Source organism: Armatimonadota bacterium, from assembly GCA_016789105.1.
GTDB lineage: Bacteria > Armatimonadota > Fimbriimonadia > Fimbriimonadales > Fimbriimonadaceae > UphvI-Ar2.
This window is the reverse complement of record JAEURN010000007.1, coordinates 57,672-173,014: the sequence shown is the minus strand read 5'-3', so window position 1 is coordinate 173,014 and position 115,343 is coordinate 57,672. Positions and strand designations below refer to the sequence as shown.

106 protein-coding genes and 3 tRNA genes (2 of these 109 cut by a window edge) are annotated in these 115,343 nt (G+C 59.1%); 40 read left to right on the top strand and 69 right to left on the bottom strand.

Features of this window, described 5'->3' with window-relative positions; genetic code table 11:
• From JNM28_08315 to JNM28_08260, 12 genes are all read right to left on the bottom strand, one after another.
• On the bottom strand, positions 1–644 hold the 5' portion of the coding sequence (locus JNM28_08315) for an efflux RND transporter periplasmic adaptor subunit (GenBank protein ID MBL8068439.1). 1,027 nt of this gene lie to the left of the window's left edge; only the first 644 of its 1,671 coding nucleotides appear in the window; it begins with the start codon at positions 642–644; its stop codon lies beyond the left edge, outside the window.
• Between the two features lie 32 nt (positions 645–676).
• Complete coding sequence (locus tag JNM28_08310; GenBank protein MBL8068438.1) at positions 677–1,183, bottom strand: DinB family protein; 507 nt, start codon at positions 1,181–1,183, stop codon at positions 677–679.
• A gap of 34 nt (positions 1,184–1,217) precedes the next feature.
• Positions 1,218–1,994 (bottom strand): hypothetical protein, encoded by a 777-nt coding sequence (locus tag JNM28_08305; GenBank protein MBL8068437.1) that lies wholly within the window; start codon positions 1,992–1,994, stop codon positions 1,218–1,220.
• Between the two features lie 184 nt (positions 1,995–2,178).
• Positions 2,179–3,234: a bifunctional transcriptional activator/DNA repair protein Ada gene (locus tag JNM28_08300; protein ID MBL8068436.1), complete on the bottom strand. Its 1,056-nt coding sequence runs from the start codon at positions 3,232–3,234 to the stop codon at positions 2,179–2,181.
• Positions 3,235–3,477: 243 nt separating this feature from the next.
• On the bottom strand, positions 3,478–4,692 hold the full coding sequence (locus JNM28_08295) for a hypothetical protein (protein MBL8068435.1): 1,215 nt from the start codon (positions 4,690–4,692) through the stop codon (positions 3,478–3,480).
• A gap of 90 nt (positions 4,693–4,782) precedes the next feature.
• Positions 4,783–6,426 carry a CTP synthase gene (locus tag JNM28_08290; GenBank protein ID MBL8068434.1) on the bottom strand — a complete coding sequence of 548 codons (1,644 nt, stop codon included), beginning with the start codon at positions 6,424–6,426 and terminating at the stop codon, positions 4,783–4,785.
• A 107-nt stretch (positions 6,427–6,533) separates the two neighbouring features.
• Positions 6,534–7,793 carry a HAMP domain-containing histidine kinase gene (locus tag JNM28_08285; GenBank protein ID MBL8068433.1) on the bottom strand — a complete coding sequence of 420 codons (1,260 nt, stop codon included), beginning with the start codon at positions 7,791–7,793 and terminating at the stop codon, positions 6,534–6,536.
• A 112-nt stretch (positions 7,794–7,905) separates the two neighbouring features.
• Positions 7,906–8,472: a cysteine dioxygenase family protein gene (locus JNM28_08280; protein ID MBL8068432.1), complete on the bottom strand. Its 567-nt coding sequence runs from the start codon at positions 8,470–8,472 to the stop codon at positions 7,906–7,908.
• 10 nt (positions 8,473–8,482) lie between these two features.
• Positions 8,483–9,727, bottom strand: coding sequence for an aminotransferase class V-fold PLP-dependent enzyme (locus tag JNM28_08275; GenBank protein MBL8068431.1), 1,245 nt, complete (start codon positions 9,725–9,727; stop codon positions 8,483–8,485).
• Positions 9,728–9,743: 16 nt separating this feature from the next.
• Positions 9,744–10,550 (bottom strand): carbohydrate ABC transporter permease, encoded by an 807-nt coding sequence (locus JNM28_08270; protein MBL8068430.1) that lies wholly within the window; start codon positions 10,548–10,550, stop codon positions 9,744–9,746.
• Complete coding sequence (locus tag JNM28_08265) at positions 10,547–11,428, bottom strand: sugar ABC transporter permease (GenBank protein MBL8068429.1); 882 nt, start codon at positions 11,426–11,428, stop codon at positions 10,547–10,549. The genes JNM28_08270 and JNM28_08265 overlap by 4 nt, the downstream gene beginning before the upstream one ends.
• 7 nt (positions 11,429–11,435) lie before the next feature.
• Complete coding sequence (locus JNM28_08260) at positions 11,436–12,752, bottom strand: extracellular solute-binding protein (GenBank protein ID MBL8068428.1); 1,317 nt, start codon at positions 12,750–12,752, stop codon at positions 11,436–11,438.
• A 79-nt stretch (positions 12,753–12,831) separates the two neighbouring features.
• Here JNM28_08260 and JNM28_08255 point away from each other — a divergent pair, with 79 nt between their 5' ends.
• On the top strand, positions 12,832–14,727 hold the full coding sequence (locus JNM28_08255) for a beta-N-acetylhexosaminidase (protein MBL8068427.1): 1,896 nt from the start codon (positions 12,832–12,834) through the stop codon (positions 14,725–14,727).
• Positions 14,728–14,756: 29 nt separating this feature from the next.
• Here JNM28_08255 and aspS read toward each other — a convergent pair whose 3' ends face one another.
• Both aspS and JNM28_08245 read right to left on the bottom strand, forming a co-directional pair.
• Positions 14,757–16,577, bottom strand: a complete 1,821-nt coding sequence (aspS, locus tag JNM28_08250) for an aspartate--tRNA ligase (GenBank protein ID MBL8068426.1) — start codon at positions 16,575–16,577, stop codon at positions 14,757–14,759.
• Positions 16,578–16,661: 84 nt separating this feature from the next.
• Positions 16,662–17,486 (bottom strand): PEP-CTERM sorting domain-containing protein, encoded by an 825-nt coding sequence (locus JNM28_08245; protein MBL8068425.1) that lies wholly within the window; start codon positions 17,484–17,486, stop codon positions 16,662–16,664.
• A gap of 216 nt (positions 17,487–17,702) precedes the next feature.
• Between JNM28_08245 and JNM28_08240 the strand changes: the two genes are divergently transcribed.
• Positions 17,703–18,275 (top strand): hypothetical protein, encoded by a 573-nt coding sequence (locus JNM28_08240; GenBank protein ID MBL8068424.1) that lies wholly within the window; start codon positions 17,703–17,705, stop codon positions 18,273–18,275.
• Positions 18,276–18,282: 7 nt separating this feature from the next.
• On the opposite strand, the gene JNM28_08235 is transcribed toward JNM28_08240, so the two are convergent.
• Positions 18,283–19,143, bottom strand: a complete 861-nt coding sequence (locus JNM28_08235; protein ID MBL8068423.1) for a prepilin-type N-terminal cleavage/methylation domain-containing protein — start codon at positions 19,141–19,143, stop codon at positions 18,283–18,285.
• Positions 19,144–19,193: 50 nt separating this feature from the next.
• Positions 19,194–20,579, bottom strand: a complete 1,386-nt coding sequence (gene hslU, locus JNM28_08230; GenBank protein MBL8068422.1) for an ATP-dependent protease ATPase subunit HslU — start codon at positions 20,577–20,579, stop codon at positions 19,194–19,196.
• A gap of 126 nt (positions 20,580–20,705) precedes the next feature.
• On the opposite strand from hslU, the gene recN reads away from it, so the two are divergent.
• From recN to JNM28_08215, 3 genes are all read left to right on the top strand, one after another.
• Positions 20,706–22,403 (top strand): DNA repair protein RecN, encoded by a 1,698-nt coding sequence (recN, locus tag JNM28_08225; GenBank protein MBL8068421.1) that lies wholly within the window; start codon positions 20,706–20,708, stop codon positions 22,401–22,403.
• A 26-nt stretch (positions 22,404–22,429) separates the two neighbouring features.
• A complete protein-coding gene (locus JNM28_08220) occupies positions 22,430–24,238 on the top strand; it encodes a M3 family oligoendopeptidase (protein MBL8068420.1) in 1,809 nt (602 codons plus the stop codon).
• 113 nt (positions 24,239–24,351) lie between these two features.
• Positions 24,352–24,816, top strand: a complete 465-nt coding sequence (locus tag JNM28_08215) for a DinB family protein (GenBank protein MBL8068419.1) — start codon at positions 24,352–24,354, stop codon at positions 24,814–24,816.
• Here the strand turns inward: JNM28_08215 and JNM28_08210 are convergent, their stop codons facing one another.
• Entirely contained in the window at positions 24,817–26,412 is a 1,596-nt protein-coding gene (locus JNM28_08210) for an FMN-binding glutamate synthase family protein (GenBank protein MBL8068418.1), read from the bottom strand.
• Between the two features lie 65 nt (positions 26,413–26,477).
• Here JNM28_08210 and JNM28_08205 point away from each other — a divergent pair, with 65 nt between their 5' ends.
• Both JNM28_08205 and JNM28_08200 read left to right on the top strand, forming a co-directional pair.
• A complete protein-coding gene (locus JNM28_08205) occupies positions 26,478–27,416 on the top strand; it encodes a glycine--tRNA ligase subunit alpha (GenBank protein MBL8068417.1) in 939 nt (312 codons plus the stop codon).
• A gap of 49 nt (positions 27,417–27,465) precedes the next feature.
• Entirely contained in the window at positions 27,466–28,071 is a 606-nt protein-coding gene (locus JNM28_08200; GenBank protein MBL8068416.1) for a PEP-CTERM sorting domain-containing protein, read from the top strand.
• On the opposite strand, the gene JNM28_08195 is transcribed toward JNM28_08200, so the two are convergent.
• From JNM28_08195 to JNM28_08180, 4 genes are all read right to left on the bottom strand, one after another.
• Positions 28,052–28,528 carry a hypothetical protein gene (locus JNM28_08195; GenBank protein ID MBL8068415.1) on the bottom strand — a complete coding sequence of 159 codons (477 nt, stop codon included), beginning with the start codon at positions 28,526–28,528 and terminating at the stop codon, positions 28,052–28,054. The genes JNM28_08200 and JNM28_08195 overlap by 20 nt on opposite strands.
• Positions 28,525–28,860, bottom strand: coding sequence for a DUF2314 domain-containing protein (locus tag JNM28_08190; GenBank protein MBL8068414.1), 336 nt, complete (start codon positions 28,858–28,860; stop codon positions 28,525–28,527). The genes JNM28_08195 and JNM28_08190 overlap by 4 nt, the downstream gene beginning before the upstream one ends.
• Before the next feature lie 203 nt (positions 28,861–29,063).
• Positions 29,064–29,447 carry a hypothetical protein gene (locus JNM28_08185; protein MBL8068413.1) on the bottom strand — a complete coding sequence of 128 codons (384 nt, stop codon included), beginning with the start codon at positions 29,445–29,447 and terminating at the stop codon, positions 29,064–29,066.
• Between the two features lie 13 nt (positions 29,448–29,460).
• A tRNA-Leu gene (locus JNM28_08180) sits at positions 29,461–29,546 on the bottom strand.
• 145 nt (positions 29,547–29,691) lie between these two features.
• Between JNM28_08180 and rpmG the strand changes: the two genes are divergently transcribed.
• Complete coding sequence (gene rpmG, locus JNM28_08175) at positions 29,692–29,862, top strand: 50S ribosomal protein L33 (GenBank protein MBL8068412.1); 171 nt, start codon at positions 29,692–29,694, stop codon at positions 29,860–29,862.
• Positions 29,863–29,874: 12 nt separating this feature from the next.
• On the top strand, positions 29,875–30,057 hold the full coding sequence (gene rpmF, locus JNM28_08170; protein ID MBL8068411.1) for a 50S ribosomal protein L32: 183 nt from the start codon (positions 29,875–29,877) through the stop codon (positions 30,055–30,057).
• 64 nt (positions 30,058–30,121) lie between these two features.
• Here rpmF and JNM28_08165 read toward each other — a convergent pair whose 3' ends face one another.
• The 3 genes from JNM28_08165 to JNM28_08155 are packed head-to-tail and all read right to left on the bottom strand — an operon-like array spanning position 30,122 to position 34,269.
• Positions 30,122–31,663: a hypothetical protein gene (locus JNM28_08165; GenBank protein ID MBL8068410.1), complete on the bottom strand. Its 1,542-nt coding sequence runs from the start codon at positions 31,661–31,663 to the stop codon at positions 30,122–30,124.
• A gap of 54 nt (positions 31,664–31,717) precedes the next feature.
• Positions 31,718–32,869 carry a cysteine desulfurase gene (locus tag JNM28_08160; protein MBL8068409.1) on the bottom strand — a complete coding sequence of 384 codons (1,152 nt, stop codon included), beginning with the start codon at positions 32,867–32,869 and terminating at the stop codon, positions 31,718–31,720.
• Complete coding sequence (locus JNM28_08155; GenBank protein MBL8068408.1) at positions 32,869–34,269, bottom strand: CPBP family intramembrane metalloprotease; 1,401 nt, start codon at positions 34,267–34,269, stop codon at positions 32,869–32,871. The genes JNM28_08160 and JNM28_08155 overlap by 1 nt, the downstream gene beginning before the upstream one ends.
• A gap of 90 nt (positions 34,270–34,359) precedes the next feature.
• Here JNM28_08155 and JNM28_08150 point away from each other — a divergent pair, with 90 nt between their 5' ends.
• Complete coding sequence (locus tag JNM28_08150) at positions 34,360–35,652, top strand: DNA polymerase (protein ID MBL8068407.1); 1,293 nt, start codon at positions 34,360–34,362, stop codon at positions 35,650–35,652.
• Here the strand turns inward: JNM28_08150 and JNM28_08145 are convergent, their stop codons facing one another.
• The 4 genes from JNM28_08145 to JNM28_08130 are packed head-to-tail and all read right to left on the bottom strand — an operon-like array spanning position 35,653 to position 39,200.
• Positions 35,653–36,420, bottom strand: a complete 768-nt coding sequence (locus JNM28_08145) for an ABC transporter permease subunit (protein MBL8068406.1) — start codon at positions 36,418–36,420, stop codon at positions 35,653–35,655.
• Complete coding sequence (locus tag JNM28_08140) at positions 36,420–37,337, bottom strand: ABC transporter ATP-binding protein (protein MBL8068405.1); 918 nt, start codon at positions 37,335–37,337, stop codon at positions 36,420–36,422. The genes JNM28_08145 and JNM28_08140 overlap by 1 nt, the downstream gene beginning before the upstream one ends.
• Positions 37,334–38,290 (bottom strand): ABC transporter permease subunit, encoded by a 957-nt coding sequence (locus JNM28_08135; GenBank protein MBL8068404.1) that lies wholly within the window; start codon positions 38,288–38,290, stop codon positions 37,334–37,336. The genes JNM28_08140 and JNM28_08135 overlap by 4 nt, the downstream gene beginning before the upstream one ends.
• A complete protein-coding gene (locus tag JNM28_08130; protein ID MBL8068403.1) occupies positions 38,280–39,200 on the bottom strand; it encodes an ABC transporter ATP-binding protein in 921 nt (306 codons plus the stop codon). Before JNM28_08130 ends, JNM28_08135 begins: the two co-directional genes overlap by 11 nt.
• Before the next feature lie 95 nt (positions 39,201–39,295).
• Between JNM28_08130 and ndk the strand changes: the two genes are divergently transcribed.
• Entirely contained in the window at positions 39,296–39,709 is a 414-nt protein-coding gene (ndk, locus tag JNM28_08125; protein MBL8068402.1) for a nucleoside-diphosphate kinase, read from the top strand.
• A gap of 99 nt (positions 39,710–39,808) precedes the next feature.
• Here the strand turns inward: ndk and JNM28_08120 are convergent, their stop codons facing one another.
• From JNM28_08120 to JNM28_08105, 4 genes are all read right to left on the bottom strand, one after another.
• Positions 39,809–40,648 (bottom strand): hypothetical protein, encoded by an 840-nt coding sequence (locus tag JNM28_08120; GenBank protein MBL8068401.1) that lies wholly within the window; start codon positions 40,646–40,648, stop codon positions 39,809–39,811.
• A 10-nt stretch (positions 40,649–40,658) separates the two neighbouring features.
• Positions 40,659–41,939, bottom strand: a complete 1,281-nt coding sequence (locus JNM28_08115; GenBank protein MBL8068400.1) for a hypothetical protein — start codon at positions 41,937–41,939, stop codon at positions 40,659–40,661.
• Positions 41,940–42,312: 373 nt separating this feature from the next.
• A complete protein-coding gene (locus tag JNM28_08110; GenBank protein ID MBL8068399.1) occupies positions 42,313–44,049 on the bottom strand; it encodes a carbohydrate ABC transporter permease in 1,737 nt (578 codons plus the stop codon).
• Positions 44,046–46,484, bottom strand: a complete 2,439-nt coding sequence (locus JNM28_08105) for an extracellular solute-binding protein (protein ID MBL8068398.1) — start codon at positions 46,482–46,484, stop codon at positions 44,046–44,048. Before JNM28_08105 ends, JNM28_08110 begins: the two co-directional genes overlap by 4 nt.
• 135 nt (positions 46,485–46,619) lie before the next feature.
• Between JNM28_08105 and JNM28_08100 the strand changes: the two genes are divergently transcribed.
• From JNM28_08100 to JNM28_08085, 4 genes are all read left to right on the top strand, one after another.
• Complete coding sequence (locus JNM28_08100; protein MBL8068397.1) at positions 46,620–47,831, top strand: MFS transporter; 1,212 nt, start codon at positions 46,620–46,622, stop codon at positions 47,829–47,831.
• Between the two features lie 7 nt (positions 47,832–47,838).
• A complete protein-coding gene (locus JNM28_08095; GenBank protein MBL8068396.1) occupies positions 47,839–48,198 on the top strand; it encodes a hypothetical protein in 360 nt (119 codons plus the stop codon).
• A 73-nt stretch (positions 48,199–48,271) separates the two neighbouring features.
• Positions 48,272–48,883 carry a two pore domain potassium channel family protein gene (locus JNM28_08090; protein MBL8068395.1) on the top strand — a complete coding sequence of 204 codons (612 nt, stop codon included), beginning with the start codon at positions 48,272–48,274 and terminating at the stop codon, positions 48,881–48,883.
• A 44-nt stretch (positions 48,884–48,927) separates the two neighbouring features.
• A tRNA-Pro gene (locus JNM28_08085) sits at positions 48,928–49,004 on the top strand.
• Positions 49,005–49,011: 7 nt separating this feature from the next.
• On the opposite strand, the gene JNM28_08080 is transcribed toward JNM28_08085, so the two are convergent.
• Positions 49,012–50,184 carry a hypothetical protein gene (locus tag JNM28_08080; GenBank protein ID MBL8068394.1) on the bottom strand — a complete coding sequence of 391 codons (1,173 nt, stop codon included), beginning with the start codon at positions 50,182–50,184 and terminating at the stop codon, positions 49,012–49,014.
• 98 nt (positions 50,185–50,282) lie between these two features.
• On the opposite strand from JNM28_08080, the gene dapD reads away from it, so the two are divergent.
• The 16 genes from dapD to JNM28_08000 all read left to right on the top strand — a co-directional run bounded on the left by dapD (position 50,283) and on the right by JNM28_08000 (position 65,777).
• Complete coding sequence (dapD, locus tag JNM28_08075; protein MBL8068393.1) at positions 50,283–51,107, top strand: 2,3,4,5-tetrahydropyridine-2,6-dicarboxylate N-succinyltransferase; 825 nt, start codon at positions 50,283–50,285, stop codon at positions 51,105–51,107.
• Positions 51,104–52,246 carry a succinyl-diaminopimelate desuccinylase gene (gene dapE, locus JNM28_08070; GenBank protein MBL8068392.1) on the top strand — a complete coding sequence of 381 codons (1,143 nt, stop codon included), beginning with the start codon at positions 51,104–51,106 and terminating at the stop codon, positions 52,244–52,246. Before dapD ends, dapE begins: the two co-directional genes overlap by 4 nt.
• A 36-nt stretch (positions 52,247–52,282) precedes the next feature.
• Entirely contained in the window at positions 52,283–52,687 is a 405-nt protein-coding gene (locus JNM28_08065; GenBank protein MBL8068391.1) for a DUF4332 domain-containing protein, read from the top strand.
• Between the two features lie 93 nt (positions 52,688–52,780).
• Complete coding sequence (locus JNM28_08060; protein ID MBL8068390.1) at positions 52,781–52,969, top strand: hypothetical protein; 189 nt, start codon at positions 52,781–52,783, stop codon at positions 52,967–52,969.
• Between the two features lie 33 nt (positions 52,970–53,002).
• The gene (gene mscL / locus JNM28_08055; GenBank protein ID MBL8068389.1) at positions 53,003–53,407 is read left to right on the top strand and encodes a large-conductance mechanosensitive channel protein MscL; all 405 of its coding nucleotides are present in this window, start codon (positions 53,003–53,005) and stop codon (positions 53,405–53,407) included.
• Between the two features lie 77 nt (positions 53,408–53,484).
• Entirely contained in the window at positions 53,485–54,315 is an 831-nt protein-coding gene (locus JNM28_08050) for an HDOD domain-containing protein (GenBank protein MBL8068388.1), read from the top strand.
• Positions 54,316–54,473: 158 nt separating this feature from the next.
• Positions 54,474–55,118 (top strand): hypothetical protein, encoded by a 645-nt coding sequence (locus JNM28_08045; protein ID MBL8068387.1) that lies wholly within the window; start codon positions 54,474–54,476, stop codon positions 55,116–55,118.
• Positions 55,119–55,122: 4 nt separating this feature from the next.
• Entirely contained in the window at positions 55,123–55,881 is a 759-nt protein-coding gene (locus JNM28_08040) for a P-loop NTPase (GenBank protein MBL8068386.1), read from the top strand.
• 55 nt (positions 55,882–55,936) lie between these two features.
• Positions 55,937–56,863 carry a S1/P1 nuclease gene (locus tag JNM28_08035; protein MBL8068385.1) on the top strand — a complete coding sequence of 309 codons (927 nt, stop codon included), beginning with the start codon at positions 55,937–55,939 and terminating at the stop codon, positions 56,861–56,863.
• A 104-nt stretch (positions 56,864–56,967) separates the two neighbouring features.
• A complete protein-coding gene (locus JNM28_08030; protein ID MBL8068384.1) occupies positions 56,968–57,855 on the top strand; it encodes a prepilin-type N-terminal cleavage/methylation domain-containing protein in 888 nt (295 codons plus the stop codon).
• Positions 57,856–57,924: 69 nt separating this feature from the next.
• Positions 57,925–58,998 (top strand): metallophosphoesterase, encoded by a 1,074-nt coding sequence (locus JNM28_08025; protein MBL8068383.1) that lies wholly within the window; start codon positions 57,925–57,927, stop codon positions 58,996–58,998.
• A 41-nt stretch (positions 58,999–59,039) separates the two neighbouring features.
• Entirely contained in the window at positions 59,040–60,368 is a 1,329-nt protein-coding gene (locus JNM28_08020; protein ID MBL8068382.1) for a cytochrome-c peroxidase, read from the top strand.
• Entirely contained in the window at positions 60,365–61,228 is an 864-nt protein-coding gene (locus tag JNM28_08015) for a hypothetical protein (GenBank protein MBL8068381.1), read from the top strand. Before JNM28_08020 ends, JNM28_08015 begins: the two co-directional genes overlap by 4 nt.
• A gap of 127 nt (positions 61,229–61,355) precedes the next feature.
• Positions 61,356–63,167: a S8 family serine peptidase gene (locus tag JNM28_08010; GenBank protein MBL8068380.1), complete on the top strand. Its 1,812-nt coding sequence runs from the start codon at positions 61,356–61,358 to the stop codon at positions 63,165–63,167.
• A gap of 108 nt (positions 63,168–63,275) precedes the next feature.
• Positions 63,276–63,896, top strand: coding sequence for a FecR domain-containing protein (locus JNM28_08005; GenBank protein ID MBL8068379.1), 621 nt, complete (start codon positions 63,276–63,278; stop codon positions 63,894–63,896).
• Positions 63,897–64,022: 126 nt separating this feature from the next.
• Complete coding sequence (locus tag JNM28_08000; protein ID MBL8068378.1) at positions 64,023–65,777, top strand: adenylate/guanylate cyclase domain-containing protein; 1,755 nt, start codon at positions 64,023–64,025, stop codon at positions 65,775–65,777.
• A 114-nt stretch (positions 65,778–65,891) separates the two neighbouring features.
• Here the strand turns inward: JNM28_08000 and JNM28_07995 are convergent, their stop codons facing one another.
• The 3 genes from JNM28_07995 to JNM28_07985 all read right to left on the bottom strand — a co-directional run bounded on the left by JNM28_07995 (position 65,892) and on the right by JNM28_07985 (position 68,122).
• The gene (locus tag JNM28_07995; GenBank protein ID MBL8068377.1) at positions 65,892–66,164 is read right to left on the bottom strand and encodes a hypothetical protein; all 273 of its coding nucleotides are present in this window, start codon (positions 66,162–66,164) and stop codon (positions 65,892–65,894) included.
• A gap of 69 nt (positions 66,165–66,233) precedes the next feature.
• Positions 66,234–67,100, bottom strand: a complete 867-nt coding sequence (locus tag JNM28_07990; protein MBL8068376.1) for a prepilin-type N-terminal cleavage/methylation domain-containing protein — start codon at positions 67,098–67,100, stop codon at positions 66,234–66,236.
• Entirely contained in the window at positions 67,097–68,122 is a 1,026-nt protein-coding gene (locus JNM28_07985) for a LacI family DNA-binding transcriptional regulator (GenBank protein ID MBL8068375.1), read from the bottom strand. Before JNM28_07985 ends, JNM28_07990 begins: the two co-directional genes overlap by 4 nt.
• Positions 68,123–68,331: 209 nt before the next feature.
• Here JNM28_07985 and JNM28_07980 point away from each other — a divergent pair, with 209 nt between their 5' ends.
• Positions 68,332–69,579, top strand: coding sequence for a hypothetical protein (locus JNM28_07980; protein MBL8068374.1), 1,248 nt, complete (start codon positions 68,332–68,334; stop codon positions 69,577–69,579).
• Positions 69,580–69,588: 9 nt separating this feature from the next.
• Here JNM28_07980 and JNM28_07975 read toward each other — a convergent pair.
• The 4 genes from JNM28_07975 to JNM28_07960 all read right to left on the bottom strand — a co-directional run bounded on the left by JNM28_07975 (position 69,589) and on the right by JNM28_07960 (position 71,504).
• Positions 69,589–69,663 (bottom strand) — tRNA-Val (locus tag JNM28_07975).
• A 146-nt stretch (positions 69,664–69,809) separates the two neighbouring features.
• Positions 69,810–70,631, bottom strand: coding sequence for a PEP-CTERM sorting domain-containing protein (locus tag JNM28_07970; GenBank protein ID MBL8068373.1), 822 nt, complete (start codon positions 70,629–70,631; stop codon positions 69,810–69,812).
• 83 nt (positions 70,632–70,714) lie between these two features.
• Positions 70,715–70,945: a zf-HC2 domain-containing protein gene (locus tag JNM28_07965; GenBank protein ID MBL8068372.1), complete on the bottom strand. Its 231-nt coding sequence runs from the start codon at positions 70,943–70,945 to the stop codon at positions 70,715–70,717.
• Positions 70,938–71,504, bottom strand: a complete 567-nt coding sequence (locus tag JNM28_07960; protein ID MBL8068371.1) for a sigma-70 family RNA polymerase sigma factor — start codon at positions 71,502–71,504, stop codon at positions 70,938–70,940. The genes JNM28_07965 and JNM28_07960 overlap by 8 nt, the downstream gene beginning before the upstream one ends.
• Positions 71,505–71,641: 137 nt before the next feature.
• On the opposite strand from JNM28_07960, the gene JNM28_07955 reads away from it, so the two are divergent.
• Positions 71,642–72,193, top strand: a complete 552-nt coding sequence (locus JNM28_07955) for a carboxymuconolactone decarboxylase family protein (GenBank protein ID MBL8068370.1) — start codon at positions 71,642–71,644, stop codon at positions 72,191–72,193.
• A 41-nt stretch (positions 72,194–72,234) separates the two neighbouring features.
• Here the strand turns inward: JNM28_07955 and JNM28_07950 are convergent, their stop codons facing one another.
• The 3 genes from JNM28_07950 to glpX all read right to left on the bottom strand — a co-directional run bounded on the left by JNM28_07950 (position 72,235) and on the right by glpX (position 75,001).
• The gene (locus JNM28_07950) at positions 72,235–73,323 is read right to left on the bottom strand and encodes a S41 family peptidase (protein MBL8068369.1); all 1,089 of its coding nucleotides are present in this window, start codon (positions 73,321–73,323) and stop codon (positions 72,235–72,237) included.
• A gap of 4 nt (positions 73,324–73,327) precedes the next feature.
• Positions 73,328–73,936 (bottom strand): TetR/AcrR family transcriptional regulator, encoded by a 609-nt coding sequence (locus JNM28_07945; GenBank protein ID MBL8068368.1) that lies wholly within the window; start codon positions 73,934–73,936, stop codon positions 73,328–73,330.
• Between the two features lie 90 nt (positions 73,937–74,026).
• Positions 74,027–75,001, bottom strand: coding sequence for a class II fructose-bisphosphatase (gene glpX, locus JNM28_07940; protein ID MBL8068367.1), 975 nt, complete (start codon positions 74,999–75,001; stop codon positions 74,027–74,029).
• Positions 75,002–75,142: 141 nt separating this feature from the next.
• On the opposite strand from glpX, the gene JNM28_07935 reads away from it, so the two are divergent.
• Positions 75,143–75,709 carry a PAS domain-containing protein gene (locus JNM28_07935; GenBank protein ID MBL8068366.1) on the top strand — a complete coding sequence of 189 codons (567 nt, stop codon included), beginning with the start codon at positions 75,143–75,145 and terminating at the stop codon, positions 75,707–75,709.
• Here JNM28_07935 and JNM28_07930 read toward each other — a convergent pair.
• From JNM28_07930 to JNM28_07875, 12 genes are all read right to left on the bottom strand, one after another.
• Complete coding sequence (locus tag JNM28_07930) at positions 75,706–76,524, bottom strand: AAA family ATPase (GenBank protein ID MBL8068365.1); 819 nt, start codon at positions 76,522–76,524, stop codon at positions 75,706–75,708. The genes JNM28_07935 and JNM28_07930 overlap by 4 nt on opposite strands.
• Positions 76,525–76,527: 3 nt before the next feature.
• Positions 76,528–78,087: a hypothetical protein gene (locus JNM28_07925; GenBank protein MBL8068364.1), complete on the bottom strand. Its 1,560-nt coding sequence runs from the start codon at positions 78,085–78,087 to the stop codon at positions 76,528–76,530.
• Positions 78,088–78,134: 47 nt separating this feature from the next.
• Positions 78,135–80,891, bottom strand: coding sequence for a VWA domain-containing protein (locus tag JNM28_07920; GenBank protein ID MBL8068363.1), 2,757 nt, complete (start codon positions 80,889–80,891; stop codon positions 78,135–78,137).
• Between the two features lies 1 nt (position 80,892).
• Complete coding sequence (locus tag JNM28_07915) at positions 80,893–82,719, bottom strand: BatA and WFA domain-containing protein (protein MBL8068362.1); 1,827 nt, start codon at positions 82,717–82,719, stop codon at positions 80,893–80,895.
• Positions 82,716–83,603 carry a DUF58 domain-containing protein gene (locus JNM28_07910; protein MBL8068361.1) on the bottom strand — a complete coding sequence of 296 codons (888 nt, stop codon included), beginning with the start codon at positions 83,601–83,603 and terminating at the stop codon, positions 82,716–82,718. The genes JNM28_07915 and JNM28_07910 overlap by 4 nt, the downstream gene beginning before the upstream one ends.
• Positions 83,600–84,592 carry an AAA family ATPase gene (locus tag JNM28_07905; GenBank protein ID MBL8068360.1) on the bottom strand — a complete coding sequence of 331 codons (993 nt, stop codon included), beginning with the start codon at positions 84,590–84,592 and terminating at the stop codon, positions 83,600–83,602. The genes JNM28_07910 and JNM28_07905 overlap by 4 nt, the downstream gene beginning before the upstream one ends.
• Positions 84,589–86,319, bottom strand: coding sequence for a hypothetical protein (locus JNM28_07900; GenBank protein MBL8068359.1), 1,731 nt, complete (start codon positions 86,317–86,319; stop codon positions 84,589–84,591). The genes JNM28_07905 and JNM28_07900 overlap by 4 nt, the downstream gene beginning before the upstream one ends.
• A complete protein-coding gene (locus tag JNM28_07895) occupies positions 86,294–87,862 on the bottom strand; it encodes a hypothetical protein (GenBank protein ID MBL8068358.1) in 1,569 nt (522 codons plus the stop codon). Before JNM28_07895 ends, JNM28_07900 begins: the two co-directional genes overlap by 26 nt.
• The gene (locus JNM28_07890; GenBank protein ID MBL8068357.1) at positions 87,859–88,788 is read right to left on the bottom strand and encodes an ABC transporter ATP-binding protein; all 930 of its coding nucleotides are present in this window, start codon (positions 88,786–88,788) and stop codon (positions 87,859–87,861) included. Before JNM28_07890 ends, JNM28_07895 begins: the two co-directional genes overlap by 4 nt.
• A 9-nt stretch (positions 88,789–88,797) precedes the next feature.
• Positions 88,798–89,643 (bottom strand): ABC transporter permease subunit, encoded by an 846-nt coding sequence (locus JNM28_07885; protein ID MBL8068356.1) that lies wholly within the window; start codon positions 89,641–89,643, stop codon positions 88,798–88,800.
• Positions 89,640–91,436, bottom strand: coding sequence for a hypothetical protein (locus JNM28_07880; protein MBL8068355.1), 1,797 nt, complete (start codon positions 91,434–91,436; stop codon positions 89,640–89,642). Before JNM28_07880 ends, JNM28_07885 begins: the two co-directional genes overlap by 4 nt.
• Before the next feature lie 126 nt (positions 91,437–91,562).
• Positions 91,563–92,492 carry an NTP transferase domain-containing protein gene (locus JNM28_07875; GenBank protein MBL8068354.1) on the bottom strand — a complete coding sequence of 310 codons (930 nt, stop codon included), beginning with the start codon at positions 92,490–92,492 and terminating at the stop codon, positions 91,563–91,565.
• Between the two features lie 45 nt (positions 92,493–92,537).
• Between JNM28_07875 and JNM28_07870 the strand changes: the two genes are divergently transcribed.
• Complete coding sequence (locus JNM28_07870) at positions 92,538–93,779, top strand: hypothetical protein (GenBank protein ID MBL8068353.1); 1,242 nt, start codon at positions 92,538–92,540, stop codon at positions 93,777–93,779.
• Here the strand turns inward: JNM28_07870 and JNM28_07865 are convergent.
• The 6 genes from JNM28_07865 to JNM28_07840 form a co-directional block, all read right to left on the bottom strand.
• A complete protein-coding gene (locus tag JNM28_07865) occupies positions 93,776–95,044 on the bottom strand; it encodes a hypothetical protein (GenBank protein ID MBL8068352.1) in 1,269 nt (422 codons plus the stop codon). The genes JNM28_07870 and JNM28_07865 overlap by 4 nt on opposite strands.
• 58 nt (positions 95,045–95,102) lie before the next feature.
• Complete coding sequence (locus tag JNM28_07860) at positions 95,103–96,260, bottom strand: RtcB family protein (GenBank protein MBL8068351.1); 1,158 nt, start codon at positions 96,258–96,260, stop codon at positions 95,103–95,105.
• A gap of 80 nt (positions 96,261–96,340) precedes the next feature.
• Positions 96,341–97,135: a hypothetical protein gene (locus JNM28_07855; protein MBL8068350.1), complete on the bottom strand. Its 795-nt coding sequence runs from the start codon at positions 97,133–97,135 to the stop codon at positions 96,341–96,343.
• On the bottom strand, positions 97,132–97,548 hold the full coding sequence (locus JNM28_07850) for a cytidine deaminase (protein ID MBL8068349.1): 417 nt from the start codon (positions 97,546–97,548) through the stop codon (positions 97,132–97,134). Before JNM28_07850 ends, JNM28_07855 begins: the two co-directional genes overlap by 4 nt.
• A 386-nt stretch (positions 97,549–97,934) precedes the next feature.
• Positions 97,935–98,756, bottom strand: coding sequence for a hypothetical protein (locus JNM28_07845; GenBank protein ID MBL8068348.1), 822 nt, complete (start codon positions 98,754–98,756; stop codon positions 97,935–97,937).
• Positions 98,757–98,840: 84 nt separating this feature from the next.
• Complete coding sequence (locus JNM28_07840) at positions 98,841–101,189, bottom strand: endonuclease MutS2 (protein MBL8068347.1); 2,349 nt, start codon at positions 101,187–101,189, stop codon at positions 98,841–98,843.
• A 117-nt stretch (positions 101,190–101,306) separates the two neighbouring features.
• On the opposite strand from JNM28_07840, the gene JNM28_07835 reads away from it, so the two are divergent.
• Positions 101,307–101,945: a hypothetical protein gene (locus JNM28_07835; protein ID MBL8068346.1), complete on the top strand. Its 639-nt coding sequence runs from the start codon at positions 101,307–101,309 to the stop codon at positions 101,943–101,945.
• A gap of 21 nt (positions 101,946–101,966) precedes the next feature.
• Here JNM28_07835 and JNM28_07830 read toward each other — a convergent pair whose 3' ends face one another.
• The 4 genes from JNM28_07830 to JNM28_07815 are packed head-to-tail and all read right to left on the bottom strand — an operon-like array spanning position 101,967 to position 108,528.
• Positions 101,967–105,431 carry an efflux RND transporter permease subunit gene (locus tag JNM28_07830; GenBank protein ID MBL8068345.1) on the bottom strand — a complete coding sequence of 1,155 codons (3,465 nt, stop codon included), beginning with the start codon at positions 105,429–105,431 and terminating at the stop codon, positions 101,967–101,969.
• A gap of 9 nt (positions 105,432–105,440) precedes the next feature.
• The gene (locus JNM28_07825; GenBank protein MBL8068344.1) at positions 105,441–106,946 is read right to left on the bottom strand and encodes an efflux RND transporter periplasmic adaptor subunit; all 1,506 of its coding nucleotides are present in this window, start codon (positions 106,944–106,946) and stop codon (positions 105,441–105,443) included.
• Positions 106,943–108,265, bottom strand: coding sequence for a TolC family protein (locus JNM28_07820; GenBank protein ID MBL8068343.1), 1,323 nt, complete (start codon positions 108,263–108,265; stop codon positions 106,943–106,945). Before JNM28_07820 ends, JNM28_07825 begins: the two co-directional genes overlap by 4 nt.
• Positions 108,262–108,528: an AbrB/MazE/SpoVT family DNA-binding domain-containing protein gene (locus JNM28_07815; protein MBL8068342.1), complete on the bottom strand. Its 267-nt coding sequence runs from the start codon at positions 108,526–108,528 to the stop codon at positions 108,262–108,264. The genes JNM28_07820 and JNM28_07815 overlap by 4 nt, the downstream gene beginning before the upstream one ends.
• Before the next feature lie 111 nt (positions 108,529–108,639).
• Between JNM28_07815 and JNM28_07810 the strand changes: the two genes are divergently transcribed.
• Positions 108,640–109,569 (top strand): DUF3187 family protein, encoded by a 930-nt coding sequence (locus JNM28_07810; GenBank protein ID MBL8068341.1) that lies wholly within the window; start codon positions 108,640–108,642, stop codon positions 109,567–109,569.
• A 42-nt stretch (positions 109,570–109,611) separates the two neighbouring features.
• Here JNM28_07810 and JNM28_07805 read toward each other — a convergent pair whose 3' ends face one another.
• Entirely contained in the window at positions 109,612–109,968 is a 357-nt protein-coding gene (locus tag JNM28_07805) for a 30S ribosomal protein S18 (GenBank protein ID MBL8068340.1), read from the bottom strand.
• Between the two features lie 365 nt (positions 109,969–110,333).
• Positions 110,334–112,232 carry a hypothetical protein gene (locus JNM28_07800; GenBank protein MBL8068339.1) on the bottom strand — a complete coding sequence of 633 codons (1,899 nt, stop codon included), beginning with the start codon at positions 112,230–112,232 and terminating at the stop codon, positions 110,334–110,336.
• A gap of 42 nt (positions 112,233–112,274) precedes the next feature.
• Here JNM28_07800 and JNM28_07795 point away from each other — a divergent pair, with 42 nt between their 5' ends.
• The 3 genes from JNM28_07795 (at position 112,275) to rpmA (ending at position 114,061) form a co-directional block, all read left to right on the top strand.
• Positions 112,275–113,345, top strand: coding sequence for a GGDEF domain-containing protein (locus JNM28_07795; protein ID MBL8068338.1), 1,071 nt, complete (start codon positions 112,275–112,277; stop codon positions 113,343–113,345).
• A gap of 137 nt (positions 113,346–113,482) precedes the next feature.
• Positions 113,483–113,800 carry a 50S ribosomal protein L21 gene (gene rplU / locus JNM28_07790; GenBank protein ID MBL8068337.1) on the top strand — a complete coding sequence of 106 codons (318 nt, stop codon included), beginning with the start codon at positions 113,483–113,485 and terminating at the stop codon, positions 113,798–113,800.
• A gap of 3 nt (positions 113,801–113,803) precedes the next feature.
• Positions 113,804–114,061 carry a 50S ribosomal protein L27 gene (gene rpmA, locus JNM28_07785; GenBank protein ID MBL8068336.1) on the top strand — a complete coding sequence of 86 codons (258 nt, stop codon included), beginning with the start codon at positions 113,804–113,806 and terminating at the stop codon, positions 114,059–114,061.
• Between the two features lie 83 nt (positions 114,062–114,144).
• Here the strand turns inward: rpmA and JNM28_07780 are convergent, their stop codons facing one another.
• Both JNM28_07780 and JNM28_07775 read right to left on the bottom strand, forming a co-directional pair.
• On the bottom strand, positions 114,145–115,149 hold the full coding sequence (locus tag JNM28_07780; GenBank protein MBL8068335.1) for a KpsF/GutQ family sugar-phosphate isomerase: 1,005 nt from the start codon (positions 115,147–115,149) through the stop codon (positions 114,145–114,147).
• A protein-coding gene (locus JNM28_07775) for an arginase (protein ID MBL8068334.1) crosses the window boundary here: on the bottom strand, positions 115,101–115,343 show its final stretch. It continues 738 nt past the right edge of the window; only the last 243 of its 981 coding nucleotides appear in the window; its start codon lies beyond the right edge, outside the window; its stop codon occupies positions 115,101–115,103. The genes JNM28_07780 and JNM28_07775 overlap by 49 nt, the downstream gene beginning before the upstream one ends.

Below are 115,343 nucleotides of genomic sequence, written 5' to 3'. Positions count from 1 at the left end.
CGCTGCTCCTTCAACTGGGCATTTTTCAGGTTGGCCTGTCCGCTGGCAACTTGGGCTTTGCGGCTGTTCAAATCGGCTTGGGCCGATGCCACGGCGCTTGCCGATTGCCTGACTAGGGCCTTAGCTGCCGCAACTTTGGCCTCGGAACTCTTTTGAACCTGGATGAGTGCGGCTTTGGCATAGGTGGCTTCCGCCTGGGCCTGAGTGATCGCCTGTTCGATCTGAATCGCATTGGCTTGCATGGCCGCTTCGGCCTGGGCCAGCCGGCTGCGCGATTCGTTGACGCTGGCGCGGGCGGAAAGAACCCCGGCGTCTGCCTGTTGGGGGTCGATTTTGGCCAAGAGCTGCCCCGGCTTCACCCTTTCGCCTTCGCGGATCTCCAAGTAGGTGATCTTGCCCGTGACCCGGGGTGCCAACTGGATTGTGAGCTCGGGCGTCACCGTCCCAACCGCCTCGACCCCTTGCACGATATCCACCGACTGGGCGGTGGAGATTTCGACGATCGCCGCGCTGCCCCGGCGGGCGGCCCCTTCCTTTGCCTGCTTCGCCTTGGTCGCTCCGATGTCTTGGAGCCGGCCAAAAACCAAGTAGCCCAGGACGACCAAAGGGATCGCGGCAAAGATCAATTTGGCGGAAGGCTTCACACCGTGGTTATACGCTTTTTTGGCCGCCTGGCTCACCCGCTTTGGGCGTTTGCCGCCCCTTCTTTGCCCCAATCATAGGGGTTGTCGCCTTTGGCCCACAGGTAGCTAACCAGTTGGGCGGTGTGGTACCACTCGTGCATCGCCACCGACCGGATGGCTTCGGCAAGTGGCACTTCGGAGTTGCCAAAACTCTCAAACCACCGGGGGTCGACCTGGAGAGGCTTGGCAAGGTCGGCTTCGCTGAGCGAGTCGATCAAGGCAATCAATTCGCCCCTCGTGGCGGCAAGAAGCTCCTTGTACTCGGCAAGCGTCCCGCGCTTGGCTCCTTTGGCGATCTCGTCGAATCGGGTGGTCTCCCCCCGGAACAAGGCGATGTCCTGGAGTTCAGTCGCGGCGATCTCGTGAAGCTGGCCGCCGATCGTGCGCATGCCTTCGGCCGGTGCCCATCCCATGTCCTCGTCTGTTAAGCGGGAGACGGCTTCATCAAGATCCCGCCGCACGTAAGCAAGCCGGGATATTAGGAGTTCTCTGCTGTCCATTACTGGCTAAAGGGATACCCGAACCGTTGCTTGCTCAGCCCAAATATCCTTCGCCGTCTTTGTTCGCCTTCACGGCCTGGGATGGGGCGCTATGGACGCGCGACTTGCCCAGCAAGCGTTTCACCCGGCGCAGGATTTTGTTCCTGAGGGAATGGAAGTCGGCCGGCAACCACTGCTCGGCGCAGTGGTGGGCCCCATATTGGCCTTCGACTTTCACAAAATCGACGCCCCGCTTGTACTCCGGGTGAAACTTTTGCCGTGAGGGCCTCACCCACCCTTCCCGTTCGACTCCGTATTCGCGAACGGCGTCGGTAAAAAAAACGGGACCCGTGATCACAAGCACATCATAAATTTCCATGTTGCTCGGAGGCGGGCTCTTGAAAAACCGATCCAGAAGGTAAAGGAAGAACGGGTTTTCTTTTGATGAAGCGTAGATGCAGATGTCGTACATCTCGTAATCCCGGGGGTTGTCGCGGTCGCCAGATTCCCGACTGATCGGCAAAACCATGTCGCAATCCTCGAACTCGTTTAGAGTCCGATAGAGCTCATAGTCGGTATCCAAGTACCAGCCGCCATCCACGTACGACTTCATGTAGCGGAAAATGTCCACTTGCATGATCTTGTGGGGCAAGGCCAAATAGGCATCCCAATATTGCGGGAAATTCTGTTGGACGAACCTGTCCTGCTCTTCGTTGTCGATGATCTCAAAAACCCAGTCGGGGTGCAGGCGGTGGGCCGTTTCCATGTAGGCCTTCAGATCCGGCCGTAGGTCCTTGGTTTTGGATGTCGTGAACAGCCTCTTTGGGATCATTTCCTTACTCCTGGTCAACAAATCCGGACCGGGCACGCGCCCAAGTCACCGATGCCGGGATTGTACCGGCGGCCCGTGCCAATGCGGAGCGATCAGGGCGAACTCCCGCAATTGACTCGGGGGTTGAGCCGGGAATTCTGGTAGGCCTACCAGGCGGCGTTTGCCCTGGCCTGCGGGAACCTGATCACTTGGAGAGTCTTTCCGCCGAGCCTTCGAGTTCGAGCAGGCGCTTTTTCCGCCAGAGCCCTCCGCCATAGCCGGTGAGGTCGCCGCCTGCCCCGACGACCCGGTGGCAAGGGACGATGATCGCCAGGCGGTTGTCCCCGTTGGCCCGCCCCACCGCCCGAACAGCGGTCGGGTTGCCGATTCGTCGGGCTTGATCCGAATAGCTCCTCAACTCCCCATAGCCGATTGTGAGGAGTTCCTTCCATACCGCAACCTGGAATGCCGTGCCCGAAAGCTCGATGGGACATGAAAACGATTGGAGTTTGCCTTCGAAGTAATCCCGGAGTTCCCGGCTGATCGTGTCGAGCAGGGGATGGTTGCCGGGCACGATCCGCCGGCCCGTGCGGGCCGTGTACCGCTTGAGTTGGGTTTCCAACATCGGCCGGTCGACGAACTCCAAAAGTCCAAGGCCTTGGTCGACCGCTACCGCGACCATCCCTCCGATCGGGGTTTCGATCCATTTTGCCCAAGCTGGTTCGGCATCCTTGCCGACGGCAACCTTTGCCCCGATCACTTGTTCGAAAGCGGCCCGGAACCCGCTCTCGCTCGCGTAACCGGTGCGGATCGCCGCATCCACGGGGTCGTCGCCCTTCCTCAACCCCGCAAGCGCCCGGCCCATCCGCCACGCGCGCTGATATTCGTGGAATGTCAGCCCCATTTGTCTTTTGAACTGCCGCCGCACAACCACCGGATCCAAGCCCAACTGCCGGAGGTCTTGGTCTTTCAATTTGAGTCCGTCACCGGTTTCGACCCGGTTCCGCAGGTCGGCGAGCCAGGCCGGGGGCCGGTCGGCCAAATCGAGCGGGCGGCACCTTTTGCAGGGTCGGTAACCGGCATGCATCGCCTCTTTGGGGCTCCCTAAGAATTCGACATTCTTCTTGAGCGGTGTCCGGGCAGGGCATATCGGCCGGCAAAAGATTTTCGTCGTTTTGACGCACGTGTACCAAATTCGGTCGAACTCGGGACTCCGCTTTTCCAGGGCCGCATAAACGCGGTCGAACAAGGGCCGATCCATGTGTTGCAAGCTACCAGCGACAGGAACCGGATGCCAATCGGGATTTGGACACCAATGTCGATTGGCTATCATCGGTTGTGCCCCACATCCAGGTCGACCACTCGCCCGATTTCGATCCCTCTCCGCTGTTGCCCTTGCTCACGACGGAACTTAGCGCAATCGAATCCGTCGATCCTGCGGCGGTCAAGGCGTATTGCCGTCCGGCTGCCGCCTTTTCACCTGGGACTGGGGCCCCTAAGGGGTTTATCCATCTTTCGGTTTGCGTTTTGGCGGGCCGCCCCGGTTCGGTTTTGGCCCAAATGGCCGACCGCCTCGATTCGGTGGCCCGGATCTACCTTGCGGGCCGCGTCCCCTATCCCATGAGCCTGACCCTTGAGATCCGCGAGATGAACCCTCAGACTTATCGTAAGGGCGAGGTCCATTGAAATCCGATCCTCTGTCGCGGTCTTGACGCGGCTCTTCACCGCTTCCTCGGTTGTCCCGGTTGTCGCGGTTCTGCCAAGGACGGTCGCCGCCGCCCCGGTTGTCGCGGTTCTGCCACGGCCGGTCGCCGCCACCCCGATTGTCACGGTTCTGCCAAGGCCGATCCCCGCCACCCCGGTTGTCGCGGTTCTGCCACGGCCGGTCGCCGCCACCCCGGTTGTCACGGTTCTGCCAAGGCCGGTCGCCGCCGCCCCGGTTGTCGCGGTTTTGCCAAGGCCGGTCGCCGCCGCCCCGGTTGTCGCGGTTTTGCCAAGGCCGGTCGCCGCCACCCCGGTTGTCGCGATTTTGCCAAGGCCGATCGCCGTCTTCCCGGTTGTCGCGGTTTTGCCAAGGCCGGTCGCCGTCATTTCGGTTGTCGCGGTTCTGCCAAGGCCGGTCGCCGCCTTCCCGGCTGTCGCGGTTTTGCCAAGGCCGGTCGCCGTCATTTCGGTTGTCGCGGTTCTGCCAAGGCCGGTCGCCACCACCCCGGTTGTCGCGATTCTGATAGGGACGAGGCCCTCGGTCGCCATCGAACTTTTTCTTGAACGGCCGATCCGATCCCCGGTCATCCTGGTTGAATTCAAACTTGCTGAACTCGAAGTTCCGGAGTTTGACCGCGACTGTCACGTAGGCGTCACCCAAGTCGATGACGGCTTCCCAAATCACATCCAAGCGATCTTGGTAAGTGTTGGTGCGGATGCCTTCAGCCGTGACCGGCATGGCATCCATGAACAATTGCTCGAACTCTTGGGCGAACCCAACAAGGGTGAGCGGCTTCATTTTGGGGATGGAAACCTCGGCGGCAAACATCCGGTGCGCAACCCCTGGCCGGTTGATCCGGCACTCTTGGGAGGGGAATGCTTTTTCAACCAGTTCGCTGAACTGGGTGAACCATTCGGCACGTTCTTCTTTGCCGACGGGGCGGGACTTCAAGATGAGCCGTCTGCGGTAGGCGTCGAAATCTTCTGGGTTGCTCTTGTTGGGCCTTTGGCTCATCACATTCCTCTATGGGGTTTTGCCCATTATGATCCGGCCACCGCAACGCCCCCGTCTGGACTGGGCACCACGGCGGCTAATGGGCCCAGTTCACAGCAACACTTTTGCCCGGCGCGCTAGTGCGGCCCCGACCAGGGCCCGGAAAAGCGGTGCCGGTCGGTTGGGCCGGCTCTTGAGTTCCGGGTGGGCTTGGGTGGCGATGAAGAAGGGGTGTCCAGGCAACTCGACCATTTCGACAAGCCGGTAATCCGGCGAGACCCCGCTGACTTGCAAACCGCTCTTGATCAGCAGTTCGCGATAGTCGTTATTAACCTCGTAGCGGTGGCGGTGGCGTTCGTAGATCGGCGATTCGCCGTAGATCTCGTAAGCCAGCGTGTTTGCCGAAACGTGGCAGGGGTAGCTACCCAACCGCATCGTCCCGCCCTTGTGGGTGATGCCGGATTGATCTGGGATGAAATGGATGACAGGATCGGATGTCCTCTTTTCGGCGGTGTCGAATTCTTCGCTGCCGGCATCGCGGATTCCGCAAACGTTCCGGGCGTATTCGATGACGGCCATTTGGAGGCCAAAACAGATTCCTAGGAACGGGACGCCGTTTTCGCGGACATACCGGAGGGCTTCGATCTTCCCTTCAACCCCCCGTGACCCAAAACCCGGGGCGATCACGACTCCGTCTACTCCGGACAGGATTTCCTCGGCGGTTGCTCCGGGTTCGCCAGAGGCGTTTTTCTCAAAAACATCGCTTTCAATCCACTGGATCTTGACCCGGCAATCGTGGGCGATCCCGCCATGCCCCAAGGATTCCGCAATGGACTTGTAGGCATCGCCGTTGGACGTGTATTTCCCAACGACACCAATTGTACAAGTGTTGATCGGATTCTTGATTTTATCTACGATTTCACGCCATTCAGAAAGATCCGCCTCGCGGTTCTCAAGCCCCAGCCGGTCGCAAACCAGGCCGCCGAGTCCTGTCGCCTCGTACATGAGCGGCACTTCGTAGATTGTTTCCGCCGTCCGGCTTTCGATGACCGCTTCTTGGGGGACATCGCAGAACAAGGAGATTTTTTCTTTGACGTCGTCGGGCAAATCTTCCTCGCACCGGCAGATGAGGATGTCGGGGCTGATCCCGATTTGGCGGAGATTGATCACGGAGTGCTGGGTCGGCTTGGTCTTGATTTCGTGCCAAGGGCCGACGGTCGGCACCAGCGTGACATGGACGAACAGGGTGTTCTCCTTGCCAAAGTCTTTGCGCAACTGGCGAATGGTTTCCAAAAATGGGAGGCTTTCGATGTCCCCGACCGTTCCGCCGATTTCCGCGAGGACGATATCGGCCTCTTCTTTGGCCCCGGCATCCAAAATCAGCCGTTTGATTTCGTTGGTGATGTGGGGGATGACCTGAACAGTGCCGCCGAGGTAATCGCCGCGGCGTTCGGCTTCAATGACATTTTGGTACACCTTGCCGGTGGTGATCGAGCTAGAACTGGAGCAGTTGACATCGATGAACCGTTCGTAGTGCCCCAGGTCGAGGTCGGTCTCTGTCCCATCGTCGGTGACGAACACTTCCCCGTGCTGGTAAGGGTTCATGGTTCCCGCGTCGACGTTGATGTACGGGTCGAGCTTGATCGGGGCGACCGTATAGCCGCGGTTGCGGAGCATCCGCCCGAGGCTGGCGCTGGTGATCCCTTTGCCGATGCTGGAAACCACGCCTCCTGTCACGAAAATGTACTTCGCCATGCTTTGCCTTGAAACTGGACACGCACGGCAATCCTCAAAAGGCGCGGCGGGTCTCAAAGATTATACGCGCTCCAGGCTTTCAAGAGGGCCGGATTGCTTTGGGGCGGTTAGATGGTGGAGCGGCGCAAGATGGCCCGGAAGACCGACCCGACGCCGGGTTGGCTTTCCACTTGGAGCTCGCCGCCATGCGCCCGCAGAACGAATTGGCTGCTGTTGAGCCCGAATCCGCTGCCTTCGATCCCAAAAGATGGGTCAACCGCCCGCTCGCAATTGTTCAAAACGTTCTGCAACTGCTCGGGGTTAAGCCCCATTCCCTCGTCTTGAACTTCAAACCCCACGAAATCGCCCGCCTGTTTGACCCGGATGACAACACGTTTGCCCTTGCCGGGGGAGTATTTGACCGCGTTGCTCAACAGGTTTTCAGCTACTCGCATCAGTTTGCGCCGGTCCGCCCGCACCAAAACCGGTTCGTCGCACCCTTCGACATCAATGCGGTGGTCTTTGGACCGCTCGGTGTGGCGTTCGGCCATGGCGACCTTTTGGACCATGATCGCTAGGTCGAACTCTTCGGTCTTTGGCCGCCAAGCCCCTTCGATCGGCTCAATGATCTCTTTGATATCGGCAAGCAAGCGGTCGCAACATTCGATGACGCCCCCCACGAGTTCCTGGTACATGGCGGGATCGTTGGCCACTTCGGGCTCCCTCAGCATTTCGGCGTACCCTTTGATGACCGTGAGCGGTGTTTTCAAGTCGTGGACAATGTTCCGCCGGATGCTTTGGTTGATCCTTTCTTCGCGGGCCACCGATTGCAACAGCGATGGGTAGTAAGCCATTCGGCTCGTCGTTTCTACGGCAGTGCAATAGAGGCCGAACCGGTCTGTGCCCGCGTAATTCTCTTGGTCGAACCCCATGATGGACCATCCCCTTGCTCCGCCCGGCATCCTCCAGCTCGCAAACCAATAAGCGTCGGCCTCCAGGCCCGAGTACATCCCCAGCTTGACGGCCAGGGCATTCCCCTCGGCCACAAACGGTTCGATGGATTCCACAAGCGACCGCCGGTGAGGGCCGTCGGCCGTCACCCAGGGGGTGGCATCCTGGCCGAGTTCCTGCACGATCTGGCCGGTGTCAGTATTCTCCGGCAATTGCTGGTATTTGACGCCTCCCCAATGCTCGCCGTAAGGGTTTTCCAGCAAAAGGCTCCGCCAGTGGCCGGCATCGGAACTGCTGACCAACAGGCAAATGCCCTTGTATTCCCCAAAAAGGAACCGGTAGTGCCGCAGGGCTGCAACAAAGATCTGGCGCGCGTCCACGCACTCGCCGAGGTCGTGGATGAGCTCTAGCATTTCCCGGGCGGCTTCGGCTTTCATGGCCGTTGCCCGGTTACGATAGCTATGGGTTTCCATTCAGCGGGTGCTCAATCGAAATGACGGCCTAAGGTCGCCAAAGGATTAGAGGATAGCCCAATTACGGCAAGAGTTTTTATTCCGTGTAGGGCAGTTCTAGCGGTTCTCGACGGTACCCGCCCGTTTGGGGATGGTATCCGCAGCACGATGTCAATTCACCGCCGTAAACGTGGAGGGTCACGGTCACTCCGTCTCGTTGGGCATTTTCGGTGATGTGATACTCGTTTGGAGGGATGAGGGTTCCGACCTCCCCTTCGGTCACAATCACCGAATCCTCGGCTTTGAACTGCACGATGTCACCGCGCTCCTCTAAGATGTCGAATGAAGTGACCCGCAAGCGGCCCTGAAAAACACCTTCAACGCACCAGAGCCCGCCATGGTCGTGCAATTGCGTGGCTTGGCCAGGAGCCCACACCGCGACCACCAGCGTGTAGCGTCCAGCTGGATCCCTGTGCATCAGGCGGCGGGCGTACCGGTCTGGGGTGGTCGCCAAAAAATGGGGCTCAAAGATGTCCGCCTTTTGACTGCAGAGCTGGGACAAGACCTTTTTGACCGATTCGATCCTTTCTGGCTCTGGCTGGGCCAACGCCGCATCGATCGCGGCCGTGACGGCGGCCAATTTGGACTTCGGATCGGCACCCATGAGGGGTAGTTTACTGGATTGGGATTGGCTTGCCATCCAGCACGGAATCCAGCACGGTGCACACCCGGCGGATCTCATCCGGAGTGTTGTAATGGAGCGCACTGACCCGCACGACCCCCGGCTCGGGGGCAAGCCCCACTGCCTCGCATGCCCGCCAGGCATAAAAGTGGCCGGATTTGATGCCGATCCCGTTTTGGTTGACCTGGCGCTCAACATCCAAGCTGGAATGGGAGTCGCAAACGAAACTGAACGTCGGGTGGCGCCCCAGGGCCCCGCGGTCTCCGAGGATCCGGATGCCCCTGCGCGACCCGAGCCAGTCCCACATCTCGCGGGAAATCTCAGCTTCCAACCCCTGGATCACGCGATAGGCTTCTTTGATGGTTTCCCGGCTGGGGCTCTCGTCATCCGGGACTGCGACCCCGGCCAAAAAGCCGAAATATCCGCCGAGGGCCAAGAATCCCGCCAGCGACTCGTAGCTAAGGCATCCGAGTTCGAAATTGAAAGCGCCCGACCTCGCGAGTTGCCGGTGGTTCGGGGCGGGGAGCGATGCCCATCGGTCGTGCCTGCCCCACAGCGCGGCCATGTGCGGGCCAAAGACTTTGTAGCAACTGAAGCAGCAGAAATCGATATCCCAGGCTTCAACCTCTGGGGCTTCGTGGCTGGCCGACGCCACAACATCAACAACCGTATGCGCCCCCACCGACCGGGCGATTTTTGCCACCTCCCGGATATCCAACACATCGCCGAGCAGGTTGCACGTGCGGCTGCAGCAAATCAATTTTGTCCGTTCGGTGACGATTTCCCGCAGCCCTTGGATTGAAGAAAGGCCGGTTTCTGGATCCACTCCCCAGAACTTAACCACCGCGCCGCACTCGGAGAGCCTTTCCCAACAGCCGATGTGCGACTCGTGGTTGGCGAGTGAAACCACGATCTCGTCCCCTGGTGCCAAAGTTTGCCGGTAAGCGTTAGCGAGCATTGCAAAAAGCGCCGTCGCGCTTTGGCCGACGGCGACATCGCCCGTCGCTTCTCCACCAAAAATCCGGTTCATGAACACTTTGCAGGCATCGTGGATGGCAGTACATCTCTTGCTCGCCTCATAAGTGGCCCCTTTTTGCGCATAGTCTTCGCGATAGAAGCGGCTCACGGCATCGATGACGGCGGCGGGTACTTGGCTCCCTCCGGCGTTTTCAAGGAATGCGAATCCGGTGCCGAGGCTAGGGAACTGGCTTCGGATTTCAGGGAGAGTCGGGGTCACGCAAAGCAGGTTACCGCTACTTGATCGCCCCAGCGAGCATGGCCTGCTGGACCTTGTCCTTGAGCAGCATGTAAAGGGTGAGGATTGGCAACATCACCAAAACCGACCCCGCAAAGATGGCCCCCCAGTCGCCGGCGTATTGCTGCTGGGCGATGAGGTCGCTGAGCCCGACGGGCAAGGTTTTTTGTTGGAGCATCAAGACTTTGGCCAGGCTGTATTCGTTCCAAAGCCCGATCGCGTTGAAAATGACCGCGACCCATATCCCCGGCTTGGCGAGGGGAACCATGACCCGAAGGAACAGGCTCCAATGCCCGGCCCCGTCGATGGTCGCTGCTTCCGCCAGCTCATTGGGGAGGGCGGCAAAAAATCCGTGCAGAACAAATACGGTGAAGCTGATCGAAAAGGCCACATAGGCGGCCACCAAACCAAAAACCGTGTCATCGAGATTGGCATCGGCCAATTGCAAGAAAAGCGGAACGGCGGCCAGCAGGTTCGGGAACAACATTCCGAGCGTGATGCCACCCAGGATGAAACTGCTCCCTTTGAACCGGTATCGGGCTAACGCGTAGGCCATCATGGCGCCAAGAGGGATTAAGACGGCCAAGGTTGCCAGCGTGACGGTCAGGCTCAAAAGGAATGCCGGCCCCAAATGCTGGCTGTTCCACGCCTTGCCGAAGTTGTCGAATGCCGGAGGCACCGTGACCGAAAACGGCGACGCTGAAATATCGGTGTTGGATTTAACCGCGCTGAGGAAAACCCACGCCACCGGCAAGACGACCACCGCCACAAACAGGCAAAGGAGGATCCCCCGAATGGCTTTCACCGGTTTGCCTCCGTCGGGTTCCGGCGGTAGAGCATCCAGAGGGCGACACTTGTCGCGGCGGTCAGCAGCATCATGACCACCCCGATCGCGGAAGCCCGGCCCATATCAGCCTCGGTCGTCATGGACCGGTAGAGGGCGTTGAGCAAAGTTTCTGTCCGATAGCTGGGCGCACCTTCCGTCATGATGTTGACCAGCGCAAAAACACCGAGTGCCGCAATGGTAGTGTGCACGGCTGCAACGCGCCGCACTGGCCAAAGCAGCGGACGGGTGATGGCCATGTACTTCCGCCAACCGGATGCCCCTTCGAGCTCGCATGCTTCATGCACTTCGGCCGGGATTCCGGCGAGCCCGGCGACAAACAGGGTCGTATAGAACCCCGCGCCTACCCAGATGAACGCGATGGCAAAAGCCCAAAATGCGGTTTCGACATCTCCGAGCCACCCGTTGGCCGGGCCGCTGATGCCGATCCCTTTCAGGAGTCCGACCGAAGGGTTATAGACGGCACGCCAGATCAAACCGGCCGCAACCAACGAAATCAAGTTTGGGAACAGGTACACGGCCCGGACAAGTTTGGCCAGCCGGCCGGTGCCCTGAGCCGCGTGGGCCATGACCATGCTGAAGCCGAGCAAGACCGGGGCGACAACAATCAGGATCGTCAATCCATTCCTTAGTGCCCACCAAAACTGCTCCGAACTCCAAAGGTCTTGGAAGTTCTCCAACCCGACCCATTCCCGGTTCGACCCTACCCCTGAGAAATGGTAGAAGCTGAGTTGGATCGTCCGGGCGAACGGCACCAGCACCAATCCGCAGTACAGGATCAGGCCGGGGATGAGGCAGGCCGCCAAAAACCCCGACCGACGCAGATCGCGGCCCGCCATCTCCCTCTCAGTCCAACTTGTAGGTGTATTTGGTCTGCCGCTTGTCTGCGCGCACCTTTTCTGCTTCGGCCTCGACCTTGTCGGCAAACTGCTCGGGTGTGATTTTCCCATTGAGCAACTCAGTCATGATGTTGCCGACGATTTCGTAGAAGTCGGGGTACCACTCCCGCCATTGGCTTGAGTACAGCAGCGTGCTAGATTTGTAAAACCCCGCGGCATCCTGCAGATGCTCGGGCAACGTGTCGGGCAGCGACCCTTTCACGGCCATGAACGTGCCTTTTTCAGTCACGAACTGTTTGGCCTTGTCCGGCGAGGTCAGGTATTTGAAGAAGTCGATGGCGGTGGCTTTGTTCTTGCCCTTGCTCGGCACCCACCAGGGCTCGATCTTTACCATGAGGGCCGTCGTGTCGCCTTTGCCATCTCCCGCGACCGGGGGAAGGAACATCCGCATCTTACGGCCGGCGGGCATTTCCTTCTCCATTTCGGAGTAAAGCCAAGTTCCGCAGGGAATCATCGCGGCCCGGCCATTGATGAATTCGCCTTGGGCCTCGGTGTGGGAAAGAGCGGTCGCGCCCTTCTGGAAGTACTCCATGTCTTGGAGTTCCTTAATCATCGTTGCCGCCTTGACAACGGCCGGGTCTTTCCAGGCCCCCGGTTCCAAGTTTTGGCACTTGAGCATCGCATCCGTGCCCCCGGTGGAAAGGATCCAAGGTAGGAGCATGCCCGACGTCATGTAGTCCGGGTACTTGCCTTGGTAGGTGATGGGCGCGATCCCGGCCGCCTTGATTTTGGCGCAAAGGGCCAACAGGTCGTTGTATGTTTTGGGGGGCTCCCAACCATTTTTGGCAAAGAGCTCGGGGTCGTACCACCATCCCCAAACAGAGAAGAAGTACGGCATCAGCATCTGTTTGCCGTCTTTTTGCCCAAGCTTCAAAAAGGCCGGGTCAAAGGCGTCCCGCCATTTGCCCTGCCCGCCATAGCCCGGGCCATCCAAGGCTGAGGTCAGGTCTTCGACTTCCCCTTCCTCCACCGCTTGCCACGATTTCACCCGCCAGCCGGGATAGGTGAGGTCGGGCGGGTCGCCCTTTTGCATCCTGGGCGTGATCTGCAGGTCAATCCTCGGGTCGCCGATGATCTTGACGTCTTTGCCGGTGTTGGCCTTGAACTCTTCGGCCGCCTTTTCGTAAAAGTCTTTGCCGTAGCCGCCTTCGAACACCATGACTTCCGTGGTGGTCGGAGCCGTGGACGGCTTTGTGCATCCGCCGGAAAGCAAGGCCGCTGCGAGGCCGGCCGCCCCCAAGATGGCCGGGAAGTTCCACTTCATGACCTCAGTAACATACCTGCATACGGCGGGAAACCAGCAATCCTCCACTAACAAAATCGGGCATCATCGGCATTGACCGATGTTTGCCGCCGTGTTTGCCGCCGCCACTTGCCTCCAATCCGTTGCCATTCCCCTCGTCCCCATGCCGGCCCGAGTGGAATTGACGGGAGGAAGTTTCCGCATCGATTCCAAGACCGTTGTTGCCAAGGGCAGTTCCCCTGAGGCGGCCAAAGCGTTGCGCAAAGCCTTGCGGCCGGCGACCGGCTATGTGTTGGAGACCGGCCCGGCAGGATCAGGGTCGATCTCGTTGGATTTGGCGGGTAGCGGCGACCCCGAATCGTACACATTGGATGTAACGCCCGACCAGATCAGGATCCAAGCCCCCGCAGAGGCCGGGCTATTTTATGGGATCCAAACCTTGCGCCAGCTGCTCCCTGCCGAGGTGTTCGCCGGCACCCCCCAAGCCGAAACATGGACAGTTCCGTGCGTCCACATCGCGGATTCCCCTCGTTTCAAGTGGCGGGGCGTGATGTTGGATGTGGCCCGACATTTCACTGAAAAGCCCGACCTCCTCAAATTCATCGATGCGCTGGCGCTGCACAAGGTCAACATCTTGCACCTGCACCTCACCGACGACCAAGGGTGGAGGATCCAAATCAATGCCTATCCACGCCTGACCGAGGTCGGATCCGTGCGGCGGCAAACCGTGGTGGGGCACAACACCAAAGATTACGACGGCATTCCGCACACCGGCTTTTACACCCAAACCGAAATGCGTGAAGTCGTCGCCTATGCGGCCGAGCGGCACATCACGATCGTCCCCGAAATCGATATGCCGGGGCATATGGTGGCCGCCATTGCCGCCTACCCGGAACTCGGCGACGGACAGCCAGCCGAAGTCATGCAAACTTGGGGGGTTTCTCCCCGGGTGCTCAACACTTCGCCGCGGACCATCCATTTTTGCCAAACCGTGCTATCAGAAATCGCATCCATCTTCCCGAGTGAATTCATCCATGTCGGCGGGGATGAATGCCCAAAAACCCAATGGCAGAACGACCCTGCCGAACAGCAAAGGATCAAAGAGCGCGGGCTCAAAGACGAGCACGAACTCCAATCGTGGTTCATGCGGCAAATGGAGGACTACCTCCACCTGATCGGGCGCCGGTTGATCGGCTGGGATGAGATCTTGGAAGGCGGGTTGCCGCCCCGTGCTGCCGTGATGAGCTGGCGGGGCACCAGCGGCGGGCTACAGGCCGCCAACGAGGGCCACGATGTCGTGATGACCCCGACAAGCCACATGTACCTGGACTATTACCAAGGCCCGCCGAGCACCGAGCCCGACGCCATCGGCGGGTTTGTGCCACTCCGGCAGACCTATGCCTTCAATCCGCTGGTCGAAGGATTGGCCCCGGGCAACGAACGGCACATTCTTGGTGTCCAAGGGAACATTTGGACCGAATATATGAAGACGTACAAACAGCGGGAGTATATGGCGTTCCCTCGGGTTTGCGCCGTCGCCGAAATCGGCTGGTCTCCCCAAGAATCCCGACGGTTTCCCGAATTTCTGACCCGAGTCACCACCCATTTGGAACGGTTGAAGGCCATGGGGGTTACCTACCGCGCCCCGCAACCAGGCGATTCGCCGATCGCCTCTTGGCAACCATCCGACCTTGTGGGGGATTGGAAGGAATTGTCTTGGGATCTGACCCCGGGTTTTCTGGGGCAAGGTGATTACCGCGTGACGTTCCTGTATACGGGCGGGGCGCACCGTTTGGATATCGAGCGCGCCTCGCTATGGGTCGACGGGGTGAAAGTCGCGGAGGACATCCACCCGGGGACGACCGGCGGTTCGCACAAAGACAACCGGTACACGTTTAAAGGAGTCCCGGCGGGCACCAAGGTCGAGCTCCGCGCAACCGTGCGGCCAGATGGCGGCACCGATTCCATGGGTGACGTCTTCTTCGAAAAATCTTGAGGGCGGCCGACTCCCCGCCTTGTGTTGCCTCAGCTCTTCTTGGGCAAGGGTTGCAATCCCAACTCTGCCCATTGGGCGGCGTCTACCTCCGAAGGGGCATCCATCATGGGGTCGTAGCCGTTCCCCATTTTGGGGAAGGCGATGACTTCGCGGATGTTGTCTTCGCGTAGCAGGAACATGACCAGACGGTCGATGCCCATTGCGATCCCGCCGTGCGGCGGGGCCCCGAGTTTGAATGCTTCCAAGATGTGCCCGAACCGCGACTGCTGTTGCTCTTCGGTGACCCCGATCAGGCTGAAAATTTGCGCCTGAATCTCGGGCGAGTGAATCCGGATGGAACCGCTACCCGCTTCGTAGCCGTTGCACACCACATCGTAGCAGTCCGCCCGAACCTGGCCCGGATCCTGGGAGATGATGTCGAAGTCTTCGGCTTTTGGGCTGGTGAACGGGTGGTGGCTAGGATCCCACCGTTGTTCGTCCGCATTCCACTCCACCAAGGGGAAATCGACTACAAAGGCAAAGGCGAGCTTTCGGGGGTCTCGCAGGCCGCAGTCCGTGCCGATTTTCAACCGCAGACGGCCCAGCGCCTCGCAGGAAACCGGCCAACTGTCGGCGACGAAAACGAGCAAGTCTCCGATTTTTGCCTCGCCCAAGGCGATCAGTTCTTCGGCTTCAGTGGCCGACAGGAATTTGGAAATCCCCCCTTTCACCCGGATTCCGTTGTCCAGCAAGATCGAGCCTTCTGCGTCGTCGGCAGGATCGATGACGGCGAAGTTGGCAAGGCCCTTGGCTCCGAACTGTTTCACCAACTCCTCATATTCGCCGATTTGCTTGCGGCTGAGCGACGCCCCACCCGGCACTCGGAGCCCCCGCACGAATCCCCCGCCAGACACGGTGCTGGCAAAGACCCCAAAACCGGAGCCGGCAACGATTTCGCCGGCATCAAAAATCGGGAGCCCAAAGCGCAGGTCCGGCTTATCGGATCCATAGAGGCGCATTGCCTCGGCATGGGAGATATACGGAAAATCCACCACTTGGTCGAAATCAAGCCCAAACTCTTCTATGGCCCCATTCACGGTGGATTTGACCATCTCTTCGGCGAGGTTCAAGATGTCTTCTTGCTTGATGAAGCTCATCTCGATATCAATTTGGGTGAATTCCGGTTGCCGGTCTGCCCGCTGCGACTCGTCTCGGAAACATTTGGCGACTTGGTAATACCGCTCAACCCCGCCGACCATCAGCAGCTGCTTGTATTGTTGCGGCGATTGGGGCAAGGCATAAAACTCCCCCGGTTGGAGCCGGTAGGGCACCAAGTAATCGCGCGCGCCTTCGGGAGTGGATTTGGTGATGATCGGTGTTTCGACTTCGATGAACCCGTTGTTGTCCAAGTGTTCCCGGATCCGGCGGACAACCGCGGCGCGGATCTTGAGTTTCCGGTGCATGGCCGGCCGCCGCAAGTCGAGGTAGCGATACTTGACCCTCAGCTCTTCGTTCACCTTTTCCATTTGCTTTTCATCGCTGATGGGGAACGGCAAGGTCGCCGCGTCATTGAGGATTTCGAAGGATTCGACGGCGATTTCGATATCGCCGGTCGGTTGGTTGGGGTTGCGGTTCTGCTCGTCGCGCATTCGCACCGTGCCGGTGACCGCCAGCACTGTTTCACTCCGGATTTCGGCTTTGGTGTTTTCCGGGAAAATGACTTGCACGATGCCGCTGCGGTCGCGGATATCGACAAAGAGCAACCCTCCCAAATCCCGCACCTTGTTGGCCCAGCCGTTGACGGTGACGGTTTGGCCGACGTGACCGGCGCGAAGTTCGCCGGAAAAGAGGGTGCGTTGCGGGAAGGACATACCGGCCAGGAGAGTACCTATCCCGCTCAGGCTGTCCTTGGACGTAAGGCGGCCCCCGTCACGGTGACGGGGGCCGGGAATAGTTCAGGCCTTGCGGCGGCGAAGCAAAGCGGCAGCCCCCAGCGCGAGCAGGCCCATGGAGGCCGGCTCGGGAACCGCGCCAGCAGTTGGACCACCAAGATCGGCGACTTCATTGGCAGAAAGCGCGCGGTCGACAAACTGGAGGTTGTTAATGAAGTTCATATTCTTCATCTCGTTGTCGTCATCGGCAAAAAGCAAAAGGGCCGAGCCGATTGCATATCGCCCGTCAACGCCATATCCGCTGGGAGACTGGACAACATTTTGCAAAGCACCATCAACAAAGGCTTGCCAACCCGAGCTATTGCCGGCCGGCTGAGTCAGATCCATGGTAAGAACTACGCGGTGCCAAACATCGCCTGAAAAGCGAAGTGGATTTCCAGCGTCGCTATAGTCGCCCGAAATTCCAATGCCGCCACGGTCAACGGAGGTGGAACTATCCCAAAACGCATCGCCGTCGCTCGTGTTGGTGAGGTCGGTTTGCATGAACGAATTGTATCGGTCACCGTCAGAGCTCACCTTCACATCCATCACAATCGAATACTGGTTGAGCATCGTTCCACCACCGTTAGGAGCGAACGGATTGGACATGTTGAGCCAAGGATTGGCGGCGTTGTCAACTTGGTTGCGTGTCAGTTTTAGAACACGTGCCGTTTGTCCGTTGATCATGTCATCAACAAACTCATAGGCTCCAGATGCGGCGGATCCATTTTGACCCAGCAAAGAACCGTCTTCCATCGAAGCCAGGTTATCGTCGAAGTTCCAGGTCATCGTTCCGGCTTGCGAAACTGCAGCGAGCACGAACAACCCTCCAGTCATGATTTTTTTCATTGGTTTTTCCTCTTGGATTGAAAATCAGCGGAATCCCGCTATCCAGAGGAGATGTTTCGACTTTGGTGTTAAGGGGGTGCTAATGGCACGTTAACGTTTGTTCAAGGCAGATGTAACCTGTAAGAAATACTAGGCATACGTTTGATTCTCTTTAACTCAGTTTCGGATTTGAAGAATTCTTGCCGGCAAAGAAGATATCATCCAGAAGTTACTGCTATGAGCCATATCCCTCCCCCGCCCCGGTTCGATGGACCGCCGCCACCGGGCCCGCAATATCCCTATCAACCACAACCCAAGAAGTCATCCAATTCGGTGTGGGTCGTTGTCGGCATCTTGGCGGTTGTGGGGCTTTGTGTGGTCGTCCCCATCCTGGCCGCCATTCTCTTCCCTGTCCTCGCCCAATCCAAGATCGCGGCCCGTCAGACTTATGCGCTGTCCAACATGAAGCAGTGTGCCACGGCTGTGGTCATTTACCAAGCTGACTATGACGACAAGTTCCCGATGGAGATGGGTCAAGACGACGCGCTTTACACCAGCCTTGAGCCGTACTTGAAAAATCGGGATCTCTACTACACATTCGACACACCCACCCAAAGCAACCCGAATCTTGCCGGGACTGTCGCCTATGACATTGCCGATCCCCAAGGAACGTTGATGCTTTACAAGTTTTCCGACCAGATCGACCCGTCGGCGGTCTGTGCGGCAGCCGACTCGAGCGCAAAGAAAGTCACCCGATCCGATTTGGAACTTGAGATCAGCTCCAACTCGTGGCGCATTCCTGGCCGGTGAGCCGGAATTAATCCATATCCCACTGGTATTTGGTGATATCGGTGATCACGATTTGGCTGAAGGGGATGTCCCTCCGCCAATTTGTCCCGGCGGCCAGTTGGTCGGGAGACTTCCACGCGGCATGGCTATCCGCCCAAACAGCGCACGATTTTCCCGCTTTGCGGACGGCGATGCCGCCAGTCATCCCGCCTTCCTCAAAAGGTTGCCCCGCATAGGTCGGCGAGCCGGTTCCCCAACGGGCATTGGGCGCGCAATAGGAACTGGGGTTCGTCCCGGTCAGGACGCTTTGGCAATAGGGCGGGTTGATGAGGTTCGCCCCCCAAATCGGCGTGTTGAGATACAAATAATCCGGATTGCCAGACCGGCCCTTTTTTGCCGCCAACAGGATCGTTTCCGATGGTGAGGCCAATTGGGTTTGCGAAATCGGGTTGGCCGCCGCCGTGCCCAAGCTCCCCTGCCAGGGCGAATGGATGGTGAATGCATAGCCAAACTGGGTGTGGTACAGCCATGTTTGCTCGGCACTCACACCGGAGATCGGCGATTCGGCCCGCACCATAGGATCCTGGAACATCACCGCCGATTTCACATAAGGCAAAATCAGGCCCGCCCAGGTGATGGTCGGGACTGTCCCGTAGTTGACCGGGGCTGTCGGTTCTTCCCGCCCAACCAACACCGCCAAATCGTCGTAATCGGTGCTGTAGAGCGCCATGGCCGTCCCCAGTTGCTTGGCGTTGCTGAGGGTTGCCGTTGCCTTGGCCGAGGTCTTGGCCTGGGCGAACACCGGGAATAGGATTGCCGCCAAAATCGCGATGACCGCGATCACCACGAGCAGTTCGATCAATGTAAAGGCGTCACGATGGCGGCCCATCTGTCAAGGATACTAGGATCCAACCGGGCCGCCAAAAAAAACTCTTCAGGTCAGATCAACTCTTGCGTCCGGGCCAAATCTTGGACAACCGGCGAAAGCTGTTCTTTGACAAACGCCGCATCCACCCGCAGGACGGGCGGGGCCACATCCGGAGCATCATAAAGGTAATCCTCCAGCAACCGTTCCAACAAGGTGTGCAACCGTCGGGCACCGATGTTGCCGGCTTTGGCGTTGACCTCGGTCGCGAAATGGGCGAGTTCAGTAAGGGCATCGTCGGTGAACTCGACTTTGACCCCGTCCACCCCCAGCAGCTGGGTGTACTGCTTGGTGAGGGCGTTTTTGGGTTCGCGCAAAATGCGCACGAAATCCTTTTCCTCCAGTGCTTCCAACCGAACCCGGATCGGCAACCGGCCCTGGAGTTCGGGGATCAGGTCGCCGGGTTTGCTGACGTGGAATGCCCCGGCGGCAATGAACAGGATGTGGTCGGTCTTGACCGGCCCGAACTTTGTGGCGACCACCGATCCTTCGACGATGGGGAGCAGGTCGCGCTGGACACCTTCGCGGCTCACATCGGGGCCTTGGCCGCCTGTCGGCATGGCGACCTTGTCAATTTCGTCGATGAAGATAATGCCGGTCTGTTCGGCCCTTTCGACGGCTTCCATGGCAATCGAACCGGTATCGATCCGCCGTTTGGCTTCGTTTTGGGTCAGCACTTCCAGGGCATCCTTCACCTTGGCTTTTCGATAGGCGGTTTTAGGCCCTCCCCGACCCATGAGCTGGTTCATATCGATCCCCATCTCTTCCATGCCCTGAGGGGTGAAGACCTGCAGGAATTGGCTCCCTTGGGCTTCTTCGAATTCCACTTCGACGACTCGGTCGTCATAAACCCCGTCGATGATGTCCTGCCGGAGCTTGGCGAGCCGGGCTTCCCTTTCTTCGGGCGGTTCGGCATCCTCAATAGGCTCCGGTTGTTCGTGCGAGAACCAAACCCCGGTCTGGAACGGCACTGGGCGGTCGTCCAAGAGGTTGACCATTTGGTCAAGAGCGGCTTCCCGCGCTGGTGCCTGGACGGCCTGCACCATTTCTGATTCCACCAAACGGACGGCATTGGCGGCCAGGTCGCGCACCATGGATTCAACATCCCGTCCGACATAGCCGACTTCGGTGAACTTCGTCGCTTCGACTTTGACAAACGGGGCCCGGGCCAACTGGGCGAGCCGCCGGGCGATTTCTGTTTTCCCAACCCCGGTGGGCCCGATCATCAGGATGTTTTTGGGCATGATGTCGGCGCGCTGATCCTCGGGTAACTGCTGGCGCCGGAACCGGTTGCGCAAGGCGACGGCGACGGCCCGCTTTGCCTCGTCTTGCCCAACGATGTATTCGTCCAGCTTTTTGACGATCTGCCTGGGGGTGAGTTCTTCGATCGGGAGGGCCATGCCTCCCCGGTTGTACCTTGGCCTGCCAGACAGGTTGCGGCCCGGTGGGATTTTGGCGTGGGGCTTGACATTGTTCAAAAATTCAGTCTACTATTATAGTAGACATTTGGAGCAGTCAAGTATCTCATGATCCGATCCCTCACCGTCGAAAACCTTGCCCTGATCTCGTTTTCCGAGCTCACCCTTGGCCCCGGGTTTACGGCGATCGCCGGCGAGACCGGGGCCGGGAAATCGCTTTTGATCGACAGTTTGGAATTGGCCTTGGGCGGACGAGCCGATTCCTGCTTGGTTCGTCAAGGGGAATCCATGGCAGCCGTGAACCTTGCCGTTGACATATCAGGCAATGCCGCCGCCTTGGACGTTTGTGCGCAACTCGGCATCCCGGTCGAGGATGGGGAGGTCGTTGTCCGCCGAGAGGTGTTGTGCGGGGGGCGTTCGAATGTCCGGGTGAATGGCCGGCCGGTAACGGTCGGCATGCTCCGCACGCTCGGGCCGACCCTAGCCGGCCTGCACATCCAAGGCGAGACCCGTGTCCTGAGCGATCCGGCCTCCCAGCTGGCTTTGCTGGACGAATGGATCGGCGGGCCAGCAACCGATCTGCGCGCCCGGTTTGAAATCCAGTTGAGGGTGGTCGAGGACATCCGCAACCGGCTCCAAAAGCTGGTGAGGACAGACCGCGAGCGCGCCCAACGGATCGACTTGCTCCAGTTCCAAGTGGCCGAGATTGCCGAAGCGGGGATCCGGCACGGTGAGACGGGGGAACTCAAGGCGATGCTCTCCAAGTTGCAACATGCGCAAAGGCTCGGCGATACCTTTTCGGTTCTTCTCGAGTCGCTGGACGGGTGTGAGGGCTCGGCGGCCGAGCGGCTATCCGGGGCCGTGCGCGACATCTCGGCTTCTTCGGAGTTCGACCCCGGTTTGATGCCGATATTGGAGTTGGTAGAAACGGCAAGTGCCGCCGTTTTGGAAGCCACCGGAATGATCCGGCGGTATATCGACTCACTGGAGTGTGACCCGGAGGCCGTGGAATCGGCCGCCTCCCGGCTCGACAACCTCAACCGTCTTCGCCGCAAGTACGGGGAAACTGACGAGGACGTGGTCGCCTATTTTGACCAAGTTCAAGCCGAATTACGCGCCCTCCTCGAAGATTCCACCGATCTAGAATCCCTCCAGGCAGAACTCTCTCGGGAGGAGGATGACCTGCAGTCGCTTGCCGATTCCCTGACATTGGTCCGGAAGCAACATGCGTCGGCGTTTTCGATCCGAGTACAAGGGCACATCCGTGAGTTGGCAATGCCTTCGGCCGAGTTCGCGGTCAGCCTTGACCGTTGCGAAATCACGGCCAGCGGCCAGGATATGGCGGAATTCCAGTTCTCTGCTAACCCGGGTGAGCCGAAGCTTCCCTTGAACAAGGTTGCGTCTGGCGGGGAACTGAGCCGGGTCATGCTTGCCGTCAAGGCAGCGGGAAGCGGTGCAGCTGGTGGCCAAACCTTGGTATTCGACGAAATCGATGCCGGCCTTTCGGGCCGTGCTGCGGCTGCCATGGCCCGGAAGCTCAGGGAATTGGCCCAAAGCAACCAAGTTGTCGTGGTCACCCACCTCCCACAGGTTGCCGCGGCCGCCGATTCGCTGGTTGAAATCGTAAAGACCAGCGGGAAGCTCGGGACCCAATCCTCCCTGGCAGTCCTCGGCGATGATGCCAAGCCTGCCGCCATTGCCCGGCTTTTAGCGGGTGAAAAGGTGGGCGAGCGATCCCTGGCCAACGCCCGTGAGCTAATCGAGGCGGCCCGACCTCCGAGCCAGAACCTGGTGCTGACGGGATGAGCCGAAAGATTGGTATAAGGAAACGCATGAGCACTGCCGCAACACCAACCGCTGCCGGGGTCGCCTGGGATCTCTCGGCCCTGTTTACGGGCATCGACGACCCCAAGATCGCCCAAACCTGGGAGGCAAGCCATGCAAGGGCCGACGCTTTTGCCTCCAACTATCGGGGCCAGGTCGCAAACTTGGACGCGGTGGGCCTGGCCGCGGCCATCCGGGAGGCGGAATCCATTGCTAATGACTCCAGCAAGCCGTTGACCTACGCGCACCTCCGTTTTGCCGGAGACACGTCGGATCCAAAAATCGGGGCATTCTTGCAAGCGCAAACCGAAAAGTCTTCTGAGCTCGGCGTCAAACTCCTCTTTTTCGATATCGAACTCCAACAGATCCCCGAAGATCGGATGGAGCGGCTTTTGCAAAGCCCAGACCTTGCCAATTACCGGCACCACATTCAGCGCGTCCGTGCCTACACACCATACACGCTGGATGAATCGAAAGAAGTCCTCTTGGAAGAGACGGCCAATACCGGGCTCCGGGCGTGGCAGAGGTTGCACGACGAGGTGACTTCCAACCATGTGTTCCACTACACGGATCCCGAATCTGGGGATCAATTGGATATCAGCCAAGAAGAAGTGATTGACAAGCTCCGTGATCCAAACCGGGCGATCCGGCAGGCGGCTGCCGACGCGCTAAGCCAGGGGCTTGCCGAACTAGAACGGGTGATCGTTTACACCTACAACACGATCCTGGCCGACAAAAAGCTCGATGACCGACTACGAGGGTTTGAATACGCGGAAAAAAGCCGGCACCTGGCCAATGAGTTGGATAAGGAGACGGTTGACCTGGTGATGAAACTCTGCAAAGAGCGGGCCGATGTCGTCGAGCGGTACTACCGGGTCAAGCGAGAGATCCTCGGGTTGCCCGAACTGACCCACATCGACCGGTATGCCCCGCTCTTCGAATCAGGGGCCGAAGTTTCTTGGGGCAAAGCCGAAGAGATCGTCTTGAAATCATTCGCCGAATTCCATCCGGAAATCCACAGTCGGGCCAAGGAATTCTTCGACCGGTCTTGGATAGATGCAGAACCCCGTCCCGGAAAAACCGGCGGCGCATTCTGTAGCTACAACACGCCAGACACCCACCCCGTCATCCTCATGACGTATCTGGGCAAACTCACCGACGTCGGCACCCTGGCCCACGAACTCGGGCATGGCGTTCACAGCAGCCTGAGCCGCAAGCAAAGCCTTTACAATTTCCACGGCACTTTGCCCCTCGCCGAATTGGCTTCTATCTTTGCCGAAATCCTGGTGTTCGAAGATTTGGTAAAGTCCGCTTCGCCCAGAGATTCGCTGGCTCTTTATGCAGATAAGATCGAAGGCATTTTCGCCTCCGTCCACCGGCAATCCGCCATGTTCCGCTTTGAGCAAAAGTGCCACAACCACCGTCGCGAACACGGCGAGTTGAGTTCGGAAGAGTTCCAAGGCTATTGGCAAGAAGAGATCCAATCCATGTTTGGCGACGCCGTGTCGTTGGGCGACCAACACAAGCGGTGGTGGCTTTATGTCGGCCACTTTTTTGCCGTGCCGTTCTACGTCTACGCCTATTCGTTCGGTGAACTGCTTACGCTCGCCCTTTATGAGCAGGCAAAGCTGGGCGGGCCCGCGTTCGCCGACCGGTATGTGGACGTTTTGGAACGGGGCGGAAGCGAAACCCCCCACGAGCTGATGGGCCACCTGGGGGTGGATCTCCGATCCGAACAATTTTGGCAGGGCGGTTTTGCCGTCATCGACCGATTGGTCAGCGAATTCGAACAACTGTGGGAGGCCGAAAAAGCCTAACCGAACCTTAACGGTTCCCGACGTCCGACAGGGAACCGTGCGTCGTGATCCGGACTTGTTTCCGAGGGGTCACCGTACAACAGCCGGGCACCCGAAAAAACTAGGAGAGATCAATGAAGACCAATGAAATGCTCAACAACTTCCTGATGGAAGTCCAACACCTTGCCAACAAAGACTTCGACGCGTCCAGCGACGAGCTTTTTTGCGAATGTCCCGGTGGCAAGGCCCGCCCCGCCAGCAGCTACATCGCGGAAGCCGGGCTCCTCAATTCTGCCTCGGCAGAAAAATTACGCAACCCGTCTGCGGAACTCGATATGGGGGCCACATTCGCAACGCTCGGCAACTACAACTCGGTGCAAGCAAGCCGCGAGGCTTTCAACAAAGGGGTTCAAGACCTAAGCGAAGCGATCATGGCGACGAGCGATGACGACCTGAACACCGAACTCAGTGCACCGTGGGGGATGCCCACTACCAAGGGCAAACTCATCCTGCATTCCATCGCCCATTCCATGTACCACCTTGGACAGCTGAATCAAATGCAGCTGATCAAAGGGGACGAAGAAGTCCACTGGATGTAATCAGTTCCAAGCATCCGGGTGGGCCGCATCCCAATACGGGGTGAAATCCGGATGCTGGTAACCGGCCCGCAGTAGCCCGCCAGATTCGATTTGGGGATATTCCAAACTCAGTTGGCGGGCTTCTCCCCACTGGTTCCGCCGCCAAACCCGGTCTGCTGGGACATCTTGTGGATGGCTGTACCCCATCGCCCCCACCAGGTCGGCGAGGACGCGCATGGTTCTGCCGTGGAACTTCGCCACTTTTTCCCCCTTGTCCACCGGGTCAACGCCCCTCTGCCGACCCGCATCCTGCGTGGCAACCCCCACTGGGCATTCGTTGGTATGGCACACCTGCGCCTGAATGCATCCCACGGCCATCATGAAGCCCCGGGCAGAGTTGCACCAGTCGGCACCTTTGGCCAGGTTCTCTAACAGGGCCGTCGCCGTGATCACTTTGCCGGATGCGGCAACCTTAACCTTTTCCCGCAAACCACAACCCCGGAGCGTTTGATCCACAAAGGGCAAGGCGTCTGCCAGCGGCATCCCCATCCGGTCGCTGAATTCGGCTGGTGCGGCACCGGTTCCGCCTTCCCCCCCGTCCACCGTGATGAAGTCCGGGCAGGTTCCGGTTTCCAGCATTGCCTTGCAAATCGCCATGAACTCACTGCGGTTGCCAATGCAAAGCTTGAACCCGACCGGCTTGCCGCCGCTCAACTCACGGAGTTGCCCGATGAACTGACAGAGCCCCCTTGGGCTCCCAAATGCCGAGTGTGACGGCGGGGAGATGCAGTCTTCGCCGACCCGGACCCCCCTGGCTTCGGCGATCGCCTGGTTGACTTTAGCGCCGGGCAGCACCCCGCCATGGCCCGGCTTGGCCCCTTGACTGATTTTGATCTCAACCATTTTCACCGAAGGCTTCCTCGCATTTTCGGCGTACTTTTCTGCACTGAACGTCCCGTCGCTATTCCGGCAACCAAAGTATCCGGTTCCGATTTGCCAAACCACGTCGCCCCCTTCGGCCAAGTGGTAGCGGCTCAGTCCCCCTTCGCCCGTGCAGTGGTAGAACTTGCCGGCCTTTGCTCCCCGGTTCATCGCCAAAATCGCGTTGGGCGAGAGGGCGCCATAGCTCATGGCGGAAATGTTGTACAACGAGCACGAGTACGGCTGTTGGCACTCCGGCCCCCCAACGGTCACCCTCAAGTCACTGTCCTCCAAGTGGCGAGCGGCAATGGAGTGTTCGAACCACAGGTAACCGGGGGCATTGACGTCAAGTTCGGTTCCAAAGGCATCTAGCCCTTCTTGACCTGCAGCCCGCTCGTAAATGAGCTTGCGCTCTTCCCAACTGAACGGCTTGCCCGTCACGTCATCTTCGACAAAGTATTGATGAAGCTCTGGCCTCACCTTAAGCAGCAAATAACGGCCATGCCCGATGACCGGGTAATTGCGGAGGATGTTCTTGTCTTTTTGGGTGATGTCCAAGATCCCGACAAGGATGAGCAGGCCAAAAACCGCCACTGCCACCCACCACCCCGGACCCAAAGCTAGGGCCAAGGCCAAAGATCCGGCAAAGCCGATTCCAACCAGGGCGAAGGCGGTGTAGCGAACCATCGCAACCATGTTACACAACGACCGGCCCCGATCGAGCCTCGAACCCGCTGGGTACCATCCGCACAGCCGACATGATCACTTTCCAAAAGCTCATCCGCACCCTCGACGACTATTGGTCGGGCCAGGGCTGCGCGATTTTGGAAAGCTACGATTCTGAGGTTGGGGCAGGCACGATGCACCCCGCCACCACTCTGCGGAGCCTGGGGCCAGATCCTTGGAACGTCGCCTACGTCCAAGCCAGCCGCAGACCGGCCGACGGCCGATACACGCTCAATCCCCAGAGGTCGCAGCGGTATTTTCAGTATCAGGTGATCATGAAGCCGAGTCCGGTCGATATCGTCGACCTTTACATCGGCTCCCTCAACGCCTTGGGGTTCGACGCCAAAAGCAACGACATCCGATTCGTTGAAGACGATTGGGAATCCCAAGCGGCGGGGGCAGCTGGCGTCGGCTGGGAAGTCTGGCTGAACGGGACTGAAGTTAGCCAGTTCACGTTTTTCCAGCAGATGGGCGGTATCGAGTGCGATCCCGTCTGCGCCGAAATCACCTACGGGCCCGAGCGGCTCTGCCTGATGCTGAACGGGCAAAATTCGTTCTGGGATGGGCTCATGTGGTCAGACCAAATGAGCTACCGCGAAGCCGAATTCGAATCGGAAATGCAGAACAACCTCTACAACTTTGAGGTTGCCGACACGGCCTTGCTGTTCAACCTATTTGACCTTTACGAGGCCGAATCCAAACGGGTGGTTGAAACGCCGGTCCACTATGACGAGGGCCGCAAGATCCTGGTCGTGGGTGCAGGGTCATCTGGTTCCAACTCCCCGATCCGGGAGGCGCTTGTTTATCCGGCGCTGGATTTGGCCCTCAAGTGCAGCCATATCTTCAACCTGCTGGATGCCCGAGGGGCGGTTTCTGTGACCGAGCGGGCCAAGTACATCAACCGGATCCGCGGCCGGGTGCGGGCCTGCTGCCTCAAATATGTGGAAGGGTTGGCAGAAAAACCCAAATCTTAACGATTGCTGTTTATCCTGGTGGGGTCAGGTATTGATCTGAGAGGAAAAAATGAGAAAAATCCTGCTTTTGCCCGCCCTTGCAGTTTTGGCTTCTTCGGCACACGCCATTTCGTTTGCGGGCGATTGGTCGTTCACATACAGTGCGACTCTCACCTATAACACCGCCCTGGCCAGCGGCACGATCAACGATGGGGCCACAAACATCGTCTCGGTTTCTCAATCCGATTCCACTCATTTTGCGTTCCCCTATGCCATTGGCCCAATTTCCGGCCAAGGCGATTTCACTGTATCCGGAACGACGGTCACCGATGTGAACAGCGGCAAAACGACCCCGCCTTTCACAATCGACGTCAACGGTTCGCCGGTCCAAGTCCGCGCCACCTATCCCACTTGGACCCTAACCGGCACGGTGACCGGCATTAACAGCGGGGTGGTTGACGGATTCGGCCCGCGCGGCTACCAAATCGTCGGTGACTCGGTGACGATCAACAACATTTTGGTCGAGGCGTTTTTGTTTGGCGGTTGGCAGAATCTGGGGACCAACAACACTGTGAATCTCCATTCTTGGAGCATGGAACGGGACGCCGTTCCGGAGCCGGCAAGTTTGGCCATCCTGGCCCTTGCTGCAGCAACGGTCAAAAAGCGCCGGCACTGAGCGAAAACGATCCCAAAAACGCCACACCTTTGGAGATGTCGGAATTGCCGACCGTTGCGGTGACCTGGTAAAGCCGACCGTTGGCAAAGACGATGCAGTGGAGTACTTTTGGCGAGTTAGCCGCCGATAAGGCAAAACGAACGGCCGGAAAGCCGTCCACCAACAGATTCTGCACCGATTCCGCCGGAGTTTGGGAGGCAGATTCCGCCCCTTTGCGGGCGGAATCCAGCAGTTCCAAGGCTCCACGCCCGGTTGTGACCCCAGTCGATAGCGGGGTCACCATAACCTGGTAGACCGATTGGCCTTCCCCAGATCGGTACACGGTTCCCGTGAGCTGGCCGGATCCAGTGGAGACCGTGCTCTTCGTCACGGCGACCGTCCCCGGGAATTGAGCCGTAAACCCCTCGGCACGGTATTGGCCGAGCAAGCCAACTGCCAAGCAAAGAACCGGTGTCATTTCTTGGAAGTCCCCAAGGCGGAGGTCGTGTATCCGCCCTTGTGGTCGCCATCATCGGGGACGAACATCCAATCCACAACCCAGGCTTCCCGAACCGTGACCCGATCGCCCGGTTTGATATCCGTGCGCACGGTCGGCACGCTGGTGAGGATGCCGGTGACTTCGCCTTCGCCCCTCGCTTCCACGCTCATCCAAAGGAATTCCGCTCTCTTGCCGTCGTCGTTGGTAAAGATGGCGCTGACAAGATAGTCGCCCTTGCCGTAGCCATTGTTTTGCCAGGCTTTCCAAAACTCGGGGAGCCCTTGGCGGGCTGTTTTAACGGCCTCAACCATCTGACTGCTCAATTCCAGTTTGTCCAAAGGGTCAGATTTCGGCGGTGCCTCCGCAGCCTTTGGTGCTTCCTTCGGGGTTGGCGGAGCGCACCCCACTAACAGGAACAGAGCCAAGGCAGGCACCAGGGTTCGGGTCATATGAGGTCGAACAGATTTGCACCAGGAAGAGTTTCTCGCCATAGTCTCCAGCCACATGTTCCAATTCACGGTTCGGCGTATCCGCCCGTCAGGGACTTCGGGGCGGTACACCGCCACGCCTCTTCAAGGTACCCCTCCAAATCCTCCCGCGCCATCTCATCGAGGCGGATCAGGATCGCCGGATAGTTTTCGTAGTGGGGTTCGGTGAACACCCCGGCGACCCCAGAAGCCAAAATCACATCCTTGGCGCTCAGGCTGGGAACCCGGACGGCAAGAACCGCCTCATTGATCACACGCGGCTTTTTGGGGTCGACGCGCTCCCGCCAACTCCAGCAGAATCCCTTGTGCTTCCCTTTGACCATGACGCCGAAACTGAATTGCTCCCCCTCGCCTTCAACCGCTCCCGGCAATTTGGCGCAGATCGCACGGATGTCGTCGAGGGTGGTCATGGAGCGATGCCTGTGGTGCCCGGGGAGGGACTCGAACCCTCACGGCCGCAAAGCCAACGGATTTTAAGTCCGCTGCGTCTACCATTCCGCCACCCGGGCAGGGAACCCGCCGAGTATACAAGCCGGGTGGCTTCCCCGGCTGAAAGTCCGGTTTGCCGCCCCGGGTCCTTGAACCTCCGCAAAGGGACCGCCCATAATAGGCGTTCGCGTCGCGGCATTGCGCCCCGACCGGAGGCTTTCCCCCATGGCGAAAAAGAAAGGCGAGAAGCGCGAAATCATCCGGCTGGTCTGCACGGAAGACAACAAGCACTACGTGGTCACCACAAAAAACAAGCAGAACACCCCGGACAAGTTGGAGCTCATGAAGTTCAACTCCAACCTGCGCAAAGTCACCCTCCACAAAGAGAAGAAATAAGGATTTTCAAAGATGGCCAACCCGAAACGCAAACACAGCCACGCCCGCGGGGCCAAGCGCCGCACCCACTGGAAGACCTCGCTGCCTGAACTCAGCGAAACCAAAAACGTGAACGGCGAGCCGTTGCACGTCCGCCACTGCGCCAGTCCCGACGGCTACTACAAAGGCCGACGGCTCCCCGGCTTCAAAGACTGATCTCGAAAGACGGATCCGGAAAGCCCAGCCCCCCAGGCCAATCGCCTGGGGGGCTTTTTTTGGGTCAGCGTGCCGGGATGTAGACCTGGTAGGTGTATTCGAAGGTCATCTTTGCCCCTTTCTTCACGGTCGGACGCCATTCGATCAGCGTTGTCGGGTTCACCTGGTTCAGCCGGGCCGCAGATTTGAAGAGGTTTGCGGAGCCTTCTGCTTTCAAGACTTCGCCCTCGATCTGCTTGGAGATTTTCATCTCGACGTCGATCCCTTTGTAATTGGTGATCTCCAAAACGCCCTTGACGGTGACTCGGTCGTGGGAGATGTTTCCATAGCGATCTTTGAGGACCCCGCGTTCGCGGTCAACCTCTTCTTCGCGGGTTTCCGCGGCCACATCCAGGCCCTTGGCGATTTTCACGTAGGCTTTGGTTCCTGGGGTTGTGTACTTAACTTCGTCCATACCGAGCATCTGACCGGCTTGCATCACCAATCCACTTCCGGTGGTCCAGGGCTGCTTCATCGTGTTTTCAAATTCGATCTCGTGCCAAACCGTCAGCTCGTCGCTGCGGTATTCGCGCATCCCTTCTTGGGCCGTGCTGGAAGGCAGGTCAAGGGTGTAAAGGTGCCGGTAGGGGCTCTCTGTTTGGAAAAGGACGTAGTAGCCCCTCTCCCCACCCTTCAACCTCAAAGAGTTCAGGGGCGTGAAGAACAGATCCTCACCGCTGAACCCTTCTCCCGTCTGAGGTTCAAACGCCTGGTATCCGTCAGACGCCTCGCGCCGGAAGGACGCGGCATTCTGGGAAGGGGCCGCCGCCCCACCAAAACCGCCTCCTCCTCCGCCCGTCCCCGACCGCATGAGGGCCGCCGTAAAGGTGAGCGGGTCGAACCCACCGACCGTCGTGAAGTTCGGGAAACCCGTGACCAACCGGGCCGGGATGCCATCTAGGTCGCCAAGGTCGTTGACCACGGTTGCCTTACACGTCATCCGGAGCTTCTTCGGATCGCTTAAGTCGATCTGGTAGGCGGGCACCCAGGTCAGCCCAGATTGAAGCCCCATGATATTGACCGTCGTCCCAGCCCGGCCGGTGATGCGGAGCACCGGCGTCGCCACACTGGATTTGACCACTTTGGTCCATACCAGGTCGTCCCCACCCTTAAAGCTCCCGATTGTTGAGAGTTGCACGAACAGGTGGGTCTTGGATCCCTCGTCCTCGATAACCGCCAATTGGTTGTTGACGGCCAGAACCTTGCCGCGGAGGTCGCGCCACTTTTCATTGTCGTACCACCGGATATCCATGGTCTTGCCAATGTTGTAGGAAAGGGCTTCGCCGACCGAACCGGGCGAAACGGTGGTCTCGTTTTCACTGGTGGATGTGGTCATCACGACGCTGGAAATGGATTGCGTCCCTTCGGCATAGATCCACAGGGTTCCCGTTGCTGCCATCGGCGGCTCCTTGATCAACAGGGTTCCTCCAGAGGGGATCGTGGCTTGGTGGACGGCAACCGCCATCCCGTTCTTGAAAATGGTGGCATCGACGATCTTGGTCTTGGCCAGTTCTTCGGGGGCAGAGAATCCGAGTGCAGCCGAAACGGCGAATGTTGCTAAGGTCATGCGTTTAGCCCTCGCGGCCTGGAGAGACATCCGGGCCGCCAACCCATTGGACGCTTAGGCGCGTCCCGGGTTGCGGCGTTCCCAGATTTCGGCACAGACTCGGTTGACGGTTTGGGCGGCGGCCATCGCCTCCTCTTTGGAGTTCTGGCGTCCGAAAGTGAACCGGAGCCCTTCTTTGGCTTCGGATTCTGGATAGCCGCAAGCGGCCAATACGTGAGATGGCTCCAGGCTCCCGCTGCTGCAGGCGGCGCCACTGCTGGCCGAAACCCCTTCCCTATCCAAGCGGATCAGGGCCGTTTCCGCATCCACTCCCGGGAACCGAATGTGGCTATGCCCGGCCAAGCGCGGAGCATCGGTGACCGACCAGACGAATCGCGGATCGAGCGACGCTTCGAACAAGTCGCGGGCTTCAGCCACCTTTTCTTTCCAACCCAAATCTCGCGCAATCTCCCGGGCGGCGACGCCCGCCCCCACGATTCCCGCAACGTTTTCGGTACCTGCCCGGACTTCCCTTTCCTGCCCCCCGCCGACCATGAGGGCCTTCGGCTTGACGCCCGACCGGGCGTAAAGGATGCCAACCGCCTTGGGGCCATAGAACTTGTGTGCCGAAAGGGTGGCCAAATCGGCTTCAAAGTCATCAACCCGCCAAGTTCCGGGAAATGTCTGGACGGCATCGACGTGGAAAAACGCGGCGTGCTTGCGACAGAATTGCCCGATTTCCGCCACGTCGTTGAGGGTGCCGAGCTCGTTGTTTGCGTGCATCACGCTAACTAAGGCGGTTTGACCGCGAACGTGGTCTTGCAGCCACCCAACATCGACCCTTGCTTGGCGGTCGACAGGGGCGATGAGGACTTTGAACCCCAACAGTTCCAAAAACCCCCGGGTATGGAGCACGCAGTGGTGTTCAGCCGCACCGAGGATCACTTCCCAACTCCCGGTCTGCTCCCGCGCGCTCAAAGCCCCGCCGATGACCGCCAAGTTGGCGGATTCCGTGCCGGAGGAGGTGAACACGACTTCGCCGAAGAGGCAACCGAGCAGCTGGCTGAAGATCTCGCGCGATTCGTCGATCGCCGCTTTGGCGGCCCGTCCTTCTGCGTGCAGCGAACTCGGATTGCCGTACCCGGCCCCAAGCCAGGGCTCCATGGCCAGCTGTGCCTGGGGCAAAACCGGCGTTGTGGCGGCGTGGTCGAGATAGATTCGGTTCATCACGCCAAGATCAGGGAAAAGATGTAGATGGTCGTGTTGTGCAGGAAGTGCATCAGGATTGCCGGGATGAGCGAACCGGTCTGCCTGGTCAAAACCGCAGCCGTCATGCCGATCAACGCCAAGGGCAGCCACAGGGCCGGCCCTTGCGGGTGGATGACCCCAAAGACGCAACCGGTCAGGATGATCGCCATCGTCGGGCTGGCAAACAGCCGCTGCAATGCCGGGAACAGAACTCCCCGGAACATTGGTTCCTCGATCAACGGTGCGGCCGCCGCCGCCACAAAATAGAGCAACAACTGGTTGATCGGATTGCTCCCTTTCACCATTTCGATGATCTCGTGGCTTGGTGGCGGCAAGACATTCTGGAGTGGGGCCGTCACCAAAAGGGCCAACAGGAACAGCGGGAAATTGGCCATGTAGCCGCACAACCCCCATCCCAACTTTTTGAGAAGGTCGGATCGGTCGCCGATGATGCCACGGAACGCGATCCGATCACCGAAAAGGGGGATCGTGCAGAAGACGGGCGTAAGGAGGATCATGACCACGTACACCCCGGCGAGCATGGGGATCAGCGCTCCTTTGAGACTTGGGACGGCCGCGGCAAGCACGCTGGGAATGGCCGAAATGGTCAGGAAGACACCAAAGTAAATCGCCATCCGACCGCCTCGGGCATCGGTTCCTGCCAGGCTGAGGCCAGTCTGGTACCCCCGTGCCGGCAAACTGCCTCCCTTCTTGAGGACGATGTAGGCAACGATTGAGGCGACCCCTCCCAAGAAGATTGCCGCCAAATATCCAAAAATCGCCGCGAAGACTATCGCATTAACCTTGACTCCTGTGGCCTCGACCGGAACCTTGTCCTCGCCAGGATGCGAGGCGATCCACCGGGCGACGTTTTGGGGCGGATCATCGCCGTGAATCTGCGAGGGGTCGGAGAGTTCCCCCGCGAAGGATTGGCCAATTCTCTGGCTCCCCGGATCCTCACTCTTCAATAATTTGTCGATGGCCGACCGATCCAAGGTCTCGCCGTTGACGGCCTGCAAGGCCAAGAGCCACTCCGCTGCCCCATCTGAAACCGACGACTTGGCTTTGAGGCTGCGGATAGTGCCATCGAGGCTGGATTCCGAGCCATCCAAGCCCGCGTCAGGGGATCTTGAACCGGTCTGTTTGGCCAACCGCTTCAGATCCTCCATGGCGGCGAACTGTTTTAACGCCGTCGGCGCAGCCTGGATTTCCGCCGCTGCGGGATCGGCCTCGGCCCGGGCCTTCGGGTCGAATATCGCGCCAAGATTGGAGGCGACAACCAATCCGGCCAGGGCCCCAAAAACAAGCCAGGTCCACCAGTTCCGGGTGAGCTTGGGGGGCGGCAAACCGGGCTCTGCCGGCGCGTCCGGGGACTCCATATCTTTCCACTTTACGTGTTTTGCGCCGAGAAATTCCCCCAGGCCCATGTTTTGGGAATCTGTCGCAAGGCGTATAATCCTATTGCAGACATGAGTCTACCCCTTTCCTATGAAGGATGCCTGCGCTGGCTCTTTTTGGATTTGAATTCCTACTTTGCCAGCGTGGAACAAGCCGAGAATCCCGACTTGGCCGGAAAGCCGGTCGCGGTATGCCCGGTGGAAGGGGACAGCGGGACAATCATCGCCGCCAGTTACGAGGCGAAAAAATTTGGGGTCAAAACCGGCACTCGCGTTGGCGATGCCAAGCGGCTCTGTCCAGGGATCATTTTGGTTGCGGGCCGACCCAACGTTTATGTTTCTTACCACAGGGCCGTGATCCAAGCCACTGAGTCTGTTTTGCCGATCGACAAGGTTTGCAGCATCGACGAATTCCGGATCCGGCTTTTGGGCGAAGAGAGGGATCCCGCCCGCGCCCGGGAAATCGCCCTCCGGATCAAGGCGGCGATCGCCACCCACGTTTCTCCCCAATTGACCAGCAGCATCGGGATTGCGCCCAACGCCTGGCTGGCCAAATTGGCCACCGAGTTCCAAAAACCTGACGGGCTCGTCACGATTTTGCCAGAGGAACTGCCCGACCGGCTGAAGGGCTTGGAACTCACCACGTTCACCGGGATCAACCGGCGGATGAAGGCCCGGTTGAATGCGGCCGGAGTTTTCACGTCAGACGACCTGATTGCCCTGGATCCCGCCGGGTTGAACCGGGCCTTTGGCAGCATCATGGGTGAGCGTTGGTTCTATCTGCTCCGGGGGTACGACCTTGATTTCCAGTTTGGAACCGGAAAATCGTTGGGGCATTCGCACGTTCTGCCGCCCAGCATGCGCAATGACCGTGACACGCGGGCCATTTTGTTGCGACTGGCGCACAAGGCCTGCGCCCGGTTAAGGGCCGAAGGGCTTTGGGCCAAGCATGTGACGCTTTCGGTAGCTGGGCGGATCCGGTCTTGGTCTGCCGAATCCCGAATCCCCCCGACGCAAGACGCGATATCGCTGGCACCGGTCATCGAGCGGCTCTGGTCGACTCGGGATTTCTCCCAACCCACACAGGCGGGGATCACCTTCACCGGTCTGCAAAAGGGGCCAGACGCCACCCCTTCGCTGTTTGAACCGGCCAAGGACTTTGCTCAGCTGGGGCACACGGTGGACCAAGTCAATTCGAAATTCGGGAAGAACTCCGTCTATCTGGCCTCGATCCACCGCAGCAAAGACACAGCCAGCGAGAAGATCGCTTTCAACAAAACATGGCTGTTCAGCGAAGGGAAAGACGACCATGCGTGGCCGGACACATTCCGCGGGCACCCAGAAATGTTGGCCGAACCGGACTAATCACTCGACGTCTTCGCGGGGGGTGTATTCGCCCCGCTGGAACCAAGCCAGGCCAAAGACCGTGCAGCCCGCCACCAACAAACCAAGCACCAACCAAGCAACCCAAGGCTGGACGGCTTGCGAGGTCACAGCTCCGGAAACGACATCCATAAAGTCCTTCTTGGTCTTCTGCACAGAAGGGTGCCCGGCCGCCGCCTTCAGGTAGGGATAGATGGAAAGATAGTAAAGGTCGCCGGGCATATTGGGGACGAACGTCTCCCAGCCGAATGCAAACAGCAAGCAATAGATCATTGCTTTGTTCAAGATAAGGCTGACAAGGATAAACAAACTTCCATAGGCAAGGACGCCGGCCAAGATCACGACGAGATCCCACCAAAACGCCCCGGTTTGAAAGGCGCGCGGGCCGAGGACACCCATGCCGGCACCGAACCAAGAGGCGGACGATGCCGCCGCCACCGCCACAAAGCTGGCAAGGCTCCGGCCGGCCAACAGAGAGGGCCGGTCGATGGAGCGGGTCAGGAGGTAGACGATCGTTTTCTGCTCGATTTCGGCGGCCAACACCTGCATGCCAAAAATGGCACTTGCCAAGGCCAGCACCCGGTAGACCAGAACCTCGATGACCTGGCCATACACAGCCACATCGTCACCCGGTTGGAAGTTCGCCCAAACCCGGGCCACGACCCCGACGGCCAAGGCGATCAAAGCCCAAGTCACAATCCGGCCAGGGCGGATGAAATCCCGCAAGGCGCCGGCAAATGCCAAACCCATTAGCCCGCCCCCACCAGGTACTCGTAGACCGATTCAAGGTTGTTGTCCGGACTCTCCATTTCGGAAATGGCGAATCCTTCGGCGGCGAGCCCGCCCACCACGGAATAGAAATCCCCCGCTTGCCGAGTCTGCACTTCGACCTCACCCAAGCTATCGTCTACCGCCAAGCTGACGACATAGGGCAAGGCGGCAAACCGCGAGGCGAGCTCGCGCGGCCGTTCGGCCCGGATCCTGATCCGGTGCGGATACCGGTCGATGAGGTCGCGGATCTCGCTGACGTCGCCTGAAGCAAGGAGCCGCCCTCGGTGCAAAAGGAGGATCGATCGGGTCATTTGTTCGACTTCAAACAAGATGTGGCTGCTGACCACGATGGCCTTCCCCCTTTGGGCAAGCCCGTCGAGCACATCCATGAACTCTCTCCGCCCGACGGGATCCAAACCGTTTAGCGGCTCATCGAGCAAGAGCAGATCCGGGTCATGGAAAATCGCCTGAGCCAGTTTGATCCGCTGGCGCATCCCTTTGGAATACCCCTTGACGGCTTTGTCGGCGCGGTCGGCCATGCCGACCATTTCCAAAACGTCGCGAGTCCTTCGGGTTCCGGTTTCATGGTCGTACCCCATCATCCGACCCATCCGGTAGACGAATTCCCTTCCGCTCAAATGTTCAGGAAAACTGTCTATATCTGGACAAAGCCCCAGCTTTTCAAAGACAGCGGGGTTGGCAAAGGGATCCTGGCCAAAAACCCTGATTTCACCGGTCGTCGGTCGGATTTGTCCCGTGACCATTTTGAGCAGGGTGGATTTTCCCGCCCCGTTTTGTCCAAGGAGGGCCGTCACACCTGAACCGATCGTGCAGGTGACGTCGTTAAGTCCGATCACATCGCCGTACCAGCGGCTAGCGTGGATCAACTCGATCATTTCACCACCTCGACTGCCCTCACGCGGGCGATTGCGATCCACCAGGCCAGCACCGCCGGAACCACGGCGACCAAAAAGACAAGCCACAGATCGGGGCGCGGAACCACCAAGTCCTGAGAGCGACCGCCCCCGCGGGCAAAAAAGCTCCCATCTGTTCCCAGCACCGATTTCAGTATCCCTTCGCATCCGCCGTAGGGCGACAGGTAATGGATTTTGTCCAAGACCTTTTGAATGGGGCCGGAAACGTCACGCGCTTCCCCGACCAGCTTCGCCATCCCGGCAAAAACCCCGGTCAGCACATAAACCCCGGCGTAGGTAGCCCCGGCGAGCCGGCCCTGGTTGAACAACGAACTCACCCCGAGCATCAACGAAGATTGGTAGGCAGCGACCAAGGCGATCCCCAAAACCACCCGGGGAATCATCCAAGGGTCGTTGGATAGGAATCCGTGTTCGCGGTAATTCATGGCCCCATAAAAAACAAAGAACACCGCCGGGATCGCCATTGCCAAAGCAAAAAGCAAGAAAACTGCTAAAAACTTACCCACAAGATAATCCCGCTTGCTACACGGTTTGCTGAAGTAGACCAGCAGGGCGTTGCTGCGGTTATCGTTGGCAATGCACCCCGCCCCGACCAGCAACAGGATTGCCATCAACAGGAAATGGCCAAATTGGAATCCGTTCAGGAACTGGTCCTTCCAGACGATCCGCTTGAAAAACCCCTCGGCAAATTCCGCCCCACCCATGTTGGAAGCAAAGCTGTCGATGAAATACGTGACGGCGGCCGTGATGAGGTAGTGGCCCCCACTGAGTACCAACAGAACCCAATACGATTTGACTTTGAGCATCCGTTGGATGTGGGTCCGGGCGATGACCCACCAGGCGGGGGCGTGCCGGCCGGAAAACTCGGCAACGTTCCGGTAGCCGAGGTCGGCAATGGGGCTGCTAGCGCGCATCGATGGCCTCCATGAAGGCTTCTTCTAGGCTGCGCATGCCCGGTTTAAGGCCGCGCACTTGGACTCCAGCCTCGTTTGCTGCGGCAAAAACGGGGGCGGCAAGGTCGCCGGTCGGTTCCCCCGATTCCATGCGGTACCAGTTCCCTTTGGCGGAAACAAGGCTGAACCCCCGCTTGCCCATGGCCTGGAGGAACGCGCCGCTGGACTCGCGCAATTCAACGTCGATAGCCCGGCTGGCCAGCCCTCGCAGCTGTTGGACTTCGCCCTGAAGCCGCATTTGGCCCTGGGCGATCACAACAACGCTGTCGCACGTGCGTTCGATATCGGGCAACAGGTGGGAGCAAACCAAAACGTTGACCCCCTTGTTGTGGCTGATGTCTTTGACCAAGTCGAGCATTTCGTGGCGTCCGCGGGGATCCAGCCCGTTTGTGGGTTCATCTAGCAGCAAAAGTTTGGGGCCATGCACCAGCGCTTGGGCCAGCTTGATCCGCTGCTTCATGCCGGTGGAGTAGGTTTCAACCGCCCGGTACCGGGCTTCACCCAGCCCGGTGTATTCGATGACTTCGTGTGCGCGTTGCAGGGCGTGGTTGCGTGCCATTCCGGCCAGCTCGCCCGCATAGGCGACGAATTGCACGGCGTTCATGCCCGGGATGTGGCAATCCTGTTCGGGCATGTAGCCGACGACCTGGCGGATGGCATTGCCGTCCCGGCCGATGACGTTACCCAGCACGTCGCCCCCACCACCTGCCGGCTTGATGAAGCCGAGCATGGTTTTGAGCATGGTGGTTTTTCCCGCGCCGTTGGGGCCGAGCAAACCGACGCACCCTTCGGGAACCTGAACCGAAAAGTCGCGCAAGGCCACAAAACGGCCATACGCCACAGTCAGGTTTTGCAGGGTGACGACGGCCAAAGTAGAGAGACTTTACTCCCGGTCGCCGATTAGGTTGCGCCGGGGAGGATTTTGGGCCCGGTGAAGAAGGGCCGGGCCGGTAACCTGGAATGATTATGGAAACGACTTTGGTGCTGATCAAGCCGGGCGGAGTGGCCCGCAACCTGAATGGCGAGATCATCCGCCGCATCGAGTTGCGCGGGCTCAAAATCACCGGGCTCAAGCTGATGAACGCCCCCCGCGCCACCGTGGAAGAGCATTACGCTGAGCACAAAGAGCGTCCGTTTTTCAACGACGTCGTCAACTACCTGTGCAGCGGCCCGGTCGTGGCGCTGGCCGTGGCCGGCCCCAATGCCACCAAAGCCATTCGCATGATGATGGGTGCCACCACCCCAGTGGAAGCCGAACCCGGCACGGTTCGCGGCGACATGGCCCTGACGATTGAAGATAATTTGGTCCACTCATCCAGCGATCCTGAGGCCGCCGCCCGCGAGCTCAGCCTCTGGTTCCCGGAAGGTTTGGTCGGCTGAACTAGCCGCCCGGAGGGGGATTGTCGCCATATTTGCTGATTTGCCACTCCAGTTGCGGGACAAGCCGTTCTAATTCTTTGCGTATGTATCGCCTGTCGCTCATCTCTGCAACCGGATGATCGCATCGGCGGCCTCTTTGGCAAAGTCCGGATCAGTTCCTTTGGCGGCAATATGGTAGTTGCGAAGGGCAGAAGCCGTATCGTGGATGGCTTCGTAGGCACGCCCTGCAAGCAATGTGAGAGCCTGATCCTTTCCAAACAAAGCAATGACTTGGCCCCTTTCAATCCCTTCCACGGCCATTTGCTTTTCAATCAGCGCAATCACGATGTAAGGGTTCGAACTATACATGCCGCACATAACGACGGTGCCGTTCCGTCTTAGGGTTTCCCTATCAGGAGACTCCGTGGCATCTTCTGGGTCGGCAGCGATGTATTTTCTTGATAGATTCCAGCTTTTCGACTCGGGCAGATCGAAGTAATGCTCATACCCGTTAAATCCGAAATAGTCCAGTTGAACACTTCCTGTAGAAGAGCCAGCAAACGCGTACTGCATCTTCAATTTAATGTGAATCGAATCGAATTGCTTGTTCTGATGAGCCTCTACGTAAATATTCTGATAAGCGTTTGCCCAAATCGATAGATCGTGGTACGGCCTCTTCAGTAGCTCGATCTGGAATATGGTTTCCAAGATATCTGGCTCTTTTGGCCAGAAGGATCTCCAATTCCACATCAGATGCTCCGCGTCTACTCCATTACCAAGTTTGATTAGGGCCTGCGCACTGGCCAGGTCGCTGCGGTACCTTTGCTGGCTTTCCGGATCCAACTGCGAGATGTGTTGAATGAGTTCACCGCCTCTCATAAGGATGGGGTTACTCCCTCCCCCGCGCTCTTGGAGAGCCGGTTGAAACGTGATCGCGAGGATGATTGAGGTGATAGTCATGGGTTGCCTTCTATTGTGGGTAAATCGGGAAGTCGGGGTAGCTCACGGCGGTTCCGACGGTTATTGCACTACCGGAATCGAGCTGCCAGGTGCCAGAGACTTTGGTTGCTGAACCGTGGGGGTTCCACGTTGTCGAAACTACCGGGACTTCGTAGCTTTCAAAACCGTTCCAAGGTGGTTTGTACATCAGGAATACTTCATGGTGGTCGTTCATCTCCATCTTCTTATCCGACGGCGAGCAATTCATGTACGGTTGATCGATCTCCAATTTAAGTCCAGAAAGCGCAGGAAAGTATCCTATGCTAGCTACAATGTATGGCAAACCGCCATCCAACTTTCTGCCGCCCGAAAAGTTTGCGTAGGGAACATTCATTGGAAGCCGGTTATTATTTGCATCCGTATACCAGCGGTCAACTCCAGTCAACGTATTCACATAAAAAACAGTATCGCCATTACCCGTCTGGAAAACCGTCGGCGTATACATCTCAGTTGTCCACTTTACGCCAAATTGACCGGTCTGACCAGCAAAATTCGGTTGGTACCAACTGTTGTTCGGGATCGTCACCGTCAGGCCGGTAGTACCGAAAATTGGCTGCGAACCGTACAACCATACTCCCATCGACCCTTGCGAAAAAGTCATAGAAGGGCTTTCCGGAGGCGCAATTGTGATGCTCACATTTAAGTCCATATCCCCCAATCCCCAAAGATCTGGTGAGAACGTGCATGCCAGAGTGCTGGATTGTGGCTTCGCATAGGCAAGTTGCAGGTTGACATTATTCACATTGATCGTCGTATTCAACGTTGCAGCGGACTGGCCCATTACATACGAATTGAATTTTCTATCACCCGACGCTGTCCAGGTGTACGTTTCGCCCCCATCCAAGGGCAAACTCGTCGTTAATTTCGCCTCCACTTTCTGACCGATCAAGCACTTTGGGTCCGTATATTTATCGCGGACACCTTGCAACGAGATGCTGACCGGATAGGCGGCCACGGTGAAGGCACCACTGACAGAAGCGGCGGCGAGCCCCGATTGCGAATTGACGTTTAGCGTTGCGGCGGCGCTTGCCGATATCTGCTTTGTAAATGATGAACCAGGATTCTGGATGACGGTTACATCGTCGCCATACAACACAATTCCATTCGTCGTTGGAATGCTCGTTGTGGAAAAACTGGAGCTGGCAGAAAAAGTGTCTCCTTCTGCAACCACCGTAACGACTTCGGTTACAACGACTATGGGCGGGGGCGTCTGACCAGTACCGGCGTCGTCCCAAGTAAATGTGGCTTTCATCGTGCCTCCGGTGTCACAAGTGCCCGTCGATATCGACCGCCAAGATCCCCCTGAAAATGCCCCAGATGAGTAAGTTCCTCCGGTAGGAGGAGTTAACGAGCTCCAGTTCCTGCTTGCTGATCCGGCTGGCCCCGTCGTGTGGTCGGTGCCGCTACTCGTTGTCCAAGTCACCACGTAACCAGGTGTCGGGGGGGGGGGGAGGCGACCGGGCTCATGGCACTCTTTGCCGAAACACCCGTGCCCGGAACCAAAACCGCGACAACCGCACACACCACTAATGCCAACGGCAACGCCGGTGCCAACCGAGAAGTAACAGCCATGACTTCCACTCTAACATAAGACTCGGAAAAATCCAAGTTAAGGATTCAATAAATCACCGGCCCCCCATCCCGCTGAGCTGGACGCCTTCGATAAAGTACTTTTGGGCGAAGAAGAAGAGCAAGATCACCGGCACGGTAGACATGGTGGCGAAGGCCATCATCAGCGCCTGGTCGGTTCCCCGGTCGCTGGCAAAGAGCCCCATCGCATAGCTGATCGGCATTTTGGCGGGCGAGTTGACATAAATCAGGGGGCCCATAAAGTTGTTCCACGCCCCCATGAACGTCCAAATCGCGATGACTGCCAAAGCTGGCTTGACCAAAGGCAACATGATCTGCCAATAGGTGCGCCAATAGCCGCATCCGTCGATCCTGGCCGCTTCTTCAAGCTCCATGGGGATGGTGCCAAAAAACTGTTTGAGTAGGAACACGTTGAATGCCCCGGCAAAAAAGGTCGGCACCCAAAGCGGCAACAGCGAATCCATCCATCCCAGTCGGGTGAAGATCAGGAACTGGGGCAGCATCGTCACCGCGCCGGGCAACATCATGGTCATCAGCATCAAAAAGAACAGCTGGTCCCGCCCCGGGAACCGGAGCCGCGCAAACCCATAAGCCACGATGGAGCAGGAAAGCACCGTGCCCAAAACACTCATCCCGGCCAGCCAGAGCGTGTTGGTCAGGTAGGCGAGGCCGAAATTAGTTTCTAGGGGCATCCATTCCAGGGCATCGGAATAGTTTTGAATTTTGAGTCCGGGGTGACGCACCGGCTCCAGTTCTTCGGGGGATGCGGTCAGGCGTTGGCCTTTCTTTTCCGGAGGGGTCAGGAACTCGACCAGCCGGGAGCCGTCTTCTTGGTCTCTCACGGTGAAGGCGGTCGCCAGGCCGCCCTCGCTTTTTAGCGACCACACCGGTTGATCCCGCGGGATCTCTTTGAGCTGTGACCTGGACGTTTCAAACCTCCTCCCCCTAATCCCATAGGGGCGTTCGACCTCCACCAGCCACTTGCCGCCTGCCTGTTCGGAGTCCTTTTTGACCTGCACATCCCTTCCGTTGTAGGTTGTTTTGAACAGGGGCATTTCAGGGTCGTGGAACGGATGGGTGTCTTGCACTTGGGGCACCCAGACGATCCCGTCGGTATTGGCGAGGTCGCGCTCTTCTTTGAACGAAGTGGTCAGCAGCCAGATGAACGGAAGGCTGAAGACGGCCGCCCCTGCCATCAGGGTTGCCTGCACCACAAACTTCTTGGCAATCCCTCGGGCACTCAGCGTGCGTTCGGCCCACACCATGGCCGCCATCGCCGCCACCAAAAGGGCGAAGAGGCCGGCTACCAGCGGCCAATGCAGGGGTATGCCCCCCCTCAATAGAGAGAACCGCCCATCCATTGCGTGCAGCCACCAAATCCCGAAAACCGAAGTGGCCAACCACCCTGCCGACGCCTTGATGGCCGCTTGCTTCTCGGCGGCCGTGAGGGCTGCCGAGGCCTTGATCAGGCTCGCAGCAACCATGCCGGCTCCCAACACCGCCACCCACCCAGGAATGGGGGAATAAAGCCAGATGACCGGAACATAGGGCCCGGGCGCCGCTCGCCCCAGTTCTTTTGGCGCAAGGCCTCCCACCAGAAGCAGCAGTCCGCCGATCCCGGCCGAGAGCATGATCGTCCTGATGGCTCCCGCCCGGTCGTGCCCCGGGCCGGCCAAAGCCATGCGAACCGCGGCAAAAATCCCCCGGCAGAATAAGAACACCCCTGTCCATAGGGCCAAGGTGAGCAGGGCAAACAGCAACTCAGCCGTCATTTGTTACTCTCCGTGTGAACCCATTTGGGGGCCAACTTGAATTGCGCCAACGTGACGGCGACCACGATTGCGAAGATCAACCAGGCCAAGGCGCTGGCATATCCCATCCGGAAATAGGCGAACCCGTTTTTGAACAGCATGTAAACCGGCGTGGCCAAGGCATCGTTCGGGCCCATGTTTTCACCGCGTGTGATGAGATAAACCCCGTCAAAGGTCTGCAGCACACCAATGAAGGACATGACGGAATTGAAGAAGATGAGCGGGGTCAATTGCGGCAAGGTGACCTTCCAGAATTGCTGCCACCCGCTGGCCCCATCGATTTCGGCCGCCTCGTAAAGCGTTTGCGGGACTCCTTTGAGCCCGGCCAACCACAAGATCATCCCACCTCCGGCCCCCCAGAGCCCCATCAAGATCAGGCCCGGTTTGGCCCACGGTTCGACGCCAAGCCATCCGGGTGAAGCCACGCCAAACCATTGCGTAATGGTGTGGCTCCACAAATTGTTGAGCAATCCCCGCTTGTCATCGGCGGTCATGATCCAGACCCACAAGAAAGTGGAAGCGACCGATGGGACGATCGAGGGCACATAGTAAGCAGTCCGGTAGAACCGAATCCCTTTGACCCCGGTGTTCAGCAAAAGCGCGATTGTCAAACCGGTCGAAAGCCCAAGCGGGATGCCGATCACCGCCAAGTACCCGACGTTCGTGAAGGAGGTTTTGAGGAGCTGCCAATCGGATTGGAAAACGTCCGTGAAATTCTTGCCGCCGACAAAATGGGCGGGGTTCAGCACGTCGTATTGCATCGTTGAAAAGACGATGGCGGCCACCATCGGCCCGAGCGTGAAGACGAGGAACCCAAAGATCCACGGGCTGATGAACAGGTAGCCGGCCCAAGTCTCCTGAGCGGAAACCCTGTCCCGGCCCCGCCGGATCATCAAGGCCACCCAAACCGCCAGCCCCGCTACTGCGGCGGCAAACGACCCGCCCACCCAGGCCTCGATGTCGACTTTTGGATAGTTGTCCTTGGAGAAAAATTCATCCAGAGTTTGTTGCACCCGGTCTTGCCCGTTTTGCAATGCTTGTTCCGGTGTCTCGGCCCCCCGGCAAGCCTGTTCAATCGCCCGGACGTGCTCATCCCAAAGCTTTTGGCCGACAAATGTGGCCGGGCGCAAACGGGCGAATAGCATCATTTTGGCGTGCATCCGCAGGGCCCGATCGTAATCGCTGTTGCCGGAGGCGTAGAGTGCCGCCTGGGCTTCCGTCGCCTTGACCTGAGCTTGGATCCGGGGGATGAACCGCCGCCCCCGGGCCCTTTCGAGGTCGGATTGGCCTTTGGCATAGAGCATCCGACCGTCGAACGATTGGATGTATTTGATGAACTTCCATGCCGCCTCAACGTTCCGCACCCCCTTGGGCATGGCATAGGCAAACCCCCCAGACCACGTGATAAATGTATCTTTCTCGTTGGCAAACCGCCCCCGTTTGGCAAACCGGTCGTCTGGCACGGGGGCTGGGGCCGTTTGGAACCGGGCTTTGGGGGAATACCGAGCATAGTTGGCGATCATCCAGTCGCCGTTGACGATCATCGCCACTTGGCCGATTGCGAACGGATCGTTTTCGCCACCTCGGAACCCAGACTTAAATTTGAGAGCGTTTTCGTACCCTCCCAAAATCGCATACCCGTCCTTCATGAACTGGAGCGCCTCCACCGCGGCCGGGGTGTTGAGGGTGCATCGTCGCCCATCGGGGCTCATGAATTCGGCATTGTTCTGGAAGGCGAAAAGGTAGAGCCAGGAATTCCCTTCGTTGGGGATGAATCCCGCCCGTTTCAGCGACCCATCTGGATTGAATTCCGTGAGGACTTTGCTGTAGGCAAGGGTTTCGCTCCAGGTACGCGGCGGGCGGTTTGGGTCGAGCCCAGCTTTTCGCAGGTCGTCGGCTTTTTCGGCAAAAACCCGCGTGTTCCAATAAAGGATGCGGTTGTCGGCGGCATAAGGGATGCCGTAAACCTTGCCTTCGTAGACCGATTCGTTCCAAGCGGCGGGATAGTATTGCTCGGGGGTTGGGCAATAAGGGTCGTTGCCGCGGTCGCGGGCGATCAAGTCGTCAAGGGGGCGGAATGCACCCCGACTCGCCCAATCGCTGATTGTGAACCGGTCCTGCAAAATCACATCGGGGGGTGCCCCGCCCACAATGGCGGTCATGAGCTTTTGCGGGTTCATGGCCCCCGCGCCCATCCCCAAAAGGTTGACCTGGATGTCTGGGTTGTCCCTTTCGAATTGGCGGACGATCAGGTCGTTGCCTTTTTCATCGGGGGTGATGGCCATTCCCCAGACCGTGATTTGGGTTTTTGCCGCCATTGCCGGGCCGGCAAGACAGATCAAGGCGGCACAGGCCGCCTTTTTCCCCCATTTCTTCCAATTGCGAATCAAATCCAACCTTAAGCGCCTGCCGAGCCCGCAATGAACGGGGCTGTTTGTCAAAGATACACCAATTAACGCGTGAATACGTATTCTGAGCAACGGTCATGTCCAGAATTTCGTTGGAAAGCATAATTCCGATACGGGCCGTTCATGAAAAAACCGATTGTCGCGATCTTCCTCACCATATTCTTGGACATGCTGAGCTTTGGCACGGTCATCCCTGATATCCAACTCCGGGCGGAGACCCTGGTCAAACAGGCTTCCTGGCTCCCTCAAGGAAACGGAGCCGTCCTCGGCTTGGTCATCGGGTTTTCCATCGCGCTGTTCAGCCTGGCCCAATTCTTGGTAGCCCCCTATTTGGGCCGATTGAGCGATGAACGCGGACGGAGGCCCGTTTTGTTGGCCACGTGCACGCTTGCCGTCATCGGCCCACTCCTTTACGCTTTCAGCGGGGCGTCGCTGGTTGTGCTGTGGCTTGCCCGGGTCATCCATGGAATGGCCGGTGGCAATTTGGGAGTGGCTTATGCCTATGTCGCCGATGTCACCGATGAGAAAGACCGGGCCTCGTCGATGGGTTTGCTCGGCGCGGCCTTTGGATTGGGGTTCATTTTTGGCCCGCCCTTGGGTTCATGGTTGATCCAGTTCAACGGAGGTCAACCCGTCTACCTGGGGTTGGTCTCGGCGTTTTTTGCCCTGACAAACCTGGCGTTCGTGTACTTCCTCTTGCCAGAGTCCCGAGCCAAAGGGTCGGCCCTGCCAGCTGAGAACCGGTTCAAAGCCATGGCCCAGGCTTTCCGGGAACCCACTTTGGGGCTGCTGCTCGGGCTCTTCTTCGTCGCCTCCTTCGCGTTTACGCATTTGGAGACGACGTATTACCGGCTGGCCCACGACGTTTACCTGTTCGACCGGATGCAGACATCGATGGTCTTGGTGACGGTCGGGATCGTGGCAGCCGTCGTCCAAGGTGGTCTGATCCGAGTCGTCGAGCCGGTAGTCGGCGAACGAAATCTCCTGCGATTCGGATACATCTTGCAGGCCCCCATTTTGGCTTCCATGCCGTTTGTTATGCCTTGGATCCCCGTAATCGTGGGCGCCATATTGTTGGGAACCGGCAGCGGATTGGCCCAACCCTCTCTTTCGAGTCTGGTTAGCAAGGCCGCCCCAGAAGCGATGCGTGGCGGCATCTTTGGTGTGAACCAATCGTTGGGATCGCTGGCCCGCATCATCGGGCCGTTTTCGGCGAATGTCGCCTATGCCAAGTCGCCCGCTGCCCCGTACCTGCTTGCTGCGGCAATCATGCTCATCCCGACTTTGGGCTTTCTGACATTCAAGTTCCAAACGCCCGGCGAAGCGGTATCCTAGCCCATCCATGGCGTCCAAAGGAGGAATGGTGCGATTGCGTGGCTCGGCCCCGGTCGGGCTTGTTTCCTTCTTGGTGGGCATTGCGATGATCTTGTTCGCCTTTTATCTGGCGTTCCAAATCTTCCAAGTGCCGCCCAGCATCCGGATGGATGCCGTCCCGGGCAAGCCGGTCGACATCGGCAACGCCACGGAATCGTTGGTTGCAGTCTTTGTCAAGATCATCGTGCTCGTGGCCATGGCCGGGTTCGGTTCGATGGTCGCCAACCGGGGCGTCAAACTTTACGCGTCGAATTCTGAACGGACCAAAAAAGCAAAGCCCGGGAGGGCCGGAGATGGGCCAGCAACCAACGGATCCGACTCCCCTTGAACCCCACCCGGGGTGTCTCCTTAGCGGACTAATCGCCCTTTCTGAGGTCGCCGCGTATCCTGTCAACCTATTGGTGAGGGGAAAGGATGCGACCCCAGAAGAGATCGCCGAACTCGCGGCAAAACGGAACCTCTCTCCCGAAGAGTGCCGATACCGGCACTACACCCGGCGGCAGCTCCGGATCGAATCGGTTGTAGTGGCGTTTTGCGCGATTCCTTGGTTGAGCCACTGGGCCGATGGCGCCTATCCCTCCCCGTTCTTGACCGGGGCTTTGATGGCCTTCAACGGGTTCGTGATCGTCAACACGTTCTTCGTCTCGTTCGCATACGTGTTGCCTCATAGCGGGCGGCGCGTTGCCCAGGTGGCCGACCTGAGCCGCGCCCTGATGATCAACATGGCGTCATTTTGCGCAAACATTTTTGCCTTTGGTTACATCTATTCGCATTTGAACATCCATGGCTCCGGTGATCCTCAAGAATGGATCGATCCGTTCTACTTTTCGGTCAAGAGCGCGCTCACAGTGGGCTATGGCGACCTCACGCCGCAAGACACCCTGGCCAAGTCGGTAGCAATGGTGCAGTCCTTGGTCAGCTTCGTATTCTCTTTGGTCATCTTGGGCCGGATCATTTCAAGCATTCCCGCCATGTCGGCCGGGCAGCCCGGATCCGGAGGCCCGAGGGGCTGACCGGATTGGGTCCCCGGTCTGCCGAGGTATCATCTGCGGCGAGTCGGGATGTGGCTCAGCTTGGTAGAGCGCCTCGTTCGGGACGAGGAGGTCGGAGGTTCGAATCCTCTCATCCCGACCATTTTTTGTTATCGGCCCATTGCGGATCGCAATGCCAAGATGGCTTCGCGTTCAACCTTTTGAACGGCGTTGAGGGCCCCCGCCATGGCGGATCGGATACTTGGCGCTTCGGCCGCTAAATCGCCACAACCCGACCAAATTTCTTTGTATTCCTCGGCAAGTTCAGCCCTACGAGGAGCTGAGCCTGTGGTGTCCGCAAATCGGAGCCGCGCCCGCTCCTGCTTGATCTCCTTGAGCCGCTTGAGGGGCGGGACGGAATCGGGCAGCGCGGCCTCGGCAACCGCCGACCAAAGCGGGGCACACGCGTCGAAGAGTTGAGCCACAGAGCCGAGATCCTTGCCGATCTCCGGCCCGGCTTGGCGCAAAAACGAGGCAAAGGTGCCCCGGTCGGCCCCGGGGCCAGTCCCCCACCCTTCGATCCAATCCCACACGCCTGGTTGCCCAAGCTTCCCAGCCACTGCTTGTTTGAAATTGTCTCCAGAACCGAACCGTTGGCCCCAACCAGCTGCGGATTTATCGTCCAAGACCGACTTAGCCAAGGCTTCCAGGCCGATGGCCCCCCAATTCTTTGCCGAGCCCGCTGGCGGCTTGTCCAGGTAGAGCGCCAAGCACGTTTCTATCCCGGACCGGAAACCCTCCTTTTGCCGCCCTGCTTCCACCCCATCGAGGATCATGATCCGGAACCGGTCCTTCTTGACTTTGGCCCGCATGGCCAAAAGTTCTGCGGCCGCTACTTTGATGGGTTGCCGGCACTGGTCGACGACCAAATAGTCTCCACCCTCGAACCCGACAACCAACATCGGAACCATCGCCCACATACCTGTTTTTGGAAGGCCAATCCAACTAGCGGAGAAGATATCCCCCCAAACCACGACCGCGTGCCCAAGATCGAGTTCCCGGCGCAAGTTCTCTTCTCCTTTGTCCGCCTTGACGGTTTCCATGCTGGTTCTGCGGATGCCGAGGTTGTCCAACGCACGCTCGAACGGAGAAAAGGTGTTGCGGGGCAACAGGGCCACATGGGGCAGTTGCCCCGTGTATTCGAACACGAAGCAGCCGAACGCGATCCCGCCACTCGCCCCAAACGCCATTTCTTCGCCGATGCCATGCCCGCTTGCCCGCAGCCAATTGGCAATCGTGCCCGTTTCGTAATGGCGCCCGTTGTATTCCTGCATCGCAGTCATAGCCCGAAGTATCCCCGGCCTGCGGATCCGGTCACAAATTTATGCGACATACCCCGCATTGGTCCGACCCTTAGCTTCGACTCGGGCAAACTGAATCGTTGATGCCCTACCAATCGCTGATCGAAGAAGCCTGGGAACGCCGTACCGAATTTTCGCCTGGCAGCCATCCAGCGGACGTGGCCGGTGCGGTCGGTGTGACGCTAGACCAATTGGATCGAGGCGAAATCCGTGTGGCCGAAAAGGTCGGCGGGGTCTGGGTCACCAACGAGTGGGTGAAAAAGGCCGTTTTGCTTTCCTTCCGCTTGCAAGAAAACCATTTGGTTGAAAATGGGCCGTTCAAATACTTCGATAAAGTACCGCTGAAGTTCGAGGGTTACACAGATCAGGATTTCCGCAGTGCGGGGTTCCGAGTTGTGCCGAACGCGGTGGTCCGCAAAGGGGCGTTCATCGGCCCGGATGTTGTGCTGATGCCAAGTTATGTGAACTTGGGGGCGTATGTAGATAGCGGAACCATGGTGGACACTTGGGCAACGGTGGGATCCTGTGCCCAGATTGGGAAAAACGTCCATCTTAGCGGCGGGGTCGGGATCGGCGGCGTGCTGGAACCGATCCAAGCCAGCCCGACAGTCATCGAAGACAACTGCTTCATCGGCGCCCGCTCAGAGATTGTGGAGGGGGTTGTTGTCGAAGAGGGTTCTGTGGTCTCGATGGGCGTATTCATCGGCCAGTCCACAAAGATCTTCAACCGTTTGACGGGGGAAGTTTCTTATGGCCGGGTTCCGGCGGGGTCGGTTGTCGTTCCCGGCTCGCTGCCTTCTGTCGATGGCACTTACTCATTGGCGTGCGCGGTCATCGTCAAGCAAGTGGATGCCCAGACCCGCGCCAAAACATCAATCAACGAACTCTTGCGGTCGGCGGAATGACACAGAACCTGCTTGAATCCCTCATCGCCCTCCCTTCGGTGACCCCGGGCGACGCCGGATGCATCGACCTCCTGCGTGGCCTTTTGAGTCGGGAAGGGTTCCAAACCCAGATCTTTGAATCGAACGGCCTCCTGTCGCTTTATGCCTACCATGGAGACGGGGTTCCGAACATCTGCCTTTCGGGCCACGTGGATGTCGTCCCGCCGGGGCCGCTTGACGCCTGGGACACTGACCCGTTCCACCCAACGGTTAAAGATGGGGTCTTGTATGGGCGCGGGGCAGCGGATATGAAATCTGGCGTCGCGGCCATGGTGTCGGCGGCGGTGGAGTTCGTCCGGCAAAACCCGGGGCATCCCGGTACGGTCAGCCTGCTGTTCACCAGTGACGAGGAAGACTCGTCACGTCACGGCGCCCCCTACTGCCTTGCCCACATCGACTCGGGGCCCACCGCCGCACTAGTCGGCGAACCCACAAGCATCAACCATTTGGGGGATGAATTCAAAGTCGGGCGCCGTGGATCGCTGAACGGGTTCCTCACGTTCAAGGGCCGACAGGGTCACACCGCCTACGCCCACCTTGCGCGAAATCCGGTCCACGAGGCGCTTCCGTTTTTGGCCGAGTTGGCGGCCCACCACTGGGACGCGGGGCATGGGCCGTTCCCCCCGACCACTTTACAGATCGCCAACATCAATGCCGGGGTGGGGGCTTCCAATGTCACACCGGGGGAACTCACTGTCCAGTTCAACGTCCGCAATAACCCTGCAACCCCGCTCGAAGAGATTGTTGAAACGGTCCAAGAACTTTTGAAGAAGCATGGTTTGGATCCCTCGATCGCCTGGGACGACTCGGCCCGCCCATTCCTGACGGACAACGCACATCTGCAAGAGGCCCTTGTGCGCTCAATTTCCGAGGTCGTTGGCAAGCCGGGCCACCCTTCGACATCTGGCGGCTCTTCGGATGCCCGGTTCTTTGCCCTTGCCGGGATTCCGGTCATCGAATTCGGCCCGCTAAATGCCACCATCCACGCTGCAAACGAGAACATCCCAGTCGCCGACCTCGAACTTCTGACCTCCGTCTACCACCGTTTCCTCGGCAACTATCTCGAGACGGCAGTCGTTTCTGCCGGGCCCCCGTGTTAAACTCAATGCGACGAGTTGATCGTTGAGGAAACAGCAATGGCAAACATCAAGGACATCGAAGGCATCGGCCCCGCTTATGGCGAAAAACTGGAGGCAGCCGGCATCAAGACAGATACCGCTCTCCTCGAACAAGGAGCAACAAAAAAGGGCCGCGAAGGGATCGCCGAATCGACGGGGATCAGTGAAAAGATGATCTTGGAATGGGTGAACCGGGCCGACCTGGCGCGTATCAAGGGTGTTGGTTCTGAATATGCCGACCTGCTGGAAGCCAGCGGAGTCGATTCCGTGCCCGAACTGGCCCAGCGCAACGCGGCCAACCTCCACGCAAAGATGGCTGAAGTCAACGAGGCCAAAAAGCTCGTCCGGGCCATGCCGAGCGAGAGCCAGGTTGCGGATTGGGTGGAACAGGCAAAGGGACTCGACCGGATCGTTACCCACTAACAATCTTTCAACAATCAACGATGTGCCTGCCTGATAGACTTCTCATCAGGCAGGCACCTTTTCTTTATGTAGATCGCGTATCATGCGGTTCAAATGGAACAGCTGACCGCTCTCTTGCGTGAGAAAACCGGGATTGATGAGGCAACAGCCAAGAAGGTCGTTGACTTCATCCAACAGCATATGGCCGATATCCCCCAAATGCTGGCCGGCAATGGCGGAGGAGACATGATGGGCGGCTTGATGGATGCGGCTAAAGGGATGTTCGGGGACAAACCCGAGTAACTCGCGCAGAAAAAACAAAGAAGGTTCACAGAAATGTCGATGGTATCGGAATTCAAAGAGTTCATTGCCCGCGGGAACGTCATGGATTTGGCGGTCGGGGTGATCATCGGGGCGGCATTCGGCAAAATCGTCGATTCGCTGGTCAACGACGTCCTCATGCCCCCGATCGGCCTGGCCATCGGCGGCGTCGATTTCTCCAAAATCTCAATCCCGCTCAAGGAGGCGGCCGTCGATGCCACAGGCAAACAAACCCCAGCCGTGGCGATCAATGTCGGGATGTTCCTCAACCAGGTCATCTCGTTCCTCATCCTGGCGTTCGTCGTGTTCCTCATCGTTAAGGCCGTGAACAAATTGAAGGGGCCAGAACCCGAAGCCGCCCCGGCGGGGCCGACCCAAGAAGAACTCTTGGCGGAAATCCGGGATCTGCTCAAAAAATAGTTGCTCTGCAAAAAACCTGGCAAGGAACCTTGGCTCAAAACCCAGCCGATGCGGATCAATGCCGTTGGTTGGGTTCCATGCTGTCACTGGATGAATTGATGTTTACGTTGGGCCACGCGGAAACCTTGCCGCAGTTGCCTGACACCCCTTTGAAGCTGGCCCAGCTGATTGAATCAGGCGACCCGAACCCTTCTCAGATCGAAAGCCTGATCCTGGCCGACCCGGCTTTGACCGCCGGCCTCATCAAAAGCGCCAACAGTGCCCTTTTTGCCCGGGCAAAACCGGTGACCACAGTCCGAGAAGCGGTTGCCGTGTTGGGGCATCGTTCGTTGCGCGCCCTCGCCATTGCCTGCTGGACGAACGCCTTGGGGCAAATCCGGGGCAAGAGCCAACACCTGACCCCCCTGCGGTTTGCCCAAAATGGCAATGCCGTTGCCAATCTCGCCGCTTCGCTTGCTCGGGAAAGAGTTGTCAAAAGCCCGTGGAACCAAGAGGAGTTGTTGGCGGCCGGGACGCTCCACAATGTCATGTTCGGCTTGTTGAGCTACGTGGATGGCACCACTTACGACCAGATCTATTTGGAAGCTCGGTCAAATGGCTCGACCGTGGATTGGCTCTTTGAGGAGCACTACGGGATCCCGATTGCCCACCTCGCGCCCCAAGCGGCCGCCACCCTGGGATTGCCGGCGATGTTCGTCCAGACGGTTTCGGCTTCCAGCCTCCCCGTCGATTCCCAAGATGTCGGCCAAGCCTGCCTGACCACGGCCAAGGCGGTCGCCGAAGCGGGCCGATTCGGCCTGGGGGATTGGCCGGTCCCCCTGAACAAGACAGCACTCCCGATTGAAGAAGGCGAAGTCTCCGGACTCCTCAAGTCGGCGTTGGCCCAACCGGGGTTGCTGGCCGCCTAGCGAGTGGCAAACGCCTCCAAGGTGTGCATGTTGGCGGCATTGGGCAAGCTGATTGAAAATTGGATCCGCCATGTGAGGTTTTGGGGTGGAAAAGCCGATGATTTTTGCTGGAGAGCGGCAAAAGCACGGCTAAACCCTCTTTCCTGTGGGCACATACCATGAGTCGGTATCAACGAGTCGGAGACTGGCTGGTCGAAAATAAGATCATCACCATCGAACAGCGGGACGAAGCGCTGCGGATCCAACAGGAATCCAAGCAGCGGTTCGGAGAGGTGTTGATCACCCTCGGGTTTGTCCCCGAACGGGTGATCGTCGATTGCCTTGCCCGCCAATATGACTTGCCCGTTTGCGATCTAAGCGAGGTGAACCCGTCCGAGGCGGCCTTACGCCTGGTCAGCCCGACGTTCGCCCTTAGCCGGCTGATCCTTCCGCTTTCGGTCAGCCCAACCGAATTCCACTGTGCGATTTGCGACCCACTCGACATCGAAGGCACCGACTACCTCTCCAAAGCCATTGGCAAGCGCCTGGTCATATTCATCGCCGGCCCGCAAGAGATTTTTGAAGCCATCGCCCGGAGCTATTCAATGCCCATGTCGGTGACCAAATCCAGCGAGGAGTTGGTCGCCCAGATTGAATCTCAAAAAACCAATGAACCTGTGCCGGCAAAGTCGGCCAAGTCAAAGCGGGCACCCGCGCCGCGCAAACCCAAGGTCCACGGCCAGCCAGATCGCCAAGATTTGTTGGCCGCCATTTCCGGTACTGGAACCGACTCGCTCTGGGATGCCTTCTCGGAGGCCGTGTAAAGCCATGACGACCATCGCGATCACCAGCGGCAAAGGCGGGGTTGGAAAGACCTCGTTTTCTGCCAACCTTGCCGCCGCACTTGCCGAAACCGGGGCGCGCACCACGGTTTTCGACGCTGATTTGCAACTTGCCAATTTGGACATCGTCCTGGGTGTCTCACCCGAGTTCAACCTCCAACATGTGGTTGCCGGGGAAAAAACACTCTCCGATGTGCTGGTCGAGGCACCGGGCGGGTTCAAGGCCATCACCGGCGCATCGGCGGTTCCGTTGCTGATGCGGGCCGGGCCCAAAAAGCTGGCCCTGTTCTTTGAACAGTTTGGGGCCCTAGCCAAAACCACCGACACCCTTTTGTTCGATTGTGCCGCCGGGTTGGATAACCGCGTGCTGCACTTCTTAAAGTTCGCCGACGACATCATCTTGGTCGCAAGCCCCGACCCCACCAGCATCACCGATGCCTATGCGACGGCGAAAACATTGTTCCGCCGCAAACCGGATGCCCGCGTCCACGTGGTGTTCAACATGGCAAGCCCGCACGAGGGGGCAAAGCTGTTTGCAATGTTCGAAAAAATTTGTTGGCAGTACCTCAAAAAGCGGGTTGGTTACCTCGGCTCGGTCCGATTCGACCAAGCCGCGGCATTGGCCACCCGGAAGCGTGAGCTCTACGTGGTTGCCAACGCCGGGTGCAAGGCGGCCCAGGATGTCCGAGCCCTGGCCCAATCAGTGCGGCAATTCGGGGATCAAACCCTCAAGCAATCAGCTTAAGGCCCGTTCGGGACTCCAAGAACCAAGCGGCGGCAAAAGCGTCCAAAATGGACGTATGCGACTCGTCCGGACGCTCACCGTTGCCGCCTTGGCCCTTTCCACCCTGCCGGCATCGGCCTGGGACGACACCGGCCACCGCATCGTCGGCCTCATCGCTTACAACCAGCTCTCCCCGGAAAAACAGGAGAAGCTGAACAGCATCCTCAAGCTCGGCGAACCCTCGTTTGCCTACAACAACGACTCCCCCGCCATGTGGCTGGCCGCCGCCACAACCTTCCCCGATTTCATCAAACGCAATCAATCGGAGAAGTACGAAAAGGAAATCAGTTACTACAACGATTGGGCCTGGCCCCCGGCATTGCGCGATCCCAAGAACAACGAGGGGGTTCGCATGAAGTGCTGGCATTACATTAACCGGCCCCTGTTCACCGAAAAGTTTGGCAACCAGATCCAAAGCGCCCCGTTCGATGCGGTGAAGGCGGTCAATTTCATCAATGGGCAATATGCCAAGGAATCGGAGCCCCGGATGCGGGCATTTTGGATCTACTTTATGAGCCACATCGTCGGGGATTTGCACCAACCCCTGCACTGCGCCGCCAGTTGCGCCGAAGATGGCCGTGGCGACGCCGGCGGCAATTTCTTTAAGCTCCTGGGGGATCCAAGCAACCTCCACTACCTGTGGGATAGCGGGATCAAAGATGCGGTCAGCCGGGAAGGTTGGCGGGGCGGCCTGATCGAGAAGGCGGCAAAAATCTCCGAGATGCACCCCCCCAAAGAGTTTTCCGCCCAACTAGATGACCTCAACCCCGACCACTGGGCCGATGAGGGGGCCAAACTGGCGGAAACAACCGTCTATGCGGGCATCCAGCAAGGCACCGCCGAATCGCCCGAATACCGCCAAAAGCGGATCGATTTGAGTTTGAAACAGGCCGCCCTGGGAGGGTATCGCCTGGCCAAAATCCTGGACGCATGGATCAAGTAGCAAGCCCAATTGCACTGTCCACCGGATGGCCCCCGTAAACAAAATCATTCTTTTAACAATCTCTTAACGTTTCATGGGCAGACTATGCGGGTTCCGGAGCCGCCATGAAAAGAGCGTTTACCCTCATCGAACTCTTGGTTGTCATTGCAATCATCGCGATCCTCGCTGCGATCCTCTTCCCTGTTTTTGCCCAAGCCAAAGAAGCGGCGAAGAAGACGACCTGCTTGAGCAACAACAAGCAGATGGCGACTGCTATCCAGATTTACGCCCAAGACTACGACGACACCCTGTGCCAAACCAGCTGGGAAACTTCGGTCACCCCCCAACCCTGGAACACGGCTGGTCGGCAAATCCACTGGACGTACCTGATGCAGCCGTACATCAAGAATTGGAACATTTTTGTCTGCCCCAGCGATACCAAACCCGTTCCTCCCAAAACCCCGTGCCCCAACGGCACCGCTGACTTTGGGAAGCTGAACGCCTCTGGACAAATGTACTGCGACTGGCAGGCCCCGCTTTACAGCTACATCCCCAACTACAACGTGATGCCCGCGCACGACTGGCTGCCGGTCAGCCTGACGGCCCTGGATTACCCGGCCCAAACGATTGCTTTGGCCGAACGCCGTTATGCCGAAAAGAACGGCTTTGTGATCGGCCAGCAAAAGGGCACTTCCGGATTCAACCCGAGCCAACCGTGCCCGGGTTCTGTCCAGGTGCCTCCCCAATACGCGATCATCACGACGCTGAACTATGCGTTCTGGACCAAGGACTTTGCCGTCCAACACTACAACACCGACGTCAACGACAAGGCGGACATCACCCGCGTCATGTGGGAGCGCCACAGCGACGGGGCTACCTATTCCTATGTCGACGGGCATGCCAAATATCAAAAGCTCGACCAGATCTTGAACCCTAACGCCTACCAGTTCGGAGACAAGTTCTTGCCAGCCTATCTGCCGGCCGTCGTCAACGGCACGCCGTGCGTCAACTGATCCGACTCTAGGGTTCCAACCGCGGGCCTGTTCATCACGTGGGCAGGCCCGCTCTATTCATCGCAAACCATGATTGCCACCCTGACCCTGGCTGCCCTCGTCGCCAACCAATCCCGCGAAGTCGTCGGAACATTTGCGTTTTTCGGCTGCAACCGGGTCGAAGCTGAGGATTTCAACGCCGGAAAGTTGCAAAACCCCAGCAGTGCAAATCTCCCCCAACTGATACAGAACCTCGCCGACATCGCAAAGTTGAAGCCGGATTTCGCATTCTTTGGGGGTGACGAAGTCCTTGGCTACGGGGACGACGACGGACGATCGTTGACCAGCCAACTCGAGGCTTGGGTTGCGGTGGTCGGTTCTGCGCCCAAAGCCCAGGAAACAGCCTACGTGGCGATTTCTGGAAACCATGAGTTGAACCGCAAAACTGCCGCCGGGAAGGTGCCGAACCCCCTGGCCGACGGGATTTTTAGCCGGATCATCGAATCGGCCGGCATGGTTCCGCATGGGATCCATGCGCCAGACGCCGCCCTGGCCAAAGCCGACCGCCTGATCACCGACCAAGGCAAACTCAACTTTTCCTTCGAACGGGGACCGGTGCACTACGTGGTGGTCGACACCGATTCCCGGCAAGCGATCCCCGATGCTAAGACTGGGGATACCAAAGTCGCCTTGGTCGCAACTCTTTGGCTTGCCGCTGACCTGTCCGATGCCGAGCGGAACCCATCAATCAAAGCCACCGTCATCCTAGGGCACCGGAACCTAGTGGAACCGGCATCCTCCCACGGGGATTCGCCAATCGATCCCGATTGCGCCAAAGCGATGGTTGCCGCCATCGCCAAATCCCCAAAGGTGCGCGCTTATGTCTGTGCCCACGTGCATGCCTTTGACTTCACACCGATTCCCGGTACTGGCGCCTACCAGGTTGTCCTCGGCAATGGGGGCAGCAAACTGGAAGACGATTGGCACCCGGCGGCGGGCCGGACATTCGGTTTCGGCTATTTCCGGGTTTACGGGAATGGTGATGTGGGTTTTGTGCCCTGTTTCCGGCCGGCTCCCGAGCAATACAACTCGGCAGTCCCGTCCGATGTCCCGGCGGCGACCCCCCTCCTTGAACTGATGATGCCGGCCCCTTCTCGGCCGTAGCCGGTGTTGCCCTGCGCCCGGCAAGCGTGTAAAGTGAGGACATGGGCAAAACGGCACCGGTCTGGTTCCTCGCCGCCTCGCTTGTGTTGCTTGCGGCCGGGTGCGGCGGGGGCGGCGGCGGCAGCTCCTCCCCATCATCCGCCGACCAGGCGCTTTTGGATCAAATCGCCCTCAACATCCCCGGCGGCGTTGCCGGACTCACCATGCCCGACCCATCGGATCTGCCCGCAATCCCGCAAGATCCGAACAACCCGTTGACGGCCGAAAAAGTGGCCCTCGGTCGGCTCCTTTATCACGAAACCGCCCTCCTAACCAATCCGATCAAGCCGCAAGGCCTGGGATCGGCCAGCTGCGCCTCTTGCCACAACGCCCAGGGAGGATTCTCGGCCGGGCGGTTCCAAGGGCTTGGGGAAGGTGGCCGGGGATTCGGGTTTTCCGGCGAAGCCCGGCACGAAGACCCCGCCTATGCCCCAACTGAAGTGGATAGCCAGCCGGTCAAATCGCCAAGCACGCTCAACTCGGCGTACCAGCCCAATCTGCATTGGAACGGGGAGCTCGGTTCCGGCGGCCTCAATGCAGGGACTCAAGGCCAGTGGATGCCCGGGACGCCGACGGAGTTAAACAACTTGGGCTACCAGGGGGTAGAAACCCAAGCCATAGCCGCCCTCCGCATCCACCGGATGGGGTTCGGCAAGCCCCTTTCCGATTCGCTCGGGTACACGGCTTTGTTCGATGCGGCGTTCCCGACGGTGCCGCCCATCGACCGGTATTCCGACCTCACGGTGGGGCTCGCCCTCGCAGCTTACGAGCGAACCTTGCTGGCCACCCGCTCGCCATGGCAACGGTGGCTCAGAGGCGACTTTTCCGCCATGACGGAAGTCCAAAAGCGGGGTGCCGGACTCTTCTTTGGCAAAGCCGAATGTTGGAAGTGTCACTCGGGCCCCGCATTGACGGATGGCAAGTTCCACGCGATCGGCCTCAATGGGCTCGACAAGATCGGGATCGCCAACAATGCTGGCCCGGCCGCCCCGGAGAATCTTGGCCGTGGCGGATTCACGAAAAACGTCACTGCTTTGTACCAATTCAAAACGCCTCAGTTGTACAATTTGGCCGACACCTCTTATTATGGGCACGGGGCATCGTTCACCAAATTAGCGGAATTGATCCAATACAAAAATCTGGGTATCCCGCAAAGCCCTTTGCTCCCCCCTGGCGGCCCCGACCCTCTGTTCCACCCGCTTGGGCTCTCAGTCCAGGAAGTGGACGCCATCGCGGAGTTTCTTCAAAATGCCTTGCGCGACCCGGAACTTCTGCGTTACGTGCCTTCTTCGACATTGAGCGGGCATCCCTTCCCAAACAACGACCCGTGACCCCCATGCCTATCGCCTCCACCCTGCTGGCCCTTTTGGCAATGAAAACCGAAATCACCCCGCCCGCCATGTCCATCCGCGAAATCGGCCCCGAAGTTCCGGTGACCGGGGGCACTATGACCGGTGTCGTGGTCGGGGACACCAAAGCCGAACTGTTTGTGCCGGATGGCTACCGCCCTGGACTGTCGACCCATATCTGGATCCACTTCCACACCGCGGCTTGGTTCGTCGTCTCCGAATACCAACGGGCCGGATTCAAAGTCCCGATCCTAGTCTTCAATCTGGGCCAGGGGTCTTCCACCTATGCCAAGCCGTTCGTGGCCAACGGTTCTTTGCAACCTTTCCTATCCGATGCAGGCCACATTCTGGGGGCAGGGATCGACCGGGTCAACATTACGTCGTTTTCTGCCGGCTATGGGGCAGTGCGGGAGTTAATCCACGACCCCGCGATCCTCAGCATGATCGGCAAGGTCGTGCAGAGCGATTCGATCTATGGAAGCCTCGATCCCGGGGAGCCTGGGAGCCGGCGGGTGCTGGCCGAACATGTCCGAGCCTGGAAATCATTGACCGACCGGGCCTTGGCCGGAACATCGACGGTGGTGATGACCACATCGCAAATCACTCCCGAGACTTATGCCGGTTCATGGGAGGTCGTCTCCGCCCTCGTGGCCAGCTATGGGATGCAGATGGAGCCCGCCCAACCAGGCTACGATGCCGCTGCCGATCCGCGATACCCTCTGCTGCGGGTTTTCGACAAAGCGGGGTGGCATGTGTGGAGCTATGCGGGCGACGACGCCATGGCCCACATGACGCACCCGCGCCACTTGGCTGAGATTTTGCGGCAGTTAGGCCCCGGATAATTACTGGATTCGGGTGGCGCGGCCAGGGGCACGCCCTCAGACTCTAACCCGGGATCAAAAGATTCGAACTTTAGCAGGTCGACTTGTGTCATCCTAAAGGAACCGTCATTGACCGACGAGAGACGCTATGCGACACCTGACCATCCGCACCGTCTGGGGCAAAGCGCTGGCCGCCGCCGGCCTTTTGACCTTGGCTTCGCTATCATTCGCCCAAACCGCGCTTGGGGGATCCCCTCAAGGGCAAAACCTGCCGCCGGGGACTGTCACTGCAAGCGACCACCTCTTGGTGGCCTTCAAACCCGGCACGCCTGATTCGCTCCGGAACGACTTGATCAAAAAGTACGGCTTGTTGATCAACGTCGATCACGGCAACCGGTATTTCATGCGGCTGGATCTGAGTTCCCACCATATGGCCGTGGGAATCCAACCGGCTGACTTTGTGAGGAGCCTTCAGACGAACCCGGCTGTCCAGTACGCTGAATTGGACGTCCAAATCACGCCCGACTTCGTTCCCAACGACCCGCAGTTCGCCCAGCAATGGCACCACAACAACACCGGCCAAACGGGCGGCTCCCCTGATGCCGACGTCGACGCCGTCGAAGGTTGGGACAACATGGCCGGCGTCCAAGAAGTCGTCGTCGCCGTGTGCGATGACGGGGTCGACATCGACCACGAAGACCTGCGCAACCGCGTTTGGGTCAACCCGAACGAGACACCGGGCAACGGCATCGACGATGACAACAACGGGTTCATCGACGACATTTTTGGGTGGGACACCGCCGACAACGACAACAACCCGCGGCCGAACAACGGTGATAGCCACGGAACCCACGTCGCCGGGATCGTCGCCGCCGAACAGAACAACGGCAAAGGCGTTTCGGGTGTGGCCCCCAACGTCAAGCTGATGTGCATGCGCCACTACAAAGGCCAAGCCTCGTGGATCTCCGACCTTGCCAGCGCCATCGACTACGCTTGGCAAAACGGCGCTCAAGTCATCACCGTCAGCTACAACATTGACGGCTGGAACCAAACGCTGCTGCAAGCCATCCAGCGCGCAGGGGCCGCCGATGTGGTCTATTGCAACTCGGCCGGAAACAACGGCCAACAAAACCCGCCCCGGCAGCAAATCCGGGCTTTGGCCGACAACGTGATTTTTGTCGCATCAACAGATCACAACGACACCAAATCGGGCTTCTCCAACTGGGGCACCCTGATCGAAGTCGGGTCGCCGGGTAGCAACATCCTTTCGACATTCCCGAACAACACCTACGCCACCATTTCGGGCACTTCCATGGCGACCCCGCTTGCCGCCGGCATCGTGGGTGTCATCCGGGGTGCATTCCCTGCCTTGACCGCCCGTGAAGCGCTGGACACCCTGATCAGCACGTGCGACCAAGTCCCCGCCCTCACGAACTTCATTGCGAATGGTGCGCGGGTTAACTTGGCAAACGCCTTGACCGGACCGCCGGCGCCTACTGGGTTGTTGGACTTCACTCTGGTCATGGGAACCCTCCAAGGCGGCGGGCTCCCCGAGCTCCTCGACTCTGACGACGCCAAAGTGGTCATAAACACTGAGTCGGTTCCCGGACGCGGTCAGTATGCGGCCTTCCAGGTCACAGTTAGCTCGCCCAAGGCATCGACCGACGTCGCGTCCATGAAGGTCACGGTGGAATCGATGGCCAGCGACAATAGCGCTGTCCAATATGTCACTGCCTACAACAACCGCACCGGCGCATGGGATCTGCTCAGCAGCACCAAACTCGGAACAACCGACAACGACATCACCTTTGACGTGGCCAAGCGGTCGCTTCGGGATTATGTCGATGCCGACCAACACGTCAAGCTCCGGTTCATGGCATATGCGCCGCTGAAGCGCCGGGGCGCATTCCCGGTCGCGTTCTCCTATTCCACGGATAACGTCGCCGTCGTCATCAAGTAACAACCGGCCGCTGGCCCCACACCGCCCCCGCAGAGAACCTGCGGGGGCGGTTTTTGTTGGTCTGCCCGATGATTGACTGCTGAACAGATTGGGTGCTAAATTGTCGGCATGTTGACTCTTGCCATAGCGGCGGCGGCATTGGCAACCGCGCCCTTTTCGATAACCATTTCGGTTCCCAACCAAGTCACGGTGACCGATGCCAATGGGAACAACCGCGCACCCAACGACACACCATGGGGGGCGACTATCGACCTGAACCCAGGGGATGTCATCAGATCCGGGATCATTTCGGCAACATTCACGGAGTTCTATGGCGCGGACATCACAATCGGCCCCCGAACCCAAATGGTGTATTTGGGGCCTTCAGACGACGCTGAACTCCAGGTTCTTTCGGGGTCTTTCCGATACGTCCACACCCCCACACGGGGCCTCGATCCCAACATTTTCCGTCGCATCGTCAAAACACGATCAAGGACGATCGGATCCGGGGGTACGGACTTCACGGTGACCGTCTCGAACAACCTAAACACGCTCAAAACTGTCACCGTGGTTGCCGTCGTTGAAGGGTACGCGGTCGTTGCGGGAAATCCCGATATCCGGATACCTGCCGGTGAAACAAAGACTTTTGAAGACAAGATCCCGATGGTTCCTAACACTCCAACCGCATCGGGAGGCTATCAGCGTACATCAAGACGGCATGGCCGAACGCTGGGGTCTGGCGGGATGTAGCATCCCCCAAGGTTTGACAAACCCCCTTGGCGCCAGGCTAGACGCCACTCGGGGCCAAAAGTGCGCCACCGGTGTTAGAATCGTGGTGGTTGCGTGCATCCCGGCATATCGGAGTCGTGGCATCTCATGAAGCAGTTCCCCATCCGACGGTATCAGTGGGCGTTCGCCAGTTTGGCGGTCGCGTTGGCGGGATCGTTTTTTGCAAAATGGCTTGTTGAGCAGAACCCGTTTTTCAATCGCATCGAAGGGGAAACGCTCACAAACCTGCAGTTTTCTGCCAAGCCACTTCCGGTGAACCCAGATATCTTCCTCATTCAAATTACCGACGATGACGGAGCGTTTTTTTCCCCTAGCCGCCCCAATGAGAGTTTGGATCGGAGGATCATCGGCCAGCTTTTCGAATCGCTAGCCAAAGCCAAGGCATCGGTCATTGTCAGCGATCTGTTCTTTGTGTCCGAAAATCCCGAATCGGATCCCGAGTTCCTGGCATCACTGCGGCGGGGGGTCGCGGCAAAGGATTCTTCGTTCGTTTTTTTGGCGCAAGACGGCGATGCGTTTGAAGACCCTTCAGAGCCCGACCAATACGGCTATACGTTCCTTTGCCTTCCGGCGATCCTCGAACTGGATGGCCAAGCCGACATCGGCATGGCGTTGCCCTTTGAACCCGACGGCGAAGTCATCGGCCTGGTGGCCAAAAAGGTCGACATCGAATCGGGGCGCACCTATTTCCACACCGCACTCCTGGCCGCTCTCAGGCACCTCCGCCAGAACCCGGCAGACCTCAAGGTGGAACAAGACCGGCTGAGCGTCGGCTCGTGGGATGCGCAGCTTGGGCCCAACGGAGAACTGCCGCTGCTATGGACTCCAAGGGGCCAAAATCTTGCCTCCATGCCGTTGCGGCAAGCGATCAAAGCCCTCGATCGGGGCGACGCCGGCCAGTTCCGCGACAAGATCGTCATTGTTTGCGATGTGCGCAAGGGCAAAGATGACCGATACGTTCATAGCGTCGGGCCGGTCAAGGGTTCAACGGTGGTTGGGCAAATGGTCAACACCCTTTTGGTGCCCTCCTCCCAGCGGATCCGGTGGATGGACTTTGACCTTTTCCAGGTCTTTGTCGTGGGGGCATCCTGGCTCGCGGCTTGGCTTGTTGGAGCCCGAAACCGCTGGCTAATCGCTGTGGCCCTGGCCCTGCCCTTTGCCTTTGGGGCCGGCGTGCCCTGGGTGGCGGCGACTCAATTCCGATTGATCCTCGCCACTGTTTGGCCATTCCTCGGCGTCGCCCTTTCCGTGGCTGGCGCATTGGGCTTGCGGGCCCTGCGGGCCCCGCGCCACGATCCCCGCCTGGCTGGAGAGCTCACTGAGGCAACCGTGCTCTTCAGCGACTTCACTGATTCCACCGGATGGGTGCAAAAAATCGGGGCCGTTGAATACCAGCGCCGATACATCGCTTGGCTCGACCTGTGCGAAAAACACATCCGACGCAAGGGTGGGGAAATCGAAAGAACGACCGGCGACGGCTTTATCGCCGTCTTCCCTGCTGGTGCGGTCACTTCGGCCCCTGGCTGCCTGGAAGCTTGCCAGCGCATATTGGTCGAGATGGAGCCCGGGGGGTTCGAAGTCACATTTGGCTTTGAATCCGGGCCGGTTTCGGGGGGATACTTGTCCGAAGCGGGTCGCCGGGTTTGGAGCTCATCGGGCACAACGGTCAACATGGCCAAGCGCCTCCAAACCTTGGCGGGCGACGTGGGCCGCGCGATTGTCATCGGGCCGATCTCGGCCCGGGTGCTCAAAGAATCGGAGCCCATTGAATCCTTAGGCCGGTTCCAACTCAAGGGCATCGACGGCGAAGTCGAGGCGTTTGCCATCGCTCATTTGGGCTGAACTTTTGCCGGTCACAGCCCAATACCCGTCTGGAAACCCTGGTCAGGCAGGAAGGGCGAGTAGAACTGTTATGGCGGGGCGCCGCAGCGCACCCCCCGATAACTGGATTGATCCCTATTTTTGGCCGTAGGGATTGCCGCCGGGTTGGGCGGCCTTTTGCGCTTCGAGTTTGTCGTCAGTGATCCCCGCCTTTGCTTCGGCCTCTTTGATCTTCGATTGTTGTTCCGGGGACATCTGTTGCAGGACATAGTCCGGCGTTTTTCCGGTTGGAGGTGCCGGCTTGAATTCGGGGCCTGATTGACCGGATTGTATCAAGAAGAAGATGCCGATTCCGGCAGCGACGACGATGGCGGCAATGACAGCCGGAAGGGGGAGTTGCTTTTTCATCTCGTTCTCGGAAAACCGGGGTGTGTCCGGTGGCATTCGTCCCGGACACACCCCGAAATGGTCACGTGCTTATTGTTCGGGGAGTTTGCAGTCTGTTGCGGGCGTGATGCGGAACGGGTCGGCATCAAGGCAAACGCCTTTCAGAGTGGTGTCGATCGGCTGGCCGGCACCCTTCCTTTGCTCATAACCAGGGAGGATGTAGCCCTTGCCGAGGCTGCGGACGTGCGTATCGGCAAAGCCATAGTTGGCCCGATTGGCCCGGCTAAAGTCGATTCCGCTTGCGTACTTGGCCAAGCCGGTCAGCGCGCCATAGGCAACGGGGTCGTCGTTGGAAAGGGTGTTGGCGCTGCGGGCATCCCAAACGCCGCACTCCCAAAACGCCGCGCCAACCCACCAGGTGCAGTTTGCCGATTGGGCATTCCTTTGCTCGGTGATGACAACGGTGCTCCCGACCGCCGGAATAGCCGTTTGGCTGATCGTTTGCCAGCCATAGTCTTGGCCATCCCATGTGTTGACCCCGGCCCATCCGCGGATGACGTTGGCCGCCACGCGGAAGCTGCGCTTTTGGTCGCCCCAGGGCGAAAAAGTCCGGGGGGCGAGGTCAAAGTCGCTGGTGAACAATTCAAACGACTTCATGTAAGGCATCAAGAGGCTATCCCAGCTCGGGCATCCGATGCTAGGATTGCAAGCCCCGGTTGCCCAGCTTGCGCCATTGCCGTTCATGGTCCCGGCTTGTTGGTAGGTGTCGTCGTAGTCAGCCAGATAAAGCTGTTGAGCGGTGCCCACTTGCTTGAGGTTGCTGACGGTCTTGGTGTTCTTGGCAGCCGATTTGGCTTGGGCGAACACGGGGAACAGGATGGCTGCCAGGATGGCGATGATCGCGATCACGACAAGCAGTTCGATCAATGTAAAGGCATTGGTTCTTCGATGAGTCATGGTTTGTCCTCCCTTGGACGGGCGGTTGAATCTCGGACGACGAGTTCGGTTGGGAAAAGATTTTCCGGGTCGGGCTCCCGACCTTCGATCAGGTCGTGGAGGGCAATGGCGGCGGCGGCCCCCATCTCTCCGATGGGTTGCCGAATGGTGGTCAAAGCGGGATAAACCTGGGCACTTCGCGGGCTGTCGTCGAATCCGACGACGCTGACCTCGTGGGGGATCTTTATCCCGCTGTTGAGGGCTTCTACGAGGACACCGATGGCCATTTCGTCATTGGCGCAAACAATTGCCGTCGGGCGATCCTTGAGTTGCAGGAATTGGTGGAGGGCGCGCCGGCCCCCATCGATCACGAATTGGCCCATGGCCACCCAATCCTCGCGGTATTCAAGGCCGTTGTCAAGGAGGAATCCTTGGTAGGCCTGCAAACGTTCCACCGCGTCGGGCATATCGAGCCGGCCCGCAACATGGGCGATTTTGCGGTGCCCGAGGTCAAAAAGGTGTTGCATCGCCTGACGGATGCCAAGGCGGCTGTCCGATGCAAAACTGCACGTTCCTGGCACTGAAGTCCCCGAAACGGTGACGCACGGCATGTGCAGACTGGTTGCCAGCTCCACTGTTTTGTGGTTGAAGTGGGGCGCAATGAAAACCACGCCATCCACCCGGCCATCCACAAGCAGAGAGACCATTTCCTCACGCTCGGTTTCGCTGTAGCGGGTGAAAAGCAACACGTCTTGGCCTTGGATTCCGCACTGGTTGGCAATGCCGTTAAGGGCGATGTGGAGATAGGGGCTGAGGAAAACGTTTTCGGCAAAGTGCGGGGGGACGACGCCGATGGTGTCGCTACGGCCGGTGACCATCGACTTAGCCAAGCGGTTTGGACGGTAATTGAGCTCCCTGGCCACGCGGAAAATGCGTTCTTTGACCTCTTCGGGAACCGACCGAGGCCCACCGTTGAGAGCGTAACTCACCGTACTGACTGAGATATTGAGCGTTCTCGCAATGTCCTTGATGGTGGCGGCCATGGCCTTCTTCCGAAACGTTTCTCAACGTTGAAGATGGTCGCATTATACAGAGGGATGTCCGTCGTTGCAAGAATATTTTTAGTTTTTTCTCAAGAACCTGGTGTTTGAACTTGAAAAGCCCGCTCAGATTTCATTTTTCACGGCATATTCGCTTGTCCGGACGCCAGATTTGTCGTATCATATGCTCCGAAACGTTTCGGAGATTACCGATGTTGACGACTTTGACCGCTGCCTTCGCTCTAGCCGTTGCCGCCGCCCCCCGCCACGTCCAGGTCACCCGATCTGCTGATGGCTATTCGATGACAGTTGACGGCAAGCCCTATTTCGTCAAGGGGGTCGGTGGAGGATCGCATTTGGATTTGCTGGCCAAGAGCGGAGCCAACACTTTCCGGACCTGGGGGGCGGAAAACCTCCAACACGATTTGGACGAAGCCCAAAAACACGGGCTCATGGTGTGTGCGGGAATCTGGCTGCAGCATTCGGACGGGTTCGATTACCATGACCCGACCAAGGTCAAAAAGCAGTTTGACGAAGCTGTTGCCGTCGTCCGCAAGTTCAAGGATCATCCAGCTCTGCTCATGTGGGCCTTTGGGAACGAAATGGAAGCGTATGGCAATGCCGACGACCCGGCGCTGTGGAAAGCCATCAACGACATTGCCAAGGCCGCCAAGGAGATTGACCCGAACCACCCCACCATGACGGTGACCGCCGACATCGGGGCGGGCCGGATCCCCGGAATTAACAAGTATTGCCCCGACATCGACATTCACGGGATCAACAGCTATGGCGGCGCCCTGTCGATCCCCAAGCGGTACAAAGATGCCGGCGGCAACAAGCCCTATCTGCTCACCGAATTCGGACCGATGGGGACGTGGGAAGTGAACAAGACGGCATGGCAGGCCCCCATCGAACCGACTTCGACGGAAAAAGCCGCCACCTATCGGCAAGCGTATCGGACTTCGGTATCGGGCAACCCTGGCCAATGCCTGGGCTCGTTCGCGTTTTTGTGGGGGAACAAGCAAGAGGGCACCTCGACATGGTTCGGGATGCTCCTGCCCGATGGAACCCGGACGGGGGCCGTGGACGTGATGACCGAAATGTGGACAGGCAAAAAACCCGACAACCTTTGCCCAGAGATCGGATCGTTGTCCGTTTCCCAAACCGACGGGCTCAAGCCGGGCCAGGTCGTGACCGCAACGCTAGAATCCTCTGACCCTGAACGCGACATTCTGCTTGTGAACTGGGTGCTGGTTGGGGAGACGGAGGAATACCTAACCGCGGGCCGAGATGAAAAAGTACCGCCAAAGCATCCGGGGGCCTTGGTTTCCGGCAATCTGAAATCAGCGAAGTTCAAGATGCCGCCCGAAGGCGGAGCGTTCCGGATCTTTGCCTATGTGTACGACGACCATGGCGGTGCCGCTGTAGCCAACGTGCCGATTCGGGTTGAAAAACCGTAACGGGGAGAATGGTGCGCGATACAGGATTTGAACCTGTGACCCCTTCGGTGTGAACGAAGTGCTCTACCACTGAGCTAATCGCGCAGGCCAGGCCGGGAGGATACCCCGGCGGATCTCCAGGGCGATACAAATTGCCCGGTAAGCCGGGAGGAGGGCACCCCGCCGGCGGGCCCAAAAGAGGAACATCCTGAACGGGCGAGCAGCTCAGGATGTCCGCGCTTTGGGTCAGCTCACTTGCGCCGGCGTGCTGCAACGGCGGCCAAACCGGCCAACAGGATCATGGTGCCGGGTTCAGGAACGCCGGTTGTTTGAACGATTTGCTGGGCGATTTGCGGGGTGATGGCCGCGTAGTAGTTGATGTTGCCGTAAGTTTCGAATTGGCCGCCGCTCAAGACGCCCCAGATCTTGCCGCTGTCGTCAAGCAACATGGATCCGCTATCCCCCGATGCGCCAAAGCCTTCGACCGGGCGGACGTTTGCCGATCCGGGGGCGTCGAACGTGTCGATCAATTGGAATTGGTTTTCACCGTTGAACGATGCGGTGCGGGTGGTGGTGAGTTTGGTTTGCATCCCCCGCCGTTTGTTGTCGTAGAGCCAGTTGCCACCGAGGGTGCCTTGGGCGCCGTGCCCGCCGAACCCGGCCGAATCGAAGTTGGTCCCCACCGTGTAAACGCCGTCGTCGTGCAACGTCGGCGCAAAGACGTTACGATTCCAACCTGCAATTTTGAAAACGGCAATGTCCGTGCCGGCAAACCCGATCGCCTGTGTGATCGAGTAGCTCCCACCATCTTCAAACGTGAACGTGCCGGTCTGCCCCGTGGTAATCACGTGTTTGGCGCTGATCCCCCACGCCTGTCCACCTGTCCCGATCCCCAAAAATTGGCCCGTGCCGAACCAACCGGGAAGGTTGACCTTGCCGACCCCTTGGAGCCGGGTGGTGTTGCCGTAATTGAGCACATCGCTCTCCGGGATGTCGTGCCGCCACACAATGGCCTGGGCAACGGGCGGCAGGGCCGCAAAAGCGGCAAGCGCAAACAGCAGACTGCGTTTCATGTTTCTCCTAAAGTCATCGCGCAGCCATGTGCGGCGCAGATAGGTGGAGAATACTCAGAATCCGGCCTGAAATGACCTGGCAATTATTCCTGGTCGCAATTTTGCATCAGTTTGCCCAGCAACCCCTTTGGTGCTTCGGCATGGGCAGATTCCTTGACAAGCCGGAGGATCGACCCTTCCCACCGAAAGGCGCCTTCACACCAAGCGCAATGCCCCAAGTGGGCCCTCACCGCGGCGACTTCGCGTTCGTCGAGCTCCCGGTCGAGATAGGAGCCCATCCGCTTGATGACGTCTTGGCAGTCCATCTCAGGCACCGGCCGGCCCCCTGGCGAGCCCCCGCGATTGGGCCACGTCCCACAGGGACTCCTGGAGGAGTTTGCGGCCCCGATGCAACCGGCTCCGCACTGTCCCCACTGGGATCCCCAATGATTCGGCGATGTCTTCGTAACTCATGTCGGCGGTGAAATAAAGCGCGCTCACGTCGCGGAATTCGTCCGGCAACCCGTCGAGGGCGCTGAGGACGGCTTCCGTGTCCAGCTTGTCGAACAACACGGCTTCCGGGTCACTGTCAAGCGGGGCCCCCGCATTTGTGGCCTCCAGGAACAAGTAAGGGAAAGAACCTTCATCAATGGGAACAGTCTCCACTTGTTTCTTGCCAGCTTTCCGGTAAAGCGTGTTGGTCAGTATCCTAAAGAACCAAGCTTTGAAATGGGTTCCCGGCTGAAAGGTGTCCTTTCCGCGCCAAGCGGCGACCGTCGCATCTTGCAGCAGGTCTTCGGCATCGTTGCGATCCCCATTGCTGAGCCGGACAGCATAGCCAAAGGCCCCATCCAAGATCTTCCCCAATTCTGTCTCGAATTGCTCCCGGTTCATCCTTGTCTCAAAGATTAATCGAAACGATTAGTTTCGATTTATGCCCATTATGGTCCCGATCAGGGGAACGGTGCCATAGGTGCCCGGGCTTTTTCAATTCGCAGGTCGGCCTGGCGCCGATCTTCGCGGAAAACATCATGCAACGATTCCAAACCCTGACCACCGAAACCGCACCAACCGAAAGCCGCCCGCTGCTGGAAGCCGTCCAGCAAAAGTTTGGCAAAGTCCCCAACCTTTTGGGCAGCTTGGCCAATTCGCCCGCCGGCCTCCAAGCTTTTCTGAGCATTTCTGGCGCATTGGAATCCAGCGGACTTTCGCCTGCATTCTTGGAACAGGTCGCCATCACGGTGGCCCAAGAAAACCAGTGCCAATATTGCTTGTCTGCCCACACGGCCATTGCCAAAATGCAAGGTGTTTCCGATGCCGACATCCTCAAAGCACGATCCGGCACGGCCTCCGACGCAAAAGAAGCGGCTGGACTCGCCTTTGCTCTCAAAATCGTGCAATCGCGGGGGCGGGTCTCCGATGAAGACATCGCAGCCGTGCGGTCTGCGGGCTATTCGGATTCAGAAATCGGGGCCATCGGCACTGCCGTGGTCAAAGACATCTTTACAAACTACATGAACCACGTCATGGGAACCCCCATCGACTGGCCGGTGGTGGACTTGGAAATCCCGGTTAACGCCTAATGCAACTTCGGCCCGGGAGTCACCTCCCGGGCCGCCCCCTGTCAATTCCCAGATTCAAGCCGCTGAATAAGCGATTCGAGATCACTTTTGTAATCCGGATCAGTTTCTTTGCCGGCCAACTCCTTGAGGATCAGGATCTGGGCCGTGGTCTTGGCTTTTTCCGCATTGACCCGGATATCGGGGATGACGCCCGTGCCTTCCCAATTGGTTTTGGTGTAGGGGTTTTCGGCCCGCCCGACCGGAATGAAGCAGAGGTGGTGGTCGTCGATCCGGACTGTGCCACCGGGGTTTGCTCCACCCCAAGTGGGTTCGCCGATAATGGTTCCCCGGTGGAGTTGTTGGAAATTGTACGCGCACTCTTCGGCCCCTGACCCAGTCCGCTTGCCCACCAAGATATAGAGGGGCTTATCCAAGAATCTGGGAGCCGGGAGGTCCTTCAAAGTCCATGATTCAAATGTTTCGGACTTGTCACCCCGACGGAAGTAGATCCGGTTGAGCAAGACCGGTTCAGGCGGGAAGAAGTAACTGCACACGACTTGGACTCCGCTTGGGCTGCCGCCACCGTTGGAGCGCAGGTCGATGATCATGGCGTCGGTGTTTTGCAAAAACTCCATGGCGGCCGCCATCGGCCGAGCCAAATCCTCCGGCTCGGTGAACCCGTCAAAAGCGAGGTAGCCAATATTTCCTTCAAGCCGCTCGACGGCGCGGAAGTTGGCATTTTGGCGCCGCACATATCTGTTGAACCGCTCAATCTCCTCCGGTGAAGGCTCTTCCGCTTGCTTTCGCTCGGGCAACACCTGGGCGGAATAGCGGAAACGGAGATGGGCATCGGTGACGTTGGCAGCCAAGATCTCGTTGACGCGTTGAGCAAATGCCTCCGGATCGTCGAGTTGGGCAAACTCCGGGGTCTTCATCCATTTAGTGAGCTCGCCTTCAATCTTCTTGGCAACTTCCGGGATGACATACCGTTCGTTTAAAGCTTTGATGAGGGCCAGCAGAGTTTTTTCCCGCTCGGCCGAGGAGTCTTGCGAGTAGAAATCTTCTCGCATATAGTTCCAAGTCCGGCTACCCGTCGGCTGTCCAAGCAGTGTATTGGTCAAAGCGGAGAAGGCGATGATGGTGGTCAACATGGTTTCAGTCCTCTGATGCAGTTTTGGCAACGCTGCTTATCAGCAGCTCGGTCATGCGGTCCAAACGGGCGACGACCTCGATTTCGTCGCCAAGTTCGGCCGGGCTCAGCGAATACGGGATGAACGCATTGGTCGCCAGGATCATCGAATCGGCAAAGCCGGTTGTGCCGGGGCGGAATTCGCCACTCTCGATCCCTTCGGCGAGGATGCGGCGCAAGAGCGCAGACTCCCGCTCGAACATTTCCCGCCGCCGGGCCAAGTAGGCGGGGCGGACGGCTTCAAAGAGTTCATCCAGGCTACTAGCGTAGTCGCGGACCCGCCGGAGCCGGCCAAGAACCCTTTGGTGCAGGCATGCCTGGAGCCTTTCGGCTGACGGGGCACCCGATCCAGCAATCTCCTCCATTTCGGCAAAGACTTGGCTGACAACCCGGCCGATCGAGCTCAACCCGAGGTCTTCCTTGCTGCGGAACAGGTTGTAGATCGTCCGGCGGCTCACCCCCGCCTTTTTGGCGACGTCATCCATCGACATCTTCCGGAACCCGTAGCGAACCATCAAGGCGTCGCATGCGTCCAAGATCGCCTCTTGGCTTGTCAGGTTTTCGGCAACCAGCACTCCGATAGTATACAATTGCACAATTATCGTTTTTTGTGCATCTTTGAAATCAGGAGAAAGGGCCCAGCCGGTTCGGCTTGGGCCCCGGCCTTACTTGGACTTCCGGCGTTCGGCAATGCCGAATCCGGTGCGGTGGGTTGTTTCAATTCGGCGGATGATCTGGTTTGCGCTCCGCATGACGATGGATTCGGTGTAAGCCCGCCCATGCCGGTAGCGCACACCTTTGAGCAAATCCCCCGTTGTGATCCCGGTTGCTGCGAACGTGACATTCCCTCGGGCGAGGTCTTCTGTCCGGAACACGCGGTCGATGTCGCCATCCAGCATCGCCTCTGCCCGCTCCCGTTGACCCTCGATCGTGAATTTGAGCCTGGCCTGCATTTCTCCGCCCGTGCACAGGACGGCGGCGGCCGTGATGACGCCCTCGGGCGCGCCGCCGATCCCCATCAGGCCATCCACCCCGCTATCGGGATCCAGGGCGGCGATGGCAACGGAGAGGTCGCCATCCGGGACGAGGTGAACCCGGCAACCCGCATCGCGCAATTCGGCGATCAATTGCTCGTGGCGGGGCCGATCCAGTACCCCGATGATGCACTCGTCCACATCCTTGCCCAATGCCTTGGCCATGAGCCGGACATTGATCCGGGGCGGGACGGTGATGTCGACAACGCCGGCGCATTCCGGTCCGACGACCAATTTCTCCATGTAGCAGTCGGGGGCGTGCATCAGATAGCCCTCTCCTTCGACTGCCGCGGCAAGGACTGCGATGGCATTGGGTGTACCGTTGGCGCAGAGATTCGTCCCTTCCAGGGGGTCGACGGCGATTTGGATCTCCGGGCCCCCCGGCCGGCCGAGCTTTTCCCCGATATAGAGCATGGGGGCTTCGTCGCGCTCGCCTTCGCCGATCACGATGGTGGCGTCCATCTCCATGCTGTTCAGCTCGCCCCGCATCGCTTCGCAAGCGGCTTGGTCGGCTTCGTCCCGTTTTCCTTTGCCAACCCATCGCGAGGCGGCCATCGCCGCGCTTTCGGTGACTCTCAAAAAGTCCAGGTGCCGGTATTGATCCACATTGACCTCCACGGTGTGCAGTTTAGCCTTTTGGGGCAAAATCGCCATGCCAACTGGCTGAGGCAATCGGTATGCCATATTGCAGAACTCCTGCACTGCAGACCTGTTCTTTTTGCGGGGAGTGGCCAACGATTTGTAGTAATGATGGACTGGAGCGGGATCCTGGGCGTTTGGCCGGTTGCGGCGCTTGCCTCAGCCATCCCGTTTTTTGGACGGGCCAAGCGCGCCCGGGCGGATTCTCACCTGCCCCTGGCCGTAAACCCACGAATCGAGGAATTGGAACGGGAGAACGAAGCCCTCAAGACCGAACTCAGCCAGTTCAAGGGCGTCCAAAACGCGACGCTGACCCGATTTCAAACGACGTTTTACGAACTGCCCCTGCCGTGTTTCACCGTCGACGGACGCGGGCACGTCATGGAATGGAACCGGGCCTGCGAGGCATTCTTCTTCCGGCCCGAACACGAAGCGGTCGACCGCCCGATCACCGAGATTCTCGGCACCGGCATCTTTAGGAACGATGCCGAAGGGATGATCTATATGGTGTTCATGGGGTTGCACCCCGCCCCTATCGCCATCGACCTCTTTGTCGAAGGGCGCAAACGGACGGTCAAGTGGCACGCCAGCCCCATCAAGGATCGCGATGGCCTGGTGGTTGGCGCCCTTAACACATTGGGCGTTCTGCCCGAGTTTGAAATCCCCGGAGATTAAGCCGCTTCTTGCGACTCCTGTTTTTTGCCGAAGGCGCTCTTGAGCCTTTCGAGCATCGAAGTTTCGGGTTCATCAACGGCTTTGATCCCCATGACCCAGTTGGCCACATCGATGGTGTCTTGACTGGCCGGGGCGAGGGGAAAGGCTTCGGCGTACGGTTTGCGTTCGGCGCAGGCCCGCGCGACGTGGGGGTCGGTCCGGATGACCCCCCAAAGTTCTGCTTCCCGGCTCAAAAACTGACCGACCACCATTTTGAATTGGTCGGCCGCCGATCGCCCTTGGGCGGCTGTCGGAGCAAAGTTCACGGCAAACCCGGAGTTTGCGTTGGGGTTGTGCCCCCAGACGAACTTGAGCATGGCGTAAGCGTCGGTCAAACTGGCCGGGTCGGCACTGGTCACGACAAGGACGGCATCGGCGATGGAAAGGAACGGGGCAACTCGCGAACCGAACCCCGGGCCGCAATCCAAAATGATATGGTCGTATTCTTTCCCCAATTCCAAGGCGGCCACGGCCAGCCCTTCAATCTCTTTGGGGCCCAGTTCCGCCAATTCATTCCAGCCGCTGCCACCGGAAATCAGATGAGCGCCCGAAGCCAACGGAACGACGGCATCCCGGAGGTCGCGGTTGTCCCGAACGATGTGCCCGAGGGTGCATCCCGGCTCCACGCCGCAATACAGATCGCAATTGGGAAGTCCGATGTTGGCGTCAAAGAGCAGGCACTTTTTGCCGTCGCGGGCAATGATCCCCGCCATGCTGCAGGCCAACGCCGATTTCCCGACGCCACCCTTCCCGCTCACGACCGCAACGACTTTCATACCCTATGCGGATTTCTTCCACATAGCGGCGATTTTTTCCATCAGCCCGGGACGGTTTTGGGAATTGGCCATGACGGCAAACCGAGCATGGGTGTCTTGGATTTCGGCATAGGCTTCCCGGATGCCCTGGACAACTGAATCGATGGGCGCCTTTTCAATGATCAACCCGAACCCAGCTGCTTGGCTCAAGCGGTCCAATGCCGCTTGGTCTACCGGTTCGGCAACCTGGCAAACAAGCTTGCCATCTTCAAAGCGGATGGGGAGTGCCAATGCTCGGACGGCGAAGTGGGCCGGCACCGCCCTGACCGCGCCGAGTTCTGGGGTGCCCGTTGGCTTCTTGACATTGGCTGCTGGCTTCGAGCTCGCGGCTTGGTCCGGCTCTTGATCCGGAAGGTCGTCGGGCTCGGGAATCGGCTCGCTCGAGTCCGCCGTTGCCTCGGCCAGCAAGGCCCGGAGTTCCTCGTCGCTCATCGCCGTCGAGGAAGCAGGAATTGAATCGGAGTCGTCGTCCGGGGTGTTGAGCAGGGCCGCAATCTCCGCCGCCGACATCAAGTCGCCTTCCGATGCACCGGTTTCCTCTTCGACGTCCGGGGCGGATTGTTCAGCCAGGGCCCGCTCTTCGGCTTGGGCTTCGATGCTTTGACGGACTAAGGCGGCCAGTCCCTCTTCACCGAGTTCGTCCAGGTCAAAATCGTCCTCTTCTGCCAAATCTGCCCCTGCGCCTTGTGCGACCTGCATGGCGATTTCCTCGTCGGTCAGGCTGGCGACGACCGGTTCCTCCACCTCTCCCGATGGGGCATGGGTGGGAGAATCGACCCCATCCATGCCTTGGCCGGTCAAATCTGGTTCTGTCGATCCGGCGGACTGTCCCGACTCCGCTTGCGCGAACAAGGCCGCGATGTCATCGGCAGAAAGGTCGGCACGGGCTTCGTCTGCTTCCGGGGTTTGCGGCTGGGCGGAGGCGGGGTTCTGGGAAGAGGACTCCGCTTGCGCGAACAGGGCCGCGATATCATCTGGCGAAAGGTCGCTTGCCGCTTGGGAATCTTCGCCTAACGCGAAAACCTCTGGTTCACTGCCGAGCCCGTCGTCAGCCATGGCCGCGTCAAACCCTTGCAAGAGGGCAGCTGCTTCTTCAGCCGAAACCTCCTCGTCATCCGATGCCGAACTGCCGTTGTAAGCTTCGATATCCTCCAACAATCCCGGGCATTGTTCTTCTAGCGCCTCCAAGTCGACAACTTCTGTTTCCCGGTCGACCGGCTCCTCGGTGATCTCTTCAGCAAAGAATCCTTCGGGCATCACTTCCGGTGAGGCGACGGCAGAGTCGATCTCCTCTTGGGTGACCTCGCCGAGTGGCGTCAGGTCGGCAGGTGCCGCATTGTGTGTGGGCGGATCTGTGGGGTTGTTGGCCGGGCTGCCCTTTGCCGCCTGCGCACGAAGATCCCCAACCTCCTGGGCCAGGGTTTGGATCTGCGCCATCAATTGCGCCAACATCTCAGCCGGAACCACAACCGGTTCTTGCTGGGAAACCACCGTTTCCGGTTCCTTCTTCTTCCGTGCCGCCATAGCAAGTGGGTTCGGCAGACCTCGCCCTATTGGGATATTCGGCAGGTTTACGGGTCTTTAGAGTCGCCGTCCTTCCGTTTTTTCTTTGCGGCGAGCAAACTTCCGGCGGCCGAGATCGGCGCATCGGGCCGATCCTTTTTCCGGGCCCGGTCCAGGCTCTTCGATTTCGGTACCACGGGGGTGCCGGGCGTTGGGCTGGTTGAAGCCCGTTTGGTAGGCGAGATGGGCTCGGGCGAATGCCGCTCAAACCGGGGGAGAGGCACCACGACCCTGCGGACGAGAACGTCGAGAGGGAGGAGCGCCAAAGCGGCAAAGAGGAACATCCGCCAAAGGTCGGTGACGCTTTCGCCCCGGTGCGCCAGGGGCCGCATGGCCTCTTTTGGCGCGGTGAGCTTTTTGCCGCCGGTTTGGCCGGCAACCCCTTCCAACAGGGGCAGGTTGGCGCGGGAGCTCCGGTATTCCGGAGGATACGGGATCGAAAACCCGTTGGAGGCGACGCGAGCTTGGCCGGTTGCGCTGGGTTCGACGACGCTAACGATGTAGCTGCCGACCTCGCTCGCCTCAAAATCGCCAGAAAAGACGCCGGGGGCTTCTTGCGTCAGCGTTGCCTTTTGGGAACTTCCATCGGGATTGCTGATCCTGACGTCGATCGTCCCCATTGGCAACGGGTTGCCGGCCCGGTCGCGGGCGGCCAGCGAGATCTTGCCGCGCCCGCCCTCCGGCGTCACTTGGAGGTCATAGTTGTTGAGGGCGGCGCGTCGGGTGAGGGCTCGGACGGTTTGGGCCCAGAATTTTCCGTAGCCTTCCCAGCCGATCCATTCCTTTGCCCACCGGTTCTGCGCATCGCTGGTGAACGCCGTTGATTTGCCGAGTCCGAACTGCCAACTGGCGAGCAAGGGGTCGTCCTTCTGGGTCTTCATCGATACCCGCGCCAAGGGGCGCGCATCGGTGAGGCAGTAGGCCATCAAGGCGGGAAACCCATCGATCCCCCTGGTCGAATCGTCCACACCCAAGACTTTGGGCAAAAACGCCCCTTCTTCAATTGCCGACCGCGACATCAGGCTGACATCCTGGGTGAAGATTTGCGGGAGTTTCTTGGCATCCTCCACCAAATAGAATCGACCACCCCCAACGGCAGCGACCCCTTTCAGGAAGTCGACATCTTTGCCATCGCCGATGGCAATGGTTGAGACAGTTGTCTTGGCGGCCTTCATGGCCGCGGCAATGGCAAGGCTCGAACCGTGGGCATCGCAATCACTGCCGTCGGCGACCAAGATGAAGTGCTTTACCCGGGTGTTCTCTGCCGCCAGCTTTTCACTGGCAAATCTCACTGAGGGCTCGGCAAAGATCCCGCCACCGCCATCTTTCAGGGTCCTAATTTTGGCGATCACGGCGTCTTTTTCTTTAAGCTCGGCGATCGGCGCGACGTAATCGATACGGCTCCCGCTGCCGGCCACACCGAGCCGGTCTGTCGGCCCCAGCAGGTTGGCACTGAGGACTGCTGCGCTCGCCGCCAATTGCAGTTTCGTCATTCCCCCGATGCTCATCGACATGCTGCCGCTGGTGTCGACGACGATGAGCACGGCCGTGCTGGGGAAAACCTTTCGCTGGCGGATGTTGAGGTCGACCGGCAACGCCTCCGCCACCGGCGTGCCATACCAACCGCCGGGCAAAAAGCTGTCCTCCCCCCCCACCATCATAAACCCGACCCCGGAATCGCGGATGGCGTTCCGGATCATTTTCATTTGCGGCTCGGTCGTGTTGGCCGCATTCAGGTCGTTCAAGATGACCGCATCGTATTGCTGGAAATCCTCTGGCCTGGTCGGCACGCCACTTGGACCAGCGACCTGCACCGAGATCCCTTGCTGGCTGAGCGCGGTGGCAAGTTCCAATTTGCCGGTGTCACCTTGGGCCAACAAAACTTTGGGCCGCCCTTTGACCGATACGAAGGCCGCGCCGAGGTTGTTTCGGTTGTCGCTGTCGTTGGGGACCTTCAAATAGGCGCGGTAACGGTAAAAGCCCGCCTCGGCAAGATTTTGGGGGATGACGATGGTTGAGGTGCCGGCGGGGATGCTGACTTTGGTTTGCGAAACTGGTTCCCCGTTCCTTTCGATCACCAATTGCCCCGTCTGGGCTATTGTGGACTCGACGACGGCTTTGATTTCAAAAGGCTGTTCAGCGGATTGCTCGCTAGGTGCTTGGAGGTCGGTCACGGCAGCCTCGTCCTTGCCTTTTGAAAGCCCGAGCGGGACGAAATCGATGGCAACCCCTTCGGCGGCAATGCTTTCGACGGCACCCAGGGCATCCCCTTTTGTTTCATTGCCGTCGCTGACCAAAACAATGCGCCGGCCCTTGCCGCTGGGAAAGCTGGCCATGGCCAACCGCAACGCCGAGGCGATGTCGCTTGCCGAGGCGTCGACAACCGACTCGACGGCTCCAAAGGGCCTGCGCCCGCCTGGCGAGGCTTCCATCGCCGGAGATTTGCCGAATGCGACGATGCCGACTTTGTCGTCTTCCCCCAGGCTGCCCATGGCACCTTCAACGAATTCAACTTGCGCCTTTCGGTCACGCTCGGAGATGCTGTCCGACCGATCCAACACAAAAATCGTTGTCGTCCCGCGATCCGGCTGGACACCTTGGGGACCCATCAGGGCCCCGATCAATGAACCGAGGAGGAGGAACCGGAGCCCGAATGAAACCGCTTTGCGCGCCTTGGCCATCCCATGAACCCGGTGCCAGCTGAGGGCCAACCCGACGGCAAGCGGGATGAACAGCAGTCCCCAGACCGGATCTGTGAACCTCATTTCATGACCGCCTCATGAAAACAAACCATTCCAGGGCGAGCACCCCCATCATGAGGGCGACAAGCGGCTTCCAGAGGTCGGCGAACTGCTCGGCGGGTTTGGATTTGACCGGCTCGCCGCCGGCGATGGCAAACTCCTTGACCGGAGCGATATCGGATTCCCGTTCCGCGACCATGTTGGCCAGGTACCTCTTGGCGGCAGTACCCGATCCAACCGCATATTCGCCAACCCGATCCAGGTTCCGGAAGGTGAACCGGCCGTTCAGGGCAGTCGTCTGGCTGACCTCGCCTGTCGGATCTTTCACATCGACAGATTCCCCGTCCTTGCCGGGCAACCCCACCACTTGGCCGGTCGCAATTGCCGTCAAGCCTTGCCGCTCTGACCCCGCGGCCTTATCCAGGATGTTCCCGAGGAGGATTGGGAAGCTGACCGAAAGCGGGAAATCCCCATCCAACAAGTCAAATGCAAAATAGGCTTGGATCTTGGGTGTGGCGCGGAACACGGCGATGGGGCCGCTTGCCGCTTCGGCCAGTGCTTGCGCCCCGGCTCGTGGCTTGGCAGCGTAAACCGAGGCCAAGTAAACGCCATCAAACGAAACACCGTCCATGAGCCCGTCGTCCCGGACGGAGAGGACTTGGGGAGTCGGCAACTTTCCGCCGACCTCTGCCGGAGACGCGCCCCCGCCTTTGCCGAAAGAAACCGTCATCGGGGCCTTCACCGCGATTTCCGGTTCGCTGTCGAAGACCACCAGATCATACGCTCCTTGTCCGGGGCTGGACGCCAGTTCGGAGGCGGGCACTTGAGTCGCTTTATCAAGGACAACCCGGGCATCCAGGTTCAAGCCGGTTTCCAGGAACAGGTTCCCCTTGCTGACCAGCAACACTTTGACCGACCCGGTTGGGTTCCCGGGCACGGTGCGTTGGTCGTCGCAAGCCAGTGCCCCTCCCTGGCCGAGCTTGGCCGAGACCCGCTCGGTTCCTGGTGGCAGACTCACCGTTTTGCCGATGGTTTGGCCCGGGGCAATATCTGCCCTGTGCGAGGACACCGCTTTGCCATCGGCATAGACCGTAATGGAAGTGGAGGCTTGCGCGCGCCCATAGTTTTTGACCCCGACATAAGCTTGGAGGCCCTGCGGTGTTTCCGCCGTACCTAACGCCTGGATGCCCAAATTCTCCGACGAGGTCCCGAACGGCTCGAAAATGATCTGCGATTTGCCCCGGCTGACGGAACCGACGGGATCGAAACAACCGTCGCTGAGCAGGATGATCCGGGATTCACCATCCCGGCCGACCAATGCCATCGCCAGCCTCAATGCCTCGCCGACGTCGCTGGGGGCGTCGCTCCGGCGGAGGCTGCCCAACCCTTGCCGGAGCTTGGCTTGATCCTGGCTAAGCCCGGTGGCCACGCGGGGGGATGCTCCGGATTCGATGACAGCCATTCGGTCGCCGGGCTTCATCGCGGCGACCAGTGACTCGGCCCGCTTGACGGCTACGCCAAAACGGTCTGGGGCGACATCCCTCGCGCCCATGCTGGCACTGGCATCGACGATGAGAACCGTCGTGAGGCCGGAGACGTTTTCCTGCCGGACCTGCCACCTCGCCAAACCCAAAACCAAAAAAGCGAGGGCCAAGAGTTGCAAAACCCACAACCAGTTGAACTTGAGCCGCTGAAACAACGAGTTGGCCCGGACTTCGTCCTGCCGTTCTGGCCAAAGGAAGCTGGCCGGAACCCGGAAATCCCGGCGCCGCAAACGGAGTAGGTAGAGGGCCAGGATGAACCCGCCCACCGGTAGGAACCAGAGCAGCGCAAACGGCGCCTGGAAACTCACCCGACCCACCCGGCCTTTTGGAAGGTTTTGCCGAAAACCTCTGCCAGGGGCTTGCCAGATTCGATCAGGGCATATCGGCCGCCGTGCTTTAGTGCCGCTTGTTCGATGGCAGAATTGTGGTTGGCCAAGTTCCGCCGGTAAGCGTCAAGGGTTGGCCCGTTGGCCGTGATCTCCACCACTTGGTTAGTTTCGGCGTCGATCATCCTCAGGTCGCCTTCAATGCCCGGGTCGAGCTCGAATGGCGAAAGGACTTGGACGACCCAGAGTTCGTGCCCCGCCACCGTGACGTGGGCAAATGCTTGGGCGAGCGATGGATCCATCCCATCGGTGATAAGGATGGCCAATCCGGGCCGCGACATGTGCCGGGCTGCCTGCTTCAAATGGAACGCCAGCGCCCGCTTGCCGTTCGGGCGCAAGGATTCCAACCAAGAGGTTAAAGAAATGGTTCCCCGTCGTCCCCGCAAGAATCGGGTGCGGTTCGGCGTGTCAGCAAGGGCGACCCCCTGAACGGAATCCCCTCCTCGCGCCGCCACGACTCCGAAAGCCGCGGCCAACTGGCAGGCTGTGCCGAACTTGTTGGGCTCGCCGAAATCCATGCTCTCAGAAGCATCCACCAAAAGGGTGACCGGGAGGTCTTCTTCGTCTTGGTAGGTTTTGACGATCGGGGTACCCAAGCGGGCCAGCACATTCCAATCGATGTGGCGCAGGTCGTCGCCGTCGCTGTACTCCCGGTAGTCTTTGAATTCGAGCGAAACACCCTTTTCCCGCGCCAGCCTTTCGCCACGCACCCGGCCCGAGAATGCCTTGCGGGGTTTGAGGCGCAACCGTTCCAGCACCCGCACGTCGCGGGTGTCCAGGTGCGGGCTCGGGGCGGAAAGGCTCACACTCGGATGGGGTCTTTGTCTCCGGCGTTGACCGAGGCGACGATGCTGTCGATCACTGCATCCGCCGCCATCCCGTCGGCCTCGGCCTCATAGTTCAAGATAATCCGGTGCCGCAGCACCGGCTTGGCTGCCTTTTGAATGCTTTCTTTACTGACATTGAACCGGCCTTCCAACATGGAATAGACCTTGGCCGCGGTCACCAATGCCTGGGCACCCCGGGGAGATGACCCGTACCGGACGTATTTGCGGGCGACCTCGCTTGCCCCTTCGCCCTCGGGATGGGTGGCCACGATCACGGAAAGCGCATAATCCAGCACTTCCGGCCCGACTGCGACCTCCCGCGTCACCTGGCGGGCCCGGATGAGGTCTGCGGCAGAGGCAACCATGGTGATCGGCTCCATTTCACCTTGGGTCGTCCGGTTGACCACTTCGGCCAAAACGGACTTGCTCGGTGTCGGCACGAGCAGTTTGAAGAAGAAGCGGTCGAGCTGGGCTTCTGGCAAGGGGTATGTTCCTTCCTGCTCCACCGGGTTTTGAGTTGCCATCACCATGAATGGTTCCTCCAAATGGTGGACTTTCCCGCCAACGGTGACTTGCCGTTCTTGCATCGCCTCCAACAGCGAGCTTTGGGTTTTGGGCGTCGCCCGGTTGATTTCGTCCGCCAAAACAAAGTGAGCGAAGATCGGCCCGGGCCGGAACTCGAACCCTCCCGATTGAGAAAAAACGTTTGTGCCGGTGACGTCGGCCGGCATCATGTCCGGGGTGAATTGGATCCGTGAGAAATCAAGATCGACCGCCTGGCTCAGGCTCCGGATTAGCAAGGTTTTCCCAAGCCCGGGCATGCCTTCCAACAGCACATGGCCGTTGGCCGCCAAAGCGACCAACACGCCCTCGACGACGTCATCTTGGCCAACGACAGCCTTGCCGATTTCCGACCGGATCCCGGCCCATGTTTTGCGGAACCACTCCGCCGATTCGAGTCCACTCATTTGCCTTTGCCTCCCGAAAGCTGTTCGAAATACTCCTTGACCCGCTCTTTGTGTTTCCCTTTGACCTTATTGTTGTTCACTGCGGATTCGGCGGTTTTGCGGTATCCCGGCAAGACCTGGCCATAGGGGACGCTGGTCCTGCTGCCCACCATGGTCGGGGCTTTGATTTCGGTGTAGGCGTCGGTGCCTTTCTGTTCGTTTCGCTCTCCCCGGACGGCGGTGATGTTGCCTTTGCCCTCCAGTTCCATGGGGTCGCCTTTCGGGTTCTCACCTTCCCCTTGATAGCTGCCACCCTGGTTGTTCCCTCCGGTTTGGTCGCCGGGATCCATCCCCATGGCCGCCATCATTTGTTGCATTGATTTCATATCGACATTGCCCTGCTTCAGTTGCTCGACCATTTCGGAAATCGCCTGCTTCATGGCGGCTTTGGCTTGCGGATCCTTCATCATTTCCGCAAGCTGTTCGGCTTGCTTTTGCATTTCGGCAATTTGCTCATCGGAAAGGGGTTTGCCCTGTTCCATTTGTTGCTGGGCCTGCTGCATTTTTTGCATCAGCTCTTGCATTTCCTTGTACTCCTTCATGTTCTGAAGTTCTTGCAACGCCTTTTTGACATCGTCTGAGAGCTCCATTTTCTTCATGAGTTCTTGCATGGTCTTGGCCTGCTGTTCCAGTTTTTGCCTTTCTTCTTGGCTCAGGTTGCCTTGCTCGAGCTTTTGTTGGATGTCTTGTTGGGCTTTGGCCATTTCTTGGGCCAGCTTTTGCTTTTGGGCTTCGGACATCCTCATCATTTGGCTGGCGGTGTTGTCGGCCCCCAATTTGGCCAGGGTTTGCTCATCGATCTGGTCGCTGGGGAGTTGGTCAGCCCCAGATTTTTGCATCAGGTCACGGAGCTGCTCCTGTTCCATCGTGTCGAGTTTGAGGTCGGCCAGTTTGCCAAGGTCGCCGCCGGCTTCCTCGAACTTTTCTTGCAACGCTTTGGCTGTGACCTGCTCCATTTTTTCGCCGGCCTTTTCCAACCGCTGTTCGGTGAGTTTTTTGGCGTCTTGGGCCAGTTTTTCCGCCTGTTGGAGGGCGTCTTCCCGGTCGTATTTGCCTCGTTCCAGATCTCGGCCGAATTTCCGGAGTTCGGCCGCCAGTTTGCGCTCGGCCTCCCTGTCTTTGGCACCATCGCCGCTTTCCAGATCTTTGACGATCCGTTGGACTTGGGCGGCTGTCGATTGGAGTTCCTTTTGGGCCGCCTTTTGAGAGGGGCTGAGCAGCAGGCCGCGGTCGTTGACGGTGACGGCGACAGCGAGCAAAGCCAGGGCCAGGCACGCCGAGGCCTGCTGGGTGCCAAACCGCAAGGGATAAACAGATTTGGGTTGTATTGCAGCTAACCGGCTTTGCGCATCGGATTCCAAAGCGGGGGCAAAAAGCTCGCCGCTCCCCTCTTTATGGATGGCGGTAGAAGCGCGGTCTTCCAGACCGGCGCGGCGGTCGACACTGCGGGCCACCGCAAGCTCATCCACCCGCCACAAAAACCCCGCACTGGCTCCGATCAAGGCGAAGGCGCCGGCCAATCCGATCCCCCAATTGGGCGGGAATTCGATGGCCCGCATCACATCCAAGACCACCAGAACCGACGCCAGGCACGCGCCAATGAGGAGCCCGCCCCAAAGGCCGCGCCAAAGCCTGGCCAGGCGAACCCGGCGCCCAAACCGGTCAAGTTGTCTGTGCAGTGAGTTCATCTCTATCCACGATATAGCCGTTGTGCCGCAAGATATTGAGGTTCGACGCCCTGCGGCGTTCCCCGGCAATGAGCAGAACGGCCCCCAGGATCCCCAAAGCCGCCGCCTTTGCCAGAATCATGCCCTCATTGGTTCCAAACGGCAAAAAGATGTTGAGTCCGAGCATGTTGGTCATCTGATAGTTTTGGAGGCTGGCGTCAATCGCCGCGCCCAAAAAGTGCAAAACGGCCCCCACGCCAAAGACTGCACCAAAAGACATCCGCCGCGCACCGACCGCACTGTCGAAAAAGGTGCTGACCCACCACACCGTGCCAAAGACCATGAACGCAAATGCAAAATTCCATGCGGCAGCGGCGGCGATCGCCGTGGCCGGAAAGGAACCGTTCAGCGTCACCGCGATAGCAGGCAGGATAGTGACGATGGCCGTCGTGAGCCCGATGTAACCCAAGGCACCGCTGGGACGGCCGCGGAACGTATCGGCCGGGACGAACATTCGGTCGGCAAAGAACTTGCGCTCTTCCATGCGCCCATGGGCGGCAACAGCCAAACCGACCACGAACACGGCAAACATCGGGAACCCCATCCACATGAACGTGGTCTCCACAAGTTGACTGGAACCCGTGGCGGCCATGGCTACCGAAGACCTGATGAGCAAAAACACCGCGCCGGCAAACAAGAGAGTTAAGAACAGGCCGTGGATCCTCAGACTGACGGTTTCCGCCGACCCCACCCGGGTCAAAGCCGACCCTGCCCCCAAGAGCAGCACCTTGATGATGAGCCCCGTGAGGGCGAGGGCCGTCAGCCAATGAGGGATGGCCACGCCGAAGAAATCAAACGACTGCCCCACCGCAAGGGCCGAGGCAAATGGGATGATCCCTGCGAACGGAGGCACCGTCGACATCCCTGTCGTCGCGACCATGGAAGTGCCCAAGGCCATCCCGACCATCGTGAACAAGAAGATTGACCCCGCAACCCCGCCAACAGTCCGCAGAATCGATTTTGTGGCAATGGCGATCGGGAAAGCCAAGGCCGCTGCCATGGATCCCTGCATGGCGATATAACCGAACTGCTCCAAGATCTGCCGCCAAGTCGCCCCGCCCAAGGTGACCCCCACCGCGGCGATCGGCAGAGCGAGGAAGAGCAGAAGCAGGATTTGACGCAGGCAGGCAATGAACTTGCCGACAAACAGGTATTTGGCGGTGGTTGGCGAACACTGGACCAATTCAATGGATCGCAACTCATATTCGCTGACAACGGAGGACGCCGCGATCATCGGCGCGATAATAAGGATCCCCGCGTGGACGAACCCGACGACCATTTGGTAATAGCCCGTCAGGGCGGCTTGCACGGCCGCCGGACCCCCGAACTGAGTCTGTTGGGTGATCGAACCGTAGTTGGCCAGTGCGACCAAAACCAAAATGCCTAGGTAGAGCGACCAATACCAAACCGTTTTGGTGCTCCTCAACTGGATCCGGTAATCCTTGACGGAATTGGCGTTCCCGAAATAGACCCGCCTTTGCTCGGCGATCCAATCCGCCGTCAATTTAACGCTCCTTTCGTCACTTTCATGAACAGATCCTCGAGGTTGGCTTCCTCGTCGAGGAATTCCACAATCGGGAACCCGGATTGGATGAGGGCGCGGAGGAGTTCGGCCTGTTCTTGAGGCTCACCAGTGAAATCGAACCGGAATTCGTTCTCATTGACGAATTCGGTCGAGCTGATATGCGGCCGGCCGTGGAGCCACATGCTGGCCTCGGCCCCTTTTTCCAGCAAGCGAACCTGGATTTTCTTGGCCGGGGTGAGGGCACGGACGACGTCTTTGACTTTTCCGAAGGCGAGCATCTCGCCCCGTTCGATGATGCCGACGACAGTCGAAAAATCGGCGAGTTCCGGCAAGATGTGGGAGCTGACGATGACGATTTTCCCCATCCTTCCGAGTTCGCCGATGAGGTCTTTGAGTTCCGCCCGGGCTCGGGGGTCTAGGCCGCTGGCCGGCTCGTCCAACAGCAACAAAGTCGGGTTGTGCACCAAACAGCGGGCCAAACAGAGCCGTTGTTGCATCCCCCGGCTCAGGGATTGGGCAAAGGCGTCCCGCTTGAATCCCAAATCGGTAAGTTCCAGGACTTCGTCGATGACGCGGGGGCGGTCTCCCGCCGGGACACCGTAAAGGCTGGCAAACATGTCCAGGTATTCCCAAACTTTGATGTCTTCGTAAAGGCCAAAAAAGTCGGGCATATAGCCGATCTCTTTGCGGATCGAGATATCGTTGCCGTCCAAGGTTTTGCCCAGCAGCTTGGCGCAACCTGAGGTTGGCTCCAAAAGCGTGGCCAGCATTTTGATCGTCGTGGTTTTGCCCGCGCCGTTGGAACCGATGAACCCCATGATCTGGCCAGGCTCGAGTTCGAAACTGACATTGTTGACGGCTTGGAACTGGCCGTACCGTTTATCGAGGTTTTGGACGGATAGCATGGATTCGAGTCAGGAGACCCCCGTCCCCTTTTTGGTGTAGTGGCCGATCCGGGTGGCTGCAAAGGCAAACCCCAACCAGCCGATGGCGAATTGGATGCAAGTTCCGAATGCCGCCAAGCCCATGGCGGCCACCATATTCACATTCGAATAGGGCAGTGTGAACACGCAAAGTGAAAGGGCGCCGTAAGGGTGCAGGGCCATGACGTAGGGGACTGCCTGGCTGTCGATGGCGGCGATGATCGGCACCACGACCGCCGGCAAAAGGGCATAGAGGCACAGCATCGCGCCAAAACACGTCAAGAGCGAGGCAACAGTGGTCCGCGTCACGGAGGAGACGGCCAGGCTGAGGCCGGTCGACGAGTAGGCGGTGGCCAAGAAAATGATTGTTCCCGCCACGATGGAAATAGGGGCGGGCAAAACTTCGCTTCCGACTTGGTCGCCTTGGAACAGTTTGCCAATGGCAAGCAGCACGATGAGTCCAAGCCCGGAACCATAGATGACGACCGCCATCGGCAGAGCCCGCAAGGCCTTGGCCGTCACCAGTTGGTGCGGCCGGAGCGGAGACGCAAGGAGCGGATCCAAGCTACGCTTTTGCAGCTCGCCCGAAATCAGGCCACTCACAGCTCCCGGGATGGTCAGCCAGGCCAAGCCCGGCAAAATGAACATGACGACAGATAGGGGGATGTATTTGGCCGCGCTCAAAGACGAATAGGCAATCATCGAAAAGAAGATGAGGATGACAACCAACGAGGCCACTTGGTTGCCTTTGAGAGACCCGCTGACAAACCTCCGCAATTGGTTGCGGAGCTCGAAGTAAACCGGCTTGTCCGGGATCCGGTCGATCAAGGCCCTCATCTGCTGTCTCCCGCTGTGAATGAGTAAAGGAGCCGGACGGTGTCCTTGCCGACTTCTTCGCCGAAACGGCCCCCATACATGGAAGGGTCAACCTGAGCGGAAGCCAAACCAACCCGCCTTCCGCCCGCCGGCACCTTCAACCGAACCGTGACCGATTCGCCCGGGCCGATTTTCGGCACTCTCTGCTTCAGGCCCCCAATCTCCACGGTGACGTCGTGAAGGTCGGTTGCCATCGGGTTCCTTAGCTGCACTTGGGTTTCCCCACCCGATTCAGATACGGTCAGCCACCCTTTTGGCAAAGTTGTCGCCTGTTCAAAATGGAACTCCCTGAAGCTTAGGTTGTCCACGGTGAACGATGGCGCGGTGATGGAGCCCATGTCGACAAAATGGTTTTGCGTTTGGGCTTGACCGAACATATTGTAATCCCGGTAGCTGGAGGTTCCGACCTTTTGGACATTCTCAAGTTTGAGGTCGTAGCGCCCGTTCCCCGGGAAAAAGATCTGCTGGGATCCGACAAATAGGGCCCCGTCGCCGGCATCCGAGCCCACCAGAAACCCCGTGGTTTGCCTCGAAGCGGCGCTGGAATAGAGCTGCCCGGCGAATCCGAACAAAACGCCGGCCGCTCCAAGCGCAATCACCGGGGCGGTGACCCACGCCAGTTCCCCTTTCCGCAACTTGCGCAGCAACACAAAATTAACGGGGACTACCAAGACCAGATAGCCGATCAGCAGGAGCGATATCCTTCCGGCATCGGGGACTTTGATCCCGAACAACCCTTTGGCGGTCCCACCAGAGGCCGTGGAGACGGACATGGCAGGGGATCCGTAATACTCTTCCGCCGGCTGATTAAGGGTCTGCAGGAATGGTTGCCAACCTTCGGCGCACGGTTCCCAGGCCAAAGAGTAGATCAGTGAAAATCGGCCATTCCATGTGCGCCATGGGGTGGAAAAAAGATCGTAGGCGAGCCAAGTCACATTCCCCGCGCCAACGGGCAGCGTGCTTTGCACCGCCACTTGTCCTGCCATGATGGTGGCGGCCCCCGGCTTGGGCTTCAGGTCGAGCATCGGCCCCGTCGGGGGGGCGACGTTGGAATGCACTCCGTAGGCGCTTGGAGGGGCGACATCCTTAGATGACCCCCCGGGGGAAACCGGCAAGAAACCTTGCCAACGCGGGTCGCTGAGCACCGGCCGGATCGGCCCACCGACGAACACGAGGTGGAGGCCTCTGAGAACCGAGAGTTGGATGGCGGCGACTTCGGCATCGGTCAGCCTTTCTGCCCCTTCCCCCAAAATCAACAAACCCAGATCGTCGTAACCGCTTGTCCTGGTTGGGGCCATCCCCGGTTTGGCAACCCCGGCGGCAAAGCCGTTGGACCACCGCTTGTTTTCAAACTGCTTCTCCTTGTCTGGTTTGACCAATGCGGCGTCGCCGAGCGAGTCCGAAATGATCCCGATTTTGGTCGCCTCGAAATTGCCGGTGGAAGTGGGTTCAACGGAAAGCGGGGTCTCCAATATCCCCCGGCGGATCAACAGTTGCAACGGGTTGTATCCGTTTGTTTTGGTGATGTAGAGGACACGTTCCTTTTTGGCACCGCTCGGGAGATCGATGACCGTGGCGGTTTCCGTGTCGCCATCCATCCATCGGATCCCGATCGTTTCCGGCTTTCCCGTGTTTTCCAAACTCAGCCTGATGGGAACGGTTGTGAGTTCCCCGCCGAGCCCCTGCCAAACCGGTTCATAACTGATGCTGACAGGATCGGGGGCTTGGGCGTTGGAGGGTGCGGTGACCAGCACAGCGGCACACACCCCTATCACAAGCCGCCTAAGAAAAACCATGCTCTCACCGATTAAACCTTTCCTTGCGTTTATCGGTTTCGGCTTGTTGGGAAAATTTACAAAAATCCCAAACAATCGGGATTGTCAGTCGAGATCCGCGAATCGTATTGCATCCACAAGGTCGCCTTCGGCAACGATTGCGCCGCCAAGGATAGACCCGGCGATCACCCCCTGTGTCGAAATAGAAGTTCCCGGGAGGATCACGGAATCTTCGACCCGTGCCGCTTTAACCTTTGCCCCCGCCCCGATGACGACATGGCCGGCAAGTTCGGCATCGACATCGGCCGAAGGGTCCACAAGCTGGCCGCCGTCAGTCAAGAAACGGCTCGTAGCCAAGAACGAATCCAATGTCCCGGTATCGAACCAGTTACCGCCATAAATCCCTGGGATCACCAAGTGGCCCTGGTCGACAAGGATTTGGATCGCATCGGTGATTTCATATTCGCCCCGGGCGCTGGGGGCCAGCCCTGGCAACACATCCCAGATCTGCGGGCCAAATACGTACATGCCGGCCATGGCGAGGTTCGATTCGGGTTCGGCCGGCTTTTCGACCAGTTTGACGATCCGGCCGCCTTCCACGTTGGCCACACCAAACCGCCGAGGGTCTTCGACTTCCTTGACCAGGTTGAGGTTTGCCGCCCCTGCCGATTTGAACTGCTCAATAAACGGGGCCAATGGTTGGTCGTAAATCGCATCTCCCAGGTACAGGACAAAATCATCCTCAGCAACGAAATCCCGGGCAAACCCGACGGCATGGGCCAACCCTTTGGGGTCGTTTTGGCGGACGAACGAAAGATCCAAACCATAGGCTGACCCGTCGCCGAGGTGCTCGCGCATCACGCCTTCGTTTTCTCCCACGACGACGCAAACTTGGCTGATCCCGCAACCCTTGAGTTGATCAAAGGCATATTCGAGGGTCGGTTTGTTTGCAATCGGCAGCAATGGCTTGGGGATCGCCTTGGTCACCGGGTAAAGCCGGGTCCCTTTGCCGGCCGCCAAAATCACTCCCTTCATATGCCTTTTCCGTCTTGAATTTAGCACGGCAGTAAACTCATGGCGATGAAAAGGATTTCAATCGGTCGGTTTGGCCCAGGATGGGCCGTCACAGTTGCCCTTTGCACGAGCCTCGCGGGATGCCACCATGCCGACGATGCCCCTTGGGAGACGTTTGCCCAGCCGGCCGAAGCTTATAAGCCGCAAGCCAACTCGGGCAATGCCTGGGACGGATATATGCTGGCTGCCAACCTGGCTTCGGCGGCGGCGGGGCCGATGAACAAGAAGGGTGACCTCAAACCAAACGAAGAACCGCAATTTGCCCGCCGGCTACAAAACTCGGTTTCGGTCGCCATGCGGGCCAGTACCTTGCCGTGTCACGCGGAGTTCCGGCCGCAAGACCCGTTCCTCCCCCGCCCATCGGGGATCGGCCTCACGGCAATCGGCCGCGCCCTCGGCATTCAGGTCAAACAAGCCAAGGAAGGGGACAATGCCAACGGGGCGGCCCAGCCCCTGATCACGGCCCAACGCATGGCCGACCACCTAGCCCAGGGCGATGCCGACGACGCCTTGGTGGGCTATTGGATCGCATCCAACGCCCGCGCCCAAGCCGCCGAACTCCTTCAGCGCATGGATGCCCAAACGCTCCGGAATATGGGCAATGCCATCCTCGCTTCCCTAGCCGGTTCGCCGCCGCCTAACCAAACGGTTGAAAACGAATACAAAAACATGCTCTTGGGAGTCCAATTCGTGCAAAACGCCTACCGGTCAAAGGATTATCCGCTGCTCAGGGAGGCCTTTTACCACCAGGCCGACCCCGCCATCGAACACTTGGAAGGCTTGCGACCATCCGACCGCCCCGCTTACTTCAAAGGCTTTGCCGGGGAAGCCAAAGCCTATGTGGATTGGGCACTAGCCGCACTAGCCGTGCCGGCATCGGAGCGGAAGCCCATCGACCTCTCCCTGACCGGCGAGCGGCCATGGCGCCGATTCTCCATGCATCTTTTCACCCCGCTGACAGCCTTTGTCGAAGCCCGCGACCTCCATATCGCCCGGAGCCGGTTGTTCGCACTCACCTGCCTCGCTATGGCCGAAGGCAAGGCGACCGGCAAAGCCCCGGCGGAATTCGTGGGATTGCCCGAAGGTTCGACGACGGATCCTTATTCGGGCCGGCCATTCCCCTACCACCGGGCGGAGCGGGAGTTCCAAATCTACAGCGTCGGCGCTGATGGGCGCGATGATGGGGGCGAGACCAAGGGCCGGGGGCTCGCCCCAGACCTCACCATAGAACCCCCTGCCGAAAACTAACCTTGCCGGGGGAGCGGCGGCACCATGGCAGCGACCTGCCGGGCATTGAGGGCCAAACGGGGCCTCCAGACGGCCGCCTCGACCTTTTCAGCACTGACCCGTTCAGCACCGATCGCATCCAACCCTCCCAGATAGATGGCCGTGGCTTGGCTGACGGCCAAAGTCCCCGGCTCGGCGACCTTTTGCAAGTGGGCCGCCACATCGATGACATGGGCGAAGTTGACGGCGGTGGCCTGTTGGCCCGGGGCCAAAACGCTGCCGGTGTGTACAGCTGCCCGCATGGCGAGCGGCGTCTTCAACTGGTTCTTGTAGGCGTTGAATTCAAAAAGCCCGGCTTGCATGGACTTTCCTGCAGCGACTGCGGCCGCCGGGTCTTCAAAAACACAGGTCACGCCATCCCCGGCCGTCGAGTGGATCTTGCCGCCATGTTTGAGAGTGGCTTGCTCGATATACCGGTGGTATTCGTTGAACGTGTATTCGACGGCGATTTCATCGTTTTCCGTTTTGATCTTCGTCGAACCGACAACATCAACGCTCACGAATGTCACGTGCTTCTCATCTTGCTTGAGTTTGTTCTGGATTTCCAGGAGTTGGGTGAGCAGGAGGTGCCGCTCGGCGGCGGGGTCGCCGAGACCCAATTTCTTCCTGTTCTTGGAAAGCAGCTCAAAACCTGTGCCCCCGAGGACAGAGCCAAGGACGGTGAGGAAAATGGCGAGCGGCAGGTTTGACCCTCCGTGGGCTTCCAAAGTGAACATCCCATCGAGCATGGAAAAGAATGAGGCCACCAATTGGCTGGCCAACCCGAGGATAGCGCCCGAGGCGATGGCCGTTCGGACGTTGCGGCTAACCGAGGCGTTGTAAAGCCCCCCCATCCACATCATGAAGGAGACAATGGTGAAAAAGCCGCTCTGGTCGCCACCCGTGAAGGCACCGCCAAGCCATTGCGCAAACCCTGCCCCCAGGGCCAAAACCCCCGCCATGGCAAACCGCCTCATATCAGGGTCAAATGCCAAAAATGATGACTTCAGCCGTTCAAAGAACCGTTGTCTCCGATTTTGCACCGGAGTGCTCCGGACGGCCAACCGGATGTAGTCAAGCGGCGCGCCGGTTGCCTCGCTCACCGCGATCAGCGCATCATCATCCAGCTCACCGCCCGCCTGCTCGCGCAAACGGCTGGCCAAAAGGATCATCTGCTGGATGTCCTCTTCGGTCAAATAATCCCCGGCGTCAGCCCGGGGGGTTGCGGTTAATTCCTTCTCGTCCACGCCCTCACCGGGATTCTACTTGGCTGGCCCTATCCGGTTGCATGGTTGAGCCTTCCGCTCAGTCTTTATAAGGGTCGAACACATCCTTGCCCGCCATGGCCACGCCGACCGGGGTCAACCGGTGGATCACGCGGATTGTCCCTTCGTGGTGGCGCAAGACGTCGTCCAAGCGCTTGTAACATTGCGGGGCTTCATCGACGTCGGCGCCTCGGAGTTCAACTTTAGCCCGGTTCACCCAGGCCTCCATGTTGGACCGGCTGATTTGGCCTGCGGAACCTTTCTTGCCCTTGGCCTGAGTCCGGCTCATCACCCGCCCCGCGCCATGCACGGTGGAATAAAGTGTTGCCGGTGACCGTTCAGATTCCACCCCTTCGAGGATGACGGATGGTTCGGCCATTGTTGCCCCCACAAACCCCCGCTGACCCGGGAACGCGGGCGTCGCCCCTTTGCGGACGACCCAGAGGTTTTCGCCGTCATGGCGCTCCTTCCAGGCAAAATTGTGGTGGTTATGCACCTCGTCCAAAATCTTGGCCCCCAAGATTTTGGCCACGCGCCGGCAAACCCAGTCGCGACCCGCATAGGCGTATTTGCCGGCGAGTTCCATGCAGGCGATGTATTCCTCACCCAAAGGCGAATGCTCATGCAGCCACGTGATTTGGTGGCGTTCGTTGCCGATGCGTTTGGCTTGATCGATGTAATAGCTGGCAATGCCATGGCCCAAGCCGCGTGACCCAAAGTGCACGCCAATCCACACCCGGTCGGATTCATCCACCATGATGTTCACATAGTGGTTCCCGCTCCCGACGGTGCCAAGTTGCTGGCGGGCTTTGTCCTTCAAGGACTTGACCACCGAGTTCCGCTCCCAAAGCGGGTCGTCGAACAGTTCGTGGTCGACCTCTTCGTTATTGGCCCGGCCCATTCCAAAGCTGACTTTGGCGAAGACGTCGTCCATGATCGACCGGATCTTCTGCCGGACATCTTCGGCCCGGGCGTCGGTGAGCACCGCTTTGTTTCCGCAGGCGATGTCGTATCCGACCCCGCTGGGTGAAACAAGTTCATGGTAGGCCACAACCCCTCCGATAGGCACGCCATAGCCCACGTGGTGGTCGCCCATCAAGGCGGTATGGGCCGCGCCCGTTTCGCGGGCGTTTTTGATCTGCGCAACTGCGCCCGGGTCTGGAGGCCCGAAGACAGGGATATTTTCAATGATTTGCATGGTTTTCTCGCGATGGATTAAGTGAAAAAACCTGGCGGACATCTGCCCGCCAGGCCCATCCGGATTGGTACCGGCCCAGATTATGGGCAGGACGTCGGCGGGGGCGGGGGCCCGTCTTGTTGCCGGGGCAGCAGGATGTTGCTGGGGAACGAGACCGTCCCGCCGGGAATGAGGGTCGGCAGGCTCAGCAAGCAGGCATTCCCGGTCACGGCGTAGTTCGACCCTTGGTATTTGATTGCGGCAAAGTAGGCGACAGGCACGGAACTGGGCTTGAGTTTGATGCGGTTGGCGCCGTTGCCCACCGTTCCGTCAAAGTTCCCGTTGCTGTCCGTGAGCGCGGCACCGACCAGGTTGTTGCCGTTATCGACGAATTCGACTTGGATGCCCGCAACCGGCACATTGGAGTTGTTGGCCAAGATTTTGCCTTTCACATGGGTTCCCGTCGAGGGCGACACATAGATATCTTGGTTGAGGGTTTTGCTTTGCCCGGAAACATTGGCCACGCCGGTGACGGTGACGTACCCTTGCGGGTCGCTAGTGACCGAGAGCCCGCCAACCGAATTAATCGTTGCATGGCCGTTGGCGTTGGTCAACGACCACGCGGCCCCGGTGATCACCGTGCGCCGGCCGACAACATCGTAGTTGACGAACTGAACCGAAATGGAATCGCCGACCGAGAGGTTGAGCGGGTCGACCCGGGTGAAGCCGCGGAAGAATTCAAGGTATTGCCCGGGCGCAGGGGTTCCATTGCCGAAACCGCCGCTGGTGCTGCCGGAGGAACTGATCCCTCCCCCGCCCCCGCCGCATCCAAGGATGATGGCAAGAGCAACAAAGGCCGAAACCCATTTGATCGTCGTAAGAGTGTCTTTTTTCACTGGTTATCCTGGTTGTTTGATTGCAAATCTGTGGTGAATGTGTCGGGGATCAGCTCGGCCAGCGTGGCGCTCCGCCGGTTTCCTTGTTCATCGACGAGCCAGATTGTGACTTGTTCCGGCTGGCTGGTGAATTCCGCCAGGGTCTGCCGGCACATTCCGCATGGCGACCCGCCGTCCCGGGTGGCGATCGCCACTTCGGTGACCTTTCGGCACCCAGCTGCGATCATCGCTCCGATGGCCACCCGTTCCGCGCACATCGTGAGTCCAAAACTGATGTTCTCCACGTTGCACCCGGTGTAGATGGCTCCGTCCGAGCCGAGCACGGCCGCTCCCACGGGATAGACGGAGTAGGGCGCGTAGGCGTTCGTCCGGACTGTTTGGGCGGCTTCGATCAGGGATTCAGTCTTGGGCATGTGGGGCTATTGTAGCAACTCGAAGACCATCGGTGAATCAATTCCTCATTACATCGACTAGCGTCTTACCAGCAGTCGGCCAGAACTGTCGATATATTCGATGCTATGCTCTTTCATACCGCAACGCACTTTAAAAAGAATTGGGACTCCCAAAATCTGTTGATGCACAGATTCTATGGTACAAGGAGGTGCAAAATCTGCTGTCGAAACGCCACTACTAAAAGTCACCAACATCATATCGTCTTTGGACAATTTAGCTAAGAAATTTTGTACTCGCAATGTTGCAGTTTCGCGCAAAGCGGCGTAGCGGCGCCCATACCATACACAGAAGCAAGTCAACAAGACGAGAACTAGCAAAGTCAACCAAATTCTTCTTTGTTGTAGATTCATGCGATGATTGGGGTGAATATCCTACAATCAGCGTCCAGCCACATCGCGATGCTCGCTACACGCAATTTTTCGCAGGCACAGCGTATTATTGTGCGCCCATGCCCGTAGCACGTGCCACCTGCAAAATAATTTGGCTCTCTAATGTGGCTGGCCCAATCACCGATACAATTGCAGGCCATGCTGGCTACACTGCAGTCGAGTTGTTCTGAACTGCACGTCGTTCCAGGGTCAGCTTTCATCGCACAAGCCCAATCGTCACAGCCTCTGTTATTGTTTACAGTGGCGTAAACATGATCTGGGTATATATCTGAGTCACATGATTTGTTCGGATTTGCCGTTTGAATACAAAATAGTGCATGGGTAGCAATTATGTTTCCTCCGAAACCGTGCCGTACACACGTGGTGATTTTACATTTGCCATGTTGCTTTGCACTTGGCGCTGTCCCGCTGGGATCCACCGCATTGGTGACTCTGCCTTCGACGTATTGGTACGGCTTCTGCCCTGGCCAAAGCGGGTCTACGGCTCCCCAGTTGCCAGAGAGGGCCGAAAGCCATCTCATGCGGACATAGGAGGCGAAGAAGGCGAGCCCGGTGGCGTAGTAGCCCACGGCCCCGGCGAAGGTGAACGGTGTAACCGAACTGCCCACGTGCGAGGAAAGCTGGCCGTACGGCGTGTACTCGTAGCTGTCTGTCACGCCCGAGGCATCGAGCAGGAACATAGTGTTGCCCACATCGTCGTGCACATACGTGCGAACCTGACCGTTCCGGTCTTCTTGGACGATCTGGCCGCCGAAGTTCGAGTATAAAACGCTCGCCATCTCAACAGTCCTCCTTCAAGTTGTCCGCACCGTAAGTGTACGTGTTTCAGAACAAGAAAACAAAACTACTAACAAATCCTTAACCTACTTTAGCCGAGCCACTGTCGCCCCGTAGCCGCCTTCCGAATCCTCGGCATCCCCAAACCCCACCACTTGCGAATGGCGACGCAGCAGGTCGCGGGTGAGCTTGCGCAGGATGCCATCCCCTTTGCCGTGGACGATCCTGATTTCATCGATCCCGGCCACCAAAGCGTCGTCCAAAAACTTGTCGAGGGCTTCTTGGGCTTCTTCCGCCCTCATTTGCCGCAGGTGGATTTCTCGCCGCAGGGTTTGGGCCTTTTCCAGTCGCATCCGGCCGATGGCCCGGGAGGGGCCCTTGGCTTTGACCGGCGCGGGCACCGGTTTTTCCAGCGGCACGATCTGCTTCAAGTCCACATCCATTTTCAGGGCCCCGGCAAGCACTTTGACTTTCCCTCCTTTGGGGTCTTCAAGCAGGATCCCGGTGAGGTTCAGGTTTTTGACTTTGACTTTGACCCCTTTGGCCAGGGCGATCCCCCGGTCTTCGTGCTTCTCCTCCGGACGGACTTCCCGGCTGAGTTCCCCCGCCGCGGAGTTAAGTTCCCGGAGCCGTTGGCGGGCGCGATCGATCCCGGCTTGGCTGCCGTCCCGTTTGACTTCTTCAAACACGCTTTCGGCCTCGATCCGGATTTGGCGGAGCAACTCGTCCAGCTCCTGGCTGGCCCTTTCGCCGACCCGCCGCCGGGCCGCCTCGGCCTGTTCGATTTTCCGTTCGGCCTCCTCCTCCACCCGCTTGAGTCGCGCGGTGAGCTTGTCGGCCTCGCTCTGGGCTTTTTGTGCCCGCCTTTGGGCCTGCTCAAGTTGCTCGATCATTTTGCTGAGGTTGCGCTCTTGGTCGCTAAACCCGGTTTCCGCCGCCGCGATCACCTCTTTGGGGATGCCATACCGCTCGGCGATCTTGAAGGCGTGGCTGCTCCCCGGGGTCCCCGCCAGGAACCGGTAGGTCGGGGCTAGGGATTTGAGGTCGAACTCCATGCTCGCATTGACGAGTTTCGGGTGATCGCTGGCAAACATTTTGAGTTCGCCATAGTGCGTGCTGGCCATGACCACTGCCTGCTTGTCCAAAAACGCATCCAAAAGGGCCATGGCCAAGGCGGCCCCTTCATCGGGGTCGGTGCCGGCACCGACTTCGTCCATCAGCACCAGGGCACCCGGCCGCACCTGGGCCAAAGCACGGGAGATGTTTTTGATGTGTCCACTGAATGTGGACAGGCTCTGCTCCAAGGATTGCTCATCGCCGATATCGGCCCATATCTGGGTGACCGGCCCGATTTGGGCAACCTGGGCGGGGAGCATCATGCCGCTCTGGGCCATGGCGGCAAACAATCCGACGGTCTTGATGGCTATCGTCTTGCCGCCGGTGTTCGGCCCAGTGATGAGGATGCTCGGTTCGCCCAAACCCAACTTAAGGCTGAGCGGAACGGCAGAGGCCGCATCCAACAACGGGTGTCGGCCTTGGACGATCCGCACCCCGCAGCCCTCGACGATCTCGGCCAAGCACCCTTTCTGGCCGGTTCCAAGCCGTACCATCCCGAACAGAAGGTCGAATCGCGACGCCTCGGCCAGGGCGATTCCAAATTCTTGGGAACGCAATCCAACTTCGCCGGAAATCTCTTTAAGAATCCGTTGGATCTCGGCTTTTTCTGCCGCCTCCGCGGCCCGGAGTTGGTTCCCAAGCTCAACAACCGGCTCCGGCTCCAAATAGACGGTTCCGCCGCTCCCGCTGGTGTCGTGGACGATCCCTTTGATCTTGCCTTTGTGTTCGGCCTTGAGCGGGATGACGTAGCGGCCGTTCCGCTGTGTGTAAACCGTGTCGGACAAATAGTCGCGGCTTGGGCCGGAGACGTAGGATTGGATTTTTTCCAGGATCCGCTTGTTTGCCTTGGCCTTGTTGCCCCGGGCGGTCGCCAAGGTGGGGCTGGCCTCGTCCAAAACTTCGCCATCTAGGTCAAAACAGCGCTCCAGTTTGGCCCCCAACGATCCGAGGTCGGGCATGAACTCGGCATTGCCCCGCAGATGCGGGATTTCCCCACCGAACCCGAGGATGGCTTTGCGGGCTCGGTCGGCCACCCGCATGCTCTGGCCGATCTTGGCCAGGGTTGCCCCATCCAATATGGCCCCCTTTGCGGCGAGCGAAGCCATTTCGCCGATATCGTGGAGCCCGGACATGTCGGGGAATCCCGTGTCGTAAAACCTCAAGGCATCGGCAGTGAGGCTTTGGCGAGATACGACCTCGCCGCGTTCGTGGCTGGGGAGTAGCCCCAAGGCAAGGGCGGCACCGAGCGGCGATTCGCACTCGGCCGCAAGTTGCCCGCGGACTCTCTCCCATTCCAGCACCAAAAGCGCGTGGGTCATGCCCTATTGTGGCCCTTCCCCAACTTTCGGCCATGACTGGCTGGTTCCGCCAATCTGGGCAAGCGATCGCCAGGCCCGCAAAACTGTGCACGGGCACCATCCGTCACAATCTCAAGCATGACCGCCGCCTTAGCCCTGCTGTTTGCCGCGCAGACCGCCACATTGGCCCCGACTGACGACGTTTGGGTCTACCACTTTGCCCCGGATCAAACCAGCGATCCATTTCTGAGGTGTTGGGGTGCCGAAGGGCTTTCCTCCGCCGATCCAAACATCGGCGACGCCGGGTCATGGTCGGCGATGAAGTTTGATGTTTCCAAGCTGCCGTCCGGCAAATTGCTCGGGACGACGTTGACCCTCTACTTTGTGCCCAACCCCAACATTGACCCGGAAATCGGGAAGAAGTATCCCCTTGAAGTCAGGAGCACCTCCGCTGAGTTTGAGGAAGAGAATTTCAGCTTCGAAGGGGCCGAGAAAATCCGACCCAAGGCCGATAAGGCGTTTTTGCTCGCAACAAAGCCCATCGAGTTCTATGCCAATGCCACCGAGCCGGTCAAAGTCGAAATCGACCTCGGTGGTTCAGAGGGCAAATTCATGGCGGCCCTGCAACAAGCCCGCAAATCGCCCAAGCACGAACTCGGCCTTGCTTTCACGACTGCTCTCACGCCCGACGAGGCCGGGGAAAGCATGATCTACAAGTTCTACAGCCGCAACAGTGAAAAAGCGACCCAACCAGTTCTGACCCTGAAATTTGAGTAGCCTGATCCGGTTGGGTTCGGATCAACCGAGGTCGAATTCCGACCCCCCCAAATCTTCTGGAACTGGGGATTGGGTTCGACCCGTCAAACGGTTGGTGAACCGGCCCAGCCGGTCGGAGAATTCGTCAAAGATCAAATAGGAGCAAGGGATAACCAAAAGGGTGAGGAACGTTGAAAGCAGCGTCCCCCCAATGATCGTGATCCCAATGGTCTCCCGGAACTCGGATCCGCGCCCAATGGCCAAAGCTACCGGCAGCATCCCTGCCACCAAAGCGATCGTCGTCATCATGATCGGCCGGATACGGGTTCCGCCTGATTCCACCAAGGCTTCAAACCGATCCACTCCCCTTGAGCGCAACGTATTGGCATAGTCCACCAAAAGGATGGCGTTTTTGCCGACGAGCCCGACCAGGGCGATGATCCCGATAAACCCGACGATGTTCAATGCCTTATCCGTGATGACCAGGGCCAGCAACGCCCCCACCATCGCTTGCGGCTGAGCGAGCTGGATGATGAACGGGTAGAGGATGTTGTTGAACAGGGACGCCAAGATCATATAGACCAAGACGAGCCCGAGCCCGAGGGCACCGAACAGGTAAACGGTTTCCCGTTGTTGGGCGTCGGCCTGGCCCAAGGCGCGCACGGAAACGCCGTCTGGGAGCAGTTTTTCTTTGGCGATCCAGGTATCGATCTGGGCTTGGACGGATCCCGCCGCATATCCGGGGAGCAATTCGGCATTGACCTGGATGACCTCTTCCCGGTCGCGCCGTTCGACTTTGTCGACGCTCTTGCCTTCGGTGATGTTGGCGACTTCGCTGAGGAAGATCGGGTTGCCCTGCTTGAAGGTCACGGGAATGGATCCCAGGAGTTCAGGGTTGTTCCGGTCTTGTAAGTCAAGCATGACGCGGATGTCGTACTCCTGCCCGTTCACCCGGAACTTGGCGGTGTTGTCTCCTTCGTAAAGGGTGCGGATGGCCCCGCCGAGCTGCTGGACAGAAACGTTGGCCGCAGCCATCCTGGCCCGGTCGGGCACCGCCCTGAGCTCGGGCTTACCCGGCTTGCTGGAGGTTTCTGGCGAGATGACCCCGGGGATCGCCCCACCCGCCAAGCCGTCACGGATCTTTTGCGCGGTTTGCTGGAGCAGAACCCGGTCGTTAGATTTGAGCGCCAGCTGGATGGCCGCACCAAACCCAAACCCACCCGCCGCCGTCACATTGACCTTGGCCCCCGGGATCCGACCGACTTGGGGGATGAGGTCGGCAACAACGTCTTGGGCGGTCACCGAAATGGGGCGTTGTTTGCCCTCGTGCTTGACCCAAGGCATCATTTTGTCCAGCAGCGCCTCTTTCTCCCTCAGCGTCGCCGTGATCTGCGCATATTGCGTGCCGCTGACCCCGGCGGCGAATCCTGAGGATTGTCGGCCAAGTTGGCTGACCGTGAACTCAACCTGAGGGTGGGCCATAACGATTTTTTCGATCTCGGCAACCTTTTCCTGGGTGCGCTCCAGCGAAGACCCGGCCGGGAGTTCGACGTTGATCTGCACTTGGCCGCCATCGCTCTCCGGTGCGAATTGGAACTTGAAGACCGATTCCTTCTTCCAGGCTCCGAACACCTGGCCGATCAACGGGGCGGCAACGAAGAGGGCGACAAAACCGGCGATCCCGAGCAATATCGAGAATTTCGGTTTCTTGGTTGCAACCCAGTTCCCGGCGAAGATCAACAAACCAAGCACCGACACCATGGTGATGATGCGCGTACTACTTTGGAAGGCCGCTGCCGGCGTGGGGGCAAACCCACCGCCAATGAAATTGAACGTCGCGATCAGTACGGCGAACCCACCGCCAAAGAAGTACCACTTGTGGTTGAGGCTGAACCGGAGAACCCGCCGGTAAGACTCCGCAAACCGCTCGAACGAATGCTCAAACCAAGCGGCAAACCGGCCGTTCGGTTCTTCCCAGTTCTCGCCTTGCCGGTACCAGCGGGCGGCCAGCATCGGCGTAACGGTGAACGAGACGAACAGCGAGAACATGACCGCGATCGCATAGCCAATGCCGAGAGGGCGGAAGAACTGCCCGACGATCCCGCCCATGAAGCCGATGGGCAAGAAAACAACGACGTCGGCCATGGTGATTGCGATGGCCGCCAAGCCGATTTCGGCGCGGCCGTTGATCGCCGCCTCGACGGGGCTCTCTCCCATCTTGAGGTGGCGGTACACGTTTTCGATGACGACGATCGAGTCGTCGACCAAAACCCCGATCGCCAAACTCAAAGCCAGCATCGAGAGGTTGTTGATCGTGAATCCGAACACCCACAGCGCAATGAGGGTTGCAAACAAACACACCGGGATCGCGATGCTAACGATCAGGGTTCCCCGCAAATTATGCAAAAAGAGCCAGATGACCGCACCAACCAGAAAGATGCCGAAGAAGATGGCGATGTTCAGGTCGAGGAGGCTCTCTTCAATGGTTTTGGACGTGTCTTGGGTAATGGTGAAGCTGACGCCGTATTGCTTCCCAAGTTGGTCGAGCAGGCTGATTGGCTTTTTGTTTGCGTCCAGGTAGAGGTCGTTGGGCCGGGCGATGGCCTTGCTGATTTCGACCGCGTTGCCTTGCTGCGACTTTTGGATGATGAGGACGACCGAATCTTTGCCGTCGACCCGGCTCGTTTGTCGACGCTCGATATTGCTGTCGGTGACGGTTGCGATGTCGCCTAAACGGACAGTTTTGTTGTTCCCGGGATCTTGCTGGTCGCTGATCGTCAGGTACATGTCGGCGAGCTCTTCCACCGAATTGAACTCACCAAGGACGCGGACGGAATACTCCTCTTGGCCGCTGAGGATGCGCCCCGCCGGAATGTTGAGGGCGGCCCCGGCCACGGCCGCTTGGACATCGGCCACGCCGACCCCATAGCGGAGGAGGGCATCGCGCTTTAATTGCACTTGAAGTTCCCGTTCCTCACCTCCAAGCACCGTGATTGCCGCAACCCCTTTTGTCCGGGCGAGTCGGTCTTTCAGCGTGTTATCGGCAAGGTCGCGGAGCTGGCGGTTGCTGAGCGAGTCGCTCTTGAGAGCCAAGGTGAGGACTGGGTCGCTGCCCGTGTCAAGCTTGTCGACAACGGGGCGCTCGGCATCCCGGGGCAATTCCCCCAAAACCGAGTCCACCTTGGTCCGAACGTCGTTGAGCGCGACGTTCATATCGGACCCGATCTCGAAGTTAACAACGACCACCGAAACCCCTTCTTGGCTGGAGGAGGTCACTTCCCTGACGTTGGCGATTCCGGTGACCGCATCCTCGATTTTCTTGGAGATGAGCGAGTTCGTTTCGTCCGGTCCCGCCCCCGGGTAAACCGTGGAAATGGTGACCACGCCAAAGTTGACATCCGGGTTGAGCTCGACCCGCATGCTGTTGTAAGCGATCCATCCCATCATGACCGCGGCCAGCATCAACATGAAAATGAAGATCGGCCGCGTGATTGCGGTCTTGGTCAAGCCCATCCGTTATCTGCCTTCTTGTTTGTCGCTTGCCGGTTCCTTGACGGGACTGCTTTCGTTAATAACGACATTGGCCCCGTTAAAAATGGTGCCGAGCCCGACCGAGACAACCCTGTCTCCCGTGTTGAGGCCGGTCACGACCGCCGACCCCTTGTCGATCTTCACCAGTTCAATTTGGGTTTTGTGGGCGACGAGCGCCGACTTCCCATCCTTGACTTCATCTTTGACCAGATAGACACTCGTGGATTCGCCGTCCCGGACAAGCACCGTGGAAGGCAAGACGGCGACGTCTTTGATCATGCCGAGCTGCAGGCTTCCCCGGACGAACATCCCGGGTTTAACGCGTCCGGCGGATTCTTCGATGGAAACCCTAACCGTGAAGAGCCGGCCCAGATTGCTGGCCAGCGGGCTGACCGAAACGACCTTCCCGCTGAGCGCGATATCCCCCAGCGCGTCGATGGCCGCCGCGACGGGCATCCCCGGTTGGATCTGCGCGATGTCGCGCTCGGGAACCTCGGCTTCAAAGAATATGCCGTTTGTTCCGATCAACCTTGCAATCGGCACCCCGGGCGAAACCAGCGTCCCGGCCAAGAGCGGCTTCCCACTGACTTTTCCGGACATCGGAGCGCGGATGGTGAGGTCTTCGATGGCGATCTGCGCTAGCCGAACGGAATCGCGGGCGGCATCGAGTTGGGCGCGGGCCGCATCAACCCGGTCTTGGGAGGCAGGATCCAGCTTTTGGTTGGCTTTGTCTAGCCGTAGTTGTTCCTGGGCCTGGCGGAGGGCTTCCTTGGCTTGGGTGATGTCTTCCGGCCTTGTCGCCTCCAAAATCAAGTTGTACTGTTCAACGGCATTGGTGTAGGCGGCCTGGGCATTGTCGAACCGGTTCTGGTCTGCTTCCAGCTGGGCGGTCGAGATCGCCCCCTCTTTCTCCAGCCGTTTGGACCGCTCCAAGGTTTTTCGGGCCAATTCCAAGTCGCTTTTGGCCCGGTCGACGTTAGATTTGGCTTGCGCCTTTTCTTCTGACCTGGCTCCGGCGATCGCTTTGTCCAAAGCAGCTTGGGCAGACCGCACCCTTGCCTCGCTGGCGCGGACGGCGGCAGAGCTCCGTTCGGGGGCCACCTGGGCGTCACGCTGGGCTTGCCGGAGGGATGCGGAAGCCGCCGATTGGTTGGCCAGGGCTTGGCTGAGCCGGGCTTGAGCTTCGCGACCTTCCTGGACGGCAACAACCTGCCCAGCAGAGACTGTTGAGCCTTCCCGAACATAGACCGCGGCAAGCCTCCCGGGAGCCTTGACGGAAATCTGGACGTCGTCGTCGGTCACCACCTGGCCCGTGAGTTCGAGGGTGCGGGCAACGGTCGTCTCCGCAACCGTCAAAACCTCGACCGGAACCGAAGGGTCGGTGACAATCTCTTCAACCTTCTTGGCCTGTTGCTGGCCTTGCCGGTCCACACATCCGCCAATGGCGAGGAAGGCAAGGAAAGCAAATCCGATCAAAAGGGATTTTTTCATTGACCCACCTCCCCGGCAGGTTGCGCGGCCGGGCTGGCCGGTGGCGGTGGCAGGTTCTTCAAGTCATCGGTTCCAACGGCCCTTTGCAGGGAAGCGTAAGCCGCCCGGAGCTGGAAAGCCGCCGTCGCTTGGGAGGCTTCGGCCGCCGTCAGGTCGGCCTGCGAGGTGATGACATCCAAAAGGATGCCGACTTCTTCGTCGTACCTCAGTTGGGCGAGCCGCAAGGCTTCTTCTGCCAAGTTGCGGTTTTCGACCGCGGTGGCATAAGCGGCAAGGGCCGTTTCAAATTGGGTCACGGCGATGCGGACTTCAAATGCCACGCCGAGCTGCGCCTGTTGGAGCAGGATTTTTGCCCGCTCTTCTTGCTCCCGAGCCCTTTGCGTATTGGCTCGGACGGCCCCCCCGGTGACGATGGGGACGGAAAGGGTCGCGCTCGCGGTGGTTTGGCTTTCCGGCTGGCCGAATCCGGGGTCGATCGTCTGCGTGTGCCCAGCCTGCAACGTGAGTGTTGGCAGGGCGGCCCGTTGTTCTGCCTCCCTGATCTTTGTGAGCGAAATCACGACCGCCTCGGCCTGGAGCAATTCTGGCCGGTTGGCCAGAGAACCGCGCACGTAGACAGAAATGTCCTCGAGCCCGCTCTCAAACTCGGTCGTGGCGACCGGGTCGTAGTCGGTGTCGACTGGCCGGGCCAGAAGATTGTTGAGATCCTGTTTCGCTACTTCGAACCCGCCCTTGGCCTGAACCAGGTCTTGTTCTGCCTTTTTGAGGTCGGCCTGCAATCGCAACACATCGAATTTGGGGATGGCCTTGTTGTCGAATCGGATCTGCGCCTTGTCCAACCTTTCTTTTGCTGCCGCTACTGCCGAAGTCCGGATCTGCACCAATTCCTTGGCTTGCAAAGCGGCAAAGAACTTGGACTTCACCTGGGCTCGCAGATCGTTGAGAGCGGTCTGCTTGGCGTATTCGCTAATTTTCACCCCGATTCCGGAGGCATCCGCGCGCAAGGTGTTGACTTTCGAGATGTCGATGATCTGCCTGACCGAAAGGCTGATTGAGTTGGACGTGTTCTGGCCGTTTTGGCCAAATCCGCCCGGCGTGTGGGCCTCCGACCAAAAGGAAGTTCCGCTCAATGTGGCGGTCGGACCAAGCGCGGCGTCGGCCACCATCTTGTTCGCCTTGGCTTCGGCAATGTCGCTTTGGGCCAGCCGGATCGCAAAGGCGTCTTGGCCGGCAATCGCGAGCGCTTCGTCAAGGGTCAGCTCGGGCTTTTGTTGCGCACCCGCCAAACTGACCGCGATTCCCAGATACAGACCGATCATCGTTCCTCACCTTCCTCCGGCGCGACAACCGGTACCGATTCCGATTCCAGCCGCGCCAATTTCACCTTGATGTCCTCAAGGAATTCGTTCATCACGCTAAAAGAGCAAACCACAAGCCCGGGGTGGACGGGGTCACGCATCACCAACAATTTGTCGCCAGGATGGATCCCCAATTCAGCCCTTGCTCCGGCCGGGATGACAATTTGGCCGCGTTCGCCAACCGTCACCGACCCATAAAAGCACTCGTCGAAGTTCGCCCCCATTGCTTGCGGAGTCTATATATCATATTTTTCACACAGTAGGCCCTCCCGTCGAAAATAATGTTATCGTAACCGTAGCAGCCTGAGCTCGGGGCCCACTACAATGGCAATACGATGTTTCCCACGGCAACCGTTGCACCAATTCCGCAAGATGGCGGGCCGGATCTTGTTCTGCCCATCCAGAACACCCGGGGGATCAACCAAGCCTACTTGCGTCCCACCCCCTCGGGGCCGTTGCTTGGGGATGGCGTCGCCCGCAGCGAATGGATCCTCTTGGTAGAGAACGAATTCAGATCCGCCTTTACAGCGCAAGAGGACGCAGAGTTCTGGCGGTTGGTGTTCACCCGCCGGTTCGGGGTGCCTGGCGGCGAGTGGGCGGTCACGCTACCCCTCATCAATAGCGGCGGGGGCGTGATGGATCCCTTCATCGCCTGGTGGCACCGGTCGGTGGCCCACCACACGGTTCCGGGCCAGGAATCGGCTCCACGAGGGAGGTTTTTCTACCGACTTGCAGATGGCACGCCAATCTCATCAGGCACCGGGATCGGGGACCTCAAGTTCGAATATTCCTTCCGCGTTCCGGGCCAACCCCGGCTCAGCCTCAAACTCCCGACCGGGAATCCCAGTTACCTCTTTGGCAGCGGGGGCGTTGACCTGGCCTTGAGTGCAGAAAACACATGGCGCTTTTGGCCAGCATATTCGTTCACCGCACATGCCGGGGTGGTTTATCAGTCTCCTAGCACCCTGTGGTCCCGGACAAGGCCATGGGCACCGGTTTACACCTTGGCTCTGGCCTATGAGCCGTGGGAACGCCAGTCATTCGTGCTGCAACTCTCGGCCGAAGGCTCCCCAATCGACAACCGGCAGCCGTATCTGGATCAAACCAACCGGATTATCACGCTCGCCTACTCAAAGGCGGTCAAGGAGGGCGTGTGGACGTTCTGGGTCAGCGAGGACGGCGATATCGGCCAGTTGAACCTCAATCAAAACGTCAATGTCGGGGCCGATTTCACAATTGGCATCCGGTTCACCCAAAAAAGATGAGGGCAACCGGCCGGTTGCCCTCATCACATGCCGCAACCGGAATTATTCGCCCGATTCTTCGTTGCGCGGTGCGCGATCTTCGCGGCCTTCCCGGCCCTCGCGCCCTTCCCGGCCCTCACCCATGGTCCGGCGGCGAGGCCCGGCGTCGACTGCGTCCCGCACGACGAACGGCAGGAGCGCCATTTCTCGGGCGCTTTTGATTGCGTTCGAGATCATGCGTTGTTGCTTGGCCGTGTTCCCGGTTTGCCTCGAAGGCAGGATCTTGCCGCGTTCGCTGACAAACCGTTGCAGGGTGGCGATGTCTTTATAGTCGACCGATTCGATCTTGTTCAGCGTCAGGTAGCTGACCTTGCGGCGCCGGCGGGGGCGCGCGCGGCCGTCACTCCGGCCTTCCGACATATCCACAGCCATCTTGTCTGCGGCGCCGTCAAAATTGTCCTGTTCGAATTCACTCATGGGATTGGTCTTTCTCCCCCACATGGCGGGGGGCGAACGCCTATTATGCCATAGCGGGCGGCAATTTCCGGTCGGGACCCGCCGGTTCAAATTGCCAGCCAGCAAGAATGCGCCGGCAAAATCCCCCGAATTGCGCTTCCCCCGCATTGGTGAGGGCATTGCGGCTGGCGATCTCCGGGAATACAAGAGATAACCCCTCCGCAGGGAGGGGCAGCCAGACAGCCCAACGACCAGGGAGACGCCCTCCTCTTCTGGTCAGAGCAACCCTCCAGCCCAAGGGCCGGCCTTCCCAGCCGGCCCCGAATTTTTTATGGCGCGACGCTCAGCCAGTCGTCCCAATCGGTGTCTTGGGAAAAGTGCAGCTGCTGGTAATCGGTCTTGTAGGCGGCAAAGGCTCCCGCGCTCGAAAAATCGATGGCGAGCCCATGGCTGTTGGGCGATTGTCCGTTGTGGTATTCGCTGACTATCGCCTGCGCGATGGCCGCCCGGACATTGGCACTAGCCGTCCGCACCGAAGACGGGAACGTCAGATCCGCTTCGATGCGCAGGCAGACGTCGACGATGTCGCGATAGACCCGGCTGGGGGTCGGTGAATAGCTCTGCGCGTTGTTCCGGATCGCCTGGATTTGCGCTGCGGTGGCGGGTTGAGCATTTTGGAGTTCTTGGGAGAGAGTTCCCAGGGCCGTTGCGACCGCCCCAAGCTTGCTCGATTCCAAAACGCTTTGCGTGATCTTCCGGAATTCATACAGCCCGCCGGGTTGGGATTGCTCCTGCATCCCCTGGACAAAGGCATCCGCCAGGGTCGCGGTCGGGGCGGTCGGGTTGGCGGCAAAATTGTCGAAGATCAGGTGGTAGGGATACCCTTCGCCCGGCGGGCTTTCTTCGCTCCCAACCACGTAATCGGCAAAGTTCCTGACTTCATAGGCGACTTCCATCATTTGCATCAGGCTTGCATCCCAGGCGATGATATCGAAGTGGTGTCCCGCCAGGGCCTGGTCGGTCTGCCAACTTTTGATCGACGTCCCATATTGGTCGTCGTAGCTGAACGCCCGGCCTTGGTCGTCGTCGCCCGAGCGCTTCCACCCGTTGCCGTGGTTCCAAAGGATAACGCAATAGCGGTCGGCCGGATAGTTGGCCACACCCCAATCAAGAAAGTCTTTGAGTGTTTGGGGGTTGCCCATATCCAAGGCATTACCAAAGGAGTCCGTCAGGTTGTTCTGAACGACCGTGCTCGCGATGGCGGAGGTGTTATCGGGCTTGACCAAATAGCGCCGAACCCCGTCAAAAGACGATCCGGCAAAGGCGCTCTTCGACTGCTTCCATTGCACCACGAACCGCACATCGGGATTGCCCGCCACCTGCTCCATTTGGTTCATGTTCAGGGTGCTGTAAGTGTAAAGGTCGTTGGCGGCGTTCAGGTAAACCAAAATGGTCCACTTGGTGCGCTGCGTGGTTGTTGGAGTCACATCGACCGATGCCGCCCCGCTGAGCGAGGTGCTGGCCGATTGGGCGACAACCGTCCCGTTCCCGACAGAGGCGGCGGTGAATTTGCCCGCCGCCGAAACAGTTCCGATGCCGCTACCCACGGACCAGGTGATATCCGAAACGGGCAAGAACACGGCGCTTTGGCCAGACCATCCGGTCGCCACAAATTGGGCAAGGGCTCCCTGGGGCATCGAAAAGGGCGTCGGGTTGACCCCGAGAGAGGTTGGGGCAACCCCATATTGGGTCTGGGCGGTTGCGGCGGTGGCACCCGGGCTTGCGGCGCAAAGGTCGACGATCTGGCTGGATTCGCCAAGGACAGTCCCCGACGCATTGGCAGCACTGTAAATGGTCGCTTTGAGAATCAAAGTGCCCGCCGTGACGTTGGTCATGCTGATCGAGCTGGTCAGCGCGCCAGACCGGTTGACCGAATCGGAACGGACAGTGAACCCGTCGCCATCGATGAGTCGGATGACTTGGCTTGCGCCGGCCGGCGCAGACCCCCAGACCGTGTTGTATTGGACACTGCCGAAAACGGTGGAGACCGGGCACTGCCCGGGGGCGCGCCCAAAGCTAGAGGTAGCCCCGCCCCCGCCACCGCCGCATCCCAAGATGATGCCAATGGCGATGAAGGCCAGGGCATAAGCTGCCGATCGGATCCAACTCTCGCGGTTCACTGACTTGCTGACGCTCCGCAGAGGGATTTCGTTCTGGACCTGCCTCAAGGCTTGGGGCCCCTCCGCCGAAGATTGGGAAAGGCGGCAATTGTGGAAAGGCTCATCGACACGATTTTAGTTTGGCGGATGCACCCCATCGATTCGCCGCAAGAAGCAGAACTCCGGGCCCGGATCGTCGAGAAAATCACCCAATTGGAATCCGCAGAACGGGAAGCCACGGTCCTCAAGCGGATCGGAACCGCCTTCCGGCTGCACCACAGCGTTGGACCATCGGTCATCCAGGCGGCGCATTCGATCCGCGGAGCGATGAACTTGGTCATGGTGAGGGTTTGGCTCCGCCAAAACAACAAACTGGTCCCGATCGCAACGGCCCAAGACCGCCCCGGCCGGCACAACATCCCAATTCACGGCCAGCTTGAAGCCGATTCGAACTTGGCGACCTGGGAGGTGTGGGAAGCGTGCTTCCGCGCGCTGATCCCTTTGCAAGTTGGCAACCACAAACTCGGGTATCTCGAACTGTTTGCTGGCCGCGAAATGGAATCCTTCCTTCTGGAACGGGAGCTGCACCTGACCATCGGCGAACAACTTGCGCTTGTGTTGGATTCCGCCCTCATGTTCGAGAGCACGGAATCCCAGGCGACGACCGACCCGCTCACAGGGCTCTGCAATCACCGGACGTTGCAAGAGTTTTTGGCCGACCAGTGTGCAGACATCAAGCTCCACCGGAACCGGGTCGGGGTGGTGATGGTGGACGTCGACCATTTTCGGCAGTTCAACGAAACTTATGGCCACGATGCCGGCGACGAGGTGCTGGTGAACGTGGCCAGGGCCCTCCACCGAGCCGTCGGGGAAAAGGGGATGGCCGCCCGCTACGGCGGCGAAGAGTTCACGCTGATCCTCCCGGATGCCGATGCGCAACTCACGGACATCGTTGCCCAGTCGGCGCTGGACCACATCCGGAAAGTGGTGTTCACCCCCCCAGGCGGAGAGCCGAAGGCGATCACCGCCTCGCTTGGGTATGCGAGCGGGCCGCGGGACGGCTCGACGCCAGAAAGGCTGCTCAAGGTGGCCGACATGGCGCTCTACGCCAGCAAGCACAATGGACGGAATCAGGTTTCTGGCCCGGAAAAAATCCCCGCTGAGCAGCTTCGCGCGGCGTAGGCAGGCGGCAAATGGCCCAAAAGGACCCGATCTCGTTGCCAAGACCCGACATCCCTTGCCTCACTGGCGGTGGGCCTGCCATAATTTCCCTCCGCGACTTCGTGTTTGGGGCGTTTTGGCCCTAAAGGATTCGGACCATGTACGCAATTGTCAAAACGGGTGGAAAGCAGTTCAAGGCTGCCAAAGATGAGACCATCGTCGTCGAAAAGCTGGAAGGCGAAGCGGGCGATACGGTCGAGCTGTCAGAAGTCGTGATGTTGTGCGACGGGGACAAAGTCACCGTGGGCAGCCCGTTCGTCAAGGGGGCAAAAGTCACCGCGACGATCGTCCGGCAAGGCAAAGCCAAGAAGATCGAGGCGTTCAACTACAAACCTAAAAAGAATGTCCGCAAACGCTGGGGCCACCGGCAACCGCAAACCACCCTGCGCATCACCGCAGTTAACGGAGGCAAATAACAGATGGCACATAAGAAAGGTCAAGGCTCGTCCAAGAACGGCCGCGATTCCAACTCCAACCGCTTGGGCGTCAAGCGCTTTGGCGGCGAAGTCGTCAAGCCGGGCATGATCATCGTCCGCCAGCGCGGCACCAAGTTCCACAAAGGCGCCAACGTCGGCATGGGCAACGACCACACCCTGTTCGCCCTCATCGACGGCCAAGTGAAATTCGAAGGCCCGAAAGACCGCCGCCGAGTCAGCGTCTACGCCGACCAGGCGTAACGTCTTTTGGTCATCTAAAAAATGCGGGGAGGCCATGGCCTCCCCGCATCTTTGTTTTAGAACCATATCCCACCGGGACGGGGTTAAACGATGCCGCTCCGCAAGAGGTCTTTGAGGACCAGCAGCCCGACAACTCTTCCACTGTCCACCACCGGCATCTCGCCGATCTTTTTGGGGTAGTTTTGGAACGCCTCCAACGCATCGATCGCTAGCATCCCTGGTTCGCAAGTTGGGCCGCCCGAACTCATCAAATCGCTCGCCGACCCCGTGCCGACCGGGTGCCCCGCCACCACCCACCGCCGCAGGTCGCCATCCGAAACGAACCCTAGCAATTCACCTTTGGCGCCAACCACACAAGCGCCGCCCGCCCCAGCCGAAGTGATCGCTCGCATCAGGTCGGCTATGGGCGTTTCCGGGGGCGTCAAGGCCAAATCTTCTCCCTGGCGCATCACATCTTGCACAGTGAGCAGCAACCGTTTGCCCAGTGCCCCCGCTGGGTGGAATTTGGCAAAGTCTTCACTTCCAAACCCGCGCTCTTCCATTGCCGCAACGGCCAAGGCATCGCTCATGGCCAGCATCAAAGTCGTCGATGTGGTGGGGGCCAGGTTGTTGGGGCAGGCTTCCCGCTCGACCGAAACATCCAATACCAAATCGGCAACCCGCGCCGCGGAGCTGTCCCGGCGGCCCGTCATCACCGCACTGCGGGCCCCGGTGGCCCGGAAACTGGGGAAAAGCCGGACCACTTCATCGGTTTCCCCGGAATAGGTGTAGGCCAAAACGACATCTTGGGCGGTCACCATCCCCAAGTCACCGTGGACGGCTTCGGCCGCATGCAAAAAGAACGATGGCGTCCCGGTGGAAGCGAAGGTTGCCGCCGCCTTGGCGGCGATGTGCCCGCTCTTCCCGATCCCGCAGGTCACCAACCGCCCCCGGCAACCCAAAATCCATTCGACCATCAGCGCAAATTCGGCTTCGACTGAGGCAGACTTGGCGAGCAGGGCCTCGGCCTCTTGCCGCAACACGCGGCTGATCGAACCGTTCACCGCGTGGCCCCCATCACGCGTTTGCCAAACAGCGAACCCAACCATTCCACCGCCGCGATGGTGGTGTTGGATCCGACGTCTTCCATCGGGTTCACCTCCACCAAATCCACACCGGCGATCCGGTAGGGCGACGATTCTTGGAACGCCAGTTCGTAAAGGAGTTCGGCGAGTAGGTGCCCTTCTCGGTATGTCAACCCGCCCCGGACTGCGGTTCCCGTGCCAGGTGCCAAAACAGGATC

Coding starts and splice junctions, on each gene's coding strand:
- JNM28_08185 (MBL8068413.1), bottom strand. CDS start 29,447: ATGACCACCCTCGACGACATCCGTGCGATCTGCGCCAAATTGCCGGGA.
- JNM28_07935 (MBL8068366.1), top strand. CDS start 75,143: ATGATGGACTGGAGCGGGATCCTGGGCGTTTGGCCGGTTGCGGCGCTT.
- JNM28_07900 (MBL8068359.1), bottom strand. CDS start 86,319: ATGAACTCACTGCACAGACAACTTGACCGGTTTGGGCGCCGGGTTCGC.
- JNM28_08300 (MBL8068436.1), bottom strand. CDS start 3,234: ATGGATCGGCCCTTGTTCGACCGCGTTTATGCGGCCCTGGAAAAGCGG.
- JNM28_08110 (MBL8068399.1), bottom strand. CDS start 44,049: ATGACGGCTGAGTTGCTGTTTGCCCTGCTCACCTTGGCCCTATGGACA.
- JNM28_07850 (MBL8068349.1), bottom strand. CDS start 97,548: ATGCCCAAGACTGAATCCCTGATCGAAGCCGCCCAAACAGTCCGGACG.
- JNM28_07810 (MBL8068341.1), top strand. CDS start 108,640: ATGTTTCCCACGGCAACCGTTGCACCAATTCCGCAAGATGGCGGGCCG.
- JNM28_07980 (MBL8068374.1), top strand. CDS start 68,332: ATGTTGACGACTTTGACCGCTGCCTTCGCTCTAGCCGTTGCCGCCGCC.
- JNM28_08255 (MBL8068427.1), top strand. CDS start 12,832: ATGTTTGCCGCCGTGTTTGCCGCCGCCACTTGCCTCCAATCCGTTGCC.
- JNM28_08160 (MBL8068409.1), bottom strand. CDS start 32,869: ATGAACCGAATCTATCTCGACCACGCCGCCACAACGCCGGTTTTGCCC.
- JNM28_08120 (MBL8068401.1), bottom strand. CDS start 40,648: ATGACTATCACCTCAATCATCCTCGCGATCACGTTTCAACCGGCTCTC.
- rpmA (MBL8068336.1), top strand. CDS start 113,804: ATGGCACATAAGAAAGGTCAAGGCTCGTCCAAGAACGGCCGCGATTCC.
- JNM28_08285 (MBL8068433.1), bottom strand. CDS start 7,793: ATGAAAGCCGAAGCCGCCCGGGAAATGCTAGAGCTCATCCACGACCTC.
- JNM28_08190 (MBL8068414.1), bottom strand. CDS start 28,860: ATGGTTGAGGCCGTTAAAACAGCCCGCCAAGGGCTCCCCGAGTTTTGG.
- JNM28_07780 (MBL8068335.1), bottom strand. CDS start 115,149: ATGGTTGGGTTCGCTGTTTGGCAAACGCGTGATGGGGGCCACGCGGTG.
- JNM28_08165 (MBL8068410.1), bottom strand. CDS start 31,663: ATGACCTTAGCAACATTCGCCGTTTCGGCTGCACTCGGATTCTCTGCC.
- JNM28_07960 (MBL8068371.1), bottom strand. CDS start 71,504: ATGAACCGGGAGCAATTCGAGACAGAATTGGGGAAGATCTTGGATGGG.
- JNM28_07930 (MBL8068365.1), bottom strand. CDS start 76,524: ATGAAAGTCGTTGCGGTCGTGAGCGGGAAGGGTGGCGTCGGGAAATCG.
- JNM28_08195 (MBL8068415.1), bottom strand. CDS start 28,528: ATGACACCGGTTCTTTGCTTGGCAGTTGGCTTGCTCGGCCAATACCGT.
- JNM28_08095 (MBL8068396.1), top strand. CDS start 47,839: ATGGCGTCCAAAGGAGGAATGGTGCGATTGCGTGGCTCGGCCCCGGTC.
- JNM28_08240 (MBL8068424.1), top strand. CDS start 17,703: ATGAGCCATATCCCTCCCCCGCCCCGGTTCGATGGACCGCCGCCACCG.
- mscL (MBL8068389.1), top strand. CDS start 53,003: ATGTCGATGGTATCGGAATTCAAAGAGTTCATTGCCCGCGGGAACGTC.
- ndk (MBL8068402.1), top strand. CDS start 39,296: ATGGAAACGACTTTGGTGCTGATCAAGCCGGGCGGAGTGGCCCGCAAC.
- JNM28_08080 (MBL8068394.1), bottom strand. CDS start 50,184: ATGACTGCGATGCAGGAATACAACGGGCGCCATTACGAAACGGGCACG.
- JNM28_08245 (MBL8068425.1), bottom strand. CDS start 17,486: ATGAAAAAAATCATGACTGGAGGGTTGTTCGTGCTCGCTGCAGTTTCG.
- hslU (MBL8068422.1), bottom strand. CDS start 20,579: ATGGCCCTCCCGATCGAAGAACTCACCCCCAGGCAGATCGTCAAAAAG.
- JNM28_07905 (MBL8068360.1), bottom strand. CDS start 84,592: ATGAGTGGACTCGAATCGGCGGAGTGGTTCCGCAAAACATGGGCCGGG.
- JNM28_07995 (MBL8068377.1), bottom strand. CDS start 66,164: ATGAAAAAGCAACTCCCCCTTCCGGCTGTCATTGCCGCCATCGTCGTC.
- JNM28_08050 (MBL8068388.1), top strand. CDS start 53,485: ATGCTGTCACTGGATGAATTGATGTTTACGTTGGGCCACGCGGAAACC.
- JNM28_08065 (MBL8068391.1), top strand. CDS start 52,283: ATGGCAAACATCAAGGACATCGAAGGCATCGGCCCCGCTTATGGCGAA.
- JNM28_08150 (MBL8068407.1), top strand. CDS start 34,360: ATGAGTCTACCCCTTTCCTATGAAGGATGCCTGCGCTGGCTCTTTTTG.
- rplU (MBL8068337.1), top strand. CDS start 113,483: ATGTACGCAATTGTCAAAACGGGTGGAAAGCAGTTCAAGGCTGCCAAA.
- JNM28_07845 (MBL8068348.1), bottom strand. CDS start 98,756: ATGGCGAGCGTTTTATACTCGAACTTCGGCGGCCAGATCGTCCAAGAA.
- JNM28_07985 (MBL8068375.1), bottom strand. CDS start 68,122: ATGGCCGCCACCATCAAGGACATTGCGAGAACGCTCAATATCTCAGTC.
- JNM28_07860 (MBL8068351.1), bottom strand. CDS start 96,260: ATGCAAATCATTGAAAATATCCCTGTCTTCGGGCCTCCAGACCCGGGC.
- JNM28_07970 (MBL8068373.1), bottom strand. CDS start 70,631: ATGAAACGCAGTCTGCTGTTTGCGCTTGCCGCTTTTGCGGCCCTGCCG.
- JNM28_08305 (MBL8068437.1), bottom strand. CDS start 1,994: ATGATCCCAAAGAGGCTGTTCACGACATCCAAAACCAAGGACCTACGG.
- JNM28_08280 (MBL8068432.1), bottom strand. CDS start 8,472: ATGGGTGCCGATCCGAAGTCCAAATTGGCCGCCGTCACGGCCGCGATC.
- JNM28_08135 (MBL8068404.1), bottom strand. CDS start 38,290: ATGCGCGCTAGCAGCCCCATTGCCGACCTCGGCTACCGGAACGTTGCC.
- aspS (MBL8068426.1), bottom strand. CDS start 16,577: ATGTCCTTCCCGCAACGCACCCTCTTTTCCGGCGAACTTCGCGCCGGT.
- JNM28_08295 (MBL8068435.1), bottom strand. CDS start 4,692: ATGAGCCAAAGGCCCAACAAGAGCAACCCAGAAGATTTCGACGCCTAC.
- JNM28_08100 (MBL8068397.1), top strand. CDS start 46,620: ATGAAAAAACCGATTGTCGCGATCTTCCTCACCATATTCTTGGACATG.
- JNM28_08210 (MBL8068418.1), bottom strand. CDS start 26,412: ATGGTTGCGATGGTTCGCTACACCGCCTTCGCCCTGGTTGGAATCGGC.
- JNM28_08200 (MBL8068416.1), top strand. CDS start 27,466: ATGAGAAAAATCCTGCTTTTGCCCGCCCTTGCAGTTTTGGCTTCTTCG.
- JNM28_08040 (MBL8068386.1), top strand. CDS start 55,123: ATGACGACCATCGCGATCACCAGCGGCAAAGGCGGGGTTGGAAAGACC.
- JNM28_08155 (MBL8068408.1), bottom strand. CDS start 34,269: ATGGAGTCCCCGGACGCGCCGGCAGAGCCCGGTTTGCCGCCCCCCAAG.
- JNM28_07820 (MBL8068343.1), bottom strand. CDS start 108,265: ATGATCGGTCTGTATCTGGGAATCGCGGTCAGTTTGGCGGGTGCGCAA.
- JNM28_08025 (MBL8068383.1), top strand. CDS start 57,925: ATGATTGCCACCCTGACCCTGGCTGCCCTCGTCGCCAACCAATCCCGC.
- JNM28_08260 (MBL8068428.1), bottom strand. CDS start 12,752: ATGAAGTGGAACTTCCCGGCCATCTTGGGGGCGGCCGGCCTCGCAGCG.
- JNM28_07875 (MBL8068354.1), bottom strand. CDS start 92,492: ATGAAGGGAGTGATTTTGGCGGCCGGCAAAGGGACCCGGCTTTACCCG.
- JNM28_08235 (MBL8068423.1), bottom strand. CDS start 19,143: ATGGGCCGCCATCGTGACGCCTTTACATTGATCGAACTGCTCGTGGTG.
- JNM28_07890 (MBL8068357.1), bottom strand. CDS start 88,788: ATGCTATCCGTCCAAAACCTCGATAAACGGTACGGCCAGTTCCAAGCC.
- JNM28_07885 (MBL8068356.1), bottom strand. CDS start 89,643: ATGAGGGCCTTGATCGACCGGATCCCGGACAAGCCGGTTTACTTCGAG.
- JNM28_07815 (MBL8068342.1), bottom strand. CDS start 108,528: ATGGGGGCGAACTTCGACGAGTGCTTTTATGGGTCGGTGACGGTTGGC.
- JNM28_07955 (MBL8068370.1), top strand. CDS start 71,642: ATGCAACGATTCCAAACCCTGACCACCGAAACCGCACCAACCGAAAGC.
- JNM28_07990 (MBL8068376.1), bottom strand. CDS start 67,100: ATGACTCATCGAAGAACCAATGCCTTTACATTGATCGAACTGCTTGTC.
- JNM28_07870 (MBL8068353.1), top strand. CDS start 92,538: ATGAAAAGGATTTCAATCGGTCGGTTTGGCCCAGGATGGGCCGTCACA.
- dapE (MBL8068392.1), top strand. CDS start 51,104: ATGACACAGAACCTGCTTGAATCCCTCATCGCCCTCCCTTCGGTGACC.
- JNM28_07925 (MBL8068364.1), bottom strand. CDS start 78,087: ATGGCGGCACGGAAGAAGAAGGAACCGGAAACGGTGGTTTCCCAGCAA.
- JNM28_08000 (MBL8068378.1), top strand. CDS start 64,023: ATGAAGCAGTTCCCCATCCGACGGTATCAGTGGGCGTTCGCCAGTTTG.
- JNM28_08060 (MBL8068390.1), top strand. CDS start 52,781: ATGGAACAGCTGACCGCTCTCTTGCGTGAGAAAACCGGGATTGATGAG.
- rpmF (MBL8068411.1), top strand. CDS start 29,875: ATGGCCAACCCGAAACGCAAACACAGCCACGCCCGCGGGGCCAAGCGC.
- JNM28_08145 (MBL8068406.1), bottom strand. CDS start 36,420: ATGGGTTTGGCATTTGCCGGCGCCTTGCGGGATTTCATCCGCCCTGGC.
- JNM28_08115 (MBL8068400.1), bottom strand. CDS start 41,939: ATGAAAGCCACATTTACTTGGGACGACGCCGGTACTGGTCAGACGCCC.
- JNM28_07825 (MBL8068344.1), bottom strand. CDS start 106,946: ATGAAAAAATCCCTTTTGATCGGATTTGCTTTCCTTGCCTTCCTCGCC.
- JNM28_08030 (MBL8068384.1), top strand. CDS start 56,968: ATGAAAAGAGCGTTTACCCTCATCGAACTCTTGGTTGTCATTGCAATC.
- JNM28_08290 (MBL8068434.1), bottom strand. CDS start 6,426: ATGGCGAAGTACATTTTCGTGACAGGAGGCGTGGTTTCCAGCATCGGC.
- JNM28_07950 (MBL8068369.1), bottom strand. CDS start 73,323: ATGTTGACCACCATCATCGCCTTCTCCGCTTTGACCAATACACTGCTT.
- JNM28_08035 (MBL8068385.1), top strand. CDS start 55,937: ATGCGACTCGTCCGGACGCTCACCGTTGCCGCCTTGGCCCTTTCCACC.
- JNM28_07920 (MBL8068363.1), bottom strand. CDS start 80,891: ATGAGGTTCACAGATCCGGTCTGGGGACTGCTGTTCATCCCGCTTGCC.
- JNM28_08045 (MBL8068387.1), top strand. CDS start 54,474: ATGAGTCGGTATCAACGAGTCGGAGACTGGCTGGTCGAAAATAAGATC.
- JNM28_07840 (MBL8068347.1), bottom strand. CDS start 101,189: ATGACCCACGCGCTTTTGGTGCTGGAATGGGAGAGAGTCCGCGGGCAA.
- recN (MBL8068421.1), top strand. CDS start 20,706: ATGATCCGATCCCTCACCGTCGAAAACCTTGCCCTGATCTCGTTTTCC.
- JNM28_08215 (MBL8068419.1), top strand. CDS start 24,352: ATGAAGACCAATGAAATGCTCAACAACTTCCTGATGGAAGTCCAACAC.
- JNM28_07805 (MBL8068340.1), bottom strand. CDS start 109,968: ATGTCGGAAGGCCGGAGTGACGGCCGCGCGCGCCCCCGCCGGCGCCGC.
- JNM28_07835 (MBL8068346.1), top strand. CDS start 101,307: ATGACCGCCGCCTTAGCCCTGCTGTTTGCCGCGCAGACCGCCACATTG.
- JNM28_08010 (MBL8068380.1), top strand. CDS start 61,356: ATGCGACACCTGACCATCCGCACCGTCTGGGGCAAAGCGCTGGCCGCC.
- JNM28_08265 (MBL8068429.1), bottom strand. CDS start 11,428: ATGGCGGGCCGCGATCTGCGTCGGTCGGGGTTTTTGGCGGCCTGCCTC.
- JNM28_08005 (MBL8068379.1), top strand. CDS start 63,276: ATGTTGACTCTTGCCATAGCGGCGGCGGCATTGGCAACCGCGCCCTTT.
- JNM28_08140 (MBL8068405.1), bottom strand. CDS start 37,337: ATGATCGAGTTGATCCACGCTAGCCGCTGGTACGGCGATGTGATCGGA.
- JNM28_08020 (MBL8068382.1), top strand. CDS start 59,040: ATGGGCAAAACGGCACCGGTCTGGTTCCTCGCCGCCTCGCTTGTGTTG.
- rpmG (MBL8068412.1), top strand. CDS start 29,692: ATGGCGAAAAAGAAAGGCGAGAAGCGCGAAATCATCCGGCTGGTCTGC.
- JNM28_08220 (MBL8068420.1), top strand. CDS start 22,430: ATGAGCACTGCCGCAACACCAACCGCTGCCGGGGTCGCCTGGGATCTC.
- JNM28_08310 (MBL8068438.1), bottom strand. CDS start 1,183: ATGGACAGCAGAGAACTCCTAATATCCCGGCTTGCTTACGTGCGGCGG.